The 113,778-nt window shown below is 67.6% G+C and carries 99 protein-coding genes and 1 CRISPR repeat array (2 of these 100 cut by a window edge); of the genes, 74 read left to right on the top strand and 25 right to left on the bottom strand.

What is annotated here, in order from left to right; genetic code table 11:
- Nucleotides 1-4,082: direct repeats of the CRISPR family, unit length 28 nt; unit sequence TTTCTGAGCTGCCTATTCGGCAGTGAAG (it extends 332 nt beyond the left edge of the window).
- Between the two features lie 131 nt (nucleotides 4,083-4,213).
- From cas6f to AC3QL2_RS10025, 10 genes are all read right to left on the bottom strand, one after another.
- Complete coding sequence (gene cas6f / locus AC3QL2_RS10070) at nucleotides 4,214-4,792, bottom strand: type I-F CRISPR-associated endoribonuclease Cas6/Csy4 (RefSeq protein WP_493233427.1); 579 nt, start codon at nucleotides 4,790-4,792, stop codon at nucleotides 4,214-4,216.
- Nucleotides 4,789-5,847 (bottom strand): type I-F CRISPR-associated protein Csy3, encoded by a 1,059-nt coding sequence (csy3, locus tag AC3QL2_RS10065; RefSeq protein WP_493233425.1) that lies wholly within the window; start codon nucleotides 5,845-5,847, stop codon nucleotides 4,789-4,791. Before csy3 ends, cas6f begins: the two co-directional genes overlap by 4 nt.
- Nucleotides 5,848-5,849: 2 nt before the next feature.
- Nucleotides 5,850-6,905: a type I-F CRISPR-associated protein Csy2 gene (csy2, locus tag AC3QL2_RS10060; RefSeq protein ID WP_493233423.1), complete on the bottom strand. Its 1,056-nt coding sequence runs from the start codon at nucleotides 6,903-6,905 to the stop codon at nucleotides 5,850-5,852.
- On the bottom strand, nucleotides 6,898-8,205 hold the full coding sequence (csy1, locus tag AC3QL2_RS10055) for a type I-F CRISPR-associated protein Csy1 (protein ID WP_493233421.1): 1,308 nt from the start codon (nucleotides 8,203-8,205) through the stop codon (nucleotides 6,898-6,900). The genes csy2 and csy1 overlap by 8 nt, the downstream gene beginning before the upstream one ends.
- Nucleotides 8,206-8,233: 28 nt before the next feature.
- Nucleotides 8,234-11,590 (bottom strand): type I-F CRISPR-associated helicase Cas3f, encoded by a 3,357-nt coding sequence (gene cas3f / locus AC3QL2_RS10050; RefSeq protein WP_493233420.1) that lies wholly within the window; start codon nucleotides 11,588-11,590, stop codon nucleotides 8,234-8,236.
- Nucleotides 11,587-12,564, bottom strand: a complete 978-nt coding sequence (gene cas1f, locus AC3QL2_RS10045) for a type I-F CRISPR-associated endonuclease Cas1f (RefSeq protein ID WP_493233419.1) — start codon at nucleotides 12,562-12,564, stop codon at nucleotides 11,587-11,589. Before cas1f ends, cas3f begins: the two co-directional genes overlap by 4 nt.
- 312 nt (nucleotides 12,565-12,876) lie before the next feature.
- Nucleotides 12,877-13,449: a YkgJ family cysteine cluster protein gene (locus AC3QL2_RS10040; RefSeq protein ID WP_493233417.1), complete on the bottom strand. Its 573-nt coding sequence runs from the start codon at nucleotides 13,447-13,449 to the stop codon at nucleotides 12,877-12,879.
- Nucleotides 13,450-13,521: 72 nt separating this feature from the next.
- Nucleotides 13,522-14,928, bottom strand: coding sequence for an efflux transporter outer membrane subunit (locus tag AC3QL2_RS10035; protein ID WP_493233415.1), 1,407 nt, complete (start codon nucleotides 14,926-14,928; stop codon nucleotides 13,522-13,524).
- A complete protein-coding gene (locus tag AC3QL2_RS10030) occupies nucleotides 14,925-18,053 on the bottom strand; it encodes an efflux RND transporter permease subunit (RefSeq protein WP_493233413.1) in 3,129 nt (1,042 codons plus the stop codon). Before AC3QL2_RS10030 ends, AC3QL2_RS10035 begins: the two co-directional genes overlap by 4 nt.
- Before the next feature lie 13 nt (nucleotides 18,054-18,066).
- Nucleotides 18,067-19,290 (bottom strand): efflux RND transporter periplasmic adaptor subunit, encoded by a 1,224-nt coding sequence (locus AC3QL2_RS10025; RefSeq protein WP_493233411.1) that lies wholly within the window; start codon nucleotides 19,288-19,290, stop codon nucleotides 18,067-18,069.
- 107 nt (nucleotides 19,291-19,397) lie between these two features.
- Between AC3QL2_RS10025 and AC3QL2_RS10020 the strand changes: the two genes are divergently transcribed.
- The 17 genes from AC3QL2_RS10020 (at nucleotide 19,398) to AC3QL2_RS09940 (ending at nucleotide 36,409) form a co-directional block, all read left to right on the top strand.
- Nucleotides 19,398-20,003: a TetR family transcriptional regulator gene (locus AC3QL2_RS10020; RefSeq protein ID WP_493233410.1), complete on the top strand. Its 606-nt coding sequence runs from the start codon at nucleotides 19,398-19,400 to the stop codon at nucleotides 20,001-20,003.
- A gap of 311 nt (nucleotides 20,004-20,314) precedes the next feature.
- Nucleotides 20,315-21,931: a DUF1302 domain-containing protein gene (locus AC3QL2_RS10015; RefSeq protein ID WP_493233408.1), complete on the top strand. Its 1,617-nt coding sequence runs from the start codon at nucleotides 20,315-20,317 to the stop codon at nucleotides 21,929-21,931.
- A 21-nt stretch (nucleotides 21,932-21,952) separates the two neighbouring features.
- On the top strand, nucleotides 21,953-23,332 hold the full coding sequence (locus AC3QL2_RS10010) for a DUF1329 domain-containing protein (RefSeq protein WP_493233407.1): 1,380 nt from the start codon (nucleotides 21,953-21,955) through the stop codon (nucleotides 23,330-23,332).
- Between the two features lie 92 nt (nucleotides 23,333-23,424).
- The gene (locus tag AC3QL2_RS10005; protein ID WP_493237059.1) at nucleotides 23,425-24,483 is read left to right on the top strand and encodes a WD40/YVTN/BNR-like repeat-containing protein; all 1,059 of its coding nucleotides are present in this window, start codon (nucleotides 23,425-23,427) and stop codon (nucleotides 24,481-24,483) included.
- Nucleotides 24,484-24,550: 67 nt separating this feature from the next.
- On the top strand, nucleotides 24,551-26,983 hold the full coding sequence (locus AC3QL2_RS10000) for an efflux RND transporter permease subunit (protein ID WP_493233551.1): 2,433 nt from the start codon (nucleotides 24,551-24,553) through the stop codon (nucleotides 26,981-26,983).
- Between the two features lie 222 nt (nucleotides 26,984-27,205).
- Nucleotides 27,206-27,934, top strand: a complete 729-nt coding sequence (locus tag AC3QL2_RS09995; RefSeq protein ID WP_493233403.1) for an SDR family oxidoreductase — start codon at nucleotides 27,206-27,208, stop codon at nucleotides 27,932-27,934.
- Between the two features lies 1 nt (nucleotide 27,935).
- Nucleotides 27,936-28,733 carry an SDR family oxidoreductase gene (locus AC3QL2_RS09990; protein ID WP_493233401.1) on the top strand — a complete coding sequence of 266 codons (798 nt, stop codon included), beginning with the start codon at nucleotides 27,936-27,938 and terminating at the stop codon, nucleotides 28,731-28,733.
- Nucleotides 28,734-28,744: 11 nt separating this feature from the next.
- On the top strand, nucleotides 28,745-29,284 hold the full coding sequence (locus AC3QL2_RS09985; RefSeq protein WP_493233400.1) for a VOC family protein: 540 nt from the start codon (nucleotides 28,745-28,747) through the stop codon (nucleotides 29,282-29,284).
- Nucleotides 29,285-29,294: 10 nt separating this feature from the next.
- The gene (locus AC3QL2_RS09980; RefSeq protein ID WP_493233398.1) at nucleotides 29,295-30,050 is read left to right on the top strand and encodes a ThuA domain-containing protein; all 756 of its coding nucleotides are present in this window, start codon (nucleotides 29,295-29,297) and stop codon (nucleotides 30,048-30,050) included.
- Nucleotides 30,051-30,110: 60 nt separating this feature from the next.
- Complete coding sequence (locus AC3QL2_RS09975) at nucleotides 30,111-30,869, top strand: SDR family NAD(P)-dependent oxidoreductase (protein WP_079435164.1); 759 nt, start codon at nucleotides 30,111-30,113, stop codon at nucleotides 30,867-30,869.
- Nucleotides 30,870-30,885: 16 nt separating this feature from the next.
- Nucleotides 30,886-31,500: a glutathione S-transferase family protein gene (locus tag AC3QL2_RS09970; RefSeq protein ID WP_493233396.1), complete on the top strand. Its 615-nt coding sequence runs from the start codon at nucleotides 30,886-30,888 to the stop codon at nucleotides 31,498-31,500.
- 43 nt (nucleotides 31,501-31,543) lie between these two features.
- Entirely contained in the window at nucleotides 31,544-31,987 is a 444-nt protein-coding gene (locus tag AC3QL2_RS09965; protein WP_493233394.1) for an SRPBCC family protein, read from the top strand.
- A 28-nt stretch (nucleotides 31,988-32,015) separates the two neighbouring features.
- Nucleotides 32,016-33,065, top strand: a complete 1,050-nt coding sequence (locus AC3QL2_RS09960; RefSeq protein WP_374479284.1) for an NAD(P)-dependent alcohol dehydrogenase — start codon at nucleotides 32,016-32,018, stop codon at nucleotides 33,063-33,065.
- An 18-nt stretch (nucleotides 33,066-33,083) separates the two neighbouring features.
- Entirely contained in the window at nucleotides 33,084-33,911 is an 828-nt protein-coding gene (locus AC3QL2_RS09955) for a cache domain-containing protein (RefSeq protein WP_493233392.1), read from the top strand.
- A 16-nt stretch (nucleotides 33,912-33,927) separates the two neighbouring features.
- Complete coding sequence (locus AC3QL2_RS09950) at nucleotides 33,928-34,818, top strand: sugar phosphate isomerase/epimerase family protein (RefSeq protein WP_493233391.1); 891 nt, start codon at nucleotides 33,928-33,930, stop codon at nucleotides 34,816-34,818.
- Between the two features lie 134 nt (nucleotides 34,819-34,952).
- Entirely contained in the window at nucleotides 34,953-36,047 is a 1,095-nt protein-coding gene (gene trmA / locus AC3QL2_RS09945) for a tRNA (uridine(54)-C5)-methyltransferase TrmA (protein ID WP_493233389.1), read from the top strand.
- A 29-nt stretch (nucleotides 36,048-36,076) separates the two neighbouring features.
- Entirely contained in the window at nucleotides 36,077-36,409 is a 333-nt protein-coding gene (locus tag AC3QL2_RS09940) for a zinc ribbon domain-containing protein YjdM (RefSeq protein WP_079435169.1), read from the top strand.
- A 40-nt stretch (nucleotides 36,410-36,449) separates the two neighbouring features.
- On the opposite strand, the gene AC3QL2_RS09935 is transcribed toward AC3QL2_RS09940, so the two are convergent.
- Both AC3QL2_RS09935 and AC3QL2_RS09930 read right to left on the bottom strand, forming a co-directional pair.
- Complete coding sequence (locus AC3QL2_RS09935) at nucleotides 36,450-37,316, bottom strand: hypothetical protein (RefSeq protein WP_493233387.1); 867 nt, start codon at nucleotides 37,314-37,316, stop codon at nucleotides 36,450-36,452.
- A gap of 148 nt (nucleotides 37,317-37,464) precedes the next feature.
- Nucleotides 37,465-38,667, bottom strand: a complete 1,203-nt coding sequence (locus AC3QL2_RS09930; RefSeq protein ID WP_493233386.1) for a response regulator — start codon at nucleotides 38,665-38,667, stop codon at nucleotides 37,465-37,467.
- A 132-nt stretch (nucleotides 38,668-38,799) separates the two neighbouring features.
- On the opposite strand from AC3QL2_RS09930, the gene AC3QL2_RS09925 reads away from it, so the two are divergent.
- The 15 genes from AC3QL2_RS09925 (at nucleotide 38,800) to AC3QL2_RS09855 (ending at nucleotide 53,068) form a co-directional block, all read left to right on the top strand.
- Entirely contained in the window at nucleotides 38,800-40,260 is a 1,461-nt protein-coding gene (locus AC3QL2_RS09925; protein ID WP_493233385.1) for an NAD-dependent succinate-semialdehyde dehydrogenase, read from the top strand.
- Nucleotides 40,261-40,852: 592 nt separating this feature from the next.
- On the top strand, nucleotides 40,853-42,508 hold the full coding sequence (locus AC3QL2_RS09920; protein WP_493233383.1) for a DUF1302 domain-containing protein: 1,656 nt from the start codon (nucleotides 40,853-40,855) through the stop codon (nucleotides 42,506-42,508).
- Between the two features lie 22 nt (nucleotides 42,509-42,530).
- On the top strand, nucleotides 42,531-43,916 hold the full coding sequence (locus AC3QL2_RS09915; RefSeq protein WP_493233381.1) for a DUF1329 domain-containing protein: 1,386 nt from the start codon (nucleotides 42,531-42,533) through the stop codon (nucleotides 43,914-43,916).
- A 69-nt stretch (nucleotides 43,917-43,985) separates the two neighbouring features.
- Nucleotides 43,986-44,732, top strand: a complete 747-nt coding sequence (locus AC3QL2_RS09910) for an SDR family oxidoreductase (protein ID WP_493233380.1) — start codon at nucleotides 43,986-43,988, stop codon at nucleotides 44,730-44,732.
- Nucleotides 44,729-45,235 carry a nuclear transport factor 2 family protein gene (locus tag AC3QL2_RS09905; protein WP_493233378.1) on the top strand — a complete coding sequence of 169 codons (507 nt, stop codon included), beginning with the start codon at nucleotides 44,729-44,731 and terminating at the stop codon, nucleotides 45,233-45,235. Before AC3QL2_RS09910 ends, AC3QL2_RS09905 begins: the two co-directional genes overlap by 4 nt.
- 135 nt (nucleotides 45,236-45,370) lie before the next feature.
- On the top strand, nucleotides 45,371-46,771 hold the full coding sequence (locus AC3QL2_RS09900) for an aromatic ring-hydroxylating oxygenase subunit alpha (protein ID WP_493233377.1): 1,401 nt from the start codon (nucleotides 45,371-45,373) through the stop codon (nucleotides 46,769-46,771).
- Nucleotides 46,772-46,789: 18 nt separating this feature from the next.
- Complete coding sequence (locus tag AC3QL2_RS09895; RefSeq protein WP_493233375.1) at nucleotides 46,790-47,575, top strand: SDR family oxidoreductase; 786 nt, start codon at nucleotides 46,790-46,792, stop codon at nucleotides 47,573-47,575.
- 8 nt (nucleotides 47,576-47,583) lie between these two features.
- Entirely contained in the window at nucleotides 47,584-48,111 is a 528-nt protein-coding gene (locus AC3QL2_RS09890; protein ID WP_493233373.1) for a nuclear transport factor 2 family protein, read from the top strand.
- 28 nt (nucleotides 48,112-48,139) lie between these two features.
- On the top strand, nucleotides 48,140-48,469 hold the full coding sequence (locus tag AC3QL2_RS09885) for a Rieske (2Fe-2S) protein (protein WP_493233371.1): 330 nt from the start codon (nucleotides 48,140-48,142) through the stop codon (nucleotides 48,467-48,469).
- Between the two features lie 13 nt (nucleotides 48,470-48,482).
- On the top strand, nucleotides 48,483-49,910 hold the full coding sequence (locus tag AC3QL2_RS09880; protein WP_493233370.1) for an aromatic ring-hydroxylating oxygenase subunit alpha: 1,428 nt from the start codon (nucleotides 48,483-48,485) through the stop codon (nucleotides 49,908-49,910).
- Between the two features lie 4 nt (nucleotides 49,911-49,914).
- Complete coding sequence (locus tag AC3QL2_RS09875; RefSeq protein WP_493233368.1) at nucleotides 49,915-50,613, top strand: EthD domain-containing protein; 699 nt, start codon at nucleotides 49,915-49,917, stop codon at nucleotides 50,611-50,613.
- 28 nt (nucleotides 50,614-50,641) lie between these two features.
- The gene (locus AC3QL2_RS09870) at nucleotides 50,642-51,412 is read left to right on the top strand and encodes an SDR family NAD(P)-dependent oxidoreductase (RefSeq protein WP_493233366.1); all 771 of its coding nucleotides are present in this window, start codon (nucleotides 50,642-50,644) and stop codon (nucleotides 51,410-51,412) included.
- Between the two features lie 56 nt (nucleotides 51,413-51,468).
- The gene (locus AC3QL2_RS09865; RefSeq protein WP_493233364.1) at nucleotides 51,469-51,999 is read left to right on the top strand and encodes a nuclear transport factor 2 family protein; all 531 of its coding nucleotides are present in this window, start codon (nucleotides 51,469-51,471) and stop codon (nucleotides 51,997-51,999) included.
- Complete coding sequence (locus AC3QL2_RS09860) at nucleotides 51,996-52,523, top strand: nuclear transport factor 2 family protein (protein WP_493233362.1); 528 nt, start codon at nucleotides 51,996-51,998, stop codon at nucleotides 52,521-52,523. Before AC3QL2_RS09865 ends, AC3QL2_RS09860 begins: the two co-directional genes overlap by 4 nt.
- Before the next feature lie 95 nt (nucleotides 52,524-52,618).
- Nucleotides 52,619-53,068 carry a VOC family protein gene (locus AC3QL2_RS09855; RefSeq protein ID WP_493233361.1) on the top strand — a complete coding sequence of 150 codons (450 nt, stop codon included), beginning with the start codon at nucleotides 52,619-52,621 and terminating at the stop codon, nucleotides 53,066-53,068.
- Between the two features lie 56 nt (nucleotides 53,069-53,124).
- Here the strand turns inward: AC3QL2_RS09855 and AC3QL2_RS09850 are convergent, their stop codons facing one another.
- The 6 genes from AC3QL2_RS09850 to AC3QL2_RS09825 all read right to left on the bottom strand — a co-directional run bounded on the left by AC3QL2_RS09850 (nucleotide 53,125) and on the right by AC3QL2_RS09825 (nucleotide 59,673).
- Nucleotides 53,125-54,165 carry an NADP-dependent oxidoreductase gene (locus AC3QL2_RS09850; protein ID WP_493233359.1) on the bottom strand — a complete coding sequence of 347 codons (1,041 nt, stop codon included), beginning with the start codon at nucleotides 54,163-54,165 and terminating at the stop codon, nucleotides 53,125-53,127.
- A 28-nt stretch (nucleotides 54,166-54,193) separates the two neighbouring features.
- Nucleotides 54,194-54,952 (bottom strand): glucose 1-dehydrogenase, encoded by a 759-nt coding sequence (locus AC3QL2_RS09845; RefSeq protein WP_493233358.1) that lies wholly within the window; start codon nucleotides 54,950-54,952, stop codon nucleotides 54,194-54,196.
- A gap of 136 nt (nucleotides 54,953-55,088) precedes the next feature.
- A complete protein-coding gene (locus tag AC3QL2_RS09840; protein ID WP_493233356.1) occupies nucleotides 55,089-56,399 on the bottom strand; it encodes an aromatic ring-hydroxylating oxygenase subunit alpha in 1,311 nt (436 codons plus the stop codon).
- Nucleotides 56,400-56,677: 278 nt separating this feature from the next.
- Complete coding sequence (locus AC3QL2_RS09835) at nucleotides 56,678-57,451, bottom strand: helix-turn-helix transcriptional regulator (protein ID WP_493233354.1); 774 nt, start codon at nucleotides 57,449-57,451, stop codon at nucleotides 56,678-56,680.
- Nucleotides 57,452-57,505: 54 nt separating this feature from the next.
- A complete protein-coding gene (locus AC3QL2_RS09830) occupies nucleotides 57,506-57,922 on the bottom strand; it encodes a hypothetical protein (RefSeq protein ID WP_493233352.1) in 417 nt (138 codons plus the stop codon).
- Entirely contained in the window at nucleotides 57,922-59,673 is a 1,752-nt protein-coding gene (locus AC3QL2_RS09825; protein ID WP_493233350.1) for an FAD-dependent oxidoreductase, read from the bottom strand. The genes AC3QL2_RS09830 and AC3QL2_RS09825 overlap by 1 nt, the downstream gene beginning before the upstream one ends.
- A 164-nt stretch (nucleotides 59,674-59,837) precedes the next feature.
- On the opposite strand from AC3QL2_RS09825, the gene AC3QL2_RS09820 reads away from it, so the two are divergent.
- The 18 genes from AC3QL2_RS09820 to AC3QL2_RS09735 all read left to right on the top strand — a co-directional run bounded on the left by AC3QL2_RS09820 (nucleotide 59,838) and on the right by AC3QL2_RS09735 (nucleotide 80,732).
- Nucleotides 59,838-60,425, top strand: a complete 588-nt coding sequence (locus tag AC3QL2_RS09820) for a TetR/AcrR family transcriptional regulator (protein WP_493233349.1) — start codon at nucleotides 59,838-59,840, stop codon at nucleotides 60,423-60,425.
- A 38-nt stretch (nucleotides 60,426-60,463) separates the two neighbouring features.
- The gene (locus tag AC3QL2_RS09815; protein ID WP_493233347.1) at nucleotides 60,464-60,910 is read left to right on the top strand and encodes a bacteriohemerythrin; all 447 of its coding nucleotides are present in this window, start codon (nucleotides 60,464-60,466) and stop codon (nucleotides 60,908-60,910) included.
- Nucleotides 60,911-61,248: 338 nt separating this feature from the next.
- On the top strand, nucleotides 61,249-62,868 hold the full coding sequence (locus AC3QL2_RS09810) for a GMC family oxidoreductase (RefSeq protein WP_493233345.1): 1,620 nt from the start codon (nucleotides 61,249-61,251) through the stop codon (nucleotides 62,866-62,868).
- Nucleotides 62,869-62,871: 3 nt separating this feature from the next.
- Nucleotides 62,872-63,873, top strand: a complete 1,002-nt coding sequence (locus AC3QL2_RS09805) for an NADP-dependent oxidoreductase (RefSeq protein WP_493233343.1) — start codon at nucleotides 62,872-62,874, stop codon at nucleotides 63,871-63,873.
- Nucleotides 63,874-63,893: 20 nt separating this feature from the next.
- On the top strand, nucleotides 63,894-65,327 hold the full coding sequence (locus AC3QL2_RS09800; protein WP_493233342.1) for an FAD-dependent oxidoreductase: 1,434 nt from the start codon (nucleotides 63,894-63,896) through the stop codon (nucleotides 65,325-65,327).
- Nucleotides 65,324-66,106 carry an SDR family NAD(P)-dependent oxidoreductase gene (locus AC3QL2_RS09795; protein WP_493233341.1) on the top strand — a complete coding sequence of 261 codons (783 nt, stop codon included), beginning with the start codon at nucleotides 65,324-65,326 and terminating at the stop codon, nucleotides 66,104-66,106. The genes AC3QL2_RS09800 and AC3QL2_RS09795 overlap by 4 nt, the downstream gene beginning before the upstream one ends.
- Before the next feature lie 83 nt (nucleotides 66,107-66,189).
- Nucleotides 66,190-67,395 (top strand): aromatic ring-hydroxylating oxygenase subunit alpha, encoded by a 1,206-nt coding sequence (locus AC3QL2_RS09790; RefSeq protein WP_493233340.1) that lies wholly within the window; start codon nucleotides 66,190-66,192, stop codon nucleotides 67,393-67,395.
- 317 nt (nucleotides 67,396-67,712) lie between these two features.
- The gene (locus tag AC3QL2_RS09785; protein ID WP_493233549.1) at nucleotides 67,713-70,856 is read left to right on the top strand and encodes a PAS domain-containing protein; all 3,144 of its coding nucleotides are present in this window, start codon (nucleotides 67,713-67,715) and stop codon (nucleotides 70,854-70,856) included.
- Between the two features lie 75 nt (nucleotides 70,857-70,931).
- A complete protein-coding gene (locus tag AC3QL2_RS09780; RefSeq protein ID WP_493233339.1) occupies nucleotides 70,932-72,329 on the top strand; it encodes an aminotransferase-like domain-containing protein in 1,398 nt (465 codons plus the stop codon).
- A 431-nt stretch (nucleotides 72,330-72,760) separates the two neighbouring features.
- Nucleotides 72,761-73,243 carry an MSMEG_0572/Sll0783 family nitrogen starvation response protein gene (locus AC3QL2_RS09775; RefSeq protein WP_493233338.1) on the top strand — a complete coding sequence of 161 codons (483 nt, stop codon included), beginning with the start codon at nucleotides 72,761-72,763 and terminating at the stop codon, nucleotides 73,241-73,243.
- A gap of 22 nt (nucleotides 73,244-73,265) precedes the next feature.
- On the top strand, nucleotides 73,266-74,279 hold the full coding sequence (locus AC3QL2_RS09770; protein WP_493233337.1) for a Nit6803 family nitrilase: 1,014 nt from the start codon (nucleotides 73,266-73,268) through the stop codon (nucleotides 74,277-74,279).
- Nucleotides 74,239-75,348 carry an MSMEG_0568 family radical SAM protein gene (locus tag AC3QL2_RS09765; RefSeq protein ID WP_493233336.1) on the top strand — a complete coding sequence of 370 codons (1,110 nt, stop codon included), beginning with the start codon at nucleotides 74,239-74,241 and terminating at the stop codon, nucleotides 75,346-75,348. The genes AC3QL2_RS09770 and AC3QL2_RS09765 overlap by 41 nt, the downstream gene beginning before the upstream one ends.
- Complete coding sequence (locus AC3QL2_RS09760; RefSeq protein WP_493233335.1) at nucleotides 75,345-75,896, top strand: MSMEG_0567/Sll0786 family nitrogen starvation N-acetyltransferase; 552 nt, start codon at nucleotides 75,345-75,347, stop codon at nucleotides 75,894-75,896. The genes AC3QL2_RS09765 and AC3QL2_RS09760 overlap by 4 nt, the downstream gene beginning before the upstream one ends.
- The gene (locus AC3QL2_RS09755; RefSeq protein ID WP_493233334.1) at nucleotides 75,896-76,888 is read left to right on the top strand and encodes a sll0787 family AIR synthase-like protein; all 993 of its coding nucleotides are present in this window, start codon (nucleotides 75,896-75,898) and stop codon (nucleotides 76,886-76,888) included. The genes AC3QL2_RS09760 and AC3QL2_RS09755 overlap by 1 nt, the downstream gene beginning before the upstream one ends.
- Nucleotides 76,885-78,126, top strand: a complete 1,242-nt coding sequence (locus tag AC3QL2_RS09750; RefSeq protein ID WP_493233333.1) for an MSMEG_0565 family glycosyltransferase — start codon at nucleotides 76,885-76,887, stop codon at nucleotides 78,124-78,126. Before AC3QL2_RS09755 ends, AC3QL2_RS09750 begins: the two co-directional genes overlap by 4 nt.
- The gene (locus AC3QL2_RS09745; protein ID WP_493233332.1) at nucleotides 78,119-78,412 is read left to right on the top strand and encodes an MSMEG_0570 family nitrogen starvation response protein; all 294 of its coding nucleotides are present in this window, start codon (nucleotides 78,119-78,121) and stop codon (nucleotides 78,410-78,412) included. Before AC3QL2_RS09750 ends, AC3QL2_RS09745 begins: the two co-directional genes overlap by 8 nt.
- A 77-nt stretch (nucleotides 78,413-78,489) precedes the next feature.
- On the top strand, nucleotides 78,490-79,794 hold the full coding sequence (locus AC3QL2_RS09740) for an MSMEG_0569 family flavin-dependent oxidoreductase (protein ID WP_493233331.1): 1,305 nt from the start codon (nucleotides 78,490-78,492) through the stop codon (nucleotides 79,792-79,794).
- A gap of 29 nt (nucleotides 79,795-79,823) precedes the next feature.
- On the top strand, nucleotides 79,824-80,732 hold the full coding sequence (locus tag AC3QL2_RS09735) for a Pnap_2097 family protein (protein WP_493233330.1): 909 nt from the start codon (nucleotides 79,824-79,826) through the stop codon (nucleotides 80,730-80,732).
- Here AC3QL2_RS09735 and AC3QL2_RS09730 read toward each other — a convergent pair.
- Complete coding sequence (locus AC3QL2_RS09730; RefSeq protein ID WP_493233329.1) at nucleotides 80,729-83,704, bottom strand: PAS domain-containing hybrid sensor histidine kinase/response regulator; 2,976 nt, start codon at nucleotides 83,702-83,704, stop codon at nucleotides 80,729-80,731. The genes AC3QL2_RS09735 and AC3QL2_RS09730 overlap by 4 nt on opposite strands.
- An 88-nt stretch (nucleotides 83,705-83,792) precedes the next feature.
- Entirely contained in the window at nucleotides 83,793-85,379 is a 1,587-nt protein-coding gene (locus AC3QL2_RS09725; protein WP_493233328.1) for a tetratricopeptide repeat protein, read from the bottom strand.
- Between the two features lie 244 nt (nucleotides 85,380-85,623).
- Between AC3QL2_RS09725 and AC3QL2_RS09720 the strand changes: the two genes are divergently transcribed.
- The 18 genes from AC3QL2_RS09720 (at nucleotide 85,624) to AC3QL2_RS09635 (ending at nucleotide 104,066) form a co-directional block, all read left to right on the top strand.
- On the top strand, nucleotides 85,624-87,012 hold the full coding sequence (locus tag AC3QL2_RS09720; RefSeq protein WP_493233327.1) for an aromatic ring-hydroxylating oxygenase subunit alpha: 1,389 nt from the start codon (nucleotides 85,624-85,626) through the stop codon (nucleotides 87,010-87,012).
- 251 nt (nucleotides 87,013-87,263) lie between these two features.
- Complete coding sequence (locus AC3QL2_RS09715; RefSeq protein ID WP_079435212.1) at nucleotides 87,264-88,250, top strand: thiamine pyrophosphate-dependent dehydrogenase E1 component subunit alpha; 987 nt, start codon at nucleotides 87,264-87,266, stop codon at nucleotides 88,248-88,250.
- Complete coding sequence (locus AC3QL2_RS09710; protein WP_493233326.1) at nucleotides 88,247-89,242, top strand: alpha-ketoacid dehydrogenase subunit beta; 996 nt, start codon at nucleotides 88,247-88,249, stop codon at nucleotides 89,240-89,242. Before AC3QL2_RS09715 ends, AC3QL2_RS09710 begins: the two co-directional genes overlap by 4 nt.
- 30 nt (nucleotides 89,243-89,272) lie before the next feature.
- Entirely contained in the window at nucleotides 89,273-89,503 is a 231-nt protein-coding gene (locus AC3QL2_RS09705; protein WP_079435214.1) for a biotin/lipoyl-containing protein, read from the top strand.
- Nucleotides 89,503-90,258, top strand: coding sequence for a 2-oxo acid dehydrogenase subunit E2 (locus AC3QL2_RS09700; RefSeq protein ID WP_493233325.1), 756 nt, complete (start codon nucleotides 89,503-89,505; stop codon nucleotides 90,256-90,258). The genes AC3QL2_RS09705 and AC3QL2_RS09700 overlap by 1 nt, the downstream gene beginning before the upstream one ends.
- A 21-nt stretch (nucleotides 90,259-90,279) precedes the next feature.
- Entirely contained in the window at nucleotides 90,280-91,077 is a 798-nt protein-coding gene (locus AC3QL2_RS09695) for an SDR family NAD(P)-dependent oxidoreductase (protein WP_493233324.1), read from the top strand.
- 169 nt (nucleotides 91,078-91,246) lie between these two features.
- Nucleotides 91,247-92,077 (top strand): TetR/AcrR family transcriptional regulator, encoded by an 831-nt coding sequence (locus AC3QL2_RS09690; RefSeq protein ID WP_493233323.1) that lies wholly within the window; start codon nucleotides 91,247-91,249, stop codon nucleotides 92,075-92,077.
- A gap of 266 nt (nucleotides 92,078-92,343) precedes the next feature.
- Complete coding sequence (locus AC3QL2_RS09685) at nucleotides 92,344-92,775, top strand: Zn-ribbon domain-containing OB-fold protein (protein ID WP_493233322.1); 432 nt, start codon at nucleotides 92,344-92,346, stop codon at nucleotides 92,773-92,775.
- A 19-nt stretch (nucleotides 92,776-92,794) separates the two neighbouring features.
- Nucleotides 92,795-93,946, top strand: a complete 1,152-nt coding sequence (locus AC3QL2_RS09680) for a thiolase family protein (RefSeq protein ID WP_493233321.1) — start codon at nucleotides 92,795-92,797, stop codon at nucleotides 93,944-93,946.
- A gap of 44 nt (nucleotides 93,947-93,990) precedes the next feature.
- Nucleotides 93,991-95,388, top strand: a complete 1,398-nt coding sequence (locus AC3QL2_RS09675) for an aromatic ring-hydroxylating oxygenase subunit alpha (RefSeq protein ID WP_493233320.1) — start codon at nucleotides 93,991-93,993, stop codon at nucleotides 95,386-95,388.
- On the top strand, nucleotides 95,385-96,416 hold the full coding sequence (locus tag AC3QL2_RS09670; protein WP_493233319.1) for an NADP-dependent oxidoreductase: 1,032 nt from the start codon (nucleotides 95,385-95,387) through the stop codon (nucleotides 96,414-96,416). The genes AC3QL2_RS09675 and AC3QL2_RS09670 overlap by 4 nt, the downstream gene beginning before the upstream one ends.
- A complete protein-coding gene (locus tag AC3QL2_RS09665) occupies nucleotides 96,413-97,618 on the top strand; it encodes an acyl-CoA dehydrogenase family protein (protein WP_493233318.1) in 1,206 nt (401 codons plus the stop codon). Before AC3QL2_RS09670 ends, AC3QL2_RS09665 begins: the two co-directional genes overlap by 4 nt.
- Nucleotides 97,615-98,703 carry an acyl-CoA dehydrogenase family protein gene (locus tag AC3QL2_RS09660; RefSeq protein WP_493233317.1) on the top strand — a complete coding sequence of 363 codons (1,089 nt, stop codon included), beginning with the start codon at nucleotides 97,615-97,617 and terminating at the stop codon, nucleotides 98,701-98,703. Before AC3QL2_RS09665 ends, AC3QL2_RS09660 begins: the two co-directional genes overlap by 4 nt.
- 12 nt (nucleotides 98,704-98,715) lie before the next feature.
- Nucleotides 98,716-100,362 carry an AMP-binding protein gene (locus AC3QL2_RS09655; protein WP_493233316.1) on the top strand — a complete coding sequence of 549 codons (1,647 nt, stop codon included), beginning with the start codon at nucleotides 98,716-98,718 and terminating at the stop codon, nucleotides 100,360-100,362.
- Between the two features lie 27 nt (nucleotides 100,363-100,389).
- Nucleotides 100,390-101,352, top strand: a complete 963-nt coding sequence (locus AC3QL2_RS09650) for a PDR/VanB family oxidoreductase (protein ID WP_493233315.1) — start codon at nucleotides 100,390-100,392, stop codon at nucleotides 101,350-101,352.
- Nucleotides 101,353-101,412: 60 nt separating this feature from the next.
- Nucleotides 101,413-102,288, top strand: coding sequence for a DMT family transporter (locus AC3QL2_RS09645; RefSeq protein WP_493233314.1), 876 nt, complete (start codon nucleotides 101,413-101,415; stop codon nucleotides 102,286-102,288).
- 16 nt (nucleotides 102,289-102,304) lie between these two features.
- The gene (locus AC3QL2_RS09640) at nucleotides 102,305-103,015 is read left to right on the top strand and encodes an SDR family NAD(P)-dependent oxidoreductase (RefSeq protein ID WP_493233313.1); all 711 of its coding nucleotides are present in this window, start codon (nucleotides 102,305-102,307) and stop codon (nucleotides 103,013-103,015) included.
- A 64-nt stretch (nucleotides 103,016-103,079) separates the two neighbouring features.
- Nucleotides 103,080-104,066, top strand: a complete 987-nt coding sequence (locus AC3QL2_RS09635) for a PAS domain-containing protein (RefSeq protein ID WP_493233312.1) — start codon at nucleotides 103,080-103,082, stop codon at nucleotides 104,064-104,066.
- A 51-nt stretch (nucleotides 104,067-104,117) separates the two neighbouring features.
- On the opposite strand, the gene AC3QL2_RS09630 is transcribed toward AC3QL2_RS09635, so the two are convergent.
- From AC3QL2_RS09630 to AC3QL2_RS09610, 5 genes are all read right to left on the bottom strand, one after another.
- Nucleotides 104,118-104,897, bottom strand: a complete 780-nt coding sequence (locus AC3QL2_RS09630; protein ID WP_493233311.1) for an enoyl-CoA hydratase/isomerase family protein — start codon at nucleotides 104,895-104,897, stop codon at nucleotides 104,118-104,120.
- 35 nt (nucleotides 104,898-104,932) lie between these two features.
- Nucleotides 104,933-105,715, bottom strand: coding sequence for an SDR family NAD(P)-dependent oxidoreductase (locus AC3QL2_RS09625; protein WP_493233310.1), 783 nt, complete (start codon nucleotides 105,713-105,715; stop codon nucleotides 104,933-104,935).
- 98 nt (nucleotides 105,716-105,813) lie between these two features.
- Nucleotides 105,814-106,518, bottom strand: a complete 705-nt coding sequence (locus tag AC3QL2_RS09620) for a histidine phosphatase family protein (protein ID WP_493233309.1) — start codon at nucleotides 106,516-106,518, stop codon at nucleotides 105,814-105,816.
- A 115-nt stretch (nucleotides 106,519-106,633) separates the two neighbouring features.
- Entirely contained in the window at nucleotides 106,634-107,485 is an 852-nt protein-coding gene (locus AC3QL2_RS09615) for a 3-hydroxybutyryl-CoA dehydrogenase (RefSeq protein WP_481120073.1), read from the bottom strand.
- 38 nt (nucleotides 107,486-107,523) lie between these two features.
- On the bottom strand, nucleotides 107,524-108,708 hold the full coding sequence (locus AC3QL2_RS09610) for an acetyl-CoA C-acyltransferase family protein (RefSeq protein WP_493233308.1): 1,185 nt from the start codon (nucleotides 108,706-108,708) through the stop codon (nucleotides 107,524-107,526).
- Between the two features lie 536 nt (nucleotides 108,709-109,244).
- Between AC3QL2_RS09610 and AC3QL2_RS09605 the strand changes: the two genes are divergently transcribed.
- The 6 genes in view from AC3QL2_RS09605 to AC3QL2_RS09580 are tightly spaced (at most 33 nt apart) and all read left to right on the top strand, a layout consistent with a single transcriptional unit that may run on beyond the window.
- Nucleotides 109,245-110,369 (top strand): NAD(P) transhydrogenase subunit alpha, encoded by a 1,125-nt coding sequence (locus AC3QL2_RS09605; protein ID WP_493233307.1) that lies wholly within the window; start codon nucleotides 109,245-109,247, stop codon nucleotides 110,367-110,369.
- Between the two features lie 14 nt (nucleotides 110,370-110,383).
- A complete protein-coding gene (locus tag AC3QL2_RS09600) occupies nucleotides 110,384-110,680 on the top strand; it encodes an NAD(P) transhydrogenase subunit alpha part 2 (RefSeq protein WP_079435238.1) in 297 nt (98 codons plus the stop codon).
- Nucleotides 110,677-112,065 (top strand): NAD(P)(+) transhydrogenase (Re/Si-specific) subunit beta, encoded by a 1,389-nt coding sequence (locus AC3QL2_RS09595; RefSeq protein ID WP_493233306.1) that lies wholly within the window; start codon nucleotides 110,677-110,679, stop codon nucleotides 112,063-112,065. The genes AC3QL2_RS09600 and AC3QL2_RS09595 overlap by 4 nt, the downstream gene beginning before the upstream one ends.
- Nucleotides 112,066-112,098: 33 nt before the next feature.
- Nucleotides 112,099-113,169, top strand: a complete 1,071-nt coding sequence (locus tag AC3QL2_RS09590) for a phosphotransferase family protein (protein WP_493233305.1) — start codon at nucleotides 112,099-112,101, stop codon at nucleotides 113,167-113,169.
- Nucleotides 113,162-113,536, top strand: coding sequence for a DUF6285 domain-containing protein (locus AC3QL2_RS09585; protein WP_493233304.1), 375 nt, complete (start codon nucleotides 113,162-113,164; stop codon nucleotides 113,534-113,536). The genes AC3QL2_RS09590 and AC3QL2_RS09585 overlap by 8 nt, the downstream gene beginning before the upstream one ends.
- Nucleotides 113,537-113,550: 14 nt before the next feature.
- On the top strand, nucleotides 113,551-113,778 hold the 5' end (the start) of the coding sequence (locus tag AC3QL2_RS09580; protein ID WP_493233303.1) for an acyl-CoA dehydrogenase family protein. Its footprint extends 945 nt past the window's final position; 228 of the gene's 1,173 nt are visible here — the first part of the coding sequence; the start codon lies at nucleotides 113,551-113,553; its stop codon lies off the right edge, out of view.

Genomic DNA, 113,778 nt, shown 5'->3' with positions numbered 1-113,778 from the left:
GCACGCCGAACTGAACCGGCGCGGCGACGTTTCTGAGCTTCCTATTCGGCAGTGAAGTTCATACCCGGGCCGCGTCTCATGCTCTTCTTTTTCTGAGCTGCCTATTCGGCAGTGAAGTTCGAGATGGGCCGGGCTGGCGGATGCTGGACTTTCTGAGCTGCCTATTCGGCAGTGAAGAGCATGGTGCAACTGGGCGATTCGAGCGCAATTTTCTGAGCTGCCTATTCGGCAGTGAAGGGCCAAGGCCGCCCGCGAAGCCGACAAGGCCGTTTCTGAGCTGCCTATTCGGCAGTGAAGATCGGCCCTTACGTGATCAGCGCCGGCTACCATTTCTGAGCTGCCTATTCGGCAGTGAAGAGTATCAGCGCCTGTCGGCCCTCAATGCCCAGTTTCTGAGCTGCCTATTCGGCAGTGAAGCACATCATCCAGACGCATGCCGGCCGGCAGCGTTTCTGAGCTGCCTATTCGGCAGTGAAGCAGGGTCTGGCTGCGCAGCGCCTCAACGGCAATTTCTGAGCTGCCTATTCGGCAGTGAAGGCGCGAAGCCGATCGATGTCCGCCCCGCCACATTTCTGAGCTGCCCATTCGGCAGTGAAGAAAATCGCCTTGGCGGCGGCTGCTCGTTGATCTTTCTGAGCTGCCTATTCGGCAGTGAAGTACGGCTGGTCGATGAGATGGGCGGCGGCACATTTCTGAGCTGCCTATTCGGCAGTGAAGCCCAACTCGGAGACGGCAACCATGTCGAGAAATTTCTGAGCTGCCTATTCGGCAGTGAAGTCGGCTTTCGTGACTTCAGCAAGGATGGTGGGTTTCTGAGCTGCCTATTCGGCAGTGAAGACGAATCCTGGCTGGCGCAGAAACTGGCTGACTTTCTGAGCTGCCTATTCGGCAGTGAGGGGGGCGCGGCGGCCACGACGGGGGCCTTTAACTTTCTGAGCTGCCTATTCGGCAGTGAAGCTACGACCTGGACATTGAAAACGGAGGTAGGTTTTCTGAGCTGCCTATTCGGCAGTGAAGGCTTTCTCGACCACGAGGCATCCATGGTCGCGTTTCTGAGCTGCCTATTCGGCAGTGAAGGTGTAGCCAGCGTCACGGCTTGGCTTGCCGTATTTTCTGAGCTGCCTATTCGGCAGTGAAGTACTTGTCCCATGCTGCGGCCTGCTCGGCGATTTTCTGAGCTGCCTATTCGGCAGTGAAGCCCAGAAGCGTGCCTGTTGCAGCCGTGTCGGCTTTCTGAGCTGCCTATTCGGCAGTGAAGCTGATGTTCGAAGTCATCGCGTCTGGCGCCTCTTTCTGAGCTGCCTATTCGGCAGTGAAGCTGAGCACGGGCCATCGCAGCCGCTTGGAACTTTTCTGAGCTGCCTATTCGGCAGTGAAGCCGGACAGCCGCATGTCTTCCCCGATCAGGCCTTTCTGAGCTGCCTATTCGGCAGTGAAGGCTTCAGCTATCCATCCATTTTTGTTGATCGCTTTCTGAGCTGCCTATTCGGCAGTGAAGCAGATCAAGCTCCAGGCGACAGTCGCCGCACATTTCTGAGCTGCCTATTCGGCAGTGAAGCGGCGCTCTATCGATACCGCATCCCGCGTGATTTTCTGAGCTGCCTATTCGGCAGTGAAGCCCCGACTTACTTAATCCGCAATGCGGGCATCTTTCTGAGCTGCCTATTCGGCAGTGAAGTCGGCGCAATTCCGCGAGCGCCTTTTTCGAGATTTCTGAGCTGCCTATTCGGCAGTGAAGCGTAGATGCCCGTGATCAGCTCCGTGGTGCGTTTTCTGAGCTGCCTATTCGGCAGTGAAGCAGTGAGTTTGAATCCGAGGGCCGCCGCTGGTTTTCTGAGCTGCCTATTCGGCAGTGAAGGCGTCGATGTAGCAGCCCTTGAGGTGCTTGCGTTTCTGAGCTGCCTATTCGGCAGTGAAGCACCGGTTCCGCCTCATCCACCCAGCAGATCATTTCTGAGCTGCCTATTCGGCAGTGAAGGCCGAGGAGGCCGCCCTTGCCGTTATCGCGCATTTCTGAGCTGCCTATTCGGCAGTGAAGGAATATCCATAAACGCATCGTCTGCGGCGAGTTTTCTGAGCTGCCTATTCGGCAGTGAAGCTCATATCGATCTTGGTCATGCTCATCTCCTTTTTCTGAGCTGCCTATTCGGCAGTGAAGGAGGTAGGCATCGATCTCGCCATCGCTCCACATTTCTGAGCTGCCTATTCGGCAGTGAAGGCAATCATGTCCTTCGCGTAGTAGTTACCCTCTTTCTGAGCTGCCTATTCGGCAGTGAAGTGGTGATCGAGAGCACAGCCGAGGGCCGCGACTTTCTGAGCTGCCTATTCGGCAGTGAAGCGGCCTGCTCTTTCCCCCTACCTTTTCTGCGATTTCTGAGCTGCCTATTCGGCAGTGAAGGACCTTCTGCTGATGACAGCCAGCGACTGCAATTTCTGAGCTGCCTATTCGGCAGTGAAGTGGGCGGCCCGCTGCAGGCTTTCGGCGTCGGATTTCTGAGCTGCCTATTCGGCAGTGAAGGGGCGGAGGCGTACACGGAAGCCGTCACGGCATTTCTGAGCTGCCTATTCGGCAGTGAAGCTATCCCGCCACTTATCGCAGTGGCCGCTTGGGTTTCTGAGCTGCCTATTCGGCAGTGAAGGGCACGATTCACCGGCTGCACATCAGCGAGTTTTTCTGAGCTGCCTATTCGGCAGTGAAGCGGACCATGCAGACGAACCTGCTCAACTTCACTTTCTGAGCTGCCTATTCGGCAGTGAAGGGGTTACTTCGCCGAGCACAAGCGCCGCAACCATTTCTGAGCTGCCTATTCGGCAGTGAAGGCGCATCGAGCGTGATTGCGACCTGGCCCGTGATTTCTGAGCTGCCTATTCGGCAGTGAAGAGGGTCTGGCAATGCGGGCACATGTGCATGACTTTCTGAGCTGCCTATTCGGCAGTGAAGTTCATGCCGTGCGTCTCGTCCTTACCTCCCCATTTCTGAGCTGCCTATTCGGCAGTGAAGGTCCGGCAGCGGTGGGTAGCGGCGCGTTGCGCTTTCTGAGCTGCCTATTCGGCAGTGAAGTTCTCCACCTGAACGCCGCCGCCCTTCGGAATTTTCTGAGCTGCCTATTCGGCAGTGAAGTCAGGATTGGTAGTGGTCTTTGTGTTTGTGTCTTTCTGAGCTGCCTATTCGGCAGTGAAGTATCCGTCTTTACTTGCGACTTGGTGCCATCATTTCTGAGCTGCCTATTCGGCAGTGAAGAAGCCGCAGAAACGGCCCAGTGGAATCTTGAATTTCTGAGCTGCCTATTCGGCAGTGAAGACAAGACCCCGAGAACGACCCTTCTTTACACATTTCTGAGCTGCCTATTCGGCAGTGAAGAAGATTTGACGAAGACATCTGACAACTATCCTGTTTCTGAGCTGCCTATTCGGCAGTGAAGCCTGCAGGTCATGAAACGCACCGGCCCGGATGTTTCTGAGCTGCCTATTCGGCAGTGAAGTGACAACTATCCTGGCAAAACGTAGCGGGTATTTTCTGAGCTGCCTATTCGGCAGTGAAGGATCTCGAGGGCGGCGATCCCAAGGGCCTGACTTTCTGAGCTGCCTATTCGGCAGTGAAGCGTTCATCGAGGCCCACCTCGACATACACCGTTTTCTGAGCTGCCTATTCGGCAGTGAAGGCGTCGGCTCTTCGCGCGTCCATTCATCAACTTTTCTGAGCTGCCTATTCGGCAGTGAAGTCAGCGGGTGCCCTGGGCATTGCGCTCCGAGTTTTCTGAGCTGCCTATTCGGCAGTGAAGCGGTATTCCGCCCAGCTCGGCACGCCCGAGCCTTTCTGAGCTGCCTATTCGGCAGTGAAGGTCGACAAGCTGCGCACGGTGGATCTGTCACTTTTCTGAGCTGCCTATTCGGCAGTGAAGGCGAACCCACTCGATTTTGCCGCAGGCGCGACTTTCTGAGCTGCCTATTCGGCAGTGAAGGTTGCAGATGCCCCGCAGCGATGAGCGACATCTTTCTGAGCTGCCTATTCGGCAGTGAAGAAGGTGCTACTCACATCAGACGGAGGCGTATTTTTCTGAGCTGCCTATTCGGCAGTGAAGTAGATGTTACGTCAGCCTTTGATCCTGATTTTTAAAGAAAAACCCGTTTCTTCGCCTCGTTACCCCTAAGATAAAAGCCCTTCAGCAAGTCATTTAAAATCAATAGCTTGCTGGAGGGGGCAAAAAAAGGGTCAGAACCAGGGGATGGTGCCGTTGGTGCTGAGGCCGTAGGCGCTGAATACTCCAGCCTGGGCGTTGTCCTGCACGGGCAGGTGTTCCACGAACAGCGGAAACGGCTGGCCGGTGCTTTGGCTCTTGAGCAGGATGAAGGGTAGTGCAAGGGTTTCGGCGGCGCTGTCTGGGATGGCCAGTTGGGCTTCTGCATCCGAGATTCCCTTGCGGGCGATCAGCCGTCGGCGTAACCGTTCGGGGCTACTCTTGGCTTGCACGCGCCGCACGATACGGTGGCACGCGCCCGCCGGAACCGGTGCGGGGCTGCCGATCTGAACGTGATCACGCATGCCTTGCATCCAGTTGCTGTCCATAAAGCCCTGCAGTGCGTCCGCCTTGCCGTGCAGGCGCAGCCGGGTGCCGAGGCTACGGGCTCCGTCCCTGATTTCCGGAAAGCTCACGCCGATGCTGCCCTCGCCGAAGCGTACGAGGCCCCGGTGGAACTTGCTGAAGAGCGCATTCATCAGGGTTGTGGCAAGAAACTCCGGGTCGGGCAGAAGACGGAGGTCAACAAAAGCATCCATCGGTGCCTCCGTCATTCTTTGTCGCTGTCGCCAAAGACGCCGCCACGGATGAAGATCGCCATGACGAAGTGCTGGTCGCCTTCAGACGGTGCCTTGTCCTTCAGGACCCAGCCGTCGAGCAGGGAGTAGAAGTCCGCCTTGGCCTTGGGTTGCCGATAGGCCTTGCCCTGGTTCGTCACCGAGCCGTAGGGCTCCACGGCGATGGGCCCCAGGGTTTCACCGTCTTCCAAGGGATACCAGGTATCGATGGTGCGCAGGGCGTTGCCGATCTTCTGGCTGTGCATGGCGGCTACGCGGTTCTTGTCGTCACCGACGGCGTAGAGGGTCTTGCTCTTTTGTCCTTTCTTGTCGCCCTTATCGAGAATCAACTCCTGGGAAGGATAGATTTCCTGCCCATCGCCGACCCGTGCGTAGGCCACGATTTCGAGCAGGGTATGGCCTTGGCCGGCCAGGCCCTGTTCGATGACTGCGGCCAGTTGAGCGATGGCGTTTTCCACACCGTTCGGGACGCTGAAATCCCGCAGGCTGAAGCTCAGGGCATCGAAGGTCCATGCTTGACGTACTTCGCCTTGATGCAGTTGCCGTACCTCGACGAGGATCTGCTCGGCGCCAACCCGGTTGCGCCACAGGAAGCGGCCATTGGCCAGATTGATCGCATAGCGGCGGGCCAACTCGCCGAAGCCGGTGGCGTCCTTGTAGCTTTGCAGAGTTGCTTTCAGTTTGGCTTGGTAGGCTGGGCTGTTGCAGGCGGCAGGAACACCGGCGCCACCGAGTACCCGCAGGGTGAAGCGCAGGCGCAGGGTGTCCGCGTCGTTGGGCAGGGTTGCCACGTCCACGGTCTGGAGATTCGGTGATTGGATCAAGGCATCGAGCTTGGCCGGATCCTGTTCCTTGGTCTTGAGACGGTTGGAAATGGTGCCGCGCACGGCTTTCTCGTGGATACCCACCGTCGGCCACTGGGCGCCATTGGCTGTGTCATGCCAGCGTCCGGCGCTGAAGAGACCGTCGGAGGGATCGAGCTTGCGTTCGAAGGCGAGAACGGAAGCCTTAGTGTCGGAGGTCGTGGCCATGTTTAAGCTCCTTGAAGGGTGGTCGATGCGGGTTCGGTGGGGAGAGCGCTAGGGGCTTCGATAAGGTCGGCGTAGCGATTGACGCAACGGTAGAGCCCGGCTTCGGGCTCGGCGCTGCTGTGCCACAGCAGTTGGTCGAGCTGGTTCAGGCGGTGGGGGCCGATCCACTGCCCAAGGGAGTACAGGCTTTCCACGAAGCGGAAGGGCGTTGCGTTGTCACGGGCACTGCCCACTTCGCCCGGCCCGTAGAGTTGGGAAATACCGGCATAGCCGATTGGCAGCGGAACCAGCCAGCCAGGGCGCTTTTCCGCCAGCCATTCCACCTTGCCGTCTTCAACGGGGGGGCCGTCCGCCGGCTGCGTCGGGGTGTAGTTGAGGCGCGTCAGATCGAGCAGGGCGTCGAGCGCGGTGGCTTGTTCATCGGTTTGGCGTAGGGCATCCACGCGCTCGCCCAGAAGGTCGGGCCGATGAACCAGTGCGAAGCCCGGTAGCAGGCGCCGCCGCAGGCGCGCAAAGGTCCTGCGACGGCCTTCCTCCACGACAGGCCAACTCACCCATTCGGGGCGGCTGCCTTGAGCGCCGGATTCGGGGAGCACACTGCCGCCTGCGATCCGCATGCCCAGGGCCGTGTCGTATGCGGCATCGGCAAATGCCTGCTCCTGTAGTGCTTCCTCGAAGTATCCCTGCACGCCGATGACCAGACTCACTTCGAGGTGAGCCCGGCCTTCTTCGACGATGGAGGCTGGTGTCCCCTTGGAAATGAACTTGGCTAAGTCCTGCTGGAGATAGATCGGGTTGCGCGTCTGAGCGAAGACGCGGTGTCGGCGGTGATTCGGCTGGAAGGTCTGGGCTTCGAAGGCATGGCAGACGATGCCTACGCCACCGAAGCTCACGTTGAACGTCTCGGCGAGGCGCCGTTCCAGTGCGTGCACGAAACCGAGAAACGCGGTCGGTGACGGAAAGCCCCAAGTCAGGGGGCTGGAGATGGCATTGGCGTTCTGTAGCTTCAGGCGGGGTAGGATCAGCAGCCCGTCGGGCTGGACGAGGGGGTTACTCATCGTCGAATTCCTCGCGCAACAGTTTGAGTTCGCTGCCCAGGACGGCCTGCCAGGCGAGGGCCTCCGGGCCGCCGAAGTGGGTCTGGTCGGTTTGCAGGCGGGCATTGAGCCAGTTGCCAAAGCGCAGGCAGACCTCGTCTTTCCAGTCCCCTTGCCTGCGATGAGCGGCAAAGTCCTCGTCGCTCTGGCTGCGGGCAGGATCCAGCCAGCAGCGCTCGGCCAGGTTGAGCCGGCAGTCGGGGGCGGCGGACCAACCGGGTTCCAGGTAACGTTGCAACTCGGCGGCAAAGTGCAGGACTTCACCGCACAGGTCGTCGACCAACTCGGCGCGGGTCTGCCTGATGCGCAGGTTGCTGTCGGCATTTGCGACCCGCTTCAGGAAATCGCGGAGGGTTTCGGTCAGACGGCGGACTTCCCGGCGTCGCTCGAAATAGCGGGAGAAGACCGTGTCGATCTTAAGAGGTGGGCGCAGGGCTGGCGACTCCCAGGTCGGGGGGACAGACGCCAGCAAGTAGTTTTCGCCCCGGCGTTCGCTATTGAGCTGACTAATGTTCTGTGGCTTCGAGCCACCGAAGCTCTGGATGACCAGGTTGCGGTAGTCGCGGCTGGTGCCGGCAAACGCTTCCTTGTTTCGTCGGGCGTCCCGTGCAGCTTTGGCTTCGTCGGAAAAGCGGTCATCGTTGATGCGCTTGTAGACCGCGTGGGCCAGCGATGAGGAAAACAGCGGCGCCAGCAGGTGATATGTGCCTTCCTGTACGGGCCAGTAGAGTTGCTTGGCGAGTTTGTGGGAAGCCGGGCGGCCTTTGGGCTCTGGTAGTCCGGCAAAGGCTTCCATCAGCGTCGCCGCGGTCGTGGGTTCGGCCGACAGCGCTTCGGCGAAGGCCGGATCGCGGGCAATTGCCCGGTCCAGCAAACTGCGCCCATCGATGGTGAGCCGGAGAAATTTATAAACGTCCAGCGCTGCCGCATTGCCCACCACGTCGGCCGCTACGCCGTTGCCAAGTACGTGGGAGCCGATTTCTCTGTCCCCAGCGGCCGCATTGCCCCGGCTCGACAGACTGGCGCCATCGGCGGACGGATGGGTGAATTTGATGGCGTGCGTCACCTGCTGGATCTGCCCCACCCGTCGGGCGGCATCCGCGATCCAGGTGTCGAACTGGTGCTCGGCCAGCAGCTTGTGCCGCACTTCATCATCGTCGGCTTTCAGCTTGTCCAGTTTGGGCTGGAGACGGCCCTGCAGAAACTGTGAGATCTCAGCCCGGATCCGCTGGCTTTCACCGGGGGGTGGGGTTTCTTCCATTCGGTCTCTCCTTCAGAAATTGGTCTGGTCATCCCGCCCGGCTGAATCCCAGCGCCGGGTGGTAGCGCCAGCGTTCGGGTTCGCGGCCGGGGAGGTCGATGGTGCCGAAGCGGCGGGCGCAATCGAGCGGGTTCATGCCGAGGTCTTCGGCCAGGGTTTGCAGGGCGGTCAGGTAGTCGGGCGTGGCCCAGCAGTCGATGCCGGTGCCGGTTCGCAAGTCGGCATCGGTGATGCGCTGGAGCAGGTTGGACTCCACCAGGAGTTCCTTGCCTGTCGGTTCCAGCCAGACGAACTCGGTGCTGTTGCCGTCTTCATCGGGTTTCAGGAAGAAGGTCTGATGTCCCTCGGGATCGGCGCGGAAGCGGGTGCGGTTTTGCAGTGCGCCGGAGAGATGGGCGCGGGTGATCCACCACCAGTGGACCGGAAGCTGTCGTTGCGTCGAATCTCTGGCCCCCAGCATGAGGTCGGCGAGGCGGGCGTGTTCGAGATCGACCAGGCTGCCCGATGCGTCGAGCGTTGCGCGGGCCTGGATGCGGCTGCGGGCATCGATGGTCTGCCATTGCTCCGGGGTGAGCAGCTCGCGCAGGGCGTGGGTCTTGAGGGGAAACTCCCGGCTTTCGAAACCCGGCTGGCAGAATGCGGGGCCTGCGCCATCCTGCCTGAGGCTTTTGATGTTGCTGCCCAGCAGCAGGATGTTTGCGTGTGCGGGCGGGCAATCGAAAGGGCGATGGCGCTTGACCCGGCCGGCCAGCTGGATGATGGAACGCATGGACGACGGTTCGACGATGGCCCAGTCGTAGCAGTGGTCGCGGCCGACTTCCGCGACTGCGGTGGCCAGCACGATGAAGAGATGATCGGTGGCGGTGCTGCTGTCCAGCTTGTCGCGGATGCCGGCAAGGTTGAAGACGGCTGCAGGCGGATGCCGTTTGAGGGTTGTATCCAGTTCCCTCTCGATCTCGGCCCTGACCAGCATGGGATGGCGGGCGTGATAGACGCACAGGTGGATCTGGCAGCCTGCGGGCGCACCCAGCGCAAACAGGCTGCGGGCCACGTCGAACAGCGGGTCGATGTTGGCCATGCGGATGAGGCCGAAGCTCACCCGCGTGCCGGTGGCCGCGTCGCTGTCGTGATGCTGGCGGTGGAGCGCCAGTGCCTCGTTGCGGAGGAGGGCGGCGAGCTGTTGGGCGATCTCGGCCTGACGGCCGGCCGGGTCCAGCGCCTTGGTCGGGATCGCGGGCAGGTCGAGGATGGCGCCGCGGCGGCGTACTTCCTTTGCGGCGACCAGGCGGGCGATGCGTCGGGTGACGAAGGCCGTATGGCTGCCCAGGAAACCCGCGCCGTCAGGGTCTTCCCCGTGGCTGCTGGTCGAGGCGCCGAATTCGTCGAACCAGGCGCAGCACACGTCCGAGCCGACGCCGGGGCGTCCCCGGTGGCGCTGGAATTCGCGACGCCCGGCGCAGTAGGCGTGGTACAGGCCCTGCACCAGCGCTGGCGGCAGGGTTGCCGACGACAGCAGAACCCGGCTGCCCAGCATGCCCGCCCAATGGACCAGACGCGTCAGCGCGGGCAGGTCCGCGACATCGAAGTCGTCGGGTTCGTCGAGCACCAAGTCCGACGACATGAGGCGCAGCATCGGCAGGATCTGGTGCCCGCCGCGGGTGCTCTCGCAGGCCGGCATCAGGTGGTCGACGGTGCATACGAGCACCGGCGCATTCAGCAGGCTGCCTGCCTGAGCACCTTGCCGACCTTGCTGCAGCCAGCGTTTGAGCGGTCCGTCTTCGAGGCTGCCTTCATAGCGGACGTGGTTGTACTCCGGCAGCAGATCGCGGGCGGACTCGCTTCCCTCCGCTGTGAAGTTGCGGGCGCGGGCCTTGTAGTGCTCGTGCAGCGAACGGCTGGCCGCACCGCCGACCAGCACGGCCAGGTCTTCCGGGCCGAGGTGGAGGCGTTCCCGGTAGGCGTCACCCGTTTGCAGGGTCAGGCTGCGCAGGCCGAGGGCCACGGTAAAGCGCGCCCCCAGTTGCGGGTCGGCCAGGCCGTACAGGATGCGGGCATTGGCGAAGGTCTTGCCGTAGCCAGTGGAGGCGAGGTTGATCCCGAAGAAACCGTGCTCTGCGGCCTTGTCGCGCAGGCTCTCCGCCAGGTCGAAAGCGGTGTTCTGCCAGCGGAAGGCGCCGGCACTGCGCCCCCGGAAGCCCTTGTGGCGGGCGATGCGCGGAAGACTGCGCTCCATTCTCGGCAGGCTGTGCATGAGCCGGCTGGCATTGACGCCGACGCCGATCAGGTGTTCGTCGAGGCGCTGGTTGAGGCGGGGCGGGACGCCGTCCTCGCGCAGGGTGTTGGCGTAGAGGGGTTTGCTGCCCCGGCGGAGCGGATCTCCATAGCGGGCATGGCTGGGTTGGGAGGAGTAGTAATGGTCGGCCAGCATCAGGGCCAGCCGTGCCAGGTGCATGACGTACGGGCTGGCCAGGCTCGCCTCCGCGCCGGCATCCAGCAAGGTGGGGCGCTTGAGAATGGCTGCCGCGGTCTTGCCCACGTGTTCCCGCCAGTGACGGCTGTCGAAGGGCAGGGCCTTGAAGCGCCAGCAGGCGGCCTGCAACTTGGCATCGGTATCGTCGAGCCGGCTGCCGCACCAGCCATGCACGATGCCGCCCGGCAGTGTGTTCAGGCCTTGGGGCTTGAGTAGCCGGTCTCCATCGTCTTTCGTGATTGGGGTGGGCAGGCGGTGGTGGCTGACGATCAGCCAGCCGACCATCCGCGCGAGAGGTTGTTTCAGGGTGGCGAAAGGCCCCATCGGACTGCCCTGGCCGTCCTTAAGGAGCGCCGACAGAACCTGCGTCGATTCGCTACCGTCCAGGTCGATCAAACGTTGCAGCCACGCTCGGTCGCTGGTGCAGTCCTTGCCGACAAAGGCTTCGAAGAGGCGCAGGGACACCCATTCGTGGCGAAACGGGTCGGCGATGGGGTGGCCGCTGGCGAGCTTGTCCTGGAAGGCCTGGTTGGCTTTGCCCAGGTCGTGGAACAGGGCCGCCAGACGGGCCAGCAGGCGGATGTCCTCGCCCGCATGCCAGTCGTTTTCATCGTGGCTGCGCAGGATGTTGCGTCGGGTCGCGTTGGTCGGAACTGCGCCCTGGGCGTTGAACTGGCGGGCATCGCCGACGACCCACAGCAGTTCGCTGTGGTCCTTGCCGCGTATCCAGTGGCAGGCCACGGCGGTGTTCTTGCGGGCAGTCTTGCGCAGCAGGCGGTACAGGGTGTCGAGGCCGGCCTGGGTGATGGGTGTCTGCCAGGTGCGCTCTCCGCGGCGTTCGGCGAACTGGTCGATGATCCGCCGGGTTTCGATGAGCGCGTTCTTGGTGCACTGGGAGATCAGCAGGATATTCATTGCGCCCGCCGGCCCAGGTCGAGGGCGATGGCTTTCACGGTGTCGATCATGAAGTCCAGCGCTTCGGCTTGAACCAGGCGGGTTACGCAGGCATCGCGGAAGCCCTGCTCGTCGTCGCCCCGCATGGCCGAAACGAAGGCCTGGGGCAGGATCAGGGCATCCTTGACGAGATCGGCGATGTCGAAGACGAGACCGCCGCGGCGTGTTTTGCCGTGCAGTACTGCGAGACCATGGGGCAGGCCGAGTACCCAGGCGGCGGTGGCCCCCAGGCCGTAGGCCAGATAGTTGCCGTGGTCGAGAAAGCGGTTGGCAGCGTCGGTCCCGCCGCCATTCTTGGCTCGGACGAAATCGCCGTAATCGGTGGCGTCGCAGGCGAGCTTGAAGAGCTTCTTGGTGAGGCGTGCTTCCTCGGTCAGCAGGGCCGTGTTGTCGGGTGCGAGGTCGATCTGCGCGCGGGATGCCTCTAGGGCCGAGCGCAAGCGTTCTGCAGGCAATGTGAAGCCGCTGTCGGCCAACTGGCGGCTATCGATCCAGTTGTCCGCAATGAGGCCCAGTCGGGCGCGCTGGATTGCCCGGGCTGCGTCCAGGCGCAGAGCATCGTCGAACCAGAAGCGCACCCAGTGCTGCAGGTATTCCGTCGGGCGATATTCGCTTTGCGGCGAGAACCACGCGACTTCGATGTCCATCTCGTTGGCGCTGTAGAGGGGCGTGCCCCCGCCACCAGAAAATCCGACCATCACGCCGGCCTTGGCCAGTTCCCGCATGGCGGCCTGGGTGATCGACGTGCCGGTGCCGAGGAGGAGCACGGTGGTATTGGCGATGGGAATATTCCAGTAGAGGGACTGGTCGCCCTCGTCGGTTACATATTCGACCCGGCCTCCGTTCACCAGCACCCGGCAATGCCGGAGGTAATACAGGTTGGCCCGCTTGGAATGGAGAATCGTCTTGAGATCGGACGGCGTGAACTGATCCATAAAGGTGCTCCTTGCCTTTATAGAGAGTTGCGATCAGCGACAGGGCCGAGCGGCAATGTAACTGTTGGCGCGTTCTGGATACGAGGGTGATATGGAGGGAGCGTCTGAGCTGACGTGGGAGAGGTGCGTTGAATCTGTTCGGTTCTGCGCATAGGGCCATGCTCCGGGAATGTTCTGGGCAGCATGACTGCAGGCTTTCTGGCGTGCAGCGAACTGCATCACTTTCCGTACGGCGTGGTATTGCGGAGGGAGAGGGTTTTTCGAGGCGTCCGCTGAATCTGATGGCGCCGGAATACCCTCTTCAGGCTAGCCTCAGCACGGGCCCTCGCTGCCCGAGTCGCCCTTGCACTCCCTGAACCATTCTGTCAGTCCCCGGCTGTTGCCGAGCCCGGCGAGTTGCCGGTCCACGGCGTCGTGGTTGCCCCACACCACGTCGTCGAGCGCACCGTCCGTGACTTGGGTTTCGATGTCCTTGCAGTACAGGCCCTTGTCCCGTTGCACGTAGAAGCCGTAGGTCCGGCAGGCCACCGGGCGGTGGGCGTAGACGAGGCAGGCGTCGGTGGCAGGGTCGAGCAGCGGGCAGGTGACGGGGCGGGGGGGCTGGTCGCCGAGGGTGGCCATCGCGGTTGCGATGCGTTGCAGGCGTTCGGTCGGCAGCGCGGCGAGGCCTTCCTGCAGCAGGGTCCATTCCGCAGCGGTGAGTTGCGGTACGTCGGCGAGGCGTCGGCAGCAGGTGGCGCAGCCCTTGGCGCACAGCCAGTCGGGGTGATTGGCGCGGATGCCGGCGACGCGGGTGTCGATGTCGGTATGGAGCTGGACGAGGGCAGGGCGGTCGGCGGACATGGGCTGGGCGTCGGTGTCGGTGGCGGGACGCCATTCTGGCATGTGTCCCGTTGGCCAACAAAAAGGCCAGGGCGTTGGCCCTGGCCTTTCCGTGGTGCGTTGCGGCCTGCCGGCTCAGCCTGCCTTCCAGCCGCCGCCGAGGGCCTTGAACAGGTCCACCGTCGAGCTGAGGCGGGCCTGGCGGTTCTGTACCCAGGCCAGCGTGGCGTCATTGGCGGTGCGCTGGGCGACCAGCACGTCGAGGTAGGCGGAATAGCCGTGCTCGTAGCGGGTCTGGGCCAGCTGCAGCGCGCGTTTGGCGGCCTCCATCGCCTTGGTGTAGGCGTCTTCGGCTTCGCCGTTCTGGCGCACGCTGACCAGCGCGTCGTTCACTTCGCGGAAGGCGGTCTGCACGGCCTTGCGATAGCTTTCGAGGCTCTGCTTCTGCTGGGCGGTGACCTGGTCCACTTGGGCGCGCAGGCGGCCGCCCTCGAAGATCGGCTGGGTCAGGCCGGCGCCGAAGGACCACACCATGGCCGGCGCGTCGAATAGCTTGGAGAGATCCTGGCTTTCGCGGCCGAAGCTGCCGGTGAGGGTGATGCTCGGGAACAGCGCGGCCTTGGCGACGCCGATCTTGGCATTGGCGGCGATCAGCGCGGCTTCGGCCTGCTGCACGTCGGGCCGGGCTTCGAGCAGGTTCGACGGCAGGCCGGCCGGAGGCACGGGCGGCAGCGGCAGGCCACGCAGGTCGCCGGACGCGACCTTCAGGCCGGGCTGGCCGACCAGCAGGCCGAGCAGGTTCTCGGCGAGGGCGCGGCTCTTGTCGAGCTGCAGCAGCGTGGCCGTGTAGCTGGCCAGCGCGCCGTCGGCCTGTTCCACGTCGAGGCGGGAGGCGATGCCGCCGGTGAAGCGGTTGCGGGTCAGCTCGGTGCTGCGCTGCTGGGCGGCCAGGGAGTCGCGGGTGACCAGCAGCTGGGCGTCGATGGCGCGCAGGTTGAGGTAGGCCTGCACCACCGAGGCGGCCAGGCTGAGCGACACCGTGTCGCTGGCGTAGCGGGTGCCGAAGGCCTGCGCGCGGGCGGCCTCGGAGGAGCGCCGCAGCTTGCCCCACACGTCCAGCTCGAAGGAGGTGGACAGGCCGAGCTTGTTGACCGTGCGGGTCAGGTTCTTCGGCGGGGTGGTGTTGGGCAGCACGGTGCGGCTGCGGGTGCTCGACGCGTTGCCGTCCACTTCGGGCAGCAGCGCGGCATTCACCTGGGTGAGGACCGCGTCGGCTTCCTCGATGCGGGCGGCGGCGAGGCGGGCGTCGGGGCTGCTGGCCAGGGCCTGCTTGACCAGTTCGTCGAGCTGGTTGTCGCCGAACAGGGTCCACCAGTTGCTCGCCACGCTGGGGCTCTGGGCCAGCGGCGCGGCGGCGGTGTAGGCCTCGGGCAGCGCGATGGCGGCGTCGGGGCGCGCGTAGTCGGGGCCGAGGGCGCAGCCGCCGAGGGCGAGAGCCAGCGCCAGTGCGGGCGGCAGGCCGGTCAGTCGGGGGCGGTTCATGGCTTCACCTCATCGTGGGCGGAAGGGTTCGCAGGCGGATGGCCGGCCGGAAGACGGACCTTGCCGCGGCTGAGCCACTTGAAGAACAGGGGAACGAAGATCGTCGCGATGAAGGTCGCGGCGAGCATGCCGCCGACCACGCCGGTACCCATCGAACGGCGCGCGCCGGCGCCGGCCCCGGAGGAGATGGCCAGCGGCAGCACGCCGAGCACGAAGGCCAGCGAGGTCATCACGATCGGGCGGAAGCGCAGGCGCGCCGCCTCGATCGCCGCATCGACGATCTTCATGCCTTCGGCTTGTTTCTGGGCGGCGAACTCGACGATCAGGATCGCGTTCTTGGCCGCGAGGCCGACCAGCACCACCAGGCCGATCTGGAAGTAGATGTCGTTGGGCATGTTGCGCAACAGCACCGCGACCAGTGCGCCGAACATCGCGAAGGGCACCGCCATGATCACCGCCAGCGGCAGCGACCACTTCTCGTACTGGGCGGCGAGGATCAGGAACACCATGATGATGCCGAACACGAAGGCGATGATCGAGGCCGTGCCGGTGCGCTTCTCCTGGAAGGCCTGGCCGACCCATTCTGCGCGATAGCCCTCGGGCAGGACGGTCTGTGCCACTTCCTCCACTGCCTTGATGGCGTCGCCGGAGCTGTAGCCGGGAGCGGAGTTGCCGAGCACCTTGGCGGCGACGAAGCCGTTGAAGCGCTCCACCATCTCGGAGCCGGTGATGGTCTTGACGGTGGCCACCGCCGACAGCGGCACCATATTGCCGTTGGCGCTGCGCACGTAAGGCTTGAGCAGGTCGTCCGGTTTCATGCGGTAGGCGGCGTCGGCCGACACCTGGACCTTGAAGGTCTTGCCGCTGCGGTTGAAGTCATTGACGTACAGCGTGCCGGTGTTGGCCTGCAGCGTGGCGTAGATGGAATCCAGCGGAAGGCCCATCGCCAGCGCCTTCGGCTCGTCCACCTCGACGTACAGCTGCGGCGCGGTGACGCGGAAGAAGGTGTTGATGCCGGTCAGCTCGGGACGCTTCTTGAGGGCCTCGACGAACTGGGCGCTGACCGCCGCCAGCGTGCGCGGGTCGCCGTCGGCGCGGTTCTGCACGTACACCTCGAAGCCGCCAGCGGTGCCGAGGCCCTGGATCGGCGGCGGGTTGAAGACCAGGCCCATGCCGTCGGAGAGGCTCATGCCGATGCCCATGAACTTGCCGACCATGTCGGTGGTGGTCACCTTGCGCTGATCCCACGGCTTGAAGACGATGAAGGTGCTCGCCACGCTGGCGCGGTTGTTGCCGGTGATGAAGTCCGAGCCGTTGATGAAGAAAATGTTCTCGATGTCGTCGGACATGACGCGCTGGCGCATCTGCTCGGCGGCCACGCCGGTGCGCTGCGCCGAGGCGCCGTCGGTCAGCGTCACGAAGCCGAACAGGTAACCCTGGTCCTCGGCCGGCACGAAGCTGCCCGGCACGCTGCGCAGCAGGCCGAAGGCGGCGGCGATGGTCAGCACGAAGACCACCGTGCCGACAATGCCGTGGCGCAGGGTCAGGCCGACGGTGTTGGTGTAGAAGCGCGTGAAGCCCTCGAAGGCCCGGTTGAAGGGGCGGAACAGCGGTTTCTCCTCGTGGGTCGGCTTGAGCAGCAGCGCGCACAGGGCCGGCGTGAGGGTCAGCGCGACGATGCCCGAGATCACCACCGCCACCGCGACGGTGACCGCGAACTGCTGGTACAGCTTGCCGGCGATACCGCCGAGGAAGGCCACCGGGATGAACACCGCGCATAGCACCAGCACGATGGCCACCACCGCGCCGGACACCTCGCGCATCGCCTCGATGGCGGCGTCCTTCGGCGAAAGCTTCTGCTCGCTCATCAGGCGCTCGACGTTCTCCAGCACGACGATCGCGTCATCCACGACGATGCCGATCGCCAGCACCATCGCGAACAGGGTCAGGGTGTTGATCGAGAAGCCGAACAGCCACATGCCGGCGAAGGTGCCGATCAGCGACACCGGCACCGCCACGATGGGGATCAGCGTGGCGCGCCAGCTCTGCAGGAACACATAGACCACCGCGATCACCAGGATGGCCGCCTCGACGAGGGTGTGGATCACCTCCTTGGCGGATTCCTGGATGAAGCGCGTGGTGTCGTAGGGCACCAGATATTCGACGCCCTTCGGGAAGCGCTTCTGCATCTCGTCCAGGCGTGCCCGCACGGCCTTGGCGGTCTCCAGCGCATTGGCGCCGGACTGCAGGTAGATGCCCATGCCGGACACCGGAGTGCCGTTGACCTTGGCGTTGCGGTCGTAGTTGTCGGCGCCCAGTTCAAGGCGGGCGACATCTTTCAAGCGCACCACGCCGTTCGGGCCGCTGGCGCTCAGCACGATGTTGCCAAACTCCTCGGGCGTCAGCAGGCGCCCTTTCGCGGACACCGTGTAGGTCAGCTGCTGGCCGTTGACGACCGGTTCGGCCCCGATCTTGCCGGCCGCGTTCTGGGTGTTCTGCACCTTGATCGCGTTGGCCACGTCGGTGGTGGTGACGCCCAGCTTGGCCATCACGTCCGGCTTCAGCCACACCCGCATCGCGTACAGCGGGTCGAATTGCTGCGCATCGCCGACGCCGGGGATGCGGCGGATTTCCTCAATGACGTTGATGGCCACGTAGTTGGCCAGATAGAGGGCATCGTAGCTGTTGTCTGGCGAGCGCAGGGCTGCGAACATCAGGATGTTGTTGGAGCGCTTCTGCACCAGCACGCCGGTGCGCCGCACGTCGTCCGGCAGGCGCGGCTCGGCCACCTTGACGCGGTTATTGACGGCGATCAGCGCGGTGTCCGGGTTGGTGCCGACCTCGAAGGTGGCGGTGATGCTGACCGTGCCGTTCGAGGTGCTCTGGGAGTTGTAGTACAGCAGGCCTTCGACGCCCGACAGCTGCTCCTCGATCGGGGCGGCGACGGTGCGCGACAGGGTCTCGGCGTTGGCGCCGGGGAAGGTGGCGGAGATGATCACCGTCGGCGGCGTGATCTCCGGGTACTGGGCGACCGGCAGCGTGAGCGAGGCCATGAGGCCGGCGATCACGATGATGATCGAGATGACCGATGCGAAGATCGGACGGCTGATGAAGAAACGCGACATGGACCGTGCCCCCTCAACCCTTGGCCGGCGCAGCGGCCGGTGCCGGTGCCGCGGCAGGGGCGGCACCCGGCTTGCCGGCGGCGCCGGGGCCTTCGCCCGGCGCGTGGGGGGCGACGGGGGCGCCCGGCCGGACCTTGATCAGGTTGTCGATGATGACCTTGTCGCCGGCCTTCAGGCCGCCCAGGATGACCCAGTCCTTGCCGGTCCAGGTGCCGGTCTGCACGGGCCGCGGCTCGACCTTGTTGTCGGCGCCGGCGAGCATCACCACAGCGCCCTTGTCGGTCTGCACCACTGCGTTCTGCGGCACCTTGAAGACGCCGTCGCGCTCGCCGGTGAGCAGGCGCGCCCGTACGAACTGGCCCGGCAGCAGCGCGCCGTCCGGGTTGGGGAACTCGCCGCGCAGCTGCAGCGTGCCGAGGCCGGGGTTGATCTGGCTGGCGGCAAAGTTGAGCTTGCCGCGCACCGGGTAGGTGCTGCCGTCGGGCAGGATCAGCTCGACGCCGCGCACCGCCTGGGGCTTGAACTTCCCTCCGGGCATCGCCGCGTTGAGTTCGTTCTCCGACACTGAGAAGCGCACCCACATCGGATTCACCTGGACCACCGTGGTGAGGAGTCCACCGGTAGTGATCAGGTTGCCTTCGGAAACCGCGGCGCGACCGGTGATGCCGGACACCGGCGCGCTGACGGAAGACCAGGTGAGGTTCAGGTCGGCCTGGCGCAGCGCCGCTTCGGCGGCCTGCACGGCGGCGCGGGCCGCCGCGTCGTCGGAGGCGGCGGTGTCGTATTCGCGCTGGCTGATCGCCTGCTGGGCGAGCAGGGCCTTCAGGCGGGCCGCCTCGCGGGCGGTTTGCTCGAGGCGGGCCTTGTTCTGGGCGAGCTGGGCCTTGGCCTGGGCGACAGCCACGTCCAGCGGCTCGCGGTCGATCTGGAACAGCGGCTGGCCGGCCTTCACGGCGGTGCCTTCTTCATAGATGCGCTTGGTCAGGATGCCGCCGACGCGGGCCCGCACCTCGACTTCCTTTGCCCCCTCGGTCTGCGCCACCGCTTCGACGCTGGTCTCGACGCGGGTCGGCTGCACCGCCAGCACCGTTACCGGCAGGGCCTGCCCGGCGCCCGGTGGAGGGCCTGCCTGCTGGTCCTTGCTCGTACAGGCGCCCAGCAGCAGGGCCGCGGCAACGAGGGTGGGCAGGGTCGCGCGGCGCGCGAACGTACAGGAGGCGGTCGGGGTGGCGTTCATGGGTGGCTTCCGGGGGCTGGATTTTTGATTTTGATTGTGAGAAGTTTATACAAACGCGAATGTATGTAAATAGCACCGTGTAACATTTGAGATTTCGGAAAACCCGAATGGTTCGTAAGACAAAAGAAGAGGCAGAGCTCACCCGACGTCATATCCTGGACGCCGCCCGGCGGGTGTTCATGGAATGCGGAGTGGCCCGGACCACGCTGGAAAGGGTCGCCGCGGCAGCCGGGGTGACCCGCGGGGCGGTCTATTGGCATTTCCGGAACAAGACCGACCTGTTCTTCGCAATGCGCGAGCAGGCCATCCTGCCTTTCGTGGACCGGGTGGTCTTCGACGAGGCGGACGCCGACCCGCTGCAGGGCATCGAGCGTGCGCTGGGCGAGATGATCCACATCCTGGAAGACCAGTCGGAGACGCGGGAGACCATCGAGATCCTGAATTTCAAGTGCGAGTACGTCGAAGAATTCAGCGGCCTGCGCCAGCGCACGCAAGGCCAGCTGGAGTTCCTGGCCGGCCTCGGCGCGGCCTACCAGCGCGCGGCGGCGAAGGGCCTGCTGCGGGCTGGCGTCGATCCGGCCATCGTCGCCCAGGACACCTTCGTGTTCGTCGGCGGGCTCATCAAGCACTGGCTGTCGAGCGAGCCGGAAGAGTGTTTCCGCGCTGGCGCGCTGGCGCTGATCCGCACCCACATGGCCCTGCGGCGGGCCTGAAATCCCCCGCGTTTTCGATGTTGCGGCGCGTCGTCCAGACGTCTTCCCGTTCTGCTTCCATCCTGTTGAAACCCGCACCGTTACAGGCTTTTAGCCCACTTGGCCGCGCTTCCTGAGTCGCGCCGCAGGGCCTGTCTGAGGACGCTTCCCGATATTTCCAAATTCCTGCTTGGCAGTTCAAAAGTTTGGGAGTAATCTTTCAAAAAAAACGATCTAGATGGTTTTTTACATAGAGCCGAGAGACAGGGTTGGACCGGACCGGGAAGGTGTCCGGCGAAGCCCGCAGCGTTCAAACCGGAGGAGGTATAGGCGTGAAAAACAGATTCGTCAGCGGCTTTCCGCGTCGTCGGATGGCGACCGCAGTCGCGGTGGCGGCAGCATCCCTGGCCGGCGGCCAGGCCATGGCGTTCCAGATCCCGACGGCGGAAGGCTCCGACGTGGAGATCCGCTGGGACAACACCGTCAAGTACAACGTCGGTGTGCGTACCAAGGGGCGCGACGCCAGCATCTACAACACCTGGCTGCACAACGGCAGCGACGGCAAGTTCGACAAGGGCGACCTGGTCACCAACCGCGTCGACCTGTTGTCCGAGCTGGATTTCGTGGTCAAGAAGAACTACGGCTTCCGCCTGTCCGGCGCGGCGTGGTACGACGCGGCCTACAACGACAAGTTCGAGGGCAACCCGGCCTTGTCGGCGCTGCCGTCGCCCTATGCCGGCAACCGCTACACCGACACGGTGAAGCGCTACTACACCAAGTCCGGCGAGCTGCTCGACGCCTTCGTGTTCGGCCGCGTGGACATCGGCGATGTGCCGGTCAACGTGAAGTTCGGCCGCCATACCATCTACTGGGGCGAGTCGTTGTTCACGCCGATTCACGGCGTGTCCTATTCGCAGGGTCCGGTGGATTTCCGCAAGGCGCTGGCGACGCCGGGCTCCGAGGCCAAGGAGCTGTTCCTGCCGCTCAGCCAGCTGTCGGCCCAGGCCCAGCTCAACGACACCGTGTCGGTGGCGGCCCAGTACTACCTTGAATGGGCGCCGTACCGCCTGCCCGAAGGCGGCACCTACCTGGCCAGCGCCGATCCCTTCTTTGCCGGCGGCACCAACGTCTTCGGCACGCCCTACCTGGGCGACCGCAGCGGCAACAACCCGGGCAACCGCGGCAGCTGGGGCGTCAATACCAAGCTGACGCCGGAATGGCTGCAGGCTACCGTGGGCCTGTACTACCGCCACTTCGACGACAAGGTGCCGACCATCCTCTCCAACCCGGCCGGCTACCTGTACAACGCCTACGCGCAGGACGTGCGCCTGTGGGGCGTCAGCGTGTCGAAGCAGATCTCCGGCATCGCCTTCGGCGCCGAACTGGTCCGCCGCGACAACGGCGCCCTCAACACGGTGTCCGGCGCCAGCCAGATCGCCCGCGGCGCAACCTGGCACGGCCTGGTCAATGCGCTGGCCTACGTCGGCAAGACCGCGGTGTTCGATTCGGCGACGCTGATGGCGGAACTGTCGTACAGCCGCCTGGCCCACGTGGATGAAGGCTCCAAGGCGCTGTTCAGCGGCGACAAGTACGGTGCCTGCTCCGGTGTGAAGTCCGGCTGTTCCACCGATTCGGCCTACGGCATCTCCGCCACCTTCACGCCGACCTGGTTCCAGGCCCTGCCCAGCGTCGACATCACCATGCCGATCCACTACGACATCGGCCTCAAGGGCAATTCCCCGGTGCCCTTCGGTGGCAACGAGAACAGCGGCACCTGGAGCATCGGGGTCGGCGCCGAGTACATGGCCAAGTACAAGTTCGACCTGGCCTACACCAACTACTTCGGCAATTACCTGCGCGCCGCCGACGGCACCGTGGCGGCCTTCAACGGCAATGCGGCGATCAGCGACCGTAGCTGGCTGTCCTTCACGTTCAAGACCACATTCTAAAAATCTGGCAGGAGACAAGGCATGAAAACGAACATCCGCACCCTGGTCGCAGTGGCCGTCGCCTCGACCGTTTCCGCGTCCGCCCTGGCCGCCGTCACCGCCGAGGAAGCCAAGCAGCTGGGCTCCACGCTGACCCCCTGGGGCGCCGAGAAGAAGGGCAACAAGGAAGGCACCATCCCCGACCTGGCCGGCCCGATCAAGCCGCCGGCGGGCTTCGACCCGAAGAACCCCAAGCACCGCCCCGACCCCTTCGCCAACGAGAAGCCGCTGTACTCCATCGACGCCAAGAGCATGGACAAGCACGCCGGCAAGCTGTCCGAGGGCATCAAGGCGATGATGAAGAAGTACGCCGGCTTTCGCATCGACGTCTATCCGACCCACCGCAACATCACCTATCCGCAGTTCTACCTGGACAACTCGGTCAAGAACGCCACCGCCTGCAAGACCATCAACAACGGTCTGCAACTGGAAGGCTGCTACGCCGGCATCCCGTTCCCGATCCCCAAGACCGGCAACGAGGTGATGTGGAACCGCCTGTTCAAGTACGACGGCTACGCGCTGATGTCGGAAGGCATGACCGGCACCGTGGTGGATACCCAGGGCAACAACACCACCACCGGCGTCGCCACGATGTGGATCCAGTACCCGATCTTCGACCCGAAGCGCACCACCCCGATCAGCGCCGACGAGCCCTACGAGAAGATCCGCGTCGATTACTCCGATCCCGCCCGCAAGGCCGGCGAGAAGCTGGTCGTGCATGACTCGGTGGACATGGTCAACGTCGGCCGCCGCGCCTGGTCCTACCTGCCTGGCCAGCGCCGCGTGAAGCTGTCGCCGGACATCGCCTACGACACCCCGAGCCCCACCGGCGGCGGTGCCGGCACGGTGGACGAGGCGGCGGTGTTCTACGGTGCGTTGGACCGCTACAACTTCAAGCTGGTCGGCAAGAAGGAGATGTACATCCCGTACAACGCCTACAAGGTGCGCGACGCGAAGAGCTGCCCGAACGCCACGGCCTTCGCCACCAAGAATTTCCTGAACCCCGACTGCGTGCGCTGGGAACTGCACCGCGTGTGGGTGGTGGAAGCCACGCTCAAGGACGGCAAGCGCCACGTCTATCCGAAGCGCACCCTGTACTGGGACGAGGACATGCCCGGCATCGGCATGACCGAAGGCTACGACTCGGCCAACCAGATCTACCGCGTCACCTACAGCCTGCCGATCTCCCTGTATGACGCCCCGGGCCACCACTCCACCGACGAATGGGTCACCGCCGACCTGGCCACCGGCAACTACGCCCGCCAGCAGAACGTGACCGACACCGGTGGCTGGATCGTCACCGACGCCAAGCCCAACAACTTCTTCAGCTCCGAGGCCCTGGCCGGCGGCGGCATCCGCTAAGCCCGACCCAAGCCTCACCCCGACAGGCGCGGGCCGGTGCATCCGGTCCGGCGCCTGCCCCAGTCCCACCTGGTGGAAGGAGAACACACGTGTTGCCGATAATAAAAAAGGCAGGGGTCGTCGCGTCCCTGCTACTCATCGCATCGACGCAGGCGGGGACCGCCCTGGCGTTCGACAATCCGATCAACATCCCCGCAGCCCAGAGCAAGATCGGCGCGACCAGTGCGCTGCTCGGCTCGGCGGTGGCCGGCACGCGCATCGTCGCCGTCGGCCTGCGCGGCATGATCATCTATTCCGACGACGCCGGCGCCAGCTGGACCCAGGCCCGCGTGCCGGTCGGCTCCGATCTGGTGGCGGTTAATTTCCCGAGCCCCAAGCTGGGCTGGGCGGTTGGCCACGGCGGCGTCGTGCTGCATTCCAGCGACGGCGGCGCCACCTGGGTCAAGCAGCTCGACGGCGTGCAGGCAGCCGAGCTGGCGCTGCGCCATTTCCAGTCCTCCGCAGCGCCGGAGGCGGCAATGCTGATCGAGCGGGAAAAGAACCTGCAGGCCGGCGGCGGCACCCAGCCCTTCCTCGATGTGTATTTCGAGAGCGAGACGACCGGCTACGTGGTTGGCACCTTCAACCGCATCTTCCGCACCACCGACGGCGGCAAGACCTGGGCGCCGTGGATGGACCACACCGACAACCCCGGCGAGCTGCACTTCTACAGCATCCGCGGGCGCGCCGGCAGCCTCTACCTGACCGGCGAGCAGGGCGCGGTGTGGCGCTTCGACAAGGCCCAGCAGCGCTTCGTGCAGGCCTCTACGCCCTACAAGGGCACGCTGTTCGGCCTCGTCGTCACCGCCAAGGACACCGTGCTGGCCTTCGGCATGCGCGGCAGCCTGTACCGCAGCGACGACCAGGGTCGCAGCTGGGAGAAGGCCTCCCTCGGCACCCCGGCCGGCATCACCGGCGGCGTGGCGCTTAATGGCGGCAACGTGCTGCTGACCACCCAGGCCGGCGCGGTGAACCTCAGCCGCGACGACGGCAAGACCTTCCAGCCGGTCAAGACCAGCCGCCCGATGGCCTATTTCGGCCTCGCCCCGCTGGACGACAAGCGGATCGTCCTCGTCGGCGCCGAAGGCGTGCGCCTCGAATCCATCCAGTGAGCGCGCCCCTGCCGCCCCTGCCAACCTCAGTGTGAGTGCCATGGACCTTAGCCACAATCAGCAGCAGATGGCCGTGATCTCGGATCCGAAGGATTTCGACGAACGCTCCGGCAGCCTGCTCGAACGACTCATCTTCAACAACCGGGCGCTGCTCGTGCTCGGCTGCCTGGTGGTCACCGTCTTCTTCGCCTTCCAGCTGCGCGGCATGACGGTGAACGCCAGCTTTGACAAGATGCTGCCCCACGGCCATCCCTACATCGCCAACTACCTGGAAAACCGGGAACAGCTGCGCGGCCTCGGGGATTCGGTGCGGGTCGTCATCGAGAACCCGAAGGGTGACATCTTCAACGCCGACTATCTGGCCACGCTGGCCAAGATCAACGACGAGATCTTCATCCTGAAGGGTGTCGACCGGGCCTGGATGAAGTCCATCTTCACGCCGGTGGTGCGCTGGGTCGAGGTGACCGAGGAAGGCTTCACCGGCGGCCCGGTGCTGCCCAACGACTACGACGGCTCGGCCAAGTCCATCGAGGACCTGCGCATCAACATCGGCCGCGCCGGCGTGGTGGGCAGCCTGGTGGCCAACAACTACACCTCGAGCATGATCCAGATCCCGCTGCTGGCCAAGGACGGAGACGGCAACGCGGTCAATTACCACGACCTGTCGAAGTCGCTGGAAGACATCCGCGCCCGCTACGCCAGCGGCCCGGACGCCAAGGTCAACATCTACGTGATCGGCTTCGCCAAGCTGGCCGGCGACCTCATCGACGGCCTGCAGAAGGTGATGGCCTTCTTCGCCATCGCCGCGGTGATCGCCACCATCATCATCTACATGTTCACCCGCTGCGTGCGCAGTACCGGCCTGGTGCTGTTCTGCTCGCTGGTGGCAGTGATCTGGCAGCTCGGCCTGGTGGTCACCTTCGGCTACGGCCTCGACCCGTTCTCGATCCTGGTGCCCTTCCTGGTCTTCGCCATCGGCATCAGCCACGGCGCCCAGAAGATGAACGGCATCATGCAGGACGTCGGGCGCGGCACCCACAAGCTGGTGGCCGCCCGTTACACCTTCCGCCGCCTGTTCCTGGCCGGTCTCACCGCGCTCCTGGCCGACGCGGTGGGCTTCGCGGTGCTGATGGTGATCGACATCCCGGTGATCCGCGAACTGGCGATGACCGCCAGCCTCGGCGTGGCGGTGCTGATCACCACCAACCTGATCCTGCTGCCGGTGCTGCTGTCCTACGTCGGCGTCAGCCCGGCGGCCGCCAAGCGCAGCCTCAAGGAGGAGAGCGACGAGATCAAGGGCCGCGGCATGGGCAAGCTGTGGGCCTGCCTGGACCACTTCACCGAGCGCCGCTGGGCGACCATCGCCATCGTCGCCAGCACCGTGCTCGGCGTGATCGGTTTCATCGTCTCCCACGACCTGAAGATCGGCGACCTGGATGCCGGCGCGCCCGAACTGCGGCCGGATTCCCGCTACAACCAGGACAACGCCTTCATCACCGCCAACTACGGCATCTCCAGCGACGTGTTCGCGGTGATGGTGAAGACGCCGCCCGACAGCTGCCGCTCTTTCGAGACCCTCACCGAGACCGACCGCCTCGCCTGGCACCTGGCCCAGGTGCCAGGCGTGCAGCAGACGGTGTCCCTGGCCGACACGGTGCGCAACTACACCGCCGGCGGCTTCGAGGGCAACCCGAAGTGGATCACCGTCAGCGACAACCAGGGCCTGATCGACGCGCAGATCGGCAACGCGATGAGCTGGAACTCCGAGTTCCTCAACACCCAGTGTTCGCTGATCCCGGTGCTGGCCTTCCTGTCCGACCACAAGGCCGAGACCCTCGACCGGGTCGTCGCGGCGGCCGGCGAATTCGCCGCCCAGCACGACACCAAGGACCGCAAGTTCCTGCTGGCGGCCGGCAGCTCCGGCGTCGATGCGGCCACCAACATCGTGGTCCGCGAGGCCAACCGCACCATGCTGCTCTACGTCTATGCGTCGGTGATTCTGCTGTGCGCGATCACCTTCCGCAGCTGGCGGGCGGTGGTGGTGGCGGTGCTGCCGCTGGTGCTCACCTCGGTGCTGGCCGAGGCCCTGATGGTCAAGCTCGGCATCGGCGTGAAGGTCGCGACGCTGCCGGTGGTGGCCCTCGGCGTCGGCATCGGCGTGGATTACGCGCTGTACCTGCTCAGCGTGCAGCTGGCCCAGCAGCGCATGGGCTACTCCCTCGGCGAGGCCTACCAGCGCTCGGTGGCCTTCACCGGCAAGGTGGTGGCGCTGGTCGGCGTGACCCTCGCCGCCGGCGTGATCACCTGGGCCTGGTCGCCGATCAAGTTCCAGGCCGACATGGGCATCCTGCTGACCTTCATGTTCCTGTGGAACATGCTCGGCGCGCTGATCCTGATCCCGGCCCTGTCCCACTTCCTGCTCAAGGGCGAGACCGTGAAGAACCACGTCATGACCCCGGCTGAGAAGGCGCTGATGCCCGAGGAGGCGCTGCAGGACTGAGTGTTCCCAGGGCCGGGCCGAGCCCGGCCCGGCCCCCGCGGTGGCAAGGAAACCTGGGGCGGCCCGACGTTTTCTTGAGAGTTTTTGCGCCCGGACGCCGGGAAAGTGGCGGTCCCCAGATGAGTCCCGGCGTCCGCTTTTTATAAAAAGAATCAAATCTGTTTTTAAAGTGGCCCCGCCCGTCGCGGCGGGCCGCGCAGATCGACCGAAGGAGACAGAAGAATGGCACGTGTGAATGGAAAGGTAGCCCTCGTCACCGGCGCCGCCTCGGGCCTCGGCCGCGCCGATGTGCTGGCGCTGGCGCGCGAAGGGGCGCGGGTGGTCGTCACCGATCTCAACGAGGACGCCGGCCAGGCCCTCGCCAAGGACATCGATGGGGTCTTCGTGCGCCACGACGTGCGCAGCGAGGACGACTGGCACAAGGCTGTCGGCACTGCGCTGGAGCGCTTCGGCAAGCTCGACATCCTGGTCAACAACGCCGGCATCGTGGTGCCGGCCGACATCGAGACGGCCACGCTGGAACAGTACCGGCTGCTCAACGCGATCCACGCCGAGGGCACCTTCCTCGGCTGCCAGGCCGCCATCGGGGCGATGAAGGCCAACCCCGGCGCCACCGGCTCGATCATCAACATCTCGTCCCTGTCGGCGATCCGCGGCTTTCCGGGGGTCATCACCTACGCCGCCGCCAAGGGGGCGATCCTGGCGCTGACCACCACCATCGCCGCGCACATCCGCGAAAAGGGCTACGCGATGCGCTGCAACGCGATCCTGCCCGGAATGATCAACACCCCGCTGCTGGCGGCGGTCGGCGCCGACACGCTGCCCGGCCTCGGCCAGCCGACCGACGTGGCCAACACGGTGCTGTTCCTGGCATCCGACGAGTCGCGCCACATGAGCGGCGCCCACATCGTTCTCGACAACGCTTCATCGATCATCGGCGGAGGAGCCTGACATGGCAGCCAGCAAGAAACTCGAAGGCAAGGTGGCGATCGTTCTCGGTGCCGCCGGCAAGGACAACATGGGCCAGGTCATCGCCCGCCGCTTCCACGATGAAGGCGCGCGGGTGGTGGTGGCCGGCCGCAAGCTGGACGAGCTGGACCGCTTCGCGGCGGGCATCGGCGGCGCGGCCTTCCAGTGCGACATCACCAACAAGGACGAGGTCTCGGCGCTGTTCGCCTTTGCCAAGGACTGGGGCGGCCGCGTGGACATCGCGGTGAATGCCACCGGCTGGGGCCTGCTGAAGGGCTTCACCGAAACCACCGTGGCGGAGATCGACCAGATCACCGACCTGCAGTTCAAGGGCCCGTTCTACTTCTGCCAGGCGGCGGTGGATACGCTGGCCAAGGGCGGCTCGATCATCCAGATCAGCTCGGCGACCGCCACCATCATGCTCAACGACCACGCCGCCTACATGGGCACCAAGGCCGGCACCGACCATGTGATCCGCTGCGTCGCCCACGAGTTCGGCGAGCGCGGCATCCGCGCCAACTCCATCTCGCCGGGCCTCACCGACACGCCGATGACGGCCGGCGCCAAGGACGTGCCGGGCCTCTTCGACAGCTTCCTGTCCGGCTACCCGCTGGGGCGCATCGGCACCAAGGACGACATCGCCGCGGCCGCCGTGTGGCTGTCCAGCGACGAGTGCTTCATGACCGGCCAGAACCTGCAGGTGAATGGCGGCCTGACCCTGCGCCGCAACCCCACCCGCGAAGAAATCCAGGCCGCCGTCGTGGCGGCGGCCCAGGCTTGAGGAGTACCAGGATGAGCAATCAATCCCTCATCAGCCGCCTCGGCAGCGTGATGCAGATGGCCTACGTGCCGGCCGACGTGCCCGGCGCGCTGCGCTACTGGACCGAGACGATGGGCGTCGGCCCGTTCTTCAAGCTGTCCAACATCGTCGTCGATGCCGCCAGATACAAGGGCGAGCCGGCCAGCATCGACTTCTCGGTGTATATCGCCTACTGGGGCGACACCCAGGTGGAGATCATCGAGCAGCACAACGACGCACCGTCGATCTACAAGAGCTGGCGCGGCGAGGGCCGCGAAGGCCTGCACCACGTGTGCATCGTCGTCGAGGACATGGCCAAGGCGCGGGAGATCTGTGCCGAGGCCGGCGCCACTGTGCTGCAGGAGATCTGGCTACCCGGTGGCGGCGAGGCGATCTACGTGGATGCGGGCGGCGGCCCGGGCAGTCTGATCGAGATGATCTGCTTCCCCCCGGACAACTACGCCTTCTTCGACGTGATGCGCGATGCCGCCCGCCACTGGGACGGCAGCGAGCCGATCCGCGCGGTGGGCTGAGGAGGCGGCGATGAGCGACAGCAACACGCCCGGCCGCATCGACTGCGTGCTGGTGGCCTCCGGCAAGTTCCACGACATCGACTTCGCGCGCCTCGAACTGCTCAAGCTGCTCGGCGAGGATGAGCGTATCCGCGTGCGGGTCTTCGAGGACTACTCGAACCTCGACGCGATCCGCAACGCGGCTTTCCTGGTGACCTACACCTGTGACGTCGTCCCCAGCCTTGACGAGCAGGAAGCCCTGCGCGCCTGGGTGGCCGGCGGCGGGCGCTGGTACGCGCTGCACGGCACCGCGTCGATCCTGCGCTTCCTCGACAACGGCCTGGTGGATTCGCCGGCGCTGGCGCCGCACTTCATGGAAACCCTCGGCAGCCAGTTCATCGCCCATCCGCCGATCGGCCCCTACCGGGTCGAGGTGGCCGACCCGAAGCACGAGCTGGTGAAGGGCATCGAGCCGTTCGAGGTGGTGGACGAGCTCTACCTGTCGGACATCCACGCCGAACTGCACGTGCTCCTCGACACCGAGTTCGAAGGGGAGGGCACCGGCTTCGCGCACAGCAAGTGGAAGCGTGCCCGCCACCCGGTGCTCTACCTGCGTCCCATTGGCGCAGGCGCAGTGCTTTACCTGACCCTCGGCCATTGCCGTGGCCACTACGACATGCAGCCCTTCATGGACTACTGGCCAGAGAAGCAGAAGTGCGCCTGGGAGCAGCCGGTGTTCTACGAGCTGCTGCGCCGTGGCATCGCCTGGGGCAAGGCCGCCCGCTAAGAAAAGCTGCACGGCGGGATGGCCCGCCGGAATCACCCTCACACACAAGGAAGAGACAAAATGGAACTCGGACTGCGCGGTAAGAAAGTCATCATCAACGGCGGCAGCCGCGGCATCGGCAAGGCGGCGCTGGAAATCTACGCGGCGGAAGGTTGTGACATCGCCTTCTTCTCCCGCGACAAGCAACGCGTCGAGCAGACCGTCGGGGAGCTGCGCCAGCACGGCGGCAAGGTCATCGGCGACGCCTTCGACATGAACGACGGCGCCGCCTACCAGGCCTGGCTGACCAGCGCCGCCGAGCGCCTGGGCGGCTGCGACATCTTCATCCACAACGCCAGCTCGTCCGGCGCCCAGGGCACCACCGACTGGGACATGACCTTCCGCCTCGACATGATGGGCGCCGTCACCGGCTGCCAGACCCTCGAGCCCTTCCTCGAGAAATCCGAATCCCCGTCGGTGATCCTGATGTCCAGCACCGCGGCGGTGGAGACCTTCATCTACCCGCAGGCCTTCAACGCCATCAAGGCGGCCATCATCACCTACGCCAAGCAGCTGTCCCAGCTGTGGGCCGCCAAGCAGATCCGCGTCAACACCGTTTGCCCCGGCCCCATCGCCTACCCGGGCGGCAACTGGTCGATGATCAAGGAGGCGATGCCCGAGCTGTACGACAAGACCCTCTCCGAGATGCCCCTCGGCCGCTTCGGTGCGCCGGAGGACGTGGCCCGCGCGATGGTCTTCCTGTCCAGCCCGGCGGCCTCCTACATCACCGGTACCAATCTGGTGATCGACGGCGGCTACACCAAGCGCGTGCAGTTCTGAGCGGAGGGCGCCGGCCATGAAGCTGTACACCTCCATCGGACCCAACCCGCGCGTCGTCAGGATGTTCGCCGCCGAGAAGGGCCTTTCCCTCGACCACGTGGTGGTGGACATCATCGCCGGCGAGAACCGCCAGCCGGCCTGGCAGGCCATCAACCCGACCGGCACGACGCCGGTGCTGGAACTGGAGGGCGGCCTCCGCATCGCCGAGACCACCGCCATCTGCGAGTACCTGGAGGAGTTCCGGCCGGCGCCGGCGCTGATCGGCGCCACGCCGGAGGCCCGCGCCGTCACGCGCATGTGGTGGCGGCGCGTGGATCTGCTGGTGGTCCAGCCGATGACGGCCGGCTTCCGCGGCGCCGAGGGCCTGCCGCTGTTCCGCGAGCGGGTGCGCTGCCTGCCGCAGGCCGCCGACGACCTCAAGCAGAGCGCCCGCGAGGGCCTCGCCTGGTTCGAGGCGCAGCTCGGCGACAAGCCGTATATTGCCGGCGACGCGCTGACGGTGGCCGACCTCCTGCTGTTCTGCTTCGTGGAGTTCGGCGCGCTGGTGGGGCAGGGGCTCGACCCCGCCCATCGGCGCCTCGCCGCCTGGCGCGAACGCATCGCGGCGCGGCCGTCCGCCACGCTGCCGTAGCCGTGACTGCACCATCCCGATAAATAAAAAACCCGGAGACACCATGCACCAGATCACTACCCACCACGACTTCGACGCTCCCGCCGCGCTGCTGTGGGACCTCCTCGCCGACTTCGCCCACATCGAGCGCTGGTGGCCGCAGGACGTGCCCGCCGTGCAGATCGAGCGCGTCGAGCTCGAAGGCGAGGGCATCGGCCTGACCCGTCACATCTACAACAAGGGCTTTGCCGCGCCGGTCAGCGAACGGCTGGATTTCCAGGACCCGGCGACGATGACCTACAAGCTGTCCATCGTCGGCCAGCGTCCCGCCGGCATCACCGCCTACCAGGCCACCGGGCGCATCGAAGCGCTGGCCGGCGGGCGCAGCCGCCTCAACTACCACAGCGAATTCACCACCGAGTCCGGCCAACCCGATGAGGCCGACGCCTTCCTGCGCGTGGCCTACGCCCTGATGTTCCAGGGTCTCGCTGCCGCCACCGCCCGCTGACACCCAAGGCCCCGCGAAGGAGGCATCCATGAGCATGAAAGCTGTCCGCTTCACCGTTCCGGGCGCCGCGCCCATCGTCGAGGAGGTCCCGATCCCGCAGCCCGGCCCCGGCCAGGTGCTGGTCAGGATCGGCGGCGCCGGCGTGTGCCATTCCGACCTCCACGTGCTGGACCACGGCGCGATGCATTTCCACGGCCCCTTCACCCTCGGCCATGAGAATGCCGGCTGGGTGGCCGCGCTGGGCGCCGGCGTCACCGGCGTGAAGGAGGGCGACCCGGTGGCGGTGTTCGGCTTCTGGGGCTGCGGCCACTGCCACGCCTGCCTGCTGTCGATGGAGGCCTACTGCGAGAACTGGGAGAGCCTGCCCAACAACGGCGGCGGCATCGGCACCGACGGCGGCATGGCCGAATACATGCTGGTGCCCTCGCCGCGCCTGCTGGTGCCGCTGGGCAGCCTGGCGCCGCGGGAAGCCGCGCCGCTGACCGACGCGGCGCTGACGCCCTACCACGCCATCAAGCGCGGCCTGCATCTGCTGACGCCGGATGCGACGGCGGTGGTGATCGGCGTCGGCGGCCTCGGCCACATGGCGGTGCAGCTGCTGCGCGTGCTGTGCGGTGCCCGCGTGGTGGCGGTGGACGTGGACGACCGCAAGCTGGAGCACGCCCGCCAGCTGGGCGCCGACTTGGTGGTCAATTCCCGCAACGCCGCTGCGGCGGCGGAGCAGATCACGGCCTTCACCGGCCGGCGCAAGGCGGCGCTGGTGCTGGATTTCGTCGGCATCCAGCCGACCCTCGACCTGGCCGTGCAGCTGGTCGGCCGCAACAGCCAGCTGACGGTGGTCGGCGTCGGCGGCGGGACGATCCCGCTGACCCAATGGACGCTGCCCTTCGGCTGCTCGGTGAGCACGCCGCTGTGGGGTTCCCGCGCCGAGCTGATGGAGGTCATCGCGCTGGCCCAGAGCGGGCGCATCCACGTGGATGCCAGCTATTTCGGCATCGAGCAGGGGCCGCAGGTGCTGCAGGATCTGCGCGACGGCAAGCTGGTCGGGCGCGGCGTGCTGGTGCCGGACCTGGTCTGAACGACGAAAGGAAGAACCATGTTCCCGAAATTTGCAGCCGCGCTGCTGATGTCGAGCGCGCTGGTGGCCCAGGCCGCCGAGGACGAGGCCAGACAGGCCCAGGCGCTGCTCGCCAAGGCCGTGGCCTACTACAAGGACAAGCAGGATCTGGCTCTCGGCGCCTTCAGCCGCCAGGGCGAATTCCTGACCCCCAGCCTGTACGTGTACGTGCTGGACAGCAAGGGCACCATGCTGGCCAGCGGCGGCTCGTCGGCGGCGCTGATCGACCGCAACGTGGCCGACATGCAGGACGCCGCCGGCAAGCCCTTCTTCCGCGAGATGCTCGATGTTGCCCGGGCCAAGGGCCGCGGCGCGGTGGAGTACCGCTGGCTGAACCGCCGCGACGGCAAGGTGGAGCGCAAGCTGACCTATTTCGAGCGTGTCCAGGACCGCATCATCGCCGTCGGTTACTACCTGCCCCACGGCAGCCCAGAGCAGGCCCGGGCGCTGCTGGAGCGGGCCGCCGCCGCCGCGAAGGACGACCCGGCCAAGGCCATCGCCGCCTTCAACGAGCTCAACGGTAGCTTCAGCGAGGACGACCTCTACGTCTTCGCGATCGGCCTCGACGACAAGCGCTTCAAGGCCCACGGCGCCATCCCGCGCCTGGTCGGCAGCGACGCGCTGGCCCTCCGCGACGCCGACGGCAAGCCCTTCACCGAGGCGCTGCTGGCCCGCGTGAAGGACAAGGATCAGGGCGAGATCGACTACGCCTGGCGCAACACCGTCACCAGCAAGGTCGAGCGCAAGCACACCCTGCTGCGTAAGGTCGGCGGGCTGGTGGTGGCGGTCGGCTACTACCCGCACTGAGGCGGCGGCGATGCCGGTGGCGCTGATCGGTTGCTACTGGACGCTGGCCGGCAACTACGCGTTCGGCGCCGACGACCACAGCCCGTGGTCTTTTCGCGCGCGGGCCGAGGCGGCGGGGCGGGCCGGCTATGCCGGCTTCGGCTTCAAGCAGGCCGACCTGCGCCGCATCCTGGCTCGCCACGGCTACGCCGAGATCCGCGCGATCCTGGCCGGTAACGGCCTCCGTCATGTCGAGCTGGAAGCCCTGTTCGACTGGTGCGCCGACGGCCCGGTGCGGCGCCAGTCCGACGCCGACCGCCAGCTGCTGCTGGCTGCGGCGGCCGAGCTGGGCGCCCATCACATCAAGGCCGCCGGTGATTTCGGCGGGGCGGACTGGAGCGTCGAGCGCATGCACGACGCCTTTCAGCAGCTGGCCGGCGAGGCCCGCGCCGTCGGCAGCGTGGTCACGCTGGAGCCGATTCCCTTTTCCAACATCCCCGACCTGGACACCGCGCTGGCCATCATCGGCGCCAGCGCCGGCCGTGGCGGCGGGCTGATGCTCGACAGCTGGCACGTGACCCGCGGCCGCATGCCGCTGGAACGGATTGCCGCGTTGCCACCGGGCACGATAGGCGGCGCCGAGCTGGACGACGGCACGCTGGCCACCGTCGGCTCGCCGATCGCCGACACGCTGGACCGCCGCCGCCTGTGCGGCGACGGCGAGTTCGACCTGCCGGCCTTCATCGCCGCGGTGCGGGCCGGCGGTTACGACGGCCCGTGGGGCGTGGAGATCATCTCCACCGAGCAGCGTGCCCGCCCGCTGGAGGCCGCGGCGCAGCTGTCCCGGGCCAGCGCCGCCCGCCTGTTCGGCCGAACGGCAGGCGTCCGGGGGCGCGGGGCAGAGCGGGGGGCTGTGCAAAAGCTGTGAAAAAGTTGTGGAGAAGCCCTGGTGCAACTGTGGAGGGGCTGTGGGGAAGCTGTGGAGAAGCGGCGACAGGCGTATAGTCCGTCCTCCGCCGCCGGCTGGCCCGTGCCGGGGCGTACTGGATGTGCCCGAATACCATGTCTTTACCCAGCTTCAACCCCGCCGACTACGAATCCCAGCTGGCCGCCAAGGTCGCGCGCTTCAAGCAGGATTTCGCGCCCTTCGGCCTGCCCGAGCCGGACGTGTTTCGCTCCGCGCCGCTGCATTACCGGCTGCGCGCCGAGTTCCGCATGTGGCACATGGGGCCGCGGGTGGATTACGCGATGTTCGACCCGGACGAGCCCAAGGTGCCGGTGGTCATCGACGATTTCCCGCCGGCCTGCGAGCCCATCGCCCGCGCGATGCCGCTGCTGCGCGAGCGCCTGATGGCCAGCGAGGCCCTCAAGCGGAAGATCTTCCAGGTGGATTTTCTTGCCACGCTGAGCGGCGAGCTGATGATCTGCCTGGTCTACCATCGTCCCCTCGACGCCGCCTGGGAGGCCGCCGCCGCCGAGCTGGCCGCCGACATGGGCGTGCAGGTGATTGGCCGCAGCCGCAAGCAGAAGATCGTCATCGGCCGCGACTGGCTGCTGGAGTCCTTCGAACTGGACGGCCGCACGCTGCGCTACAAGCAGATCGAGGGCAGCTTCACGCAGCCCAACGGCGGTGTTAACCGCCAGATGCTCGGCTGGGCTTGCGCCCAGGCCCGCGGGCTGGGCGGCGACCTGCTGGAGCTGTACTGCGGCAACGGCAACTTCACGATCGCGCTGGCGCCCCATTTCGGCCGCGTGCTGGCCACAGAGGTCAGCAAGTCGTCGGTGCATGCGGCCCACTACAACCTGGAAGCCAACGCCATCGACACGGTGGCGATGGTGCGCATGTCCAGCGACGAGATCAGCGACGCGCTGGCCGGCGGCCGCGAATACCGCCGCATGAAGGACGTGGACCTGGCCGGCTACAACTTCACGACGCTGTTTCTCGATCCGCCGCGCAGCGGCCTCGACGCGCCGACCGTCGCGCTGGCCCGCGGCTTCGACAACATCCTGTACATCTCCTGCAATCCGGAGACCCTGCGCGACAACGTCGCCGCTTTGCAGGACAGCCACGCCATCGCCGCCGCCGCGGCCTTCGACCAGTTTCCCTATACGCACCACCTGGAGTGCGGCGTGCTGCTGAAGAAGCGCAGCGCCTGAGCACTCCCCAACCGATACAGGAAATCTCCATGAGCAGTCTGCCCAAGTGCCCCCAGTGCGGCTCCGAATACACCTACGAGGACGGCGCCAACTTCGTGTGCCCCGAATGCGCCCATGAATGGCCGCAGGCGGCCCCCGCCGAGGAACAGAAGGTCGTCCGCGACGCCAACGGCAACGTGCTGCAGGACGGCGACAGCGTCACCGTGATCAAGGACCTGAAGGTCAAGGGCTCGTCCTCGGTGGTGAAGGTCGGCACCAAGGTCAAGAACATCCGCCTGGTGGATGGCGATCACGACATCGACTGCAAGATCGACGGTTTCGGCGCGATGCAGCTAAAGTCGGAGTTCGTGAAGAAGGCTTGAAGAAGCCCTGAAGTGGGCCTGACGGCGGCCCGCGCGGCCGTCAGGAATGCAGTGCCCGCCCGGTGGGCCGCCGGCTCGCCGCCAAGCGCAGCAGCGCGCGCGCCGGGGCCGGCGTCGGGGCGTGGATCAGCGCGATGCTGAGCCACACCGCGACGCTGAAGTAGAGGGACATCCACACCATCTCGCCGTGCCAGTCGGCCCAGCGGTGGGACACCACCCAGCGGCTGGAGGCGTCCAGCACGCCCTGGGCGAGGCTCAGGTAGGGGCGGCCATGGGCCTCGTCGGTCAGCCAGCGGGCCCAGTACATCGGCACATCCACGCCGAACATGTAGAGCACGTAGCCGACGCCGGCCACGCACCACAGGGCCAGCAGCGGCCGCTGGGCCGCCGCCGAGCGCGGCCACACCGCCAGCAGGCCGGCCACCAGCAGCGCCGCACTGACGCCCCACAGGGATTCCTCGATGACGTGGCCGAGGTTGGCGGTGGTCAGCACCGAATACCAGGAGCAGGTTTCCGCCACCACGATCAGCGGCACGATGACGTTCGACGCGAGCCGGCCGGGCGTGCTGCGGGTGGCCTGGGCGGCTTCGCGCAGCATCAGCGCCCACTGGGTGACGAAGCACAGCTCGGCGATGGTCGCCACCGAACGGCCGACGATCACGCTGGACAGCCAGGAGTCGAACAGGCACAGGCGCGGCACGTCGAAGACCGGCAGGAAGGAGCGGTAGGCACACCCGAACACGTAGCCCGCCGACAGCAGCAACTGCCAGCGCCGCCAGCCGTAGGCCTCGGCCGACAGCAGGCCCTGGCGCCGGTTGAGGGCCGCGGCCGACCACAGCCAGGCCAGGATGTTGAGTCCGGCCACCGCGCACAGCAGCGACCACCACGAAAATACGCTGAATGTCATGATGGGGTAACGCTAGGATGCTAGCGCGGCCCAGTCAAGGAAGGTCTGCGCCGGATTTGATCCAGCTAAAAGAAAACGGCCGTGCAGGGTGCTCCGTGGGGCAGATGCGGACCTTCCGGGCCCTGTCCGGTGGTATGGCGGCGCCCGCCTAGAACAACTCCACCGCGTTGTGGCTGCGCCCGGCGTTGAGGGCCTGCATCACCTGGGCGAACTGGGCGTCGAAGTCGCCACCGCTGGCCAGGCGCGCGAGGATGCGCTGGATCGCCTGCTCCATCGTGGCGTTGATCGTTGCTTCCTGGGTCTGGCTGGTGTTGAGCCAGCCGTAGGTCCTTTCGATGCTGTCTGCCATCTCCTGCAGCAGCAGGCGGGTGTCGCGCATGGCGGCCTTGTTCTGCTCGCCGAACGCGGTCAGCGCGGCCTCGGCCCCGCTGAGGGCGATCTGCAACTGCTCGGCGCGCTTCTGGCCCTCCTGGCGGATGTCCACGTTGACGGACAGGGCTTCCGCCGATTCCGCCAGGATCACCAGGCTGTCGCGGAGAATGCCAGCCCGCTCGGGCTCCTCCGCTTCGTCCGGCATGTTGGAGACGATGATCGACACGCGGTCGTAGTTCACCACCAGGCGTTTCCTGAACTGGAACAGGCGGCCCATCTCGGACACGTGATCGAGGATGGATTGCTCCAGTGCGGTGGGTTCGCCGTGATCGGTGACGGCGGTGGCTGTGCCGTCCGGGTGGCGGACCAGCACGCAGGACTTGAGGCCGAGCTCCCGGATCGCGGACAGCAGGCTGTCGGCCAGCGCCCGGTAATCGTGGCTGGCGATGCTCTTGCGCATGAAGTCGAGCAGGATGCCGGTCTGGCTGACACTCGACAGGAAGCCCATCGCCATCCGTTCGAGGGCCTTCTTTTCTTCCGCCAGCGTGGCGGCGGCGCGGTACTGGCGGATCGCCACGGCGACCTTGCGCTGGAAGATGTCGGCGTTGACCGGCTTGGTGATCAGGTCGGTGCCGCCGGCCTCGAAGGCCTTGAGGTGCTCTTCGAGGGACTGGTGGCCGGTGACGAAGATGATCGGCACGCTGGTGAAGGCGCGCAGGCGGCGGCAGGTCTCGTAGCCGTCGATGCCGGGCATCTCCACGTCCAGCACGATCAGGTCCGGTGTCTGCCCGACGCACTGCTCGAGCGCCTCGCTGCCGGATGCGGCGGTCAGCACGTCGAACTGCTGGGCCAGGATGGCGCGGTGAACGGCACGGGTGACTTTTTCGTCGTCCACGACCAGCACGCGGCCGCCGAGCCCTTCGCCATCATCGACCATCAGGCCTTGTTCGTCGGTTCTGCCGGGAGCGTATCTGTGCATGGCGTTGTTTCCTTGCTTTTCTTATCGTTGGACAATCCACGTCGATTCTATGGGCTTGACGTTCACGGAAAGAGTGAGCGTTTCACATCTCTTGTATGTGGAAATGCGTTCCCATCTCGCGAAAGGAAAATAATGAAACTCAAGGATGTCTCCCTGTTGCGCCGGCAGGCTTTCATCGACGGCGCCTGGGCCGATGCGCTCGATGGCGCGACCCATGCGGTGGTGAATCCTTCTACCGGCGCCGAGATCGCCCGCGTGCCCGACATGGGCGCCGCCGAGACGCAGCAGGCCATCGATGCCGCGGCACGGGCGCTGCCGGCCTGGCGCGCCCGCTCGGCCAAGGATAGGGCCGGGCTGCTGCGCCGCTGGTACGAGCTGATCCTGGCCAACCAGGAGGACTTGGCCGTGCTGATGACCTGCGAACAGGGCAAGCCGCTGGCCGAGGCGCGCGGCGAAGTGGCCTACGGCGCATCCTTCGTCGAGTGGTTCGCCGAGGAGGGCAAGCGCGTGTATGGCGAGACCATCCCGGCGCCGACCCCCGACAAGCGCCTGCTGGCCATCCGCCAGCCGGTCGGCGTCACCGCGGCGATCACGCCGTGGAACTTCCCGATTGCGATGATCACCCGCAAGGTGGCGCCGGCGCTGGCGGCGGGCTGCACCTCGGTGGTCAAGCCGGCCGAGGCGACGCCGCTGTGCGCGCTGGCGCTGGCCGAACTGGCCCAGCGGGCCGGCATCCCGGCCGGCGTGCTGAACATCGTCACCACCGCCCGCCCGGCGGTGGTCGGCGAAACGCTCACCGCCAGCCCGGTGGTGCGCAAGCTGTCCTTCACCGGCTCCACGCCGGTCGGCAAGCGCCTGATGGCCCAGTGCGCCGACACGGTCAAGCGGCTGTCGCTGGAACTGGGCGGCAACGCGCCCTTCATCGTCTTCGACGACGCCGACCTGGACGCCGCGGTGGCCGGCGCGATGGCCTCCAAGTACCGCAACGCCGGCCAGACCTGCGTGTGCGCCAACCGCATCCTGGTGCAGGACGGCATCTACGATGTCTTCGCGGCGCGCCTGGCCGAAGCCGCCGCCGCGCTGCAGGTGGACGACGGCCTGGCCGCCGGCGCCCAGGTTGGTCCGCTGATCAACGCGGCGGCCCTCGCCAAGGTGGAAGGGCTGGTCGGCGATGCGCTGGCCAAGGGCGCGCAAGTCGTCACCGGCGGCGCGCGCCACCCGCGCGGCGGCTGGTTCTACACGCCGACGGTACTGGCCGGCATCACCGCCGACATGCGCATCGCCCGCGAGGAGATCTTCGGTCCGGTGGCGCCGCTGTTCCGCTTCAAGACCGACGACGAGGCCATCGCGCTGGCCAACGACACGCCCTACGGCCTGGCGGCCTACTTCTATTCCCGCGACATCCACCGCGTGTGGCGCGTCGCCGAGGCGCTGGAATATGGCATGGTGGGCATCAACGAGGGGCTGATCTCCAACGAGATGGCGCCTTTCGGCGGGGTCAAGGAATCCGGTGTCGGCCGCGAGGGCTCCCGCCACGGCATCGACGAGTACCTGGAGATCAAGTATCTGTGCATGGGCGGCCAGCGGCCGTGAGCGGCGTCCGCCGCGCCGCTGTTTGAGGATGGTTTGCGGATGTCCCGGCGCAGGGGCGTCCGCAATCGGGCCGGCGGTGACTTTGCACCTTCTCTCGTTGCGCAAGAGGGATATTTTTTGCATATCGGGCTTGAAACGGGTTTTTGCCAAGAGTAATATAAAAACGAACAAGACTGTTTGTGATGTTTGACGTGAGCTTTGCGCAGCTGCCGTTCCGCTGAACTGCGGCACCCTTGAATTCGTCGTCACCGTTGTCCCTGGGCCTGCCGGCCAGGGTTCCGGTGCGGGAGTCCGTCAGATGCTTCAATACGTTGTTGGCTTCGTTTCCGCGGGCGGCATCGCCGCCTGCGCTTCCCTTCCAGCCTGCCCGCCGGGCGGCTGACGCGCCCGTCTCGCGGCCCCTCAGGCTTTCTCTCGCCCAATCCGTTTTCCCGTTCTCTGCATCGTCGGCCGCCATGCGCGGCCCTGGCGATCTTTTCCCGTCGGGAAGAAAGGAGTCGAGTCGTCGGAATAATAAAATAAAAAGAAATTTGTTTGTTTTTAATGTGTGGTTCGCCAGACATGGACGACCACATTTCAAGGAGGAGAACGAGTGCACAACAAGAAAAGAAAATCGCGTGCGGCCCTTGCGGGTGGCATCGCGCTGAACCTCGTCGGCGGGACCGCATTGCTCATGGCGAGCATGCAGGCCGGCGCTTTCGAGATCGATACCGGTAACCCGGACGTGAAGATCCGCTGGGACAACACGCTGAAGTACAACGCCGGCTGGCGTGCCGAGGGACGCGACAACAAGCTCGGCGACAACTGGGTATCCCAGGCCACCAACTACGGCTGGAACTCCGGCGACCTGGTGACCAACCGGGTGGACCTGTTGTCGGAATTCGATTTCATCTACAAGGAGCACCACGGCTTCCGCGTGTCCGCGACGGCCTGGGACGACTTCGCCTACACCAACCGCGTGCATGGCAATCCGGCCTACCAGGCGGCCGGGCTGGGCACCGCCTACCCGAACAACACCTTCACCAAGCACGTGGAGCGCTGGTACGGGCGCTCCGGTGAGCTGCTCGACGCCTTCGCCTTCACCCGCGTGGAGCTGGCCGACGTGCCGATCAACCTGCGTGTCGGCCGCCACAACGTGTACTGGGGCGAATCCCTGTTCACCTTCGCCAATAGTATCGCCTACGGCCAGGGGCCGCTGGACCTGCGCAAGGCCACCTCCACGCCGGGCATCGAGGCCAAGGAGCTGTTCCTGCCGCAGAACCAGGTGTCGATGGGCGCCCAGCTGACCAAGAACATCAGCGTCGCCGCCAACTACTACCTGCAGTGGGATCCGCACCGCCTGCCGGAAGGCGGCACCTACCTGGGCGGCGCCGATCTGAGCTTCCTCGGCGGCACCAACTACCTCGGTTATCCGGTCGTCGGCGACCTGTCCACCGGCCCCAACCGCAAGCCCGGCAACACCGGCAGCTGGGGCGTGATGAGCAAGATCCGCTCGGAGCTGATCGGCGGCGACGTGGGCGTGTATTACCGCCGCTTCGACGACCGCTACCCGACCATGGTGGGTGGTCCGGACTTCATGTACAACGCCTATGCCAAGGGCGTGAAGCTCTACGGCCTGAGCCTGTCGAAGCAGATTGGCTCGGTGTCCTTCGGCGCCGAGGCGTCGCGGCGCGAAGGCACGGCGCTGGCCTCCAACGGCAGCGGCCTGGCCCTCGGCAACACCTGGCACGCGCTGGCCAACGTGATCGCCTACTTCGGCAAGACACCGCTGTATGACTCGGCGCCGCTGACCGTCGAGTTGAACTACGTGCGCCTCGACGACGTGAATGGCGACACCGCAGCCTTCTTCAAGCACAAGGACTACGGCTGCACCACCGGGATCCGCTCCGGCTGCGCGACCAACGACGCGTGGGGCTTCAACGTGGCCTTCACGCCGACCTGGTTCCAGGTCCTGCCCGGCGTCGATGTGACCCTGCCGATCAACTACAGCCGCGGCCTCAAGGGCAATTCCCCGGTGCCGCTCGGGCCGGGTGAGAACTCCGGTGCGTGGAGCGCGGGTGTCGGCCTCGACATCTTCTCCAAGTACACCGTGAACCTCACTTACAACGACTACTTCGGCGGCTACAGCATGGGCCCCAACCCGGTCGCCGTGCCCGGCGTCGCCAGCGAAGTGTGGCAGGGCACCAACGGCAGCGGCGTCCTGCGCGACCGCGGCTGGGTCTCCCTGACCGTCAAGGCTACCTTCTGATCCAAGGAAAGAGCTCATCCCCATGAATACTTACGTAAAGACTCTCACCCTGATGCTGGCCCTCGGCGCATCGGGCATCGCCGGCGCCGCGCTGACGCCGGAGGAAATCAAGCAGCTTGGCACCACCCTCACGCCGTGGGGCGCCATCAAGGCCGGCAACGCCGACGGCAGCATTCCCGCCTACACCGGCGGCATCGAGCCGCCGCCCAGCTACGATCCGAAGAAGCCGCAGTACCGGCCCGACCCCTTCGCCACTGAAAAGCCGCTGTTCTCGATCACCGCCGCCAACATGGCCAAGTACGAGGACAAGCTGACCGCCGGCCAGAAGGAGATGCTGAAGAAGTACGCCACCTACCGCATCGACGTCTATCCGAGCCACCGCACCGCCAAGTACCCCAAGTACGTCATCGACAACACGCTGAAGAATGCTGCTACCTGCCAGCTCGCGCCCAACCTGCTGCAGTTGGCTGGTACTTGTTTCGGCGGCGTGCCTTTCCCGATCCCGAAGAACGGCGCCGAGGTGATGTGGAACCGCACCCTCAAGTACGACCAGTACGCGTATCAGTCGCCGGGCCAGACCTCGACGCTGGTGGACCGCAGCGGCCGTCGCGTGGAGACCGGCTCCTTCGCTTACTGGCAGACTTATCCCCACTACGAGCCGGGCCGTACCAAGCCGATCTCGTCCGATGACATCCTCGAATACGGCCGCGTGGATTGGACCGGCCCGGCCCGCAAGGCCGGCGAGAAGCTGGTGCTGCACGATTCGGTGGACATGCTCAACGTCGGCCGCCGCGCGTGGACCTACCTGCCGGGCCAGCGCCGCGTGAAGCTGTCGCCGGACGTGGCCTACGACACCCCCAGCCCGGCGGGCGGCGGCGTCGGCACCGTGGATGACACCCAGGTTTTTTACGGCGCGCAGGACCGCTACAACTACAAGCTGGTGGGCAAGAAGGAGATCTTCATTCCTTACAACACCTTCAGGCTGCACGACGAGAAGTTGTGCCCCAGCGACAAGGTGTTCACCCCCAACCACCTCAACCCCGACTGCGTGCGCTGGGAACTGCACCGGGTGTGGGTGGTGGAAGCCACGCTGAAGGAAGGCAAGCGCCACATCTACCCGCGCCGCACGATCTACTGGGACGAGGACATTCCGGCGGTCGGCATGGCTGACAACTATGACGATGCCGGTAAGATCTTCCGCGTCTCGCAGATCAACTACTACCCCTTCTACGAGACCACCGGCCACAACCCCCACGAGTTCGTCGTGCACGACCTGAACAGCGGGGCCTACGTGCGCCAGGCCTACACCCCGGCCGAGGGCGGCATGATGGTCGTCACCAAGCCGACGGAGGCCAAGCAGGCGGCCTTCTACGATTCGGCCGCCATCGCCCAGGAAGGCGTGCGCTGACCCGACGCCGGCCCGGCCTGCCTTTCCGGCGGGCCGGGCCGGGCCGGCGGCTTTCATGAGGAGGGCTACATGAACAGACTGCAAGGCAAGGTGGCCATCGTCACCGGCGCCGCGTCGGGGCTGGGGGCGGCCGATGCGCGCCTGCTGGCCGCCGAGGGGGCGCGGGTGGTGCTCACCGACATCAACGCCGAGCAAGGCGAGGCGGTGGCGCAGGGCATCGAAGGCGCGTTCTTCATCCGCCACGACACGCGCAGCGAAGCCGACTGGCAGGCCGTGGTGGCGGCCACCGTCGAGCGCTTCGGGCGCCTCGACGTGCTGGTGAACAACGCCGGCCTGGTGCGCTTCGGCAGCGTCGAAGACACCCTGCTTGAGGATTTCCGTTTCCTGAACGCGGTGATGGCCGAGGGCACCTTTCTCGGCTGCAAGCATGCGATCCCGGCGATGGCCAAGGGCGGCGGCGGCTCCATCGTCAACATCGCCTCGGTGGCCGCGCTGAAGGGCATCAGCCCGATCATCGCCTACACCGCCGCGAAGGGCGCGATCCTGGCCATGACCCGCAGCATCGCCGTGCATTGCCAGGAGCAGGGCTACGGCATCCGCTGCAACGTGATCCTGCCCGGCGCCCACGACACGCCGATGACCGCCGCTGCGCTGGCCGCCCTCGACGACGCCGCGGCCGGCCTCGAGCAGATCCACAATCACGGCCAGGGCAAGCCCGAGGACGTGGGCAACCTGGTGGTCTTCCTGGCCTCCGACGAGTCCCGCCACATCACCGGTACCTCGGTGGTCATCGACAACGGGGAAACGATCCGATGAACGACCGCGAACTGCAGCAACTGCGCGCCGAGGTGGCCGACCTGGCGGCCCGCCGCGACATCCACCAGGCCCTCAACCACTACATGCGCGGCCAGGATCGCCTGCTGCCGGAAACCCAGCGCCTGGCCTTCCATCCCGACGCGTGGGTGGATTGCGGCCTGTTCGCCGGTCCGGCGGCGGAGTTCATCGACTTCGCCCAGGGCTTCCTGGCCGCCTGCGACGCCAGCCAGCACCTGATCGGCCAGGTCAGCATCACGCTGGACGGCCGCAAGGCGAAGGGCGAGGTGTATTTCATCGCGCACCACCGCATCACCGAGAACGGCGAAAAGAAGGATCTCTTCGTCGCTGGCCGCTACCACGACGAGTACGAAGACCGCGGCCACGGCTGGAAGATCGCCCGTCGCAAGGAGATCGTCGACTGGGCCCGTACCGACGCCGCCGCCGACGCCTTCCTGAAGGACCAGCCGGCGCTGCATCTGGCCGCCCGCGGCGAGCTGGGCTGAGCCCGGCTGCCGCAGCGCACAATATAAAAGACAGATCAATCTGTTTGTAGTGCGTTAATCTGCCGCCTCGGCGGTACCGGAAGCGCGCGGTGCCGAACGGCGCAGCGCGTGACGCATCACGGAGGAGCAACACCCATGAACCACCCGGCCGAAATCCTGCCGCCCGGCGCCGTCCGCTGCCCGGGGCCGAGCACCGCCGAAATCATCCGCGCCGATGGCGACCAGCCGCCGGCCCATCTCACCGAGCCGAGCTACCGGTTTCTCGGCGACGCCGACATCGCCTACGCCCGCTATACGTCCCGCGCCTTCCACGAGCTGGAGAAGGAAAAGCTGTGGACCAAGGTGTGGCAATGGGCCTGCCGCGAAGACGACATCCCCGGCCCCGGCGACTACTTCGTCTATGAGATCACCGACAAGTCGGTGATTGTCGTGCGCACCGAGAGTGGGGCGATCAAGGCCTATCCCAACGCCTGCCTGCACCGCGGCACCCAGCTCAAGCCGGCCGGCTCGGCCGGGCGCTCGCCGCGCCTGCGCTGCCCCTTCCACGGCTTCACGTGGACGCTGGACGGTGCGCTCAGCGACGTGCCCTGCCGCTGGGATTTCCCGCACATCCGCGACGAGGGCTTCCGCCTGCCGGAGCTGAAGGTGGACACCTGGGGCGGCTTCGTCTTCATCAACTTCGACCCGGACGCGCCGCCGCTGGCCGAGCACCTGGGCGTGCTGCCGGCGCACTTCGCCAACTGGGACCTGGGCGCCAAGTTCACCGCACGCCACGTGCGCAAGCTGCTGCCGGCCAACTGGAAGGCCTGCCTGGAAGCCTTCCTCGAGTCCTACCACGTGCTGGAGACGCACCCGCAGGGCGTGCTGACGGTGGGCGACGCCAACAGCCAGTACGACATCTACGGCGACAGCGTGTCGCGCTTCGTGCACCTGGTCGGCTACCCCAGCCCGCATCTGCAGACCGAATTCAGCCAGCAGCAGATCCTCGACGCGCTGCTCGGCGAGGGCGTCGTGGAAGGCATCGCCGACGAGGACACCCGGCTCCGCGTGCCCCCCGGCGGCACCGCCCGCCAGGTTTTCGCGCAGCACCTGCAGCAGCTCTTCGGCACGGCCTACGGCAAGGATTTCTCCCACCTCAGCGTGTCCGAAACCATCGACGCTATCGAGTACTGCCTGTTCCCAAACACCTGCCTGTTCCCGTCGCTGCTGTTCCCGATGGTCTATCGCTTCCGCCCCAACGGCGACGATCCGGACTCCTGCATCTTCGATCTGCTGTTCCTGCAGCCGGTGCCCGATTCCGGCGTCCGGCCGGACCCGGCGGAGGTCATCGAGCTGGATTTCGCGCAGTCCTTCCATGAGGTGCCGGGTTTCGACCCCGGCCTGGCGACGATCTACGACCAGGACACCGGCAACCTCGGCGGCCAGCAGCGCGGCTTCAAGTCCAGCACCAAGCCGGGCCAGACCCTCGGCAACTACCAGGAAGTGCGCCTCCGCCAGCTGCACCAGACGCTGGACACGTTTCTCGGCAAAAAATGAATGAATCGGGAGCTGAACATGAACAAACTGCATGACAAGGTGGCCCTGGTCACCGGCGCCGCGTCCGGCATTGGCGCCGGTATTGCCCGCCGCTTCATCGCCGACGGGGCGACGGTACTGCTCACCGACATCAACGATGCGGCCGGCGCCGCGCTGGCCGACGAGCTGGGACCACGTGCGGCCTACCTGTCCCTCGACGTGCGGGAGGAGTCCGCCTGGCAGGCCGCCATCGCCGAGGTGGAGCGGCGCTGGGGGCGCCTCGACATTCTGGTGAACAACGCCGGCATCTCCTTCCCGGCCCATATCGAGGCCGCCACGCTGGACGACTGGCGCAATCACATGGGCGTACATGGGGAAGGCACCTTCCTCGGCTGCAAGTACGGCGTGGCGAGCATGAAGACGAGTGGCGGCGGCGCCATCGTCAACGTGTCGTCGGTGGAGAGCATCCGCCCGGGACCGCTGTTCGTCGCCTACGGTGCCGCCAAGGCCGCCCAGGATGCGGTCACCAAAACAGTGGCGCTGCACTGCGGCGAGCAGGGCTACAAGATCCGCTGCAACTCGGTGCACCCCGCCGCCACGCGCACCCCCAACCTCCAGCAGTATCTCGACGCCTCTGCCGATCCGGCCCGGCTGGAAGCCATCTACGCCGGCATGCAGCCCCTCAAGCGCATCGCCGAGGTGGCCGAGATCGCCGCCGCGGTGGCCTTCCTGGCCAGCGACGAGGCGAGCTTCATGACCGGCCACCAGATGTACGTGGACGGCGGCGTGCTGGCCAAACCCTATCCCGCCGGTGAAGGCGCATGAGGAACGACATGAACATCGAACGACTGGAACGGGCCGTCGCCGAGCTGCAGGCCACGCAGGCTCTGCACGATCTGAACGTGCGCTACGCCGAAGGGGTGGATCGCCGCGACCGCGCGCTGCTGGAAACCCTGTGGTGGCCGGACTCGGAGATCGATTTCGGGCTGTTCAAGGGGACCGGCCGGCAGTTCGCCGAGGTGATCAGCGCGCCCAATCCGGCGGTGGAGATCAGCTATCACTTCGCGTCCAACGAGCGTTTCGAGGTGGACGGCGACCAGGCCACCGGGCGCAGCTATGTGATCGGCGTGAGCGTGGCGGTCGCCGAGGATGGAGCGAAGACCGACCACATGGTTGGCGGCCGCTACCTGGACAAGTACGCGCGCCGTGACGGCGTGTGGAGGTTCACGCGGCGCCTGTTCGTCGTGGACTGGATGTCCAGCCAGCCCGGCAGCGCCGTCTGGGATGCCGGCATCGGCGCGCTGGCGGCCCGCGGCCGGCCCGGCGCGGACGACGTGTCCTACACCTTCTTCAAATCATGAGCGTCGGCGACAGGCCTGGAGAGAAATCATGAACAACGCATTCCACTCCGTGCTGGACGCCGCCGAGTTGCCGCCCGGCGTCAGCAAGGCCGTGCAGATCGACGGCCACAACATCCTGGTTGGCAATTCCGCCGGCGAGTTCTTCGCGGTGCAGAACCGCTGCACCCACCAGGATTCGCCCCTCGAAGGCGGGCGCATCCGCAACGGCCTGATCGCCTGCCCGCTGCACGGCGTGATGTTCGACGTGCGCACCGGCTGCGGCAAGGGCCAGATGGGCCGCGTGCCGCTGCGCACCTACGCGCTGCGGGTGGTGGACGGGCGCATCGAGGTGTCCGTCGACATGCCGGTGGCGGCCTGAGGAGGCAGGACATATGAACGATCGCATTGCGATGCCGCTGATCCCCGGCGACTACGCCGGCCTGCCGCCCGGCGCGGCGCGCTGCCCCGGCCCCAGCGTGCAGGACATCGTGGCGCAGGACGCGATGCCGGCGCCGGCGGTGCTGCGGGAGTCGAGCTACCGCTTCCTCGGCGAGGAGGACATCGGCTATGCCCGCTACACCTCGCGCGCCCGCTTCGAGCAGGAGATGACCCACCTGTGGGCGCGCACCTGGCAATGGGCGTGCCGCGAAGAGCACATTCCGCAGGTCGGTGACTACTACGTGTATGAAGTCGGTCCCTACTCGGTGCTGGTGGTGCGCACGGAAGAGGGCATCAAGGCTTACTACAACGCCTGCCTGCACCGCGGCACCAAGCTGCGTCCCGAAGAAGGCATGGGCGCCGCCCACGAGCTGCGCTGCCCCTACCACGGCTGGACCTGGACGTTGGAAGGGGCGCTGAAGAGCGTGCCCTGCGCATGGGATTTCCCCCATGTGAAGCCGGACGCCTACCGCCTGCCGGAGGTCCGCGTCGGGCTGTGGGGTGGCTTCGTCTTCATCAACCTGGATGAGGATGCGCCGTCCCTGGAAAGCTACCTGGAGGTGCTGCCCGAACATTTCCGCGACTGGGATCTGGGCCAGCGCTACACCGAGCTGCACATGGGCAAGATCCTGCCGTGCAACTGGAAGACCGGCCTGGAGGCCTTCATCGAGTCCTACCACGTGCTGGAGACCCATCCCCAGCTCCTGTACGGCACCGGCGACGCCAACGTGCAGTACGACGTGTACGGCGACCACGTGACCCGCTTCTACGCGGTGGGCGGGGTGAACAGCCCGCACCTGGAAAAGCCCCTCGGCGAGCAGGAGCTGGTGAACACCATGTTGATCGGCGACCGTTCGGTGGTGAACGACGAGCTGACGGTGGGCGAGGGCGAGAGCGCCCGCACGGTGATGGCGCGTTTCCTGCGCAAGGTGCTCGGCGAGAAATACGGCAGCGACCTGTCGGCGGTGTCCGACGCGGAGATGATCGACACCATCGAATACCACCTCTTCCCGAACATGGTGTTGTTCCCCGGGGTATCCCTGCCGATGGTCTATCGCTTCCGTCCGCTCAAGGACGACCCAGAGCGCTGCCTGTTCGAGATCCTGTTCCTGCGCCCGCTGCCCGACCACGGCGTGCCGCCGGACCCGCCGGAGATGGTGCTGGTCGGCGAGGACGCGTCCTACTCCGTCGTGCCGGGCCTCGACCCGGTGCTGGCGCGGGTTTACGACCAGGACACGGCCAACCTGCGGGCCCAGCAGCAGGGCTTCAGGGCCTCGAAGAAGCCGGGCCAGACCCTCGGCAATTACCAGGAAGTGCGCATCCGCCATTTCGAGCGCACCGTCGATCGCTACCTGGCCAGGCCGCTGGCGAGTGGGGGCTGAGCGTATGGACGCCCTCAAGGTTGTGAGCTTCCTGCACCGCCGCGCCGACTTCAGCCAGGCCCGCTTCAGCGAATACTGGCGGACCACCCACAAGGAGCATGCGCTGAAGCTGGTGGAGGCCGGCTTTTTCCGCGGCTACATCCAGAACCACGCGCTGGACTGGCAACCCGAGGGGCTGACGCGGATGGCCGACGGGGCGCCTGAACTGTGGATCGACGACGTGGCGGCCCTGTCCCGGCTGGTGGACAGCCGCGAATACCGGGAAGGGGCGGGGCCGGACGAGGCGCGCTTCATGACGCCGCCGGCGATCGCCTGCGTGGCCCGTGAGCGCCTTATTGACGGGCAGCGCGACGGGTGCCGCCGCGGCGCGCTGGACGGTGCGGTGAAGCTGATGCTGGTGTGGCAGCGCGACCCGGCTCTGGCGCGGGACAGCTTCATGCGCCTGTGGCTGGCCGGCGACGGTGCCTTGCTGCTGCCCGGCGCGCGGCCGCTGCGCCTGACCCGCCAGGCCGTCGAGGCGCCGGACGATGCGCCCACCGCCTTCGACGGCGTGGAGTGCAGCTGGTGGCCGGATGTGGATAGCCTGCGGGCGGCGTGGGATCAACGCGTCGCCGAGGCCGGCCGCGGGCTGGTGGCGCCGGGTAGCCTGCGCGGCCTGCTGGTCCGCGAGGAAGTGGTGCTGGCGCCGGCAACCGAACAATGAACACAACGAGGAAGAGGAGGAGAAAACCATGACAGGACCGAGCCTGCACAACAAGGTTGCCATCGTCACCGGCGCCGGCATGGGCATGGGCGCCGCCACGGCGCTGCTGTTCGCCGAAGCCGGCGCCAGGGTGGTGGTGTCGGACGTCAATGAGGCGGCTGGCCGCGAGGTGGTCGCCCGCATCGAACGGGCGGGCGGCACGGCGCTGTTCCACAAGGCCAACGTGGCCGTCGGCGCCGACGTGGACGCCCTGGTCCGCGCCACCGTCGAGTGCTACGGTCGCCTCGACGTGGCGGTGAACAATGCCGCGGTGACCCCCGACACGCGGCCTCTGGCCGAACTGGACGAAGCCGAGTTCGACAAGGTGCTGGCGGTGGACCTGAAGGGCGTGGCCTTGTGCCTGCGCTACGAGCTGGCCCAGATGATCCGCCAGGGGCAGGGCGGTTCGATTGTGAACATCGGTTCGGTGAGTTCCTTCCGGCCGCAGCCCAACAACGGCGCCTATGTCGCCGCCAAGCACGGCGTCATCGGCCTGACCAAGGTCGCGGCGCTGGAAAACGGCGCGCACAGGATCCGCGTCAATGCGGTGGCGCCGGGCGCCATCGACACCCCGATGCTGCGCGGCGCGCTCGATGCGATGGGCGCCAGCGAGGCCGATTTCGCCGCGGTGCTGAGCCTGCTCGGCCGCTTCGGCGAGGCGCGGGAAGTCGCCCAGGCCAGCCTGTGGCTGGCTTCCGACCTCGCCTCCTACGTCACCGGCACCACCATCAACGTGGATGCCGGCTACGCCAACCGCTGACCCCGAAACGGGGCAGCGATCATTACAAAGACGATTCACCCAAGAAGGAGACCAGCATGAGTGACAACAACGAGCAGCAGCTTTTGCAGCAACTGGAAGACAAGCAGGCCTTGCGCGAACTGGGCACCCTGTTCGCCCGTGCCGCCGACCGCGCCGACCGCAGCCTGCTGGCCAGCCTGTTCGCCGACGGCGCGCAGGTCAGCGATGGCGGCTTCAGCGGCCCGGCCAGCGAGTTCGTCGGCGTGTGCGCGGCGCCGGCCGGCCTGGAGCGCAGCTTCCACTCGGTGTCCAACGAGTTCTACCAGGTGGACGGCGACACCGCCCGCGGCGAGCTGTACGTGATCACCGTCAGCACCTGGAACAAGGATGGCGCCAAGACCGACACCCTGATCGGCGGCCGCTACCTGGACGAGTACCGCAAGGTCGGCGGGGCCTGGAAGATCGCCCGGCGCACCTTCGTGCATGAGTGGAACATGAGCTTCCCGACCACCACCGTGTGGGACGAGGGCCTGTTCGGCATGATCAAGCTGCGCGGCACCCGCGGCCAGGACGACCCCAGCTACACCCTGTTCGGAGAAAAGGCATGAGCAGCGCCGCCCGCATCCGCGCACTGGCGGACAAGCAGGCGATCCACGAGCAGATGTGCCGCTACATCCAGGCCGTCGATCGCTGTGACCTTGAGCTGCTGAAGTCCACCTTCCACCACGACGGCACGGTGATCTTCGGCATCTTCGACGGCAACGCGCACGCCTTCTGCGACTACGACATTCCCTTCATCAAGGACAACCTGATCTGGGCCTACCACCGCATCGCCAACGTACTGATCGAGTTCGACAGCGACACGCTGGCCCGTGCCGAGTCCTACATGCTCGGCAACGCGGCGGCGGCGCTGCCCGACGGCACGAAGATCAACTGCCCGGACAACATGCGTTACCGCGACGTATGGGAGAAGCGCGACGGCGTCTGGAAGATGCGCCAGCGCGACCTGGTGATGGACTGGAACGGCTGCTGGCCCTACGCCGGCCGCGAGGACGGCGAGTTCGCCGCCTACCGCATCCAGGGCTCGCGGGACCGTAACGACCGCGTCTACCAGCTCGGCCTGGTGCCCTGAGCGGACAGGGCCGGAAGCCCGCCGGCTTCCGGCCTTTCACCCAACGAGGAGGAGAAAGACCGCATGCGTTTCGACAACGACAAGGCGAGGGCGCGATGATCCGTGGCGTCCATCACGTGGCCCTGTCCACGTCCGACCTGCCGCGCCTGCAGGCCTTTTACTGCGATCTGCTCGGTTTCCGGGAGATCACCCGCAGCACCTGGCACGGTGATCAGGGCAAGATCGACCGGGTCATGGACCTGCCGGAAACGGCGGCGACCGCGGTGATGCTGGAGCTTGGTCCGCTGTGCGTGGAGCTGTTCCAGTTCGCGGCGCCGGAGCAGCCGTCGAAGGCGGGCGGCGAGCGGCCGGTGCATAAGCACGGCATCACCCACCTGTGCTTCGACGTGGACGATGTGGATGCGGAATACCGCCGCCTGCACGCGGCCGGCGTGCGCTTCCATACCCCGCCGCAGGATTTCGGTGTGGTCAAGGCCACCTACGGTCGTGATCCGGACGGCAATGTCTTCGAGCTGCAGCAGCTGACGGGCGGCTTTCACGCCTGAAATGCAAACCCCGGAGCGCCGCCTTGCGGCGGTGCTCCGGGGTTCTCTTATGTCGCTTACAGGTCGTCGTCGGTCAGCTTGACCAGCAGCTTGCCTGTATTGGCGCCGGTGAACAGCTTGGCGAAGGCCGGAATGGTGCTGTCGAGGCCGACCGAGATGTCCTCGCTGAACTTCAGTTGGCCGCTGTCCACCCAGCCCTTCATCTCGACGATGGCGGCGGGGAACTGGTCCTGGTAGTAGAGCGTCAGGAAGCCCCGCACGGTGGCGCAGCGGGCCAGGATCTGCCAGTAGTTGTAGGGGCCGGGGATCGGGCCGCTCTTGGTGTAGTCGCCGATGGCGCCACAGAACGCGATGCGCGCGAACATGGCCAGGTTGAGCAGCGCCGCGTCGAGGATCTCGCCGCCGACGTTGTCGAAGAAGATGTCCACGCCCTTGGGGCACAGCTCGGCGATGTCGCGGGACAGCTGCTCGGTGTTCTTGCCCTTGTAGTTGAAGGCGGCGTCGAAACCGAGCTCGTCCACCAGCATGCGGCACTTTTCGTCGCTGCCGGCGATGCCGACCACGCGGCAGCCTTTGATCTTGGCGATCTGCCCGGCGATCGAGCCGACTGCGCCGGCAGCGGCGCTGATCAGCGCGGTTTCGCCGGGCTTGGGCTGGCCGATGTCGAGCATGCCGAAGTAGGGCGTCAGGCCCATCGCGCTGAAGATGCTCAGGTGGTAGTGCAGCGGAAAGTCCGGACTCGGCTGGACCGTGTGGAGGATGCCGTCGGCGCCGATCACCGAGTAATCCTGCCACGCGCTGCAGGCGTAGGCGACCACGTAGTCGCCTTCCTTGTGGGCCGGGTTGCGGCTCTTGACGACGTGACCGAGGGCCGTGCTGCGCACCGGCGCGCCGATGGGGATCGGCGGGAAGTAGGTGCAGTCCGGCTTCATCCAGCTGCGGATCGCCGCGTCGAGGGACAGGTAGAGGTTCTGGATCAGCACCTCGCCGTCGGCGGGCTCGGGGATGGGGACTTTGCGCCAGGCAAAGTCGTCCGCCTCGGGGATGCCGTCCGGGCGGCGGGCGAGGGTGATCTGGCGGTTGAGGGTGTGGGGCATGGCGGGCGTCCTGTCGGGCCGGCGGCGCTTACATCGCGGTCCAGCCGCCATCCACGGTGAGCAGCGCGCCGTGGACGAAGGAGGCCTTGTCGGAGGCCAGCCACAGCACCGCGTTGGCGACCTCGTCCACCTGGCCGAGGCGGCCGATGGGGTGCAGCGGCAGCAGGCTCTTTTCCAGCTCCGGCAGGTTGGGGTGGTTTTCCAGCAGCGGGGTGCGGATCACGCCGGGGCAGATCGCATTGACGCGGATGTTCTTGCCGCCGACTTCCACCGCCACCGTCTTGGTCAGGCCGGCCACCGCATGCTTGCTGGCGTTGTAGGGCGAGGCGCCGGGTACCACGGTGATGCTGAGGGCCGAGGCGGTGTTGATGACCACGCCGCCGCCCTGCTTTTCCATCTGCGCGATGGCGTACTTCATGCACAGCCAGACGCCCTTCAGGTTCACCGCGATGACCCGGTCGAAGTCCGCTTCGGAGGTCTCGGTGATCGGCGCCATGTCGTTGTCCACGCCGGCGTTGTTGAGGGTGATGTCGAGGCGGCCCCAGGTCTCGACGATCTGGCGCACGAGGCTCTCGACTTCGGACGACCTGGTGACGTCTAGGCGGAAGAAGCGGGCGGTGCCGCCGGCGGCCTCGATCTGGGCGACGGTGTCCTTGCCGCCGGCCTCGGTGATGTCGGCCACCGCGACGCGGGCGCCCTCGCGGGCGAAGGCCAGGGCGGCGGCGCGGCCGATGCCGGAGCCGGCACCGGTGATGAGGACGACCTTGTTATCGAATTCTTTGGGCATGGCGGTTTCCGTTGGAGTGGTTGGCAGTGTGGGGACGGGCGAAACAGGGCGGTGCAGCGGGATGTCTGCCGTGGGGGCGAATGCACTCATCCCCACGGGGAAGGGACTACACGCCCCCGGGAGGGGGGCGGGGCGCTCAGCGGCGGCCTTCGATGTAGTCGTTGATCACTTCGTGCAGGCGGCGCACGCGGTCTTCCTGGCCGGACAGGTAGGCGTCCTGGTAACCGCGGGAGTGCAGGCCGAGCTGCTGGGCGACGGCGACGCTCAGGTCCTGGTCGGCGACGAAGCCGATGGAGGCCTCGCCGTGCAGGAAGGTCTCGTGGGGTGCCGGTTCGTACTTGCGCTTGCCGGTCGGGGTGTCCACCTCGTCGCGGCCTTCCACCGGCGGCATCATGACCCAGTGATCGAACAGGCACTTCTCCGGATCGCTGGGGTGCGGCTGCGGCCGCAGGACCTGGAAGAAGTCGCTGGCCATGGTCAGCGTGGTGTTCGGGAAGATCGTGAAGTGGTGGTAGTCGGTCAGCTGGGCGTCCGACACGCCTTCATAGTGCTTGTGGCCGCGGGCCGGACCGAGGGCGCGCTTCTGCTGCTGCAGCGCCACGCGGGTGTCGCGCACGCGGCCCTCGAAGGCCGCCGGGTCCAGGTCCCATTCGCGCAGGATGGTGTCCAGCGGCGCCTGCACCACATTCACACGGGAGCTGGCGGAGGGCTGATGGCCCTTCATCCTCATCACGTTGTGGCCGTTCTTGTACAGCTCGAACTCGGTGTTCTGGTAGGCGTCGTCGATGAAGCTGCCCAGCTCGCGGTGCAGGCTGAGGATGTGGTAAGCCTCGTTGAAGTTGTCGTGGATGATCTTCCAGTTGCAGTCCACCAGGCCGGTCATCCAGTTCACCCGCGTCCAGTTGGCGGTCTGGTAGGCCTCCAGCTGGTCGGCGACGACGCCCAGGTAGTCGCGCAGCGACGGGGCGTTCGGGTCCATGTTGAACCACACCAGGCCGCCGAGGGTTTCGCAGCGGATCTCCTTCAGCTTCATCTTGCCGATCGGGTTGCCCTGCGGGTAGTCCTCGGCGTCACGCACGTGGCGCACCACGCCGTCCAGGCTGAAGGTCCAGCTGTGATAGGCGCAGACCATGCGCTTGACGCCGCACTTGCCGTCGTCGGCAACCAGGCGGTTGCCGCGGTGCGGGCAGACGTTGTAGAACGCGCGGATCGTGCCGTCCTCGTCGCTGGTCATCAGGATGGATTCCGCGCCGATGTTCTGGGTCGTGGTGGAGCCGGGCTTGGCCAGCTGGGCTGCCATGCCGCCGATCTGCCAGGTGCGCGTGAAGACGTGGTCCCACTCCTTCTGCGCGAATTCCTTCGAGTAGTAGCGGTCGCCGGTGATCGGGTCACCGCGCAGGAATGTGCCGCGCTCCTTTGCCTCTTCGATGCGTTGCTCGATGCTCATGTCGTCCTCCTTCGGTGCCGGCCCGGGGCCGGCCCTCATTGATATGAATGGTCAAGGTCTCGTCCGTCGGGGGGACGCCCCGCCGTCTGTGCGGCGGTGGCGTCTGCGATTCCGGGTCGGGTTGCGCTGTGGCGTTCCGACCGATCCTGTGACTTGTCTCGCCGGAAATACTACTCCTATAACAAACAATGTAGTTGGTTTTTTATGTGCCTTCCAGCCGCTTTCGCAGCACTGCCGGGGCGGGGGGAGGATGCCGTCTCGGGACGGGTCATGTGGGCTCAGAACAGGCGGATCAGGCCGAGGGTGCAGGCGATGGCCACCGCGTGGCTGCGGTTGCTGGCGCCCAGCTTCTTCATGGCCTTGCCGAGGTGGAAATGGACGGTCTCGCGGGAGCGGCCGAGGATCAGCCCGATCTCCTCGTCGGTCTTGCCGCGTGCCACCCACGACAGGCACTCCAGCTCCCGCGGCGACAGGGTGTCGGCGGCGGCCTGGGCGTCGCGCTTGCGGGCGGCGCTTTCGAGGGCGTCCGCCCGGGCGATGAAGGCGTGGGAGATCAGCCAGGTCTCGCGCCAGGTGTCCCGGTGGCGGCGGCGCAGCGCGGCCGGATCGTGGCCGAACCAGGACACGTAGCCGGTCTTGCCGCCGGGGCGGTGCACCGGCACCGTCACCGCGCCGTCGGCGCAGTCCCGGTAGGCCGCCAGCGTGTCGCGCTGCGCGGTGTCGAGGGCTTCGCCGCGCCAGGTCTCGCTGTCCGGGTCGGCGTCCCACAGGAAGGCGTCCATGCTGCGCCCGCAGCGCCGGGTGACCGGGCAGTGCAGGGCCAGGCGGTCGTCCTGCCAGTGCTTCAGTGTGTCCGCCGGCCAGCCCATGTCCACGGCGACGAAGCGGCCGTCCTCGGCCAGCGCCAGGCGGGTCTGCTCCATGTCCACCTGGAACGCGGCGCGTTCCCAGCCCAGCGCCGCGGAGTACTCGGCCAGCAGGCGCCCGGCCGCGGCGAGGGAGGGGCTGGCGGCGAGGCCTTCGCGGAAGCGGGCGGCAGTGTTGCGGACCATGGCAGTCTCCTTGGTCACAGGGTTGAAAACGCGGGGGCCTGGGGGAGAGCGGCCTCAGTTGTTGGCTGCGCCGGCCGCGATCCAGCGGCGCAGCAGCTCGCGGGTGGCGTCGTCGAGGGGCGGCTGGCCGAAGGGCATGCGCTCGCCGCTGCCGCCGGCGTCCAGGTGGGTGCCGTCCAGCTTGTGCATCAGGTAGCTCTTGTCCGGCGAGCCGGGGGCGACCCGCTGCAGCGGGCTCTCCACCGAGGCGACCTTGACCAGCGAGGCGTAGGCGCCGCCCGGGTGGAGCTTCATCTGGCCGGCTTCCTGGCCGGTGAGGTGGCAGGTGGCGCAGTTGCCACGCAGCACCGGCACGATGTCGCGGGAAAAACTGACTGAAGGGCTGACGGCGGGCGCGGCGGCCCCGGCACCGGCTGATGCCAGGGCGGCCAGCGCCGCGACCGCGAGGGCCGCGAGGCTGGCGCTGCGCATTACGCTGCCGTCCCGGTGGCGTGCAGGCCGGCGATGTAGCCGAAGGTCAGCGCCATGCCGATGGTGCCGCCGGCACCGTAGTAGGCGCCGCGGGCCGGGCTGGCGATGCAGTTGCCGGCGCCGTAGAGGCCGGGGATCGGCTTGCCGTTGGTGTCCATCACCTGGGCGTGCTCGTTGATCATCGGCCCGCCGTTGGTGTCGAGGGCACCCGGGGCGAGGATGAAGGCGTAGTACGGGCCCTGTTCGGTGAGCGGGTGCATCGTCACGTTGGGCATCGGGTTGGCGGGCTGGCTGCTGCCTTTGCGCACTGGTGAGAACAGGGCCTGCCAGTCCTTGTCGTAGTCGTGCGCGCCGCGGTCGAACTCCAGGTCCTTGCCGGTCTTCGCGTAGCCGTTGAAGCGGCCGACGGTGTCGGCGAGCTGGCTGGCGAAGTCCGCTTCCAGCTTGAAGCCGCCGGTCTTGTCCTGCAGCTTGTCGAGGCGCGCGGCGATGTTGGCGGACAACTCGGCGAGGCTCGCACCCTCGATCAGGTGCGGCGAGGCACGGCGGTCGGCGGGGATCGGGAAGGCGCCGCCGAAGGCGTCCAGGCTGCGCCCGTCGAAGATCATGAACTGGAACTGGTTGGGGTACTCCTTCTTCACCGGATCGAAGACGAAGTGCACCTGGGTGCGGTCGTTGTAGTTGATCTTCTCGTTGACGATGCGCCGGCCGTACTTGTTGACCAGGATCATCGCGTCGCCCGGCAGCACGAAGGCGCCCATGCCGATGGCGCGGTTCTGCAGGGCCTCCTCCAGCACGACCTGGGTGCGCCAGGCGGTGTTGAGGCTGCCCATGCGGGCGCCGGCGGCGCCGGCGATGGAGATGAAGTCGCCGGTCGAGCCGGGCATCGCGCAGGCGCCGTAAAGGCCGGGCTGGTGCAGGCCGACCAGCTCGGTGTTGTGGGCGAAGCCGCCGGTGCCGAAGACCACGCCGCGGCGGGCCTTGATGCGCACCAGCCTGTCGCCGTGCATGGCCTCGATGCCGACCACGCGCTCGCCGTCCTTCACGACGCGGGTGACCCGGTGTTCGAGGAGGATCGGCATCTTGCGGGCGGTCAGCCACTTTTCCATCTGGCTGGCCAGGCTGCCGCCGCCCACGCTGGAGCCGGCGCCGGCCGCCGGTTCGAGGGCGCGGCCGCGGGAGACCTTGTTCTCCGGCAGGTGGTCGGCATAATCCGGGGCGTACTTGTCCACGAACCACATCTTGAATTCACGGAAATGCACCGCGTCCAGCTTGCCCAGGTGCTCGATCATCTTCGAGCCCTTATCGTAGAAAGTCTCCAGCAGGCGGTAGTCGTGCGGGTCGAGACCGAGGGTCGGGCTGTGCGGCGTGTATTCGCGGGGGTAGGCGTAGCGGGCCAGGTAGCGCAGGCAGTCGAGCTTGTCGTCGTGGATGCCGCGGGCGCGCAGGAAGGGGTTGTTGGGAATCCAGGTGACGCCGCCGGACTTGCCGGTGGTGCCGCCGGGCAGCGGCATCTTCTCCACGAGCATCACCTGGGCGCCCTGGCCGGCGGCGGTGACGGCGGCGGCACAGGCGGCTGCGCCGGAGCCGATGCAGATCACGTCGGTTTCATGGTCCCACTTCTGGGCAGAAGCCTTGGCCGCTTCGGCGGCGGAGGGCGCGAGGCCGAGGGTGGCCAGGCTGCCGGCGGCGATGGCGCCGCGCTTCAGCAGGTCGCGGCGGGTGGACTGCTTGGGGGTAGTGCTGCTCATCACGTTCTCCTTTGGATTTTCGTCTTGGGGCGGGCCTTGTCCGGGGCCTGCCGAGTCTCCAGCGCGGTGCCTGTCCGGTTCGTCCGGAGCTTTGTTGTGCCGCGCCTTTTTTTATTTACAACATGTGTTGTAAACTAGACCAAGCCTGATTGAAGAGTCAACACATGCCTGCACCCGTCGACCACGAAAGCCGCCGCCGGCAGATCGCCCGTATCGCCACCGACATCATTTCCCGCGTCGGGCTGGATGCGGTGACGATGCGCCAGATCGCCGCCGAGGCCGGATTCAGCACCACCATCGTCACCCACTACTTCGCCAGCAAGCGTGAGCTCTTGCTGTACACCTACCGCTCGTCGGCGCTGGACGCCCAGCAGCGGGTGGACGAGGTGCTGGCGCTGGACCCGGCCGACCTGCAGGGCAGCATCGAGGCGCTGCTGCCGCTGGACCCGGCCCGGCTGGGGGAGTGGAAGGTCTATTTCGCGTTCTGGCAGATGGCGCTGGTGGATGCGGATTTCGCCGCCGAGCAGCGCTCCCAGGCCGAGAACGCGCGTTCCATCCTGCAGCGCGTGCTGGAGGCGCGGGTTGCCGCCGGGCGCTGCCGCGTGGTGCCGGACGAGGTGGGCACCGCCGCCCGGCGCCTGCTGGTGCAACTGCTGGGTATCGCCATCCATTCCCTTTTCGACGCGACGGACTGGTCGGGGGACGGGCAAAAGGCCTATCTGGCCAAGGAGCTGGCCGCTCTGGGATACTGATGCGGTAAAGCACAACACAAGATCACAAGGAGACAGCAATGAGCGAAGAAACGAACGGCCTGCAGTGGACCGACAATTACCTGCTCGGCTACACGCCGATGGACGATACCCACCGGGAGTTCGTTGACGTGGTGAACGCCATGCTCACCTGCGCCGACGCCGAACTGGCCGCCAAGGTGCGCGCCTTCATCGAGCATGCCGAGAAGCATTTCGCCGACGAGAAGGCGTGGATGGAGGCGAGCGACTTCCCGGCCGCCGACTGCCACATGGACGACCATAACGCGGTGCTGGCTTCGGCCCGCGAGGTCGAGCCGCTGGTGGCCGCCGGCAACATTGCCATCGGCCGCGAGTTCGCCGCTGAATTGGCGCGCTGGTTCCCGGGCCACGCCGATTACCTGGATTCCGCGTTGGCCCACTGGCTGGTCAAGAAGAGCGCCGGCGGCAAGCCGGTGGTGTTGCGCCGCAAGGTGACGCTGCCCGAGTGAGGTGCCGGCCGGCGGGCCGGAGAAAGCCGTGGGGGCGAATTCACTCGCCCCTAACAGCGCCAGCCCCTGGTGCGACCCTGCCGGTCCAGCCGGTCCAGCCGGTCCAGCCGGTCCAGCCGGTCCAGCCGGTCCAGCCGGTCCAGCCGGTCCAGCCGGTCCAGCCGGTCCAGCCGGTCCAGCCGACCGGGTGAGACGCTGGATCGGAAACTGGTCTCCGCCCGCCCCTTGGTTTTTCCGCCGAAGCGGAGTAGTCTTAAACAAACAAAATTGTTTGTTTGTAAAAATGGAGACGCAGCCGGACCGGCGACGCCGCGCGAGGCTGGAGGAGAACGGCATTCATGGAACACTACGATTACATCGTCGTCGGCGCCGGCTCGGCCGGCTGCGTGCTGGCCAACCGCCTGTCGGAGGACGGGCGCAGCCGCGTGCTGCTGCTGGAGGCCGGCGAGCACAACGCGACGCCGCTGGTGAACATGCCCAAGGGCTTCGCCAAGCTGGTCGCGATGCCGGCCCATGCCTGGCACTTCCCGGTCCAGCAGCCGCGCCTGCCGGGCCAGCCGGCCGGCGAGATGTGGGTGCGCGGCAAGGGCCTCGGCGGCTCCAGCGCCATCAACGGCATGATCTACGTGCGCGGCCAGCCGGAAGACTATGAGGCCTGGGGCGAGGCGGCCGGTGCCGACTGGAACTGGGCGACGATGAAAGAAGTCTTCCGCCGCCTCGAGAACCACGACCTCGGCGCGGACGAGCTGCGCGGCGTCGGCGGGCCGCTGCACGTCAGCGCCGGCAAGTTCCGCTACCCGGTCAGCGAGGCGATGATCCGCGCCGGCCAGGATATGGGCCTGCAGCGCAAGGAAGACCTCAACCGGGAGGACCAGGAAGGCGTCGGCTACTACGCCCACACCATCCACAAGGGGCGGCGCTGGAGTTCCGCGAAGGCCTTCCTGGAGCCGGCCCGGCGGCGGCCCAACCTGCAGGTGCTGACCGGCGTGCAGGTGGACCGGGTGCTGTTCGACGGCACGCGGGCGGTCGGCGTGGCCGGCCGGCGCAACGGCGAGGCGGTCCGCTACCGCTGCCGCGGCGAGGTGATCCTGTCCGGCGGCGCGATGCTGACGCCGAAGATCCTGCAGCTGTCGGGCATCGGCCCCGGGGATGTACTGCACAAAGCCGGCGTGCCGGTGCTGGTGGACGCGCCTGACGTGGGCCGCCGCATGCGCGAGCACCTGGGCTTCCTGCTGCCCTTCCGCCTGAAGAACGACAAGGGCCTCAACCACCGTTTCCGTGGCCTCGGCCTGGTGCGCAGCGTGCTGGAGTACTACCTGCTGCGCAGCGGCCCGATGGCCACCGGGCCCTTCGAGGTGGGCGCCTTCGTGCGCACCTCGCCGGCGGTGAAGACGCCGGACGCCCAGCTCTACCTGTCGGCCTTCACCTATCCGCGCAGCGACGACAACTTCCCGGTGCCGGACGGCGTCGAGGACCAGCCCGGCATCACCGCCTACGGCCAGCTGGTGCGCCTGAGCAGCGAAGGTGAAATGGCCATCACCTCCGCCGACCCGAATGCCGCGATGGACATCAAGCCCAACTGGCTGACTACCGACGAGGACTGCCGCGCCGCCATCGACATGTTCCGCTACATGCGTCGTTATATGCGCCAGCCGGCGCTGGCCGGCTACGTCGGCGAGGAACTCGGCCCCGGCGTCGCCTGTGAGACCGACGAACAGATCCTCGACCTGTTCCGCCGCGCCTCCCTGTGCGGCACCCATGCCGTCGCCACCTGCCGGATGGGGCGCGACGCGGCCTCAGTGGTGGATGAACGCCTGCGCGTGCGCGGCGTGCAGGGCCTGCGCGCGGCGGACTGTTCGGTGATGCCGGCGCCGATCTCCGGCAATACCAACGGGCCGGCGATGGCGCTGGGCTGGCAGGCCGCCAAGCTGATCCTGGCCGACCGGGCGGGGGGCTGAGCGATGGCCGAGAGCAATCTGAAAGTCGTCCTCGCCAGCCGGCCCGACGGCAAGCCTTCCACCGCCAACTTCCGCGTCGAGACGGCGCCCTTGCCGGAGCCCGCCGACGGCGAGGTGCTGGTGCGCAATCAGTGGCTGTCCATCGACCCCTACATGCGTGGCCGCATGATGGACATCCGGACCTATGCCGAGCCGGTGGCCCTCGGCGACGTGATGGTCGGCGACACCGCCGGCATCGTCGTCGCGTCGCGGCATGCCGGTTTCGCACTCGGCGACGCGGTGGCCGGCCCCGTTGGCTGGCAGCGCTACGGCACGCTGCCGGGCCAGGCCCTGCGCCGTGTGGACACGGCCCGCGTGCCACTGTCGGCAGGTCTCGGCGTGGCCGGCATGCCCGGCGTCACCGCGTGGGTCGGGCTGATGGACCTGTGCGCGCCGCAGGCCGGCGAGACGGTGGTGGTCACCGCTGCGTCGGGCGGTGTCGGCGGTGTGGCCGGCCAGCTGGCGCGCATCGCCGGCTGCCGCGTGGTCGGCGTGGCCGGCGGGCCGGAGAAATGCCGCCACGTGGTGGAGGACCTGGGCTTTCACGCTTGCCTCGACTACCGCGCCGAGGACTTCCGCCAGCAGCTCAAGGCGGCGGTGCCGCAGGGCATCGACTGCATCTTCGACAACGTCGGCGGCGCGGTGCTCGACGCGCTGGTCGGCCGCCTGAATCCCTTTGCGCGGGTGGCCCTGTGCGGCGCCATCTCCGAGGTGGACAACCCCAGCCCGACGGGCCTGCGCCGCCTGCTGCCGCTGATCGTCAACCGCGTGAAGCTGCAGGGCTTCATCGTCGGCGACCACCCGGCACGCTGGCCGGTGGCCATCGACGCGCTGTCCGGCCATGTCGCGGCGGGGCGCATCCACTATCGGGAAACCGTTGCCGACGGGTTGGAGAACGCTCCGCAGGCACTTCTTGATCTGCTTGCCGGGCGGAGCCTCGGCAAGCAACTGGTGCGTATCGCCTGATTCCGGAAAGGAAACCAAACATGGAATGGGATTACGACGTAATCATCGTCGGCGGGGGCGGTGCCGGCCTGGCCGCCGCGCTGATGGCCCACAAGGAGGGCGCCCGCTGCATGATCGTCGAGGCCGACGGTCGCCTCGGCGGTGCCACCGCCCAGTCCGGCGGGGTGTTCTACGCCTGCGGCACCAGCGTGCAGCGCGCCGCCGGCATCATGGACGACACGCCCGACGACCTCTACGACTACCTGATGACCCTCAACCAGTGGCAGCTGCGTCCGGACCTGATCCGCTACTACGCGGACCACTGCGGCGCCGCGCTGGAATGGCTGATCGAGCTGGGCAGCGAGTTCCCCAGGGAATGGCTGGTCAAGTCGGGCGTGGACACGGTGGCTCGCGGCCATTCCAGTCAGGGCGCGGGCTCCGGCATCGCCGACGCGCTGATCAACGCGGCCGGCGCGAAGGGCATCGATACGGCCCTCGGCAGCCGTGTGGAAGAGATCCTCTTCGAAGATGGCCGGGTCGTCGGCATCCGTGCCGCCGGCACCGAATTGCGCGCGCCGACGGTGGTGATCACCAGCGGTGGCTTCGGCAACAACCCGGAAATGCTCCGGCGCCTGTACCCGTCGGCCTGCCACGAGGACTGGACCTGGGCGGTGCACAAGGACGTGCCCTATGTGCTCGGTGACGGCATCACGCTGGCCGAGCAGCTTGGCGCCGGCGTGGTCGGCCACGACACCGGCCTGGTGCTGCCCACTTCGGGCTTCAGCAAGTCGCTGGAGGCCTTCCTGCCGCCGTGGATCATTGCGGTGAACAAGGAGGGCCGGCGCTTCATGTCCGAGTTGTCGCCGTACAGCGTGTGCGGCTACCTGCTCAATGCGCAGACCGAACGCAAGGCCTGGGCAATCTTCGACGAGCAGGCCCTGGTGGAAGCCAGTACCAACACCAAGTACCTCGACCCCTACAACGCCGGCATCAGCATCCCGACCTGGGAGGAGCCGACGCTGCGGGCCCAGGTCGCGGCGGGCCGCGTCAAGGTGGCGGACAGCCTGGCGGCGCTGGCCGACCAGGTTGGCATCGACGGCGCCGCGCTGGCGCAGACCGTGGCCCGCTACAACGCCGACTGCGATGCCGGCGGCGACTTTCAGTTCTTCAAGAAGGCGCCGGCCTACTTCCCGATCCGCCGGGAGCCGTTCTACGCGGTGGAGATCCGCGCCGCGATCATCGGCCTGACCGCAGCCGGCCTCGACATCGACCGCCAGGCCCGCGTGCTCGACGCGCACCAGCGGCCGATCCCCGGTCTCTACGCGGCGGGCGAGGTGCTCGGCTGCTTCCACGGGGCGCGCTACGGCGGCGGCGGCGTGTCGATCGGCAACGCGGTGGTGTTCGGCCGCCTGGCCGGCGCCGAGGCGGCCCGCGCTGCGCTGGCGGAACAGGTCGAGACCGGGGTGGCGGCATGAAGCGCCTGGCCGGCCGAGTGGTGCTGGTGACGGGCGCAGCCCGTGGCATGGGTGCGACGATGGCGCGCCTGTTCCATGCCGAAGGTGCCAGCGTGGTGATCGCCGACATTCTCGATGCGGACGGCGCGGCACTGGCCGACGAACTCGGTGACGGCGCTCTGTTCCAGCATCTCGACGTGACGGAGGAGGCCGACTGGCGGCGCGTCGTCAGCGACGTGCTGGAGCGCTGGGGCAGCATCGACGGGCTGGTCAACAACGCCGGCATCAACTTCTCGGAAACCCTGGCCAAGACCGGCCTGGCCGATTTCCGCCGGGTGGTGGACGTGAACCTGGTGGGGCCCTTCCTCGGCATCAAGCACGTCGGGCCAGCGATGGCTGCGCGCGGCTACGGCCGCATCGTCAACATCTCGTCGATCGGCGGCATGACGGCCTGGAACTCGATGGGCGCCTACTGCGCCAGCAAGTGGGGCCTGCGCGGCCTCAGCCGGGTGGCGGCGCTGGAGCTGGGCCAGCGCGGCGTGCGGGTCAATTCGATCCATCCGGGCGGCATCGACACGAGCATGGGCAGCATGTTCGACGGCGACACCGACGCCCTCGACAAAGCCTACCGCAGCCAGCCAGTGCCGCGCATCGGCCGGCCCATCGAGATCGCCCGCATGGCGCTGTTCCTGCTAGGCGAGGAAGCCTCCTACGTATGCGGCGCCGAGATGGTGGTGGATGGCGGCAACCTGGCCGGCCGCTACTTCGACGGTCTGCCCGGCGCGCCCGCCACTACCTGATCCGGTAGTTGTGGGCGACGGCGGAACGGACGATACTGCGTCCACATAAAAAACAAACAGTCCTGATCATAAGGAGCGAGATAATGGACAACGTCCAGGTTTACAAGGAACTCATCCAGCGCATGCTGGCCCTCGTCGATGCCGGCACCACCGACAGCGCCGCCGGCGCCTACCGCCAGCCGTCGTCGGTGTATACCGATCCGGCCCTGTTCGAGCGCGAGAAGGCCACCATCTTCAAGGACGAGCCGCAGTTCGTGTGCTTCTCCAGCGACCTGCCGGAGAAGGGCAGCTACTACACCTTCGACGACCTCGGCGTGCCGGTGCTGCTGACCCGCGACAACGAAGGCAAGGTCAATGCCTTCCTCAACGCCTGTACCCACCGCGCCGCGCGCCTGAAGGACGGCTGCGGCAAGACCGCCTCGCTGGCCTGTCCGTACCACAACTGGGGCTTCGACCTGAAAGGCAAGCTGCGCGCGGTGTGGGAGGAAAAGAGCTTCGGCAGCATCGAGAAATCCCTGTACGACCTGGTGCGCCTGCCGGTCGAGGAAAAGTACGGGATGATCTTCGCCGGTATGCACCCGGACGTGAAGGTCTCGGTGGACGACATCCTCGGCCACATGGCGCCGGTCTTCGAGATGTGGGACCTGGGCTCCCTCGGCTACGTGGCCCAGCACGAATGGAAGCTGCAGACCAACTGGAAGCTGGCGCTGGACACCTTCTGCGAGGGCTACCACTTCCTGGCCCTGCACAAGAACACCCTCGGCGGCATCTCCATCGGCAACACCTCGGCCTTCGACACCTTCGGCCCCGAGGGGCGCAGCCACCGCCTGGCCTTCCCCAACGAGAGCATCAAGCGCCTGAAGGAGATCCCCGAGTCCGAATGGACGCTGGACATCTTCAACGACTTCCAGCTGGTGCACTTCATCTACCCCAACACCTCGTTGCTGGTGTCGCCGGTGTCGGTGGAATTCTTCAAGCTCTACCCCGGCGATAAACCCGGCGAGCATCGCACCATCTACCGCAGCTACGTGCGTCAGGGCGGCGACAAGGGCTGGGACGGCAATACGCCGCAGGAGCACTTCGAGTTCATCTGCAAGGTGGTGGATGAGGAGGACTACTGGGTGTCCACCAACGTGATGAAGAACCTCAACGCCGGCATGCTGCGCTACAGCACCTTCGGCGCCAACGAGCCGGCCCTGCAGAACATGCACCAGGCCTTCCTGCGCGGCGTCGGCGAGGTGCCGGTCGAAGCGCCGCCGACCAAGGTGGGGGTTGCCGCCGGCTGCTGAGCGGCTGCGTCATCGATTCGTGGGTGGAGGGACCGTCGCCGGGGCTTGGGCTCCCGGGGCGGTCCCTTCGCCTTTTTGCGTCATCCGCAGGCGGAACGGAGGCCATGGCGGGTGGTCAGAGCCGAAGCCCCGGTTTGATGAAAAAGTGTCGCGGCCCGACTGTTTGTGACGTGCCGCATAGCGTCCGTGGGGCGCCTGGGAGAGTCTTCCTTCCCATTGGAATAGGGATTGACCACTTCTGCCGTGCTCCCGCCTCGTCCGCTCGTCCGGCAGGCAGGAGCGTGGTGGCGGAGGCGGAGGAGTGGCGCAACGTGTCGATGCATTTGCGAGCCGGCGTCTGGAGGGATGCGTTCTCGGCCCTGCCGTTGAAGATCAAGGCAGCGTTGCTGTCGGTGCTCGTCTTCACCGTCGGGATCGGGGCGCTGGCCTGGCATGTGGCCCGCGGCCTGCATGAGGACTTCGAAGCCCTGATCGGGCATGAGCAGGCCACTGCCGCCAGTTTCCTGGCGCGTACGCTGGACGCCGAGCTGCGCTTCCGCCTCGATACCCTCAACGTGATGGCGGAGCACATCGCCGCGCTGCCGGAGCCGTCTCCCCGCGCTGTGCAGGACTATCTGCTGACCCAGCCGATGGCCAACCGCCTGTTTACCCGCGATGTCTATGTGATCCGGAGCGATGGGGAGCGTATCGCCGAGAGCCCGGCGCGTGGCCATGTCGGCAGCCAGTATCGCGATGCGGCTTATTTCACCCGCCTGGTGGCGAGCCGCAAGCCGGTGATCCGCGCCTGGTTCGGGCGTTTCGCGCGCCAGCCGGTGCTGTTGGTGGTGGTTCCGATCATCGATCGCCACGGGAATCTGCTCGGGGCGATGTGCGGGGCGGAACTGATCGAGAAGGGCAGCCATTTCCACCTCACCGAGGAGGTCCGCAACGGGCAGACCGGGGGCTTCCACGTGTATGCCCTCGAACAGCGCATCTTCGCGGCCAGCACGGACGCGAGCCGGGTCCTGCGTCCCCTGCCGGCCCCGGGCGTCAACCCGCTGCTCGATCGTCGCCTCGATAAGGGTTACATGGGGCCAGGACGGACCGTGGACTCGAAGGGCGTGGACCTGATCAGCGCCGCGGCGCCGGTGATGGACGGGCAGTGGCTGGTGGTGTCCTATCTGCCGACCGCCGAAGCCTTCGCGCCGCTGCGGGCGGCGAACACACGCATCTATGGCGGTGCGGCGCTGGCTGCGTTGCTGGCGGGCGCATTGATCTGGTTCGGTCTGCGCCGCGCGTTGCTTCCCCTTGAGCGGGCGACGCAACGGGTCGGTGAGTCCGTCGCCGGCGACCAGCCGGCCGTGCAACTGGAAGAGGCTGGCAGCCGGGAGATCCGCCTGCTGCTGCACAACTTCAACGTACTGCAGGCACGGGTTGCCGAGCAGCAGGACTTCATCAGCAAGGAACGGGACCGCCTGGAGCGCGAGGTGTCGGTGCGTACTGCCGAACTGCGGGCCGTCAATGCGGCCTTGAACCAGCGTTCGGCGGAGGTGGAGGACCTCTACAACCGGGCGCCCTGCGGCTACCACTCGGTGGACCGCCACGGGGTCTTCCTGCGCATCAACGATACGGAATTGGAGTGGCTGGGGTACCAGCGTGAAGAGGTGGTCGGCAAGCTGCACCTGACTGACGTTCTCCCCCCCGAGCTGGCGCAGCGTTTCGAGGCGTACTTCGCCAAGTTCCAGCGGGACGGCTTCGTGCAGGATCTGGAATGGGAGCTGCGTGGCAAGGATGGCGGCACGATGGCGGTGCTCATCAATTCCACGGCGATCCGCGACGCGGCGGGGCACTTCGTGGCGTCGCGCACCACCGTTTTCGACAACCGCCAGCGCAAGGCGCTGGAACTGGCGTTGCGCAAGAGCGAGGCGCTGCTGCACGGCGTGCTCGACAACGTGCCGGCGCTGATCGCCTACTGGAGCCGGGACCTGCACAACGAGTTCGCCAACAACGCCTTCGAGGCCATGTTCGGGCTGACGCCGCCGGAAGTGAAGGGGCTGCATCTGCGCCAGGTGATCGGTGCCGAGGCCTTCGAGATGACCCGTCCTCATCTGGCGGCGGTGTTGCGCGGCGAAGGGCGCGCCTTTGAGCGCCCGCTGGTCGATGTGCGCGGCGTGCGGCGGTGGACGCAGGTGCAGTACATCCCCGACTACGAAGAGGGCGTCGTGCGCGGCTTCTTTGCGCTGGCCTCGGACATCACCGCGTCGAAGGAGAAGGAGGGCGAGATCGAGGCGCTCAACCAGGAGCTGGCCCGCCGCGCCGACGAGGCGGAGAGCGCCACCCGCGCCAAGAGCGTGTTCCTCGCCAACATGAGCCACGAGATCCGCACGCCGATGAACGCCATCATCGGACTCACTCACGCGCTGCGCCGCACCGGCATCGACGCGGCGCAGGCCGTCATGCTGGACAAGGTCCTCGGGGCCGCCGACCACCTGCTGGGGGTCATCAACGACATCCTGGACATCTCGAAGATCGAGGCCGACAAGCTGGTCCTCGAACGCGCCGACTTCGAGTTCGAGGCGATCCTGGCGCGGATCCGTTCGATGCTCGGCGAGCGCCTGCGGGAAAAGGACCTGGACCTGCTCATCGACACCCCCACCGGACTCGGCTGGCTCAACGGCGATGCGGTGCGCCTGAGCCAGGCGCTGCTCAACTACCTGGGCAACGCGGTGAAGTTTACCGAGCGCGGCGGAATCACCCTGCGCGTGCGGGTCGTGGAGGAGGGCAGCGAGGGGCTGCTGCTGCGCTTCGACGTGGTGGACACCGGCATCGGCATTCCTGCCGAGGCCTTGTCGCGCCTGTTCATGGCCTTCGAGCAGGCCGACGATTCGACGACGCGCAAGTATGGCGGCACCGGTCTTGGGCTGGCGATCACCCGCCGTCTGGCCCGTCTGATGGGGGGCGAGGCCGGCGCCAGCAGTACGCCAGGGGTCGGCAGCACCTTCTGGCTCACGGCCCGGTTCCGCCGCGCCAAGGCACCGGCAGCGACTTCTTCCGGCGATACCGCGTCGGGAGAACACTTGTCGGCCGAAGCCATCCTGCGCCGCGACCACGCCGGCACCCGCATCCTGCTGGTGGAGGACGAGCCGTTGAACCAGGAAGTGGCCCGCTTCTTCCTCGACGAATGCGGCCTGCAGACGACCACTGTCAGCGACGGCGCGGAGGCGGTGGCACGGGTCGCCGTCGAAGATTTCGCGCTGGTGCTGATGGACATGCAGATGCCGGTGATGGACGGCCTCGAAGCGACCCGCCGCATCCGCCTGCTGCCGGGCAAGGCGCGGCTGCCGGTGCTGGCGATGACCGCCAATGCCTTCGCCGACGACCGCAGGCACTGTCTCGCCGCCGGCATGAACGATTTTGTCGCCAAGCCGGTCGAGCCGGCGGTGTTCTACGCGGTCTTGCTGCGCTGGCTGGAGGCACGCTGAGACCGCTCCGGCATCGTCGTGACGGCGGTGGATTGAATGCATACAATCCACGCTCCGACGACCCGGATTGATCCCATGCCTTCCAACACGCCCGCGTGGCGGCCGATCGACCTCGATCCGCACAAGCCTGCCTACATCGCCATCGCCGACGCCATCGCCGCGGACATCCGCGACGGCCGCCTGGCAGCGAACACCCGGCTGCCGCCCCAGCGCCAGCTGGCCCACGTGCTGGGCCTCAACTTCACGACCATCAGCCGCGCCTACGCCGAGGCCCAGCGCCGCGGCCTGCTCGATGCGCGGGTCGGGCAGGGCACCCGGGTGCGACCGGAGGCCTGCCCGCGGGTCCGTCACGCCGCCGCCCGCGCGCAGCTGATCGACATGTCGATGAACCTGCCGCCTGAGCCAGACCAACCCGAGCTGCTGGCCCGCATGGAGACCGGCCTGCGCGGGCTGTGCGGCGACATCAACTCCCTGCTGCGCTACCAGCCCTTCGGCGGCAGCCCCGAGGACCGGGAGGCCGCCGTGCATTGGCTGGCGCGGCGCGGCATCGCGACGGGCATGGACAAGGTATTGGTCTGCCCGGGCACGCACAGCGTGCTCAACGCGCTGCTGAGCACCCTGGTCGGCACCGGCGGCGGCCGCGTGTGCTGCGACAACATCACCTATCCGGGCATCCGCGCGCTGGCGGCGATCCACGGCGTCAGCCTGCTTGGCCTGCCGTCCGACGCGGACGGCATTCTGCCCGACGCCTTCGAGCGCTGCTGCCGCGACAACCAGCCGGCGGCCCTGTACATCAACCCGACGATCCACAACCCGACCACCACCACGATGTCCGCCGGGCGCCGCGAGGCGATCGCCGAAATCGCCGCGCGCCACCAGGTGGCGGTGATCGAGGACGACCCTTACGGCCTGCTGCCGGAGGCGCCGCCACCGAGCTTCAAGACCCTGCTGCCGGAGCTCACCTACCACGTCTGCGGCCTGTCCAAGACCGTCGGCGCCGGCCTGCGGGTGGCCTACCTGGCGCTGCCGGACGCCCGCCAGCTGCCGCGGGTCAGCGGCATCCTGCGCGCGGTGTCGGTGATGACGCCGCCGATCTCGACGGCCATCGCCACCGAATGGGTGCTCGACGGCACCGCCGAGCAACTGGTCCGCTTCATCCGCGCGGAGTCGAGGGTGCGCCAGCAACTGGCCGCCGCAGCCCTCGGCCCGACCGCCTTCCAGGCCTCGCCCGACGGCTTTCACCTGTGGCTGCCGCTGCCGGAAGGCTGGAGCCGGGTCAGCTTCGCGACCCACCTGCGCAACAGCGGCATCGGCGTGGTGACCAGCGACGCCTTCCTGGTCGGCGGCGCGGCGGTGGAGGCGGTCCGCATCTGCCTCGGCGGCGCCGCCAGCCGCGGCGACGTGCAGCACGCCATGGAGCTGGTCGGCGCGGCCCTGTCCCACCCGCCGGCGATCTACTCCTCCATCGTCTGAATCCCCTTGCCTGCCGCGGACGCGCCTGCGTCCCGGCGGGGCGGACCATCCGCCGTCCGTCCCGACACCTCTTCTCCACGCCGTCTCCGCCGACGCGCCCTGCAGGCCCTTGGGCACGGACAGAATCCATGCGATTGAAGATTGTATGCATTCAATGCATGCACGGCGTGGGTGCGCGTGGTGTCGTCGATGCACTGGCCGAGTGCGTTGATCTGCCAGCATTTTCAGGCGTCTGGGTAGCGCCCCGGAACCCCCTTCGAAACCCAAGAAAATGATTCTTCGTACTTTTATTGTATGCATACAATAAAAGTAAATTGATGGCACGTCTGTTGCTGAATTGATGCTGCGCACCACCGGCGGCAGACATCGGCCCAGGCCTCCATGACACCCCGGCGGTGCGCATCTCAAATCCCAACCATGAGGAATCTGACATGCCCGCTGTGACCCTGCCCCCCCATACCGCCGGTGATTTCTTCGTCGACTACGAAGAGAAGGTCTTCGAGGACGTGAAGGCCGAACCCGGCCAGAAAGCCCTCGTCACCTTCCACACCGTCGCCTTCGAAGGCTCCATCGGTCTGGTGAACCTGCTGCAGGCCACCCGCCTGCTGCGCAAGGGCTTCGACACCACCATCCTGCTCTACGGCCCGGGTGTCACCCTCGGCCTGCAGCGCGGCTTCCCACGCCTGGGCGACGAGGCCTTTCCGGGCCACCTGGCGATCAACAAGCAGCTCGCCAAGTTCATCGAGGAGGGCGGCAAGGTCTATGCGTGCCGCTTCGCGCTGCAGGCCTTGTACGGCCACGGCGAGCCCTCGCTGATTCCCGGCATCCGCCCGATCAGTCCGCTCGACGTGATGGACATCCAGCTCCTTCACAAGCGCGACGACGCCTTCGTCATCAACAGCTGGACGCTCTGAGCGCCACGCCGAGGAGACGAGCATGACGACCGAACGAATCGTCCGCGTGGCCGCGGTGCAGATGAGCCCGGATCTCACGTCCGCCACCGGCACGGTGGACAAGGTCTGCCGCGCCATCCTGGAAGCGGGGGAGAAGGGCGCCCGGATGGTGGTCTTTCCGGAAACCTTCGTGCCCTACTACCCGTACTTCTCCTTCGTCCAGCCGGCGGTGGCGATGGGCGCGGAACACCTCAAGCTGTACGAGCGGGCCGTCACGGTGCCGGGGCCGGTGACCCAGGCCGTCGGCGGGGCGGCCCGGCGGGCGAAGGCGGTCGTCGTGCTCGGCGTCAATGAGCGGGACCACGGTTCCCTCTACAACACCCAGCTGGTCTTCGACGAAACCGGCAGCCTGATCCTCAAGCGCCGCAAGATCACCCCGACCTACCACGAGCGCATGGTGTGGGGGCAGGGCGACGGCAGCGGCCTCAAGGTGGTGGACACCGGCATCGGGCGCATCGGTGCGCTAGCCTGCTGGGAGCACTACAACCCGCTGGCCCGCTACACGCTGATGGCCCAGCACGAGGAGATCCACGCCAGCCAGTTCCCCGGCTCGATGGTCGGCAACATCTTCGCCGAGCAGATCGCCGTGACGATCCGCCACCACGCGCTGGAGTCCGGCTGCTTCGTCGTCAATGCCACCGGCTGGCTGAGCGACGAGCAGGTCGCTTCGATCACCCCCGACCCGGCCATGCAGCGGGCCCTGCGCGGCGGCTGTCACACCGCCATCGTGACGCCCGAGGGCAACTACCTGGGTGAACCCCTGCGCGAAGGCGAAGGCATGTTGATCGCCGACCTGGACATGGCCCTCATCACCAAGCGCAAGCGAATGATGGACTCGGTCGGCCACTACGCCCGCCCCGAGCTGTTGTCCCTGCAGGCCGACCTGGCGCCCAAGGCGCTGCTGCAAGGCCTGCGCGACGCGCTTTCCCCCTTCCCCGAAACCGCAGGAGTCGATCATGTCCATGACAGCGCTGCGCCCGCAACAGCTGATCTCTGAGCTGCAGAGCCACGGCTTCCGGCTCGACGCCGCGGCCGGTGGCCTGCACAGCCGGCGCGGCGGCGCCGGCCCGTCGGACCACGCGGCGATCCTCATCGACGGCCAGCCGGTGATGGTGCCGCTCCACACCGGCCGGGCGCTGCACTCGCCCTTTGTGGCGTCCCGCCCGGACGCCGCCGGCGAGGCTACCCTCAGCCGCGACGGGCAGCACGTGGCGCGCATCGCCTTCGCCCGCCAGCCGCGCTTCTACCGCCTGCAGACGCTGGACGGTGTGCCCTACAGCCACATCGCCACGCTGCACAGCACCGACGTGCTGGCCACCACCGTGCTGCAGACCTGCACGCGCTACCAGAGCCGCGCCAAGGCCTGCCAGTTCTGCAGCATCGGGCAGTCCCTGGCGGCCGGCCGCACCATCGCCCACAAAACGCCCGAGCAGCTGGCCGAGGTGGCCCGCGCGGCGGTGCTGCTCGACGGCGTGCGCCATATGGTGTTGACCACCGGCACGCCGCCGACCCCCGACCGCGGCGCCCGCGTGATGTGCGACAGCGCCGCGGCGATCCGCGCCGCGGTGGATCTGCCGCTGCAGGCCCAGTTCGAGCCGCCCGACGACTTCGCGTGGTTCCGCCGCGTCCGCGAGGCCGGCGTGGACAGCCTCGGCATGCACCTCGAAGTGCTCACCCCGGCCCTGCGCCAGCGCCTGATGCCCGGCAAGGCGGCGATCCCGCCGGAGCGCTACGACGAGGCCTTCGCCGCGGCGGTCGAGGTCTTCGGCCGCGGCCAGGTGTCCACCTACATCCTGGCCGGCCTCGGCGACAGCCGCGAGACCATCCTGGCGGCCTGCGCGCGGCTGATCGACATCGGCGTCTACCCCTTCGTGGTGCCCTTCGTGCCGATCTCCGGCACGCCGCTGGAAGACCATCCGGCGCCCGACGCCGCCTTCATGGACGCCGTGCTGGCCCCGCTGGCCGGGCTGCTGCAGGCCGGTGGCCTCAGCGGCACCGCGATGAAGGCCGGCTGCGGCAAATGCGGCGCCTGCTCGGCCCAGTCCCGCTACGAGGCCCGGCCATGAACGCCCCGCTGCCTGCCATCACGGTGCGGCTGCCTCTGCCGCGCCACTACCGCGTCGAACATGCCGATGCGGCCGCCGGTGTCGAAGCGCTGGCCCTGCGCCGGGCGGTGTTCTGCGCCGAGCAGGGCCTGTTCGACGGCAGCGACGAGGACGCCATCGACACCGACGCGCTGCTGCTGGTGGCCCGTCCGTGCGTGGAGGGCGGCGGGCCGGCGCCGGTGGTCGGCACGGTGCGCATCCATCGCCTCGCGCCGGACGTCTGGCAGGGCTCCCGGCTGGCCGTCGCCGCCGAGTACCGGCGCGTCGGCGCCCTTGGCGGCGCGCTGATCCAGCTCGCCGTGCGCAGCGCCGCCACGCTGGGCTGCACGCGCTTCGTGGCCCAGGTGCAGGCCGCCAACGTGCCGCTGTTCCGCCGCCTGCACTGGCGCAGCACCGGCGAGATCGCGTTGCACGGCCGTCCCCACCACCTGATGGAAGCCGACCTGGCCCACTACCCGCCGTTCGCGGCCGGCGCGGCCATGCGGGTCGATGTGAAGCGGGGGGCGTGATGGAACTCCAGGCCCTCATCGACACCTTGCGCGGCCACGCGGGCATCGCCCACAAGCGCGATATCGACGGCGTGCTGGCGGCACTGGCCAGCCGCCATCTGCCGGAGGCCGGCGCCTGGCTCGGCGACGACTGCGCCGCACTGCCCCGCGGCGACGGCCACCTGCTGTTCGCCATCGAAGGCTTCATCAACGCGTTCGTTGCCCACGACCCGTGGTTCGCCGGCTGGTGCGGCGTGATGGTCAACCTCAGCGACATCGCCGCGATGGGCGGCCGTCCGCTGGCGGTGGTGGACGCTCTGTGGAGCGACGGCCATGAACAGGCGCAGGCGCTGATGCGCGGCCTGTCCGACGCGGCGGCGGCCTTCGGCGTGCCGCTGGTCGGCGGCCACAGCAACACCCGCTGCGACCGCGCCCAGCTGGCGGTGGCGGTGCTCGGCGAGGCGACGCGGCTGCTCACCAGCTTCGCCGCCCGCCCCGGCGACGTGCTGGTGATGGCGGCCGACCTGCGCGGCGCCTACCGGGAGCCTTTCGACAACTGGGACGCGGCCACCGCCGCCGATCCCGCCCGCCTGCGCGGCGACCTGGCGCTGCTGCCGGAGATCGCCGAGGCCGGCCTCGCCCACGCCGCCAAGGACATCAGCCAGGCCGGCCTGCCCGGCACCGTGCTGATGCTGATGGAGTGCTCCGGCGTCGGTGCCCGCATCGACCTGGCCGCCGTGCCGCGGCCGGCCGGCGTGGCGCTGGCGCGCTGGCTGCGCTCCTTCCCGAGCTTCGGCTACGTGCTGGCCTGCCGGCCGGCACAGGCGGACGCCTTGTGCGCCCGCTTCCACGCCCGCGGCATCGCCGCCGCTGGCATCGGCACAGTGACTGACGGCAGCCGCTTGATGCTGGGTCAGGGCGGCGCCGAAGGCTTGTTCCGCGATCTGGCCATCGAGCCGCTGATGGGCGTCGGGCCGCAGCGCGGCGCCGTGGCACAAGGAGAGCGGGCATGAACCGCGACAGCCACCCGCTGCGCATCGCGCTGCTGACCCATTCCACCAACCCGCGCGGCGGTGTCGTGCATTGCCTGGAGCTGGCCGACGCGCTGGTGGCCCTCGGCCACCGGGTCACGCTGCACGCGCCGGCGGCGCCCGGCACGCGCCTGTTCCGCAGCACCGCCGCGCTGCTGTGCCTGATCCCCGAGACAGTGGCCGGCGGTGGCCTGCGCGAACGCGTCGAACGGCGCATCGCGACCTTCGCCGAATGGTTTTCCCAGCCCGGTCACGCCGATTTCGACGTTTTCCACGCCCACGACGGCATCGGCGCCAACGCGCTGTACGAGCTGCAGGCGCGCGGCGTGCTGCAGGGCTACGTGCGCACCGTCCATCATCTGGAGGACAGCTACGGCGACGCACGCCTGGACTTTCTCGAGCGCCGCTCCATCGCCGGCGCAGCGCGCCTGCTATGCGTCAGCCCGAGTTGGGCGGCGCGGCTGGCGGAGCGCTGCGGGCGTGCCGCAGAGGTGGTCGGCAACGGCGTCAACCTGCGCCGTTTCGGCCCCGCCGCCGTGGCCCGCGACCGCCAGCTGCGGCAGCGCCTGGGCCTCGGCGCCGGGCCGCTGTTCCTGGCCGTCGGCGGCATCGAGGCGCGCAAGAACACCGTCGCCACGCTGCGCGCCTTCGCTCGCTTGCGGGCCACCCTCGGCAAGGCGCAACTGGTGGTGGCCGGCGGCGCCAGCCTGCTCGACCACGGTGCCTGTCGGCGCGACTTCGACGCCGTGCTGGCGCGGGAAGGGCTCGCCGCGGCGGCGCTGCCGGACGACGGCCAGCCGCTGCCGCCGGAGGCGCCGGTGATCCTCGCCGGCGTGCTGGCCGATGCCGACATGGCGCCGCTGTACCGGCTCGCCGATGCGCTGATCTTCCCGTCCCGCGTCGAGGGCTTCGGCCTGGCCATCGTCGAGGCGATGGCCTGCGGCACGCCGGTGGTGGTGTCGCAGATCGCCCCCTTCACCGATTTCCTCGCCGACGGGGACTGCCTGTGGGCCGATCCCGACGACCCGGATTCCATTGCCAACGCCATGTGCCGGGCGCTGATGCCCGGCACCCGCGAGCGCATCGTTGCCCGCGGCTTCCAGGTGGCCGCCCGCCACGACTGGCCGACCTGCGCCCGCGCCCACCTGCCGGCTTACCGGGCCGTGGCGGACCTGCCGCTTGCCGTTTCCCAACCTGCCCAGGAGTTCAACCATGCCTGAAATGTATTTCCATGTCCGCTGGCCCGACGGCCGCGAGGAGCGCTGCTACTCGCCGTCGCTGGTGATCGGCGATTTCCTGCAGCCCGGCCACAGCTACCCGGTGGCCGACTTCGTGCAGCGCTGCGAGCAGGCCCTCGGCGAGGCCAGTACGCGGGTCCAGCAGAAGTACGGCTACTTCTGCTCCAGCGCCATGGACCAGCTCGGCCGCATCCACGAGGTGGCCCAAAGTTTCGAAGGCACCGACGGCACGGTGCAGGTCGAGTCCTTCCAGCCCGGCGCGCGTTGAGCCGCCGCGCGTTCCCGTTTTTCGCATCCATCACCGCATTTCAGCCCCGCATTCCAGCCAATTTCCAAGGAGCCGTCATGAACACCCTGTTTCCCCAATCCACCCAGCTGCTGTCGCGCCGCGACTATCCCGTCGTGATCGTCGGCGGCGGCCAGGCCGGCCTATCCACCAGCCACTTCCTGCAGCAGCACGGCATCGCCCACATCGTCTTCGAGAAGAACCGGGTCGCCCATTCCTGGCGCAACGACCGCTGGGACACCTTCTGCCTGGTCACGCCGAACTGGCAGTGCCGCCTGCCGGACTTTCCTTACCAGGGCGACGATCCCCGGGGCTTCATGCTGAAGGACCAGATCGTCGACTACGTGGAGGCCTTCGCCCGCAAGATCGCGCCGCCCATCGTCGAGGGCGTGGCGGTCAACCACGTGCTGCGCGGCAAGTCTGGCCGGCTGGAGGTGAGCACCAGCGCCGGCCAATTCACCACCGACCACATCGTGGTGGCCACCGGCGGCTACGACATTCCCATCGTGCCGGCCTACGCAGCTAGCCTGCCGGCCCACATCCACCAGGTGCACTCGGTGGACTACCGCAACCCGGAATCCCTGCCGCCGGGCGAGGTGCTGGTGGTGGGCTCCGGCCAGTCCGGCGTGCAGATCATGGAGGACCTGCACCTGGCCGGCCGCAAGGTGCACCTCTGCGTCGGCCCGGCGCCGCGTTCGCCGCGCGTCTATCGCGGCCGCGAGGCGACCGAGTGGCTGATGGACATGGGCTACTACGAGCTGACAGTCGATCGCCATCCCCTCGGCGAGAAGGCCCGCGAGAAGACCAACCACTACATGACCGGGCGCGACGGCGGCCACGAGATCGACCTGCGCCGCTTTGCGCGGGACGGGGTCAGGCTCTACGGCAGCCTGGCCAACATCCAGGGCGCCACGCTGGAGTTCCTGCCCGACCTGACGGCCAACCTGGATGACGCCGACGAGGTGTACGTCAGCATCCGCAACGATATCGACAAGTACATTGCCGCCACGGGCATCGAGGCGCCGGAAGAGCCGGCCTTCAGCAAGGTGTGGGCGCCGGAGGCCGACCCGTTGAGCGTGGACTGCGCGGCGGCCGGCATCACCACCATCGTGTGGGCCATCGGTTTCCGCCCGGACTACCGCTGGATCGAGCTGCCGGCCTTTGACGGGCGCGGCCATCCGAAGTACCAGCGTGGGGTTTCGCCGGTACCGGGCCTGTACTTCCTGGGGCTGCCGTGGCTGCACACCTGGGGTTCCGGGCGCTTCCTGGGCATCGCCGACGATGCCCGGCATCTGGCCGGCGTGATCGCCGAACGCGTTGCGCAAGGGGCCCAGGGCGTGCCGCCCGAAGCGGCGGTGGCCTGAGCCGCGGGCGCCGCGAAAGGAGGCTTCCCATGCTCGATCTCGTCCTGTCCGAAGCGTCCCGCCCGAGCGTCCCGGCCCTGCACGGCCGGCAGCGGGTTGGCATGCCGCAGCTGGCCTTGAACGGCCTGTCGGAGAGCTGGCTGCTCGCCGACTGCGGCGACCGTCACTGGCAGTTGCTGGCAGCCGCCGCAGGCGTGCCGGTGTCCCGCCTGCGCGACGCCGGCGGGCGGCGGGTCTATCCGGCCTTCCGCGCAGTGCGCCTGCGCCACGGCCGCCTCGGCAGCGTGGTGGAGGATGACGAGCTGCAGGTCGCCAGCCAGCTCGGGCGCGTCAGCCGCACGCAGTTCTACAGCAAGCACGTGGTGTCGGCTGGCACCGGCCTGTGCGCGGTGGTGGAGATGCAGTCGGTGTTCGTCGCGCGGGAGACGGCAGGGCTCAATACCTCGGCCGTGCGCAGCCCGGTGGCGGGGCTGGAGCACGTGCCGGCGCTCGACGAGGGGCTGCGCTTCGCCGAGCTCAACCGGCGCGTGGCCCAGGCGCCCCAGGAGCGGGAGCCGGGCCGTTCGGCGCGCGGCGGGCACAGCTACGCGCCGTTGTCGGTGCGGCCCTGTCCGTCGCTGCATTTCAATGGGGCGGGCTTCCTGTATTTCGCGCGTTTCCACGAGCTGGTCGATCAGGCCGAGTGGGGCTGGTTCGGCCCCCGGGCGGCGGCCTGCCTGACGACCGAGCGGCATCTGCTATACCACGGCAACGCCGACGTGGGCAGCGCGCTGTCGGTGCAGCCATGCGCCGTGGAACAGGGCGCGGCCGGCCTGCACCACCACTGCCAGCTGCTGGCCCAGGCCGACAAGCGCCCGCTCGCCGATGTGTTTACGCGGCGCAGCCCGCATCGGGAGCAGGGCGATTTTCTCGAAACCCTCTTCGAACCGCGCCGCTAGGGGGCTGCGTCAGCTTCGGCTGGCTTCTCCAGCCACTTGAGGAGGATCGCGTACAGGGCATCCGGCTCGAAGGGCTTGGCGATGAAGTCGTTCATGCCGGCGGCCAGGCAGTGCTCCCGGTCTTCGGCGAAGGCATTGGCGGTCATCGCCAGGATCGGCACCTCGGCGCGGTGGCCGGGCAGGCGGCGGATTTCCCGCGTGGCCTGCAGGCCGTCCATCACCGGCATCTGGATGTCCATCAGGATCAGCGCGTAGTCCCGTTCGCCGGCCAGGCGCAGGGCTTCGGCGCCGTCCTCGGCGAGGTCGCAGCGGAGGCCGGCGTCATTGAGCAGCAGCAGGGCGACTTCCTGGTTCACCGGGTTGTCCTCGACGAGCAGGACGCGCGCGCCGGCATGGTCCCGGCCCAGTGTGTTTTCCAGGCGGCGGTCGGACGGAGCCGCCGCGACGGGTTGCGTGTCGCCGGGTTTGCCGAAGCGTCCGCTCATCCAGAAGGTGCTGCCGGCGCCGGTTTCGCTGGACACGCCGACGTCGCCGCCCATCAGCTGGGCGATGTGGCGGGTGATCGCCAGGCCCAGGCCGGTGCCGCCATATTTGCGGGTGGTGGAGTTGTCGGCCTGCTCGAAGGCCTCGAAGAGGTTGGCCTGCTGTTCCGCCGACATGCCGATGCCGGTGTCGCTGACCTCGAAGCGCAGCAGGTAGCCGCCGGCGTCCTCCGCCACGAGATGCCCGCGCAGGCTGATCGTGCCGTGCTCGGTGAATTTCAGCGCATTGCCGATGTAATTGACCAGCGCCTGGGACAGGCGCGTCGGGTCGCCATGCAGCACCTCCGGCAGGCCCGTGAAGTCGGTGTGGAGCTGCAGGCCCTTGGCCGCCACCGCGTCGCCGGTGACGGCCAGCGTGGCGTCGAGCATGTCGCGCAGCCGGAAGTCCCGCTCGTCGAGGGCCAGCTTGCCGGCCTCGATCTTCGACAGGTCGAGGATGTCGTTGATGATCTGCAGCAGGTGCCTGCCGGAGGCGGCGATCTTGTCGAGCTGTTCGGCCTGGCGCTTGTTGACGTGGCTGCGCCGGACCAGGTGGGCCATGCCGATGATGCCGCTCAGCGGGGTCCGGATCTCGTGGCTCATGTTGGCCAGGAAGGCCGTCTTGGCGACGTTGGCGCCCTCCGCGGCGGTCTTGGCCTCGGCCAGTTCCAGCGTGCGGAGGGTGACCAGCTCTTCCAGGTGGTGGCGGTAGCGGTCTAGCTCTTCCAGGTTGCGCTGCCTCTCGGTGACGTCTTCCTGCACCGCCACGTAATGGCTGATGCGGCCGTCGGCCTGGCGGATCGGCGTGATGATGGACAGGGCGGTGTAGCTGCTGCCGTCCTTGCGCCGGTTGAACAGCTCGCCCTTCCAGGTTTCGCCATGCTGGAGCGCGCACCACAGAGACTGGAAGGTCGCCGGCGGCGTGCGGCCGGACTGCAGGAAGCGCGGGTCGTGCTGCAGCACTTCGTCGCGGCTGTAGCCGGTGTTGCGCAGGAAGGCTTCGTTGGCGTACTCGATGCGGGCGTCGAGGCCGGTGATGAAGATGTTGCCGGGGCTCTGCTCGACGGCCTGGGCCAGCTTGCGCAGCTGCTCCTCGACCTTCTTGCTCTCCGTGATGTCCAGCGAGATGCGGCACACGAAGCGGGCCTCGCCCGATGCGTCGAGGATCGGGAACATGTGCGACATGAAGGTGTGCGGCTGGCCGTCCACCCGCATGTTCTCCTCGATCGCAAGGGGCTGCAGGGTGTCCAGCACGCGGGCGTCGTTGGCGCGAAAGGTCTCGGCGGTGTCCGCCGGGTAGAGGTCGAAATCGGTCTTGCCGACGATCTGGTCCTCGCTGCGCCCGTGGATGGCCTGGAAATTGGGGTTGGCCAGCGCGTAGCGGCCGTCCGGCGTCTTGAGGGTGAGGGCCGACGGGTTGTGGCGGACGATCGCGCCGAACTTGAAATCCCGCTCCATCAGCGCCGCTTCGGCCTGGTAGCGTTCGGTGATGTCGCGGGACAGGATGAGGACGCGCGCGTCGGGGCCGCTGTTGCTGCCCTTGCGGGCGACCGACAGCTCGAACCATTTGCAGTTGCTGCCACGCCCCAGACGGATCACCTGACCGTAGGAATGGCCCTTGGTGATGGCTTCGCGGATCGCCGCCAGCACGCCTGCGGCGGCGTCGGCGGGCAGCACGTCGGTGACCTTGTGCCCGAGCAGGCGATTTTCCTGGTCGGCCAGCTGGACCGGGTTCTGGGCCCAGATGCCCCGGTAGACACCCCCGCCGTCCATGTCGAAGAGCAGGTCGGGAATGGCCTGCAGCGTGGCGGTCAGCTCGGCGTTCAGCTGGCGGATCGTGTCGGCGGTGTGCTGGCGCTCGGTGATGTCGCGGGAGATGCCGAAAACGCCGATCACGCGGCCGTCGGGGCCGCGGAGAGGCCCCTTGGTGACATGCAGGACCCGTGTGCCCAGCGGGGTGGCGACGCTTTCCTCGTAGGTCCTGGTGTCGCCGGTGGCGATGATGTGGCGGTCGATGGCGATCAGGCGTTCGGCCTGTTCGGGTGGAAAGAAGGCATGATCGCCCTGGCCGTGCACGCTGGCGGCGGGATGCCCGAAGATCCGGCTGACGGTCCGGTTGATCAGTATGTAGCGGCCTTCCAGGTCCTTCGCGAAGATCGCGTCCTCGGAGCTTTCGGCAATCGCCTCCAGCAGCAGCAGCGTCTGCTGGCGCTCGCTACGTGCGAGCGATGTGCGCTGCCAGGCGTGCCGCATCAACGTGTACAGCAGCACGGCGGTGACGGCGACGAAGACCCAGCCCTTCGCGATGCTGACGAAGGTCATCTGCGTGGGGTCGGTGATCAGGGCTTCCACGGCCTTGTCGGACAGCAGGATCCACGCGGAGGCGAACAGGACGTAGATCGCGACGACTCGCAAGATGGGCGGGCGTTCTTCGGCTGGGGGTCCGGTCATGGAAATCTCGACGGCAAACGGTGTCTGGAGGCGCGGAGGTCGGTATTCCGACCCCGGCCATCATCGACAGGTCGGCTGCAAACTTCAATCAAGTTTTCCACGCTGAGCGAAGTTGTTCCAGCGCGGCGGCCAGCGCTGCCACCGGCGCCTGCCAGTCGCCGTGCCGTGGCTGGCGGAAAAGCCGGGTGGCGGGATACCAGGGGCTGTCGGCGCGCCCGTGCAGCCAGCGCCAGTCCGTCTTGCGGGCGGGCAGCAGTACCCAGCACGGGCGGCCGAGGGCGCCGGCCAGGTGGGCGACGGAGGTGTCCACGCTGATCAGCAGATCGAGGCTGGCGAGCAGGGCCGCGGTGTCGGCGAAGTCGCCCAGATGGGGCGCCAGGTCGACCAGCGGCAGCGCCTGTGGCGCGGGCGGCAGCGGCTGGCGGCTCTTCAGCAGGCTGAAGAAGCGCACGCCCGGCACCGTCCATAAGGGGGCGAGGCTGTCCAGGGTCGGCAGGGAGCGCGCTTCGTCGTTGCTGTGATGGGGATTGCCACGCCACACGAGGCCGACCCGCAGGGCGCCGTCGTCGCCGGCGGCGTCCAGAAGCGGGGCCAGCCGGCGGACCCGCTGCGGATCGGGACGCAGGTAGGGCGGCCCGGCGGGAATGGAGTCCAGCCGGGTGCCGGCATGCAGCGGCAGGCTCAGCAGCACGGTCCAGTAATCGTGCTGGTCGAGCAGCGCCAGCCCTTCGTCCTGGTCGACCACCTGGTCGGCGCCGGCGAGGGTCTGCATCAGGGGCGTGAGCTCCGGGCGGCAGGCCAGCGTGACCCGGCTGGCGCCGAGCGACTTCAGCCACGGGACGTAGCGGCTGAACTGGATCTCGTCGCCGTAGCCCTGCTCGGGGAGGACGATGATCGCCCGCCCTTGCAGCGGTTCGCCCTGCCATTGCGGCGTGATGGCGGAGGAGGGGACTTCGCCCTTGTGGCGGGCTCGGTCGAGCCGGCTTTCATGGTGTGGCCAGCCTTCGTCGAAGCGCCCCTGGATCAGCAGCAACTGGGCCAGATTGACGCGGCACTGGGGAAAGTCCGGCCGCAGCGCGAGGGCGTGGCGGAAGGCCGCCTCGGCGGCGCCGGCATCGCCCTGGTCGGCGAGCAGCACGCCGAGGTTGCAGTGGGCGGTGGCGAAGTCCGGGTCCCGCGCCAGTGCGGCGTGGTAGAGCGCGTGGGCTTCGTCGGGCCGGCCGTGGTGGGCGAGCAGGTCGCCGAGGTTGGTGAGGATGGGCGCCGAATCCGGCGCGAGGGCCACCGCGCGGCGCTGGTGCTTCTCCGCCTCGGCCAGCGCGCCGCGTTCCTCCAGCAGCAGGCCCAGGTTGGTGTGAAGGTTGGCGTCGTCCGGCAGCAGCACGAGGGCCCGGCGCCAGGCGGCTTCGGCCTCGTCGATGGCGCCGAGGCGCTGCAGCGCAATGCCGAGGCCGTTCCAGGCCTGGGCGTAGTCCGGTACGAGTTCGCCGAGGCGCTGCCAGTAGTGGGCGGCGTCGGCGTCCTGGTCGAGCTGGTTGGCGCTTTCGGCGGCAATCTCCAGCAGCGCCGGGTCGTCGCTGCCGAGGCTCAGGCCCATGCGGGCGATGCGTAGCGCGTCGCGGGGGTTGTCGGCCAGCAGGGCGAGTTCTGCCTGGGCGGCGAAGGGGTTGTCCATGGGCCGGGCCCGGTGTGGGAACAGTGAAGGGGACGCACAGCATAGGAAGTGGATGCCGCGCTGCCAAGCGGGCCTTCATCGGAACAAAACAAACAAATATGTTCGTTTGTTGATCATGGTCAAGGTGGGATTTTGGCTGGCCGGCAGAATCCTTTCATCGCCACTGCCGGCCCCGGCCGGGCGGCGATCCAGCCAATAAACCCGCCGGTGGCCCGCTGCCGCCAGGCTCAGGAGGAGACTGACAATGAACGCACCCGCACTGCCGTATACCTATCTGCCGCCCGACAATCTCGGCGATCCGGCCACTTTCCAGCGTCTGCTCGCCGAGGAGACGGTGCCGGTGCCCGAGTTCCTGCGCCCGGCCCCGGCGCCCGACTTCGGCGACGCGGACCTGGCCGTCGAACGCTATTTCTCGCCGGACTTCCACCGTCGCGAGATGGACAAGATGTGGCCGCGCGTGTGGCAATTCGTGGCCCGCGACGAGGCGATCCCCAATCCGGGCGACCACGTGGTGCACGACATCGGCGAGCGCTCGCTGATCGTCATGCGTGGCAAGGACGGCCAGGTGCGCGCCTTCGCCAATTCCTGCCTGCACCGGGGCATCGCGCTGCGCACCGAGGGCGGCCACGTGAAGAGCCTGCGCTGCCCCTTCCATGGCTTCACCTGGGACCTGGTCGGGCGCATGAAGAGCCTGCCGTGTGCCTGGGACTTCAAGCATCTCGGGGAGGAGCGCCAGGACCTGCCGCAGGTGCGTGTGGAGAGCTGGGCCGGCTTCATCTTCATCAACTTCGACCAGGATGCCGCGCCGCTCGCCGACTGGCTGGGTGTGGTGCCGGCGCACTGTGCCGACTACGACCTGGAGCACGCCACCACGCTGCTGCACGTGCGCAAGCGCATCCCGTGCAACTGGAAGCTGGCCCAGGAAGCCTTCTTCGAGTCCTTCCACGTGCGCGCCACCCATCCGCACATCATGACCTTCACCGACGACGTGGACAGCCAGTACGACGTGTTCGGCCCCCACATCGCGCGTTGCATCACGCCGATGTCCATCGCCAGCCCCAACCTGGCAGGCGTCAGCCAGGCCGAGGTGATGCGCGACTGCATCGCCGCGTCGGGCCGCATGGCGGACGCCAACGGCGACGCCCACCGTCTGCCGGACGGCATGACGGCGCGCCAGTACGTCGGCGAGATGAACCGCAGCGCCTATGCGGAAGCCACCGGCCGCGACCTGTCCCACGCCACGCTGGCCGAGTTGCAGGACGCAATCCTGTATTCGGTGTTCCCGCATTTCCAGATCTGGGCCGGCTACTTCGGCAACATCGTCTACCGGGCCATGCCGGACGGCAACAACCCGGAGAGCTGCATCTACGACGTGATGGTCCTCGGCCGCCACAAGGCTGGCGAGGCCAGGCCGGCGGCGCCGGCGGTGCATTGGCTGAAGGACGACGAGCCCTTCAGCGCGGCGCCGGAACTGGGTGCGCTGGGCCCGGTGCTCGACCAGGACATGCGCAACCTGCCGCACATGACCCGCGGCCTGAAGTCCTCGCTGACCGGCGTGGTGACGCTGGCCAGCTACCAGGAGCTGCGCATCCGCGCGCACCACCGGACGCTGGACAGCTATCTGGAGGACTGAACGGCCTGGCCCGCGGCGTGGCGCTGGCGGGTTGGGCCAAGGCCGCTGCCGGCCGCGCGCCGGCAGCGGGAATCCGCCTGTTCTGGGCATCCGTAGCGGCGCCCGAAAACCTGTTCCCTTTCCCCTTGTGCCACCCGATCACTGCCGATATACTGCAAAAAAACAAACGGGATTGTTGGTTTCTTTTCCGTTTGCCGGATGAGCCGCCGGATCCACGGCCCCCCGTTACCAACCCAATCGAGAGGTAGGGCATGAGTGAAACGCAGCAACCCAGCAAGGCGGTCCTGCTGGACATCTACCGCATCGCGACGCTGATCAAGCGTGCGGACGACCGCTTCATCGAGCTGATCAAGGCCGGCCAGATCGCTTCGCCGTACTACTCGCCGCGGGGCCAGGAGCTGATCCCGGCGGCGATCTCGGTGAACCTCAAGGCCAGCGACTACGTGGTGACCACCTACCGCGGCATCCACGACCAGCTCGCCAAGGGCATTCCGCTGAAGCCCTTCGTTGCCGAACTGCTCGGCCGCGCCACCGGCACCTGCAAGGGCAAGGGCGGGCCGATGCACGTGACTCACGTCGCGTCCGGCCTGCCGGTCACCACCGGCATCGTCGGTGCCGGCCTGCCGATTGCCAACGGCCTGGCCTGGGCGTCGCAACTGAAGGGCACCGACCAGGTCACGGTGGTGAACTTCGGCGACGGCGCGTCCAACATCGGCGCCTTCCACGAGGCGCTCAACCTGGCTGCGGTGTGGAAGCTGCCAGTGCTCTTCGTGTGCCAGAACAACGGCTACGCCGAGCACACCAAGTACGAATATGGCACCGGCGCGGCGACCATCGCCGACCGCGCCATCGGCTACGGCATCCCCGGCGTCGAGGTGGACGGCAACGACGCCGTCGCCATGTGGCAGGCCGCCAGCGCCGCGGTGGCCCGCGCCCGCGCCGGCGAAGGCCCGACGCTGCTGGAGGCCAACACCTTCCGCTTCCGCGGCCACCTGATGGGCGACGACAGCCACTACATCGCCAAGGACGAGATGGCCGCAGCCATCGCCGCCGATCCGCTGCCGCGCTTCCGCGCCTGGCTGATCGCCCAGGGCCACGCCAGCGACGGCCAGCTGTCCGACATCGAGGCCACCAACGCCGCCGCCTTCGAAGAGGCCGTCGAATACGCCCTCGCCAGCCCTTATCCCGATGTGTCCGAACTCGCCAAGGATGTCGTTGCCGAGGGAGCCCAAGCATGAGCACCGCAGCCCAGAAAAAGATGAACACCGCCCAGGCCATCAACCTGGCCCTCCATGACGCCATGGCCCTCGACGAATCGGTGGTGGTCCTCGGCGAGGACATCGCCGACCGGGAAGGCGGCGGGGTGTTCAAGTGCACCGCCGGCCTGTCCACCAAGTTCGGCACCGGCCGCGTCAAATCCACGCCGATCGCCGAGCAGGCCATCGTCGGCGCGGCGGTCGGCGGCGCGCTGGCCGGCTTGCGCCCGGTGGCCGAGATCATGCTGATGAACTTCACCACGGTGGCAATGGATCAGATCGTCAACCACGCCGCCAAGCTGCGCTTCATGACGGGCGGCCAGACCCACGTGCCGCTGGTGATCCGCACCACCACCGGGGCCGGCTTCGGCACCGGCGGCCAGCATGCCGACTACCTGGAAGCCTGGTTCGCCCACACCGCCGGCCTGAAGGTCGTCGCCCCGGCCACCCCGGCGGACGCCTACGGCCTGATGCTGTCGTGCATTTTCGACGACGACCCGTGCATCTTCATCGAGAACCTGCCGCTGTACTTCGTCCCCGGCGAAGCGCCGGAGCCCGGCGTGCGGGTGCCGATCGGCAAGGCCCGGATCGTGCAGGAAGGCAGCGACATCACGCTGATCAGCTACAGCAAGACCCTCCACGACGTGATCGGCGTGGCCAAGGAACTGGCCAAGGAAGGTATCGCCGCCGAGGTCATCGACCTGCGCACCATCTCCCCGCTGGACATGGACACCATCCTCGCCTCGGCCCGCAAGACCGGCCGCGTGGTGGTGGCCCACGAAGCCCAAGTGGACTTCGGCGTCGGCGCCGAGATCTCCGCGCGCCTGCACAAGGAGCTCTTCGGCCAGCTCAAGGCCCCCGTGGCGCGGGTTGGCGCGGCGCGCTCGCCGGTGCCTTTCTCCAAGCCCCTCGAAGCCGCCTTCGTGCCGACCCGGGAACGCATCCTGGCGGCCATCCGCGAAACCCTGAACTAAGCCCCCAACGACCCCGACAAGGACAACATCATGGCAACCGAAATCATCCTCCCCAAGCTCGGTTTTTCCGTCAATGAAGCCATCCTGACCGAATGGATGGTGCCGAACGGCGGCGCCGTCGAGAAAGGCCAGCTGCTGTACACGATGGAGAGCGAGAAGTCCGTGCAGGAAGTCGAGGCCCCGGCCGACGGCACCCTGAAGATCATCAAGGAAGCCGGCGAAACCTACGAGGTCGGCACCGTCATCGGCGAGCTGGTGTGATGAGCGCCATGGATATGCCGGCCTGGCCGGCCAGCCTGCCGCCGATGCCGGTGATGGACTTCGGCCTGTTCGGCGAGATCGAAACCGTGCCGCTGCCGCGCCACCAGAAGCTGGTGGCGTCCTTCCTGGCCCGCAACTGGGCGCAGATCCCCCACGTGTTCCACCAGGACGAGGCCGAAGTGCCCGGGCTGGATGCGGCGCGCAAGGCGATCAGCGCCGAGTCCGGCGTGAAGGTCACCCAGGTGGCCTTCCTGGTCAAGGCGGTGGTCAAGGCGCTGCAGGCCTTCCCGCGCTTCAACGCGTCGCTGACGCCCAACGGCGACGGCCTGGTGATGAAGCGCTACTTCCACATCGGCATCGCGGTGGAAACGCCCAACGGCCTCGTTGTGCCGGTGATCCGCGATTGCGACAGGAAGAGCATCCCGGAGATCGCCGCCGAGCTGGCCGACAAGGCTGAGCGGGCTCGCGGCAAGGGCCTGCCGATCACCGAGATGTCCGGCGGCTGCTTCACCATCAGCTCCCTCGGCAACCTCGGCGGCACCGGCTTCACGCCGATCATCAACGCGCCGGAAGTCGCCATCCTCGGTGTCACCCGCACGGCCGAGCGGCTCAAGTTGGTGGAGGGGCAAGTGGTCGGCGTGCCGGTGCTGCCCTTGTCCCTGAGTTACGACCACCGGGTGATCAACGGTGCCGACGCGGCCCGCTTCACCCGCAGCATCGCCGACGCGCTGGCCGATCCGGCGGCGCTGGCCTGAAATCACGATAAGGACAACAACATGACGACCCACATTGAGGCAGGCTCCCTCCTGCAACGCTTTTCCCTGGAAGGCCGGGTCGCCCTGGTGACCGGGGCCGGTTCCGGCCTGGGCGAACGCATGGCCCACGTGCTGGCGGCGGCCGGCGCGAAGGTGGCCTGCGTGGCGCGCCGCGTCGAGCGCGTCGAGGCGGTGGCTGCGGCGATCCGCGACGCCGGCGGCCAGGCCATGGCCTGCCGTATGGACGTCGGCGACCAGGCCACCATTGGCGCCGCGCTGGACGCCATCGAGCAGCGCTTCGGCAACCCGGCGCACATCCTGGTCAACAACGCCGGCGCCACCGACCCGACGGTGTTCCACCAGATGAGCGAGGCCCAGTGGAACTCGGTGCTCGACGTGAACCTGTCGGGCCCGTTCTTCGTGACCCAGGCCGTGGCGCAGCGCCTGATCGCCGCGGAGCAGGGCGGCTCGATCATCAACATCGCCTCCATCCTCGGCCACCTGGCCTATCCCAACTTCATCAACTACGGTACGACCAAGGGCGCGCTGATCCACATGACGCGCTACATGGCGCTGGACCTGCTGCCCCACGGCATCCGCGTCAACGCGATCGCGCCGGGCTACTTCCCGAGCGAGATGACCAACCCGTTCTACGAGTCGGACGCCGGCAAGAAGGAGATCGCCCTGCTGCCCGCCAAGCGCCTCGGGCGCCTGGAGGAACTCGACGGCCCGCTGCTGCTGCTGGCCAGCGAGGCCTCGTCGTACATGAACGGCAGCGTGCTGACCGTCGACTATGGACACTCGGTTCGCTTGTCGTAGAATCCTCGCTGGTAAACCTGCTGAAATAAGTACATAACACGCATTCTCCCCGGCGTCGGCCGGGGGCGCAGCAGAGAGCAAAAGGGCGCCTCACCTTGCCTTGGCACGCCCTGGCGCTTCACGACTACGCCGGACCGGCGGCAACTGCCCGGATCTGGGGGATACCTACATGACTGAAGAAAACAAACCGGAATCTTTGCTGAGCCCCGAGGCTCCGCCGGTACGCAAGATCGTCCGCCCCAAGCGCGACGCCGCCCGCTCCAAGGCCAGCGGTGGTACCTGGCAGGCCGAGAAGAGCCAGGCTACCCGCAACCAGATCCTCGAAGCCACGCTGCAGTGCCTCGTCGAGCTCGGCTACACCCAGACCACCACCGAGAAGATCGCCCAGAAGGCCGGCGTGTCCCGCGGGGCGATGACCCACCACTTCAAGTCCCGCGCCGACGTCTTCGAGGCCGCCGCCGAATACATCACCGACCTGCGCGCCGCCGAATACGAGGACGCCTGCCGGCGCATCCGCCTGCCGGAGGGCGACCTCGCCACCTACGAGAGCATGCTCGACACCCTCGAGATGCTGCAGAAGTACTACTACGCGCGGCCGTCCTTCATTGCCTTGCAGGAACTCCAGCGCGGCGCTCGTACCGACAAGGAACTCGCCACGGTCATGCAGCCCCTCGAGAAGGCCCTCGACGACAGGAAGAACGCCAGCATGCTGAAGCGCTTCCCGTTCTGGGCCGACTACCCGCAGACCGGCGAAGTGCTGCGCGACTTGTTCTTCCATTCCCTGAAGGGCGTCGCCGTCAACCCGACCCCCTACATGCAGGGCGACCGCCTGCACCGCCTGCACAAGCTGCTCGCATCGGTGGCGATGATGGAGTTCGAGAAGGCCTACGAGGCCGTGCATGGCACCAAGATCCCGCCGCAGCCTGGGGCTGCTGAGCCCGAGCCTGCCGCCGCGCCGGCACCCAAGGCCCGGCGGACGAAGAAGGTTGCCGCCGGCTGAGGCAGGCTGCTTCCGCTACCAGAACCAAAGGGGCCACGTGGCCCCTTTGTGCTGTCTGGAGCAGGACAGATTCATCCGGCGTGACGGTGGGGGAGGGGAGACTGCTGGGGCGGCCTCAGGCGCCCCAGCAGGCGGAACGCCGTCTGTGGACGGATGCATTCGCCCGCACGGTCAAAGAAATCCATTTCCCTGTTGTCCCCACCAATTTCTTTCCTGTACTATAACAAACAGGATTGATTGTTTTATACCAATACGAGGCCGGTCCTATGAAGCTGGATACCCCCAAGAAACTTGCCTGTCCCGAGCTGCTCGACCTGGCCGGCGGGCGCCCGGTCTTGCTGGGCAGCCGCTGCCGCGCCTGTGGCGAGGTGTACTTCCCGGCTAGCCATGGCTGCACGCGCTGCTGCACCACCGACATGGAGCCCTACCGCGTGGGCAGCGAAGGAAAGCTGTGGTCGTGGACCATCCAGGGCTTCCAGCCCAAGGCGCCCTACAACGGCGGCGAGTCCGAGGCGGACTTCCGGCCTTATGGCGTCGGCTACGTGGAGATGCCGTCCGGCGTGAAGGTGGAAAGCCGCCTGAGCGTCGCCGACCCGGCACTGCTCGCCATCGGCATGCCGATGGTCCTGACCCTGCAGGCCTACCGCCAGGTGCCCGGTGAGGAGCCGGTCTACACCTACGCCTTCGCCCCCGCCTGATTTTCCGGAGATTCCCCGCATGGACAACGAAGTTGCAATCATCGGCGTCGGCCTGCATCCCTTTGGACGCACCGACACGCTGTCCGGCCAGCAGCAGGGCGCCTACGCGGTGCGCGAGGCCCTGAAGGATGCCGGTATCGAATGGAAGGACGTCGGTGTCGCCTACGGCGGCAGCCAGGACGGCGGCAACGCCGACGCGCTGTCGAACCACCTGGGCCTGACCGGCATCCCCTTCGTGAATGTGGCCAACGGCTGCGCCACCGGCGGCTCGGCGCTGGCCAGCGTGATCGCGGCAATCCAGTCCGGCGTGGCCGAGATCGGCGTCGCAGTGGGCTTCGACAAGCACCCGCGCGGCGCCTTCAACCCCAAACCGAAGGACTGGGGGCTGGAGGACTGGTACGGCGAAACCGGCCTGATGCTGACCACCCAGTTCTTCGCGCTGAAGACCCAGCGCTACATGCACGAGCACGGCATCGGCGAGGACGCACTGGTACGCATCGCCCAGCGGGCCTTCCGCAATGGCGCGCTGACGCCTCACGCGTGGCGCCGCCGCGAGTTGTCGTACGCAGAGATCGCCGAATCGATGGCGGTGAACCTGCCGCTGCGCAAGTTCATGTTCTGCAACCCGGCGGAGGGCGGCGCGGCGTTGGTGCTGTGCAGCGCGAAGCATGCCCGCAAGTACAGCGCCAACCCGGTGATCGTGAAGGCCGCCGTGATGCGCACCCGCCACCACGGCTCCTTCGAGGTCTTCAACCCGGGCCTGGCCGCGCAGCAGTCGCCGGCGCCGACGGTGATGGCCTCCCGCGCCGCTTTCGAGCTGGCCGGCGTCGGTCCGCAGGACATCGACGTGATCCAGCTGCAGGACACCGACAGCGGCTCCGAGCTGATCCACATCGCCGAGAACGGCTTCTGCGAACACGGGGAGCAGGCCCATCTGTTGAAGAACGGCGACACCGACATCCACGGCCGGCTGCCCATCAACACCGACGGCGGCTGCCTCGCCAACGGCGAGCCGGTGGGCGCCTCGGGCCTGCGCCAGGTCATCGAAATCTGCACGCAGCTGCGCGGCCAGGCCGGCGCGCGGCAGGTGCCGGGCACCCCCCGGCTCGGCTACACCCACGTCTATGGCGCCCCCGGCGTCAGCGCCGTGACCATCCTGCAGGCCGGCTGAAGCCGGCCGCCCCACACAAAAGAGAAACGGACGGAGACACAGACATGAACAAGCCCAGCGAAAAATTCGAGATCCTGCCTCAGGAAGAGGGCGGCGACCCGGGGGTTTTCCAGCAGCTCCTCAAGCAGGAGACGGTGCCGGTGCCCGACTACCTGGCCCCCCACAACCCGGGCTTCGGCGATGCCGACCTGTCCGTCGATCGCTACGCCTCGGCGGCCTTCCACCGCCTCGAAGCGGAAAAGATGTGGCCGAAGACCTGGCAGTTCGTCGGCCGCGAGGAACAGATCCCGAAGGCCGGCGACCACCTGGTGTACGACATCGTCGACAGCTCCATCATCGTGATGCGCGGCGACGATGGCGTGATCCGCGCCTTCCACAACTCCTGCCTGCACCGCGGCCGCGCGCTGCGCATGAACGGCGGCACCGTCGGCCAGCTCAAGTGTCCCTACCACGGCTTCACGTGGGACCTGAAAGGCAAGCTGGCCAGCATGCCCTGCACCTGGGACTTCAAGCACCTCGAAGGGCGCAACAACGACCTGCCGCCGGTGCGTGTGGACAGCTGGCTCGGCTTCGTCTTCATCAACATGGACGAGAATGCCCAGCCGCTGGCCGGCTACCTGGACGCGCTGCCCGAGCACTTCCGCGACTACGCCTTCGAGCGTTCGGTGATCGTCGCCCACGTGCAGCGCCGCGTCGAGGCCAACTGGAAGGTCGCCCAGGAGGCCTTCATGGAGTCCATGCATGCCCGCGTGACGCACCCGCAGCTGCTCACCTTCACCGCCGACTGCGACAGCCAGTACGACATGTACGGCGACAACATCAGCCGCAGCGTCACCCCGATGGCGGTGCCCAGCACCCACACCCGCGGCGTCGTCGAGCCGCTGGTGCTGCACGACATCCTCGAGGAGTCCGGCCGCATGGCCGATTCCGACGGCAGCGCCCACACGCTGCCCGAAGGCCAGACCGCCCGCCAGTACATCGGCGAACTGAACCGGCGCATCTTCGGCGAGGCCTCCGGGCGCGACTTGAGCCAGGTCACGCTGGCCGAACTGCAGGACGCCATCCTGTACTCGATCTTCCCCAACACCCAGATCTGGTCCGGCTACTGCGGCAATATCGTGTATCGCGTGATCCCCGACGGCAACAACCACGAGAGCTGCATCTTCGACGTGATGGTGCTGTGGCGCCACAAGGAAGGCGAAGTGCCGCCGCCGCCGGCCAAGCTCAACCGCCTGCCGGACGACCAGCCCTTCTCGGCGGCGCCGGAGCTGGGCGCCCTCGGCCCGGTGTTCGATCAGGACATGCGCAACCTAGGGGCGATGACCAAGGGTCTGCGCGCCTCCAAGAAGGGCGCCGTGAGCCTGGCCAGCTACCAGGAAAGCCGCATCCGCCACCACCACGAGACGCTCGACAAGTACCTCGGGTTGGGAGCGGGCAAGTGAACGCGCCCCTCGACACCCTCAACGTGCAGTGGCGGCTGGCCAGCCGCCCGACTGGCGAGGTCGGCCGCGAGCACTTCGACGTGACCCGCGCGCCGATTCCCGAGCCCGGCCCCGGCGAGGTGCGGGTGCGCAACCTGTACCTGCTGATCCCGCCGTCCATGCGCCTGTGGATGAACGCGAAGGAAACCTACTTCCCGCCGCAGCCGCTGGGCGAGGTGATGACCGGCATCACCCTCGGCATCGTCGAGTCGTCCCGCGATCCGTCGCTGGCCCCCGGCGACTACGTGAATGGCCTCGGCGGCTGCCAGGTGTGGTCGGTGGCACCGGCCGGCCAGCTGCAGCAGGTCCGTCCGCGGCCCGGCGTGCCGCTGGCGGCCTACCGCTCGGTGCTCGACGTGCAGGGCCTCACCGCCTACTGCGGCCTGAACGAGATCGGCCGTCCGAAGGCCGGTGAAACCCTGGTGGTGACTGCCGCTGCCGGCAGCGTCGGCTCCCTGGTGTGCCAGATCGGCCGGAAGCTCGGCCTGAAGGTGGTCGGCATCGCCGGCGGTAGCGAGAAGTGCGGCTGGCTGCGCGACGAGTGCGGCATCGAGCACGTCATCGACTACAAGTCCGAGGATGTCGCTGCGCGCCTCGACGCGCTGTGCCCGGAGGGCATCGACGTCGTCTACGAGAACGTCGGCGGCCCGGTGATGGACATGCTCATCGAGCGTCTGCGCTTCAAGGGCCGCGTCGTGCTGTGCGGGCTGGTGTCCAGCTACAACGGCGGCGTCACCCAGAACACCGCGTCGCTGATGACGCTGGTGAACAAGGCGGCGCGCATGGAGGGTTTTCTGGTCAGCGAGTACCTGCACCGCTACGACGAGGTGGTCGGCATCCTGCAGGAATGGGTCGCCACCGGCGCGCTGAAGTACCAGATCGAAGTGCTGGACGGCCTGGACTCGATGGTCGAGGCCATCGGCCGGGTGTTCCACGGCAAGAACCGTGGCGTCCAGCTGGTCAAGATTTCCGACGAGGAGGCACGATGAGCCCGGCTCCGCTTTCCGAACTGAGGGCGCGGGCCGACAGCCTGCGCCAGGCGGTGCGTGATTTCCACGCCACCGTGATGCCCGCCGACCTGCGCGACAAGTCGCACCGCCACCAGGTGCTGTCCAAGGACGACTACGTGCGCTGGATGCGCCTGCTCGACCAGCAGGGCTGGTCGGTGGCCCACTGGCCGGCGGAATACGGCGGCAAGGGCTGGTCGCCCCTTGAGCGCTTCGCCTTCGAGGACGAATTGGCGCGCCTCGGCTGCCCATGGGTGATCCCCTTCGGCGTGAAGTACGTCGGCCCGGTGATCTACGCCTTCGGCAGCGAGGCCCAGAAGCAGCGCTTCCTGCCCGGCATCAAGACCACCGAGGAGTTCTGGGCCCAGGGCTACTCCGAACCGGGCGCCGGCTCCGACCTGGCCGGCCTGCGCACCACCGCCATCCGCGACGGCGATCACTACGTGGTCAACGGCCAGAAGGTGTGGACCACCTACGCGCAATGGGCCGACTGGCTGTTCTGCCTGGTCCGCACCGACAAGGACGACAAGCCGCAGAGCGGCATCTCCTTCCTGCTCATCGACATGAAGAGCCCCGGCGTGAAGGTCGTGCCGATCCGCACCATGGACGGCTACGCCCACGTCAATGAGGTGTGGCTGGAAGACGTCAAGGTGCCGGCCGAAAACCTGATCGGCGAGGAAGGCAAGGGCTGGACCTACGCCAAGTTCCTGCTCAAAAACGAGCGCACCGCCGGCGCCATCGTCGGCTGGGCCTGGCATGTGCTGGACCGCCTCAAGCGCCACGCCCGAGAGACCGTCGTGAATGGCCTGCCGCTGATTGAGCAGCCGCTGCTGCGCAACCGCCTCGGTGAGTTCGAGCTGCGCTTCCTGGCCCTCGAGCTGGCTGCCTACCAGGCCGTCGAGGCCATGTGCGACGGCAGCGAGAACGGCAGCGAAGCCTCGCTGATCAAGATCCGTGGCACCGAGCTGTACCAGGAAGTCATGGAAACCCTGGTGGAAGCCCTCGGCGCCGCCGGGGTGGCCTTCGACGTGGAAGCCCTGCACAGCGCCGGCCTGCCGCCGCTGGGGCCGGACGACGCCGGCGGCATCCTCAAGGACCATTTCTATAACCGCGCTGCGACCATCTTCGGCGGCTCGTCGGAGATCCAGCGCAACATCGTTGCCAAGGTGGTGCTGGGGCTATGAGTACCGATCTCGAAACCATTGGGATGCTGCGCGACAGCGCTGCCCGTTACGCCGACGACAACTACGGCTTCCACCAGCGCTGGAGCATGCTGGAGCGCCCCGAGGGCTACAGCCCGCAGGCGTGGAGCGACTTCGCCGAGTTCGGCTTCCTGGCCCTGCGCCTGCCCGAGGACGATGGCGGGCTGGACGGCGACGCGGTGGCGGTCGGGGCGATCATGGAGATCGTCGGCGCCCGCCTGCTGATGGAGCCGGTGCTGGCCAGCGCGGTGGTCGCCACCGGCCTGCTGCTCAAGCTCGGCACCGCCAGCCAGAAGGCAGCGCTGCTGCCGCGCCTGGCAGACGGTTCGCTGATCCTGGCTTTTGCCGACGAGGACGAAGCCGGCAACGCCTGCGTCTTCGATGGCAGCCGCCTGATCGGCGGCAAGCTGGGCGTGCTGCATGGCGACGTGGCCGGCGAGCTGCTGGTGGCGGCCCGCGACACGGCCGGCGCGTCGGTGGTGCTGCGCGTTGGCGCCGACGCGGCCGGCGTGAGCCGGCGCGGCTACCGGCTGGTGGATGGGCGCGGCGCGGCGAGCTTCAGCTTCGACGGCGCGCCGGCGGAACTGTTGCAGCCGGACTCCGGCCTCTCCGCCGCCACGGCGCTGGCCGAGACCCGTGACGAGGCGGCGGTGGCCCTGTGCGCCGAGAGCCTCGGCATCGTGCGCAAGCTGGTGGACATCACCACCGACTACCTGAAGGTGCGCAAGCAGTTCGGCCGCGCCATCGGCAGCAACCAGGCCCTGCAGCACCGCATGGTGGATTGCCTGCTGCTGCGGGAGGAGATCCGCGCGCTGACCGCCGCCGCCCAGCAGGCCCTGGCCGGCCCGGCGGCGGAGCGCACGCGCATCGTCAGCGGCGCGCGCGCCTATGTCGTCCATGCCGCCCGCAAGGTGTGCAACGAGGCGGTGCAGATGCACGGCGGCCTGGGCGTCACCGACGAGCTGGACGTCAGCCACTATTTCCGCCGCCTGATGGTCAACGCGGCGCTGTTCGGCAACCGGGACGCGCATTTCGCGCGCTTCACCGATGCCGCGCTGGCCCGCTGAGGAGGACAGACGATGCGCAAGGACGTGAGCGGCTGGCAGGTCCGCCTCGACGAGGCCCTGATCCAGCGTTACAGCGCCAGCGGCGACTGGCCCAACAAGACCCTGGCCGACTTCGCCTACGAATTGGCCGAGCGCGACCCGCAACGGGTCACCCACGTGTTCGGCGAGCAGCGTTGCACGGTCAGCGAACTGCTCGCCGAGGCCGAGGCCCTGGCCGCCGCGCTGCAGGCGCGCGGCCTGGTGGCCGGCGACGTGGTCAGCTTCCAGCTGCCCAACTGGCGCGAGGCTGTGGTCATCGACCTGGCGACGACGATGCTGGGCCTCGTCGTGGCGCCCATCGTGCCGATCTACCGGGATGCCGAGGTGGCCTTCATGCTCGCCGACGCGGGCGTCAAGGCGGCCTTCTTCCCGGTGGAGTACCGCGGCTTCGACTACGCGGCGATGATGGAGCGGCTGGCGCCCCAACTGCCCGGCCTGACGCACCGCTTCGCGGTGCGCGGCGACGGCCCGGACAGCTACGACGCGCTGGTCAGCGCCGGCCTGCCGCTGGGGCTGCGGCCGCAGGTGGATGCCAACGCGGTCAAGATGATCCTGTACACGTCCGGCACCACCGGCCGCCCGAAGGGCGTGCTGCATACCCACAACACCGGGCCGCTGCGCCTCAGGCGGGCCTTCGAGACTTGGTCGCGGGGCTCGGACGTGCCCGGCCTCGCCAACGTGCTGCTGATGGCCTCGCCGGTGACCCACGTGACCGGCCAGAGCGGCATGGAGCTGCCCTTCTGCAGCGACAGCCGGACCGTCTTCATGGAGCGCTGGAGCGCCGCCGAAGCCCTCGACCTGATCGATGCCGAGAAAGTCACCGCCAGCGTCGGCGCGACGCCCTTCCTGCACGAGCTGCTGACCGCCGCCGAGCAGGCCGGACGGCGCCTGCCCAGCCTGCAGGTGTTCGCCTGCGGCGGCGCCGAGGTGCCGCCGGCGCTGATCTGCAAGGCCTACGAGGTGCTCGGGCAGTGCCGCGCGTTCCGCGTGTATGGTTCCAGCGAGGTGCCGCTGACCACGCTGGGTTTCGCCGGTGCCGGCGAGATGGACATGGCTGCCACCACCGACGGGCAGATCGCCGACTACGAGGTGCGCGTGCTGGACGACGAGGGCCACCCGCTGTCCATCGGCCAGGAAGGCGAGATCTGCGTGCGTGGCCCGGCGATGTTCCTCGGTTACGGCGATCCGGAAGCCACTGCGGCGAGTTTCGATGCCGACGGCTTCTTCGCCACCGGCGACCTGGGCCGCCTGACGCCGGAAAGGGCGATCGTCATCACCGGCCGCAAGAAGGACCTGATCAACCGCGGCGGCGAGAAGGTCAGCGCCAAGGAGGTGGAGGACATCTTGCACCGCATGCCGGGCATCAAGGAGGCGGCGGTGGTGGCCATGCCCCATGCGCGGCTCGGCGAGACCCTGTGCGCCTACGTGATCCCGCAGGCCGGCAGCGAGAGCCTGGACCTCGACGCGGTGCTCGGCTTCGTGTCCGCCAGCGGCGTGGCCCGGCAGAAATACCCGGAGCGCCTGATGGTGGTGGACGATTTCCCGCGCACCGCCTCGGGCAAGATACGCAAGGACCGCCTGCGCGCCGACATCCGCGAGCGCCTGCAGGCCCAGGCCTGAACGACAGCAGACAGGAGAAAAAAGAAAATGGAGACAACCCAGCTTTCCGTGCGCATCGCCCGCAAGGCCGTCGAGGCCACCGACATCGTGTCGCTGGAGCTGGCCCCGCTCGACGGGGCGGCGCTGCCGCCCTTCAGCGCCGGCTCGCACATCGACGTGGAAGTGAAACCGGGCCTGGTGCGCCAGTATTCCCTGTGCAACGACCCCACCGAATCCCACCGCTACCTGATCGGCGTGCTGCGCGATCCGGCCTCCCGCGGCGGCTCGGTGGCCGTCCATGAGCTGCTGCAGGAAGGGCAGGTGCTGCGCATCAGCGCGCCGCGCAACCACTTCGCGCTGGTGCCGGCCAAGCGTTCCGTGCTGTTCGCCGGCGGTATCGGCGTGACGCCGATCCTGTGCATGGCTGAGCGCCTGGCCCAGAGCGGGGCGGATTTCGAGATGCACTACTGTGCCCGCTCCGCCGACCGGGCGGCCTTCGTCGAGCGCATCCGCCGCTCGCCCTTCGCCGCCAGGGTGCATTTCCACTACGACGACGGTGACGCCGCACAGAAGCTGGATCTCGGCGCGGTGCTGGAGGCCGCCGGCGCGGACGCCCACCTGTACGTGTGCGGGCCGTCGGGCTTCATCGACTTTGTCACCAAGGGCGCGGCGGCCCGCCAGTGGAGCGCCGAGCGCGTGCACTTCGAGTACTTCGCCGGCCAGAAGGTGGATACCTCGGCGGACGGCAGTTTCGAGGTCAAGCTGGCGAGCAGCGGCAAGTGCGTCAGCGTGCCGCCCACCAAGACCGTCGTCGCGGCGCTGCGCGAGGCCGGCGTGAATGTCGAGGTGTCCTGCGAGCAGGGCGTCTGCGGCACCTGTCTGACCCGCGTGCTGGAAGGCGAGGTGGACCACCGGGACAACTACCTCACCGACGAGGAGAAGGCCGCCAACGACCAGTTCCTGCCGTGCTGCTCGCGGGCCAGGGGCAAGCTGCTGGTGCTGGACCTGTAGGCGCTCCGCCCGCGGAGTTTGAATCAACGACTGCCGGCGAGCCTTTTCGCCCCGATGCCCATGTCCGTCCCTCTCGCCTACATCTCGGTGGTCATCCTGTGGTCCACCACGCCGCTGGCGATCAACTGGAGCCTACCCGGCGGCGGTTTCGCGTTTGCGCTGTTCGCCCGCATGGTGGTGGGGCTGGCCTGTGCGCTGGGGGTGCTGGCGGCGACCGGCGCGGGCTTTCCGCTGCGCCGTGGCGTGTGGCCGGCCTACCTGATCGGCGGCACCAGCCTGTTCGGCACGATGCTATGCGTCTACTGGGGCGCCCAGTTCGTTCATTCGGGGCTGATCTCGGTGCTGTTCGGCCTGTCGCCGCTGGTCACCAGCGTGCTGGCCGCCGTGTGGCTTGGCGAGCGGGCGCTGACGCCGCGCCGGGTGGCCGGCATGGCGTTGGCGGCGGCGGGCCTGGCGGTGGTCTTCGGCCACGGCACGGACCTTGGCGGAGCCCAGGCGCCGGCCGGGCTGGCGGCGATCCTGCTGGCGGTGCTGCTCAATGCCGCTGGCCTGGTGGGCGTCAAGCGCTTCGGCGCGGCGACGCCGCCGATGGCACTGACCGCCGGCGTGATGCTGGTGTCCCTGCCGCTGTTCGGCCTGGCCTGGCTGATGGACGGTGCCGCGTGGCCGGCCGAGCTGCCGCTGCGCAGCGTGCTGGCTATCGGCTACCTGGGCGTGTTCGGCTCGGTGCTGGGTTTTGCCCTTTACTACTATCTGATGAAACACCTGGAAGCTGCCGCGCTGGCGCTGACCCTGGTGATGACGCCGTTGTTCGCGCTGTTCCTCGGCCGCCTGTTCAACGGAGAGGCGCTGCCGGCCCAGGCCTGGGCCGGCGCCGCGGCGATCAGCCTGGGCCTGCTGCTGCACCAGCGCGGCGGCACGCCGTCTGCAACCTAGTTCGGGAGACCGTCTGATGAATAGCGATATGCGGCCGGTGGCCGTCGTGACCGGCGTCGGGCCGGGGACCGGGGCCGCCACGGTGCGGCGTTTCGTGGCTGGCGGCTACCGGGTGGCGATGCTGGCCCGCGACGCCGGGCGCCTCGCCGAGCTGGCGGCGGAACTGCCGGAAGCGCGGGCCTACCCCTGCGACGTCACCGACACGGCGGCGGTGGATGCGGTGTTGGCGCGTATCCGCGCCGAGCTGGGTACGCCGTCGGTGCTGGTGCACAACGCCGTGTCCGGCGCCCGCGGGCGCTTCATGGACATCGACCCGGCGGTGCTGGAGCGGGGCTTCCAGGTGAACGTGATGGCCTTGCTGCACCTGGCCCGCGCGCTGGCGCCGGACATGATCGCCGCCGGCCACGGCGCCATCGTCGTTACCGGCAACACCGCCGCACTGCGCGGCCGCGCACTGTTTGCCGGCCTGGCGCCGACCAAGGCCGCCCAGCGCATGCTGTGCGAGTCGATGGCCCGCGACCTGGGGCCGCAGGGCGTGCACGTGGCCTACGTGGTGATCGACGCGGTGATCGACGTGCCATGGACCCGCCGCGCTTTTGGCGAGCGCCCCGACAGCTTCTTCATGCAGCCCGCCGCCATCGCCGACGAGATCTGGCACCTGGCCCACCAGGCGCGCAGCGCATGGACCTTCCTGCACGAGCTGCGGCCCTTCGGCGAGACTTGGTGAGCCCGGGCCCGAAAAAACCATACCAACAAGGAACGCCACGTTCCACCCGGAGGAGAAGCGATAGATGTTCCTTTCCGCACGCAGGACTTTGAACAGGCTGGACCACGCGCTGGAGGCGGCGCAGCGGGACGGCATGAGCCACTGGCTGAATGGTGCCGACGCGGCGCTGCCGGAGGCCACGCAGCGCCGGCTGCAGACGCTGGCGGAAAAGATCCGCGCCGGCGAACGGGCGCTGGAAGTGCAGATCGCCGCGCTGACCGCCCGTGTCACCGAGCTGGAGCGCAGCGAGGCGCTGCTCGATGCGGAGCGCGACGAGTTGGCGCTGCAACTGGAAGTGACCCGGCGTGCCGCCGATGGCGAAGGCGCGAGCCGCGTCGAACTGGAAGAACGCCTGGCAGCGTTGGAGGATGAATTGGCCGATGCCCGCCTGGCCGGCACTGCGCTGACCGAGGGCACGTGGACGGTGCGCATCGTGGACGGCGATCCGGCCCATCCGGCCAACCGGGTGCGCTACTCGGACCAGATGCGGCGCCTGCTGGACTACACCGGCACGGCGGACTTTCCCGACGAGATGGACGCGTGGACCGCGGTGATCCACCCGGAAGACCTGGCCTGGGTCGGCGCGGCGCTGCACCGCCACTTGTGCGATCACACGGGCAGGACGCCCTTTGTCGCCGAATACCGCATCCGCAAGAAGGGCGGCGACTATGGCTGGTTCCGCGGCCGCGCGTGCACCGAGCGTGATGCCCAGGGGCGGCCGGTGCGCTGTGTAGGCTCCTTCCGCGACATTTCCGCCGAAAAGGCCGCCGAGGCGCTGCAGAAAGAGCAGCGCGAGCGCATGGCCCACAGCATGCGGCAGATCCTCGATGTGTCGGCGGTGATCGCCGACATCTCCAAGCGCACCAACCTGCTGGCCCTCAACGCCAGCATCGAGGCGGCCCGCGCCGGCGAGGCCGGACGCGGCTTCGCGGTGGTGGCGGAAGAGGTCGGCAAGCTGGCGATGCAGACCTCCAAGGCCACCGAGGAGATCGTGCGGATGGCCGAGGAGTAAGCCCGTCGTGCCCCGCGCGGCCGGTGGCCGGTGTGGGGGGCGGGCGGCAGCTCAGCGGCCGGTGTAGGTGGCCGGGCGCTTTTCGAGGAAGGCGTTGACCGCTTCCTTGAAGTCTTCCGTTGCCGCGCAGGTGGCGAAGCCCTGGCGTTCGGCATCCAGCTGGCCGGCGAAGTCCCGTTCGATGGAGCGGCGCATCAGCTGCTTGAGGGTGCCCTGGGCGATCGGCGCGCCGGTGGCCAGACGGCGGGCCAGCCTGTCGGTTTCCTCCGCCAGCTGGTCGGCCGCCACGACGCGGCTTACGAGGCCCAGGCGCTGGGCTTCGGCGGCGTCGATGGGGTCGGACAGCAGCGCGATCTCCAGTGCCTTGTGCAGGCCGACGGTGCGCGGCAGGCTCCACGAGGCGCCGAGGTCGCAGCAGGTGCCCAGATTGACGTAGGCGAAGTTGAAGCGGGTGGTGTCGGCGGCGACGACCAGGTCGCAGGCCAGCGCCATGCTCATGCCGGCGCCGGCCACCGGGCCCTGGATGCTGGCAATCACCGGCGCGCGCAGGCTGGCGATGATCTGCATGCTCTCGTTGAGCGGCGCGATCAGCGTGTTGGGCACCGCCGCCGGGTCGTCGCGAAACTGGGCGATGTCGCCGCCGGCCATGAAGGAGCGGCCTTCGCCGCTGAGGATCAGCACCCGCAGCGCCGGGTCGTCCTGCAGGCGGCGCAGCGCGGCCAGCAGGGCCTGGGCGGTGGCGGTGTCGATGGCGTTGAGGACCTTCGGGCGGTTGAAGTGCAGGCGGTGGATGCCGCCGTCGCGGCTTTCGATGATCGGGCTGTCGCTCATGCTGGGGTCTCCTGTTGTCGTTGTCGAAAGGCTTTTTACATCGGCAGTTGCGGGCCGGCGGTGACGGTGACGCCGCCGTCCACCACCAGGCCGTGGCCGGTGATGAAGTCGGCTTCGTCGCTGGCCAGCAGCAGCGCGGCGCGGGCGATGTCCTCGGGGCGGCCGAGGCGCTTGACGGCGGCGGCCTGTTCCCACTGGGCGCGGACTTCCGGCACCGCGAAGAGGCCGGCCGTCATGTTGGTCTCGATGGCGCCGGGCAGCAGGTAGTTGGCGGTGATGCCGAAGCGGCCGACTTCCTTGGCGATGGTCTTGGTCAGCCCGGCGACGGCGTGCTTGGAGGCCGCGTAGGCGCCGCAGCTGTGGTCGGTGAAGTGGGCGAGGATGGAGCCGGTGTTGATGATGCGTCCGCGGCCGGTGGTCTTTGCGCGTTCGATCAGCACCGGGATGGCGTGGCGGCAGGTGCGCATCACGGCGTGGACGTTCACCTCGAAGGCCCGCGCCCAGTCCTCGTCGGGCATCGCCGAAACCGGCGAGACCGGTACGACGCCGGCGTTGTTGAAGAGGATGTCGAGGCCACCGAATTTCTCCAGCGCCAGCGCGACCATCTGCTGCGGTGCGTCGGCGGCGGTGACGTCCACCGCCAGCGCGGCGATGCGCGGCTGGCCGGCGTAGACGTTGAGGATTGCCGATTCGGGCCGGTCCACGGCCACCACCGCGGCGCCTTCGGCGGCGAACAGTTCGACGGTGGCGCGGCCGATGCCGGAGGCGGCGCCGGTGATAATGGCCACGCGGCCGGCCAGGCGTTGGGATGTGTTCATGCTGTTGTCTCGCTCCTTTGTGGATGGGCTCAGCCTCGAAACAGGTCGGGCTGTTTTTCTGTGATCTTACCTGTGCGTCGTGATGCGCGCCTCGTCCGTCAGTGCGCGCGGAAGCGGCGATAGATCTTCTCCATCACCATCAGCGGGTCGTCGGCGCGCAGCGGGTCGTAGGGGGTGATGTTCACTGCGCGCAGCCAGGCGCGCCGCACGCGGCCGTCGGCCACGTCGAGCTCGATGATGTTGATGCACGCCGGGTCCTGCTCGATGGCGCGGATGGCGGGGAGGCCGGCGCCGGTGACGTGGGTCAGCAGCACGCGGTTGACGCCGTCGTGGGCGACGACGAGGGCGTTGGTCCAGTCGTCGCGGGCGATCAGTTCGTCCCAGGCGGCGTGTACGCGGCTTGCCAGATCCTGCCAGCGTTCGCCGCGGATGAAGGCGCCGTCGGGATCGGCGGCGCTCTCGTAGGCGTAGCCGATCTCCTGTTCCTGTTCGTCCGGTGGAATCTCGCGCAGGCGGCCGGCGCGGACTTCCTTCAGGCGCGGCTCCTCGGCCAGCGGCAGGGTGCGCTCGCCGAGCACGATGCGGGCGGTCTCGACGGTGCGCGTGAGGCCCGAGCAGACGGCCAGGTCGAAGGGAATGTCGGCCAGCAGCGTGGCGCTGGCGGCGGCCTGATCGCGGCCACGGGCGGTGAGCGGGACGGTGCGCGGGTCGAAGGGCGTGCCGTCGGCGCTGAAATAGCTGACTTCCGCGTGGCGCATCAGGTAGATGCGGCGGCGGCAGGCGGTGCCGGTTAGGGCGGGCATGGGCAGGCTCCGGTGTGCCGGCAGGGCGTGGCCCACCGGCAGTCGGCCCGCCGGGGCCGGACATGTGGCTACCGGCACCGGCGGGTAAGGGCGCCCGCAGGCGCCCCCGGGACTATCAGTCGTACTTGTAGAAGCCCTGACCGCTCTTGCGGCCCAGGTAGCCGGCATCCACCATTTCCTTCAGCAGCGGGGCCGGGCGGTACTTGGGATCGTTGAAGCCGTCGTAGAAGACTTCCATCACCGCCAGCATGGTGTCCAGGCCGATCAGGTCGGCGAGGGCCAGCGGGCCGATCGGCTGGTTGCAGCCGAGCTTCATGCCGGCATCGATGTCCTCGGCGGTGGCGAGGCCTTCCTGCAGCGCGAAGATCGCTTCGTTGATCATCGGGCACAGGATGCGGTTCACCACGAAGCCCGGGCTGTTCTTGGCGGTGATCGGGGTCTTGCCGATGGCGGTGGCGAAGCCTTGCGCGGCGGCCAGTGTCGCGTCGGAGGTCTGCAGGCCGCGGATCAGTTCGACCAGGGCCATCATCGGCACCGGGTTGAAGAAGTGCATGCCGATGAAGCGCTCCGGCGACGACACGGTGGCGGCCAGCTTGGTGATGGAGATCGACGAGGTGTTGGTGGCGATCAGCGTGGTGGCCGGCACGATGCTGTCGATTTCCTTGAGGATGCGCAGCTTGAGACCTTCGTTCTCGGTGGCGGCCTCGATGACCAGCTCGGTGGCGGCCAGGTCGGCGTAGGCGGTGGTGCCGCGGATGCGGGCCAGTGCGGCGTCCTTGTCGGCGGCGCTGATCTTTTCCTTCTTGACCATGCGGTCGAGGCTGCCGGCGACGGTCTTGACGCCGCGCTCGACGGCTTCGGTGGAGATGTCCACCATCACCACGTTGATGCCGGCCAGTGCACAGACCTGGGCAATGCCGTTGCCCATGGTGCCGGCGCCGATCACGCCGATGTTTTGAATTGCCATGCTGTTGCTCCTGTTTGCGTAGTTTTTTAAAGACTTTTTTAAACGCGTTCGAAGATGGCGGCGATGCCCTGTCCGCCACCGATGCACATGGTCACCAGGGCATAACGGCCCCCCGTGCGGTGGAGCTCGTAGATGGCCTTGGTGGTGATGATGGCCCCGGTCGCTCCCACCGGATGGCCCAGGGAGATCCCCGAGCCATTGGGATTGACGCGGGCCGGATCGAGGCCCAGTTCCCGTGTCACGGCGCAGGCCTGGGCTGCAAAAGCCTCGTTGGACTCGATGACGTCCAGATCTGCGACGGACAGCCCGGTGCGCTGCAGCACCAGGCGGGTGGCGGGAACGGGGCCGATGCCCATGTACAGCGGTTCGACGCCGGCGTGAGCATACCCGACAAGACGGGCCAGCGGCTTGAGACCGAGCGCTGCCGCGCGTTTCGCCTCGGCCAGCACCACCGCCGCGCCACCGTCGTTGAGGCCGGAGGCATTGCCCGGCGTGACGCTGCCATCCTTCTGGAAGACCGCCTTCATCTTGGCCAGCGCTTCCGGGGTGACGTCGGGGCGTACGTGTTCGTCGGTGTCGAAGATGACGGCGCCCTGGCGGGTCTTCACCTCCACCGCGGCGATCTGCTCGCGGAAGCGCCCCTCGGCGATGGCGCGGGCGGCACGCTGCTGGCTTTCCAGCGCCAGCGCGTCCTGCATCTCGCGGTTGATGCCGTAGCGGGCGGCGACGTTCTCGGCGGTGATGCCCATGTGCACCTTCTCCCACGGGTCGTGGAGAATGCCGTTCATGTAGTCGAGGACCGGCGCGTCGCCCATGCGGGCGCCCCAGCGCAGGGTCGGGATGATGTAGGGGCCGCGGCTCATGGATTCGGCGCCGCCACCGATCGCGATGTCGGTGTCGCCGAGCAGGATGGCCTGGGCTGCCGACACGATGGCCTGCAGGCCGGAGCCGCACAGGCGGTTGACGTTGAAGGCCGGGGTTTCCTGCGGGATGCCCGCATCGATCGCGGCGACGCGGCTCAGGTAGGCGTCGCGGGGCTCGGTGGGCACCACGTTGCCCATCACCACGTGGCCAACCTCGCGGGGATCGACGCCGGAGCGGGCTAGCGCGGCACTGATCGCGGTGGTGCCGAGCCGGCAGAGGGGAATGTCCTTGAGGCTGCCGCCGTAGGTGCCGATGGCGGTGCGGGCGGCACCGACGACGAGGATTTCACGCTGGGTCATGGTCTGCTTTTCCGTATGCGGGTTGGTCTTCGCCGGTGGAAGCCGGCGGGGCGGATCGATGGTATCAAACAAACAATCTAGATGGTTTGTTATTTGTGTTGCTCCGGGTGATTGCCTGGCTGGGCGCCCCACAACCCGGGTGTCTTTCCCCCAGCTGAAGTCATGAGGCAGTAAACCGTAGGGGCGAATTCATTCGCCCTCAGCCGGCTCGACGAAGTCCGCGGGCGAATGAATTCGCCCCACAGAGGGAAGGGAAGGGAAGGGAAGGGGAGTGTCGATGCTGCCGACCCGCAGAAATTTCATCGAGGGACTTGGCAGCCGGCTTTTTTGTTCGTAATATAAAAAAACGAACACGACGGTTTGTTTTGTTGTGTGTCGGAAGGTGTGTCTCCCTGCTGGTAAGCGCGACCCTCTCCCTAGCGCTTGCAGGCATTTTGCCAGGTTGTCCGCGCAATGCGGGCAACCTGGACTTTCTTCCAGAAGAAAGGGGACAGACCGGAACGAGCGGGAGCGTGTTCACACAAGAGAACCGGCAGATGCCTCTGACCATCGGATTTGCAGCAGAAACCCTGCCCGGCGAACGGCGCTTGCCCGTGGTGCCGGACGTGGCCAAAAAATACCAGGACCTCGGCGCCCGCCTCCTCATGCAGAAGGGCGCCGGCCGCCCGGCCCACTACCGCGACGACAGCTTCGCCGACGTGACCTTCGTCGCCAGTGCCGCCGAGACGTATGCCGGTGCCGACATCCTGTGCTGCGTGCAACCGCCGTCCGCCGAACTGATTGCCACCCTCAAGCCGGGCTGCGTGCTGGTCGGCCTGCTGCAGCCCTGGGGCGATGCGGCGCGGGCGCGCCTGCTGGCGGAGCGGCAAATTACCGCCTTCGCGCTGGAGCTGCTGCCGCGCATCAGCCGCGCCCAGAGCATGGACGTGCTGTCCAGCCAGGCCGCGGTGAGCGGCTACGAATGCGCGCTGATCGCCGCCGACCATTCGCCGCGCTTTTTCCCGATGCTGACCTATGCTGCCGGCACCATCCGCCCGGCCCGCGTGCTGGTCATCGGCGCCGGCGTGGCCGGCCTGCAGGCCATCGCCACCGCCCGCCGCATCGGCGCGATGGTCGAGGCCTACGACGTGCGCCCGGAAACCCGCGAGCAGATCGAATCCCTCGGCGCCAAGTTCGTCGACACCGGCGTGTCGGCGGCCGGCAGCGGCGGTTACGCCCGCGAGCTGACCGCCGAGGAAAAGGCCAAGCAGGCCGAGCGCCTGGCCAAGGCGGTGGCCCAGTGCGACGCGCTGATCACCACTGCGGCGATTCCCGGCAGGAAGGCGCCGGTGATCATCACCGCCGACATGGTGGCGCGCATGAAGGCCGGCGCGGTGGTGGTCGACATGGCCGCCGAGACCGGCGGCAACGTGGAAGGCACGGTGGCCGGCGAGAAGACCTGGGTCGGCGAGGTGCTGATCGTCGGCCCGACCCACATCGCCAGCCGCATGCCGGCCCACGCTTCGGAAATGCTGGCCAAGAACTACTTCAACTTCATCAGCCCCTTCGTCAAGGACGGCGCCGTGGCGCTGGACTGGGACGACGAAGTGATCGCCGGCGCCTGTCTCACCCACGCCGGCGCAGTGCGCCACGCCGGCGTCCGCCAGGCCCTCGGCCTCTGAACCAGGAGAACGCAATGGAAGGTCTGGTCTATCTGTACATCTTCATGCTGGCCGGCTTCACCGGCTACGAAGTGATTTCCCGCGTGCCGGTGATCCTGCACACGCCGCTGATGTCCGGTTCCAACTTCGTCCACGGTGTGGTGCTGGTGGGCGGCATGGTGGCCCTCGGCAGCGCCGATCCGGCCGAGCCGCTGCAACTGGCGATCGGCTTCGCCGCGGTGCTGCTCGGTGCCGCCAACGCGGCCGGCGGCTACGTGGTCACCGAACGCATGCTGGCCATGTTCAAAGGCAAGAAGGAGGGCGCCCAATGAGCGCACAGTTTCCCGTTCTCGGTTTCATCCAGGCCGCCTATTTCGCGGTGGCGGTGGTCTTCATCCTCGGCCTGAAGGCGATGAGCTCGCCGGTCACCGCCCGCCGCGGCGTGGTGTGGGCCGGCTACGCGATGATCGCCGCCACGCTGGTCACCTTCGCGTGGCCGGGCATGCAGAACTTCGGCTTGATGGCGCTGGCCATCGCGTTGGGCACGGTGGTCGCCTGGATCTCCGGCAAGAAGGTGGCGATGACCGACATGCCGCAGATGGTGGCCATCTACAACGGCATGGGCGGCGGCGCGGCGGCGGCCATCGCGGCGCTGGAGTTCGCCCGCGGCGAAGTGCATGGCGGCGTGGCGACCACGCTGGCGGTGTGCGGCGCGCTGATCGGCTCGGTGGCCTTTTCCGGCTCCTGCGTAGCCTTCGCCAAGCTGCAGGGCATCATGAAGAAGGCCTGGCGCCTGCCGGCCCAGAACGCCGCCAATGTGCTGCTGGCGCTGGCTGCGGTGGCCCTCGGCTACCTGATCGTCGCCGCCGACACACCGGCGCCGCAGCACGTGCTGGGCTTCTTCGCGCTGGCCCTGGCCCTCGGCGTGGTGCTGACGGTGCCGATCGGCGGCGCCGACATGCCGGTGGTGATCTCCCTGCTCAACGCCTTCACCGGCCTGGCGGTGGGCATGGAAGGCTACGTGCTCGGCAACCCGGCGCTGATCGTCGCCGGCATCGTGGTTGGCGCCTCCGGCACGCTGCTGACCCAGCTGATGGCCAAGGCCATGAACCGGCCGATCTCCAACGTGATCTTCACGCCGATCTCCGGCGCGGCGTCCGGCGGCGAGGCCGTCGAGGGCGAGCAGAAGGAGGTCGGCGCGATGGATGCCGCCGCGGTGATGCGCTACGCCTCCAAGGTCATCATCGTGCCCGGCTACGGCATGGCGGTGGCCGGCGCCCAGCACAAGGTGTGGGAGATGACCGAGTTGCTGGAGGAAGCCGGTGTGGACGTCAGCTTCGCGATCCACCCGGTGGCGGGCCGCATGCCGGGCCACATGAACGTGCTGCTGGCCGAGGCGGGCGTGCCCTACGACAAGATCTTCGACCTGGAGGAGATCAACGGCGACTTCCCGCAGGCCGACGTGGCCCTGGTGATCGGCGCCAACGACGTGGTGAACCCGTCGGCGCGTACCGACAAGTCGAGCCCGATCTACGGCATGCCGATCCTCAACGCCGACCTCGCGCAGAACGTCATCGTCGTCAAGCGGGGCAAGGGTACCGGCTACTCGGGCATCGAGAACGCGCTGTTCTACAAGGACAACACCCGTCTGCTGTACGGCTCGGCCCAGCAGGCCATCGGCGAAGTGATCCAGCACGTCAAGGCGCTGTCGGTGTAGGCGCCACACCCATAACAAAGGAGAGGACAGACAGTGGACGCGAAAACGGAAACGACCGGGCAACCCGACATTGCCGGCTTTGCCGCCGCCTTCCTGCTGCAGGAAAGCGGCGCGGCGGCGGTGGAGGTGCTCGGCTGCAAGCGCCTCGGCGGCGGGGCGATCCAGGAAAACCTGCTGCTCGACGTGATGATCCGCGGCGGCGCGTGGGACGGGCGGCACGAACTGGTGCTGCGCACCGACTCGCCGTCGAGCCTGGCGGTGAGCCTCGGCCGCGCCGAGGAGTTCGCCGTGCTGAAGGTGGCCTTCGCCGCCGGAGTGACGGTGCCCGAGCCCCTGTGGCTGTACCGGGACGGCGGCGTGCCCGGCGGGCTGGGCAAAGACTTTTACCTGATGCGCAAGGCTGAAGGCTCCGCCGCCGCCCGCCCGCTGGTGCGCGGCGAGCTGACGGCTGACGAGCGCGATGCGCTGCTGGCCGAGCTGGGTGCCGAACTGGCGCGCCTGCATGCGGTGCGTCCGCCGGTCGCCGGGCTGGACTTCCTGCCGTTGCCGGACGGCGCGCCGGCCCTGGCGCGGGTAGCGGAATACCGGCGCCGCATCGACGCCATCGGCCGGCCCCAGCCGACCCTCGAATGGGCGCTGCGCTGGCTGGAGCTGAACGCCCCGGCGCGCACCGAGGTCACGCTGACCCACGGCGACTTCCGCACCGGCAACTACATGGTTGCCGACGGCCACCTGTCGGCGGTGCTCGACTGGGAGTTCGCCGGCTGGAGCGATCCGCTGGAGGACATCGGCTGGCTGTGTGCGCGCTGCTGGCGCTTCGGTGCGTGGGAGCACGAAGTCGGCGGCATCGGCGGCGCCGCCGCGCTGGCCCGCGGCTACGCGGCTGTGGCCGGCCAGCCCTTCGACCTCGATCTGCTGCCCTACTGGAAGGTGATGGGCACGATGCGCTGGGCGGTGATCGCGCTGCTGCAGGCCGAACGCCACCTGTCCGGCGAGCAGCCCTCGCTGGAGCTGGCGCTGACCGGCCGCATGCTGCCGGAGATCGAGCTCGACCTGATCCAGGAAATCCAGTCCATCGAAGAGGAGCGTGCCCGCCATGCGTAACCTGCCCGACGCCGCCGACTTGCTGAAGACCGCCCGCGACGGCCTGCTCAACGAGCTGTTGCCCCACCTGCCCAAGGAACACCACTACACCGCGCTGATGGCCGCCAACGCGCTGGCCATCGCGCTGCGCGAGATCCAGGCCGATGCTGGCCAGCGCCGCGCCGAGTCGGCCCTGCGCCACGGGCTGTACGCCGGAGCGGCGGACGACGAAGGCGTCGACACGCTCGCCGCCCGCCTGGCCGGCGACCTGCGCACGGGCCGCCTCGACGCGCGCCTGGCGGAAGTCGGCAGCCTGCTGCTGGCCGACATCAGCGCCCGGCTGCGCGTCTCGAATCCCAAATACCTCAAGCAGGCTGGCCTCGCCTGACCCGGAGACACTCCATGAACTTCGACATCCCGGCCGAACTCAAGGCCCTGCAGGACAAGACCCGGCGTTTCATCGCCGAGGAGATCATCCCCTACGAGAAGGACCCCCGCGTCACCGCCCACGGCCCCAGTGAGGATCTGCGCAAGGAGCTGGTCGCCAAGGCCAAGGCCGCCGGCCTGCTGACGCCCCATGCGTCCGTCGAGTTGGGCGGATTGGGGCTGGACCACTTCGCGAAGGCCATC

It is taken from the genome of Zoogloea sp. GW822-FHT05C07 (genome assembly GCF_058800215.1).
Note: the sequence above shows the minus strand (reverse complement) of the source record. Positions and strands in the feature narration are given on the sequence as shown.

Coding starts and splice junctions, on each gene's coding strand:
- AC3QL2_RS09970 (WP_493233396.1), top strand. CDS start 30,886: ATGAAGCTGTACACCTCCATCGGACCCAACCCGCGCGTCGTCAGGATG.
- AC3QL2_RS09940 (WP_079435169.1), top strand. CDS start 36,077: ATGAGCAGTCTGCCCAAGTGCCCCCAGTGCGGCTCCGAATACACCTAC.
- AC3QL2_RS09760 (WP_493233335.1), top strand. CDS start 75,345: ATGAACGCCCCGCTGCCTGCCATCACGGTGCGGCTGCCTCTGCCGCGC.
- AC3QL2_RS09840 (WP_493233356.1), bottom strand. CDS start 56,399: ATGAGCATCGAGCAACGCATCGAAGAGGCAAAGGAGCGCGGCACATTC.
- csy3 (WP_493233425.1), bottom strand. CDS start 5,847: ATGGCCACGACCTCCGACACTAAGGCTTCCGTTCTCGCCTTCGAACGC.
- AC3QL2_RS10025 (WP_493233411.1), bottom strand. CDS start 19,290: ATGAACGCCACCCCGACCGCCTCCTGTACGTTCGCGCGCCGCGCGACC.
- AC3QL2_RS09960 (WP_374479284.1), top strand. CDS start 32,016: ATGAGCATGAAAGCTGTCCGCTTCACCGTTCCGGGCGCCGCGCCCATC.
- AC3QL2_RS09780 (WP_493233339.1), top strand. CDS start 70,932: ATGCCTTCCAACACGCCCGCGTGGCGGCCGATCGACCTCGATCCGCAC.
- AC3QL2_RS09705 (WP_079435214.1), top strand. CDS start 89,273: ATGGCAACCGAAATCATCCTCCCCAAGCTCGGTTTTTCCGTCAATGAA.
- AC3QL2_RS09910 (WP_493233380.1), top strand. CDS start 43,986: ATGAACAGACTGCAAGGCAAGGTGGCCATCGTCACCGGCGCCGCGTCG.
- AC3QL2_RS09770 (WP_493233337.1), top strand. CDS start 73,266: ATGACGACCGAACGAATCGTCCGCGTGGCCGCGGTGCAGATGAGCCCG.
- AC3QL2_RS09875 (WP_493233368.1), top strand. CDS start 49,915: ATGGACGCCCTCAAGGTTGTGAGCTTCCTGCACCGCCGCGCCGACTTC.
- AC3QL2_RS09850 (WP_493233359.1), bottom strand. CDS start 54,165: ATGCCCCACACCCTCAACCGCCAGATCACCCTCGCCCGCCGCCCGGAC.
- AC3QL2_RS09830 (WP_493233352.1), bottom strand. CDS start 57,922: ATGCGCAGCGCCAGCCTCGCGGCCCTCGCGGTCGCGGCGCTGGCCGCC.
- csy1 (WP_493233421.1), bottom strand. CDS start 8,205: ATGGAAGAAACCCCACCCCCCGGTGAAAGCCAGCGGATCCGGGCTGAG.
- AC3QL2_RS09625 (WP_493233310.1), bottom strand. CDS start 105,715: ATGAACACATCCCAACGCCTGGCCGGCCGCGTGGCCATTATCACCGGC.
- AC3QL2_RS09695 (WP_493233324.1), top strand. CDS start 90,280: ATGACGACCCACATTGAGGCAGGCTCCCTCCTGCAACGCTTTTCCCTG.
- csy2 (WP_493233423.1), bottom strand. CDS start 6,905: ATGAGTAACCCCCTCGTCCAGCCCGACGGGCTGCTGATCCTACCCCGC.
- AC3QL2_RS09710 (WP_493233326.1), top strand. CDS start 88,247: ATGAGCACCGCAGCCCAGAAAAAGATGAACACCGCCCAGGCCATCAAC.
- AC3QL2_RS09750 (WP_493233333.1), top strand. CDS start 76,885: ATGAACCGCGACAGCCACCCGCTGCGCATCGCGCTGCTGACCCATTCC.
- AC3QL2_RS09675 (WP_493233320.1), top strand. CDS start 93,991: ATGAACAAGCCCAGCGAAAAATTCGAGATCCTGCCTCAGGAAGAGGGC.
- AC3QL2_RS09745 (WP_493233332.1), top strand. CDS start 78,119: ATGCCTGAAATGTATTTCCATGTCCGCTGGCCCGACGGCCGCGAGGAG.
- AC3QL2_RS09755 (WP_493233334.1), top strand. CDS start 75,896: ATGGAACTCCAGGCCCTCATCGACACCTTGCGCGGCCACGCGGGCATC.
- cas3f (WP_493233420.1), bottom strand. CDS start 11,590: ATGAATATCCTGCTGATCTCCCAGTGCACCAAGAACGCGCTCATCGAA.
- AC3QL2_RS09665 (WP_493233318.1), top strand. CDS start 96,413: ATGAGCCCGGCTCCGCTTTCCGAACTGAGGGCGCGGGCCGACAGCCTG.
- AC3QL2_RS09890 (WP_493233373.1), top strand. CDS start 47,584: ATGAACATCGAACGACTGGAACGGGCCGTCGCCGAGCTGCAGGCCACG.
- AC3QL2_RS09660 (WP_493233317.1), top strand. CDS start 97,615: ATGAGTACCGATCTCGAAACCATTGGGATGCTGCGCGACAGCGCTGCC.
- AC3QL2_RS09965 (WP_493233394.1), top strand. CDS start 31,544: ATGCACCAGATCACTACCCACCACGACTTCGACGCTCCCGCCGCGCTG.
- AC3QL2_RS09790 (WP_493233340.1), top strand. CDS start 66,190: ATGGACAACGTCCAGGTTTACAAGGAACTCATCCAGCGCATGCTGGCC.
- AC3QL2_RS09865 (WP_493233364.1), top strand. CDS start 51,469: ATGAGTGACAACAACGAGCAGCAGCTTTTGCAGCAACTGGAAGACAAG.
- AC3QL2_RS09775 (WP_493233338.1), top strand. CDS start 72,761: ATGCCCGCTGTGACCCTGCCCCCCCATACCGCCGGTGATTTCTTCGTC.
- AC3QL2_RS09680 (WP_493233321.1), top strand. CDS start 92,795: ATGGACAACGAAGTTGCAATCATCGGCGTCGGCCTGCATCCCTTTGGA.
- AC3QL2_RS09765 (WP_493233336.1), top strand. CDS start 74,239: ATGTCCATGACAGCGCTGCGCCCGCAACAGCTGATCTCTGAGCTGCAG.
- AC3QL2_RS09835 (WP_493233354.1), bottom strand. CDS start 57,451: ATGGTCCGCAACACTGCCGCCCGCTTCCGCGAAGGCCTCGCCGCCAGC.
- AC3QL2_RS09895 (WP_493233375.1), top strand. CDS start 46,790: ATGAACAAACTGCATGACAAGGTGGCCCTGGTCACCGGCGCCGCGTCC.
- AC3QL2_RS09645 (WP_493233314.1), top strand. CDS start 101,413: ATGTCCGTCCCTCTCGCCTACATCTCGGTGGTCATCCTGTGGTCCACC.
- AC3QL2_RS09880 (WP_493233370.1), top strand. CDS start 48,483: ATGAACGATCGCATTGCGATGCCGCTGATCCCCGGCGACTACGCCGGC.
- trmA (WP_493233389.1), top strand. CDS start 34,953: ATGTCTTTACCCAGCTTCAACCCCGCCGACTACGAATCCCAGCTGGCC.
- AC3QL2_RS09740 (WP_493233331.1), top strand. CDS start 78,490: ATGAACACCCTGTTTCCCCAATCCACCCAGCTGCTGTCGCGCCGCGAC.
- AC3QL2_RS09975 (WP_079435164.1), top strand. CDS start 30,111: ATGGAACTCGGACTGCGCGGTAAGAAAGTCATCATCAACGGCGGCAGC.
- AC3QL2_RS09885 (WP_493233371.1), top strand. CDS start 48,140: ATGAACAACGCATTCCACTCCGTGCTGGACGCCGCCGAGTTGCCGCCC.
- cas6f (WP_493233427.1), bottom strand. CDS start 4,792: ATGACGGAGGCACCGATGGATGCTTTTGTTGACCTCCGTCTTCTGCCC.
- AC3QL2_RS09690 (WP_493233323.1), top strand. CDS start 91,247: ATGACTGAAGAAAACAAACCGGAATCTTTGCTGAGCCCCGAGGCTCCG.
- AC3QL2_RS09870 (WP_493233366.1), top strand. CDS start 50,642: ATGACAGGACCGAGCCTGCACAACAAGGTTGCCATCGTCACCGGCGCC.
- AC3QL2_RS09915 (WP_493233381.1), top strand. CDS start 42,531: ATGAATACTTACGTAAAGACTCTCACCCTGATGCTGGCCCTCGGCGCA.
- AC3QL2_RS09905 (WP_493233378.1), top strand. CDS start 44,729: ATGAACGACCGCGAACTGCAGCAACTGCGCGCCGAGGTGGCCGACCTG.
- AC3QL2_RS09605 (WP_493233307.1), top strand. CDS start 109,245: ATGCCTCTGACCATCGGATTTGCAGCAGAAACCCTGCCCGGCGAACGG.
- AC3QL2_RS09860 (WP_493233362.1), top strand. CDS start 51,996: ATGAGCAGCGCCGCCCGCATCCGCGCACTGGCGGACAAGCAGGCGATC.
- AC3QL2_RS09985 (WP_493233400.1), top strand. CDS start 28,745: ATGAGCAATCAATCCCTCATCAGCCGCCTCGGCAGCGTGATGCAGATG.
- cas1f (WP_493233419.1), bottom strand. CDS start 12,564: ATGGATCAGTTCACGCCGTCCGATCTCAAGACGATTCTCCATTCCAAG.
- AC3QL2_RS09725 (WP_493233328.1), bottom strand. CDS start 85,379: ATGGACAACCCCTTCGCCGCCCAGGCAGAACTCGCCCTGCTGGCCGAC.
- AC3QL2_RS09700 (WP_493233325.1), top strand. CDS start 89,503: ATGAGCGCCATGGATATGCCGGCCTGGCCGGCCAGCCTGCCGCCGATG.
- AC3QL2_RS09815 (WP_493233347.1), top strand. CDS start 60,464: ATGAGCGAAGAAACGAACGGCCTGCAGTGGACCGACAATTACCTGCTC.
- AC3QL2_RS09685 (WP_493233322.1), top strand. CDS start 92,344: ATGAAGCTGGATACCCCCAAGAAACTTGCCTGTCCCGAGCTGCTCGAC.
- AC3QL2_RS09810 (WP_493233345.1), top strand. CDS start 61,249: ATGGAACACTACGATTACATCGTCGTCGGCGCCGGCTCGGCCGGCTGC.
- AC3QL2_RS10040 (WP_493233417.1), bottom strand. CDS start 13,449: ATGCCAGAATGGCGTCCCGCCACCGACACCGACGCCCAGCCCATGTCC.
- AC3QL2_RS09995 (WP_493233403.1), top strand. CDS start 27,206: ATGGCACGTGTGAATGGAAAGGTAGCCCTCGTCACCGGCGCCGCCTCG.
- AC3QL2_RS09805 (WP_493233343.1), top strand. CDS start 62,872: ATGGCCGAGAGCAATCTGAAAGTCGTCCTCGCCAGCCGGCCCGACGGC.
- AC3QL2_RS10030 (WP_493233413.1), bottom strand. CDS start 18,053: ATGTCGCGTTTCTTCATCAGCCGTCCGATCTTCGCATCGGTCATCTCG.
- AC3QL2_RS09655 (WP_493233316.1), top strand. CDS start 98,716: ATGCGCAAGGACGTGAGCGGCTGGCAGGTCCGCCTCGACGAGGCCCTG.
- AC3QL2_RS09820 (WP_493233349.1), top strand. CDS start 59,838: ATGCCTGCACCCGTCGACCACGAAAGCCGCCGCCGGCAGATCGCCCGT.
- AC3QL2_RS09585 (WP_493233304.1), top strand. CDS start 113,162: ATGCGTAACCTGCCCGACGCCGCCGACTTGCTGAAGACCGCCCGCGAC.
- AC3QL2_RS09900 (WP_493233377.1), top strand. CDS start 45,371: ATGAACCACCCGGCCGAAATCCTGCCGCCCGGCGCCGTCCGCTGCCCG.
- AC3QL2_RS09650 (WP_493233315.1), top strand. CDS start 100,390: ATGGAGACAACCCAGCTTTCCGTGCGCATCGCCCGCAAGGCCGTCGAG.
- AC3QL2_RS09600 (WP_079435238.1), top strand. CDS start 110,384: ATGGAAGGTCTGGTCTATCTGTACATCTTCATGCTGGCCGGCTTCACC.
- AC3QL2_RS09595 (WP_493233306.1), top strand. CDS start 110,677: ATGAGCGCACAGTTTCCCGTTCTCGGTTTCATCCAGGCCGCCTATTTC.
- AC3QL2_RS09620 (WP_493233309.1), bottom strand. CDS start 106,518: ATGCCCGCCCTAACCGGCACCGCCTGCCGCCGCCGCATCTACCTGATG.
- AC3QL2_RS09640 (WP_493233313.1), top strand. CDS start 102,305: ATGAATAGCGATATGCGGCCGGTGGCCGTCGTGACCGGCGTCGGGCCG.
- AC3QL2_RS09730 (WP_493233329.1), bottom strand. CDS start 83,704: ATGACCGGACCCCCAGCCGAAGAACGCCCGCCCATCTTGCGAGTCGTC.
- AC3QL2_RS09610 (WP_493233308.1), bottom strand. CDS start 108,708: ATGACCCAGCGTGAAATCCTCGTCGTCGGTGCCGCCCGCACCGCCATC.
- AC3QL2_RS09955 (WP_493233392.1), top strand. CDS start 33,084: ATGTTCCCGAAATTTGCAGCCGCGCTGCTGATGTCGAGCGCGCTGGTG.
- AC3QL2_RS09785 (WP_493233549.1), top strand. CDS start 67,713: ATGCATTTGCGAGCCGGCGTCTGGAGGGATGCGTTCTCGGCCCTGCCG.
- AC3QL2_RS09735 (WP_493233330.1), top strand. CDS start 79,824: ATGCTCGATCTCGTCCTGTCCGAAGCGTCCCGCCCGAGCGTCCCGGCC.
- AC3QL2_RS10000 (WP_493233551.1), top strand. CDS start 24,551: ATGGCCGTGATCTCGGATCCGAAGGATTTCGACGAACGCTCCGGCAGC.
- AC3QL2_RS09925 (WP_493233385.1), top strand. CDS start 38,800: ATGAAACTCAAGGATGTCTCCCTGTTGCGCCGGCAGGCTTTCATCGAC.
- AC3QL2_RS09615 (WP_481120073.1), bottom strand. CDS start 107,485: ATGGCAATTCAAAACATCGGCGTGATCGGCGCCGGCACCATGGGCAAC.
- AC3QL2_RS09795 (WP_493233341.1), top strand. CDS start 65,324: ATGAAGCGCCTGGCCGGCCGAGTGGTGCTGGTGACGGGCGCAGCCCGT.
- AC3QL2_RS09930 (WP_493233386.1), bottom strand. CDS start 38,667: ATGCACAGATACGCTCCCGGCAGAACCGACGAACAAGGCCTGATGGTC.
- AC3QL2_RS10010 (WP_493233407.1), top strand. CDS start 21,953: ATGAAAACGAACATCCGCACCCTGGTCGCAGTGGCCGTCGCCTCGACC.
- AC3QL2_RS09980 (WP_493233398.1), top strand. CDS start 29,295: ATGAGCGACAGCAACACGCCCGGCCGCATCGACTGCGTGCTGGTGGCC.
- AC3QL2_RS09800 (WP_493233342.1), top strand. CDS start 63,894: ATGGAATGGGATTACGACGTAATCATCGTCGGCGGGGGCGGTGCCGGC.
- AC3QL2_RS10035 (WP_493233415.1), bottom strand. CDS start 14,928: ATGAACCGCCCCCGACTGACCGGCCTGCCGCCCGCACTGGCGCTGGCT.
- AC3QL2_RS09990 (WP_493233401.1), top strand. CDS start 27,936: ATGGCAGCCAGCAAGAAACTCGAAGGCAAGGTGGCGATCGTTCTCGGT.
- AC3QL2_RS10020 (WP_493233410.1), top strand. CDS start 19,398: ATGGTTCGTAAGACAAAAGAAGAGGCAGAGCTCACCCGACGTCATATC.
- AC3QL2_RS09825 (WP_493233350.1), bottom strand. CDS start 59,673: ATGAGCAGCACTACCCCCAAGCAGTCCACCCGCCGCGACCTGCTGAAG.
- AC3QL2_RS09630 (WP_493233311.1), bottom strand. CDS start 104,897: ATGAGCGACAGCCCGATCATCGAAAGCCGCGACGGCGGCATCCACCGC.
- AC3QL2_RS09845 (WP_493233358.1), bottom strand. CDS start 54,952: ATGCCCAAAGAATTCGATAACAAGGTCGTCCTCATCACCGGTGCCGGC.
- AC3QL2_RS09720 (WP_493233327.1), top strand. CDS start 85,624: ATGAACGCACCCGCACTGCCGTATACCTATCTGCCGCCCGACAATCTC.
- AC3QL2_RS09715 (WP_079435212.1), top strand. CDS start 87,264: ATGAGTGAAACGCAGCAACCCAGCAAGGCGGTCCTGCTGGACATCTAC.
- AC3QL2_RS09635 (WP_493233312.1), top strand. CDS start 103,080: ATGTTCCTTTCCGCACGCAGGACTTTGAACAGGCTGGACCACGCGCTG.
- AC3QL2_RS09935 (WP_493233387.1), bottom strand. CDS start 37,316: ATGACATTCAGCGTATTTTCGTGGTGGTCGCTGCTGTGCGCGGTGGCC.
- AC3QL2_RS09855 (WP_493233361.1), top strand. CDS start 52,619: ATGATCCGTGGCGTCCATCACGTGGCCCTGTCCACGTCCGACCTGCCG.